Source organism: Streptomyces sp. NPDC101181 (assembly GCF_044767975.1).
Lineage (GTDB): Bacteria > Actinomycetota > Actinomycetes > Streptomycetales > Streptomycetaceae > Streptomyces.
In genome coordinates, this window is the sequence record NZ_JBIWOX010000011.1 from 1 (window position 1) to 112628 (window position 112628).

At 72.8% G+C, this 112628-nt stretch carries 107 protein-coding genes, 1 pseudogene and 2 riboswitches (1 of these 110 running past the window's edge); of the genes and pseudogenes, 32 read left to right on the forward strand and 76 right to left on the reverse strand.

Going from position 1 to position 112628, the window contains the following annotated elements:
* The 8 genes and pseudogenes from ACIRRU_RS17620 to hisI all read right to left on the reverse strand — a co-directional run.
* Positions 1 to 170, reverse strand: a pseudogene (locus ACIRRU_RS17620) (tryptophan synthase subunit beta); the annotation flags it as partial.
* Between the two features lie 144 nt (positions 171 to 314).
* Positions 315 to 527, reverse strand: a complete 213-nt coding sequence (gene trpM / locus ACIRRU_RS17625; RefSeq protein ID WP_403681261.1) for a tryptophan biosynthesis modulator TrpM — start codon at positions 525 to 527, stop codon at positions 315 to 317.
* 19 nt (positions 528 to 546) lie between these two features.
* On the reverse strand, positions 547 to 1356 hold the full coding sequence (gene trpC / locus ACIRRU_RS17630) for an indole-3-glycerol phosphate synthase TrpC (protein ID WP_403681264.1): 810 nt from the start codon (positions 1354 to 1356) through the stop codon (positions 547 to 549).
* A 115-nt stretch (positions 1357 to 1471) separates the two neighbouring features.
* Complete coding sequence (locus ACIRRU_RS17635; protein ID WP_403681267.1) at positions 1472 to 2140, reverse strand: DUF2752 domain-containing protein; 669 nt, start codon at positions 2138 to 2140, stop codon at positions 1472 to 1474.
* A 101-nt stretch (positions 2141 to 2241) separates the two neighbouring features.
* Entirely contained in the window at positions 2242 to 2493 is a 252-nt protein-coding gene (locus ACIRRU_RS17640; RefSeq protein WP_363204393.1) for an HGxxPAAW family protein, read from the reverse strand.
* Positions 2494 to 2602: 109 nt separating this feature from the next.
* The gene (locus ACIRRU_RS17645; RefSeq protein WP_403681271.1) at positions 2603 to 3265 is read right to left on the reverse strand and encodes a TIGR02234 family membrane protein; all 663 of its coding nucleotides are present in this window, start codon (positions 3263 to 3265) and stop codon (positions 2603 to 2605) included.
* 49 nt (positions 3266 to 3314) lie between these two features.
* The gene (locus ACIRRU_RS17650) at positions 3315 to 4808 is read right to left on the reverse strand and encodes an anthranilate synthase component I (protein WP_403681274.1); all 1494 of its coding nucleotides are present in this window, start codon (positions 4806 to 4808) and stop codon (positions 3315 to 3317) included.
* A 9-nt stretch (positions 4809 to 4817) separates the two neighbouring features.
* Positions 4818 to 5198, reverse strand: coding sequence for a phosphoribosyl-AMP cyclohydrolase (gene hisI, locus ACIRRU_RS17655; RefSeq protein WP_403681276.1), 381 nt, complete (start codon positions 5196 to 5198; stop codon positions 4818 to 4820).
* 84 nt (positions 5199 to 5282) lie between these two features.
* Here hisI and ACIRRU_RS17660 point away from each other — a divergent pair, with 84 nt between their 5' ends.
* Complete coding sequence (locus tag ACIRRU_RS17660) at positions 5283 to 5924, forward strand: TIGR03085 family metal-binding protein (protein WP_403681279.1); 642 nt, start codon at positions 5283 to 5285, stop codon at positions 5922 to 5924.
* 121 nt (positions 5925 to 6045) lie between these two features.
* Here ACIRRU_RS17660 and ACIRRU_RS17665 read toward each other — a convergent pair whose 3' ends face one another.
* The 10 genes from ACIRRU_RS17665 to hisD all read right to left on the reverse strand — a co-directional run bounded on the left by ACIRRU_RS17665 (position 6046) and on the right by hisD (position 13866).
* Positions 6046 to 7317, reverse strand: coding sequence for an MFS transporter (locus ACIRRU_RS17665; protein ID WP_403681281.1), 1272 nt, complete (start codon positions 7315 to 7317; stop codon positions 6046 to 6048).
* Positions 7318 to 7345: 28 nt separating this feature from the next.
* The gene (locus ACIRRU_RS17670) at positions 7346 to 7933 is read right to left on the reverse strand and encodes a winged helix-turn-helix domain-containing protein (RefSeq protein WP_403681283.1); all 588 of its coding nucleotides are present in this window, start codon (positions 7931 to 7933) and stop codon (positions 7346 to 7348) included.
* A gap of 184 nt (positions 7934 to 8117) precedes the next feature.
* Positions 8118 to 8873, reverse strand: a complete 756-nt coding sequence (gene hisF, locus ACIRRU_RS17675; RefSeq protein WP_403681286.1) for an imidazole glycerol phosphate synthase subunit HisF — start codon at positions 8871 to 8873, stop codon at positions 8118 to 8120.
* A complete protein-coding gene (locus ACIRRU_RS17680) occupies positions 8870 to 9286 on the reverse strand; it encodes a RidA family protein (protein WP_403681289.1) in 417 nt (138 codons plus the stop codon). Before ACIRRU_RS17680 ends, hisF begins: the two co-directional genes overlap by 4 nt.
* Entirely contained in the window at positions 9283 to 10008 is a 726-nt protein-coding gene (gene priA, locus ACIRRU_RS17685) for a bifunctional 1-(5-phosphoribosyl)-5-((5-phosphoribosylamino)methylideneamino)imidazole-4-carboxamide isomerase/phosphoribosylanthranilate isomerase PriA (protein WP_403681292.1), read from the reverse strand. Before priA ends, ACIRRU_RS17680 begins: the two co-directional genes overlap by 4 nt.
* A complete protein-coding gene (gene hisH, locus ACIRRU_RS17690; RefSeq protein WP_403681296.1) occupies positions 10008 to 10649 on the reverse strand; it encodes an imidazole glycerol phosphate synthase subunit HisH in 642 nt (213 codons plus the stop codon). Before hisH ends, priA begins: the two co-directional genes overlap by 1 nt.
* Positions 10650 to 10659: 10 nt before the next feature.
* Positions 10660 to 10827 (reverse strand): hypothetical protein, encoded by a 168-nt coding sequence (locus tag ACIRRU_RS17695; protein ID WP_363204404.1) that lies wholly within the window; start codon positions 10825 to 10827, stop codon positions 10660 to 10662.
* Positions 10824 to 11420: an imidazoleglycerol-phosphate dehydratase HisB gene (hisB, locus tag ACIRRU_RS17700; RefSeq protein ID WP_403681299.1), complete on the reverse strand. Its 597-nt coding sequence runs from the start codon at positions 11418 to 11420 to the stop codon at positions 10824 to 10826. Before hisB ends, ACIRRU_RS17695 begins: the two co-directional genes overlap by 4 nt.
* Positions 11417 to 12547 (reverse strand): histidinol-phosphate transaminase, encoded by a 1131-nt coding sequence (locus ACIRRU_RS17705; RefSeq protein ID WP_403681302.1) that lies wholly within the window; start codon positions 12545 to 12547, stop codon positions 11417 to 11419. The genes hisB and ACIRRU_RS17705 overlap by 4 nt, the downstream gene beginning before the upstream one ends.
* Positions 12544 to 13866, reverse strand: coding sequence for a histidinol dehydrogenase (gene hisD, locus ACIRRU_RS17710; protein WP_403681659.1), 1323 nt, complete (start codon positions 13864 to 13866; stop codon positions 12544 to 12546). Before hisD ends, ACIRRU_RS17705 begins: the two co-directional genes overlap by 4 nt.
* Before the next feature lie 184 nt (positions 13867 to 14050).
* Between hisD and ACIRRU_RS17715 the strand changes: the two genes are divergently transcribed.
* The 4 genes from ACIRRU_RS17715 to ybaK all read left to right on the forward strand — a co-directional run bounded on the left by ACIRRU_RS17715 (position 14051) and on the right by ybaK (position 18202).
* Positions 14051 to 15652 (forward strand): oxidoreductase, encoded by a 1602-nt coding sequence (locus tag ACIRRU_RS17715; protein WP_363204408.1) that lies wholly within the window; start codon positions 14051 to 14053, stop codon positions 15650 to 15652.
* 222 nt (positions 15653 to 15874) lie between these two features.
* Positions 15875 to 16915 carry a hypothetical protein gene (locus tag ACIRRU_RS17720; protein ID WP_403681303.1) on the forward strand — a complete coding sequence of 347 codons (1041 nt, stop codon included), beginning with the start codon at positions 15875 to 15877 and terminating at the stop codon, positions 16913 to 16915.
* 5 nt (positions 16916 to 16920) lie between these two features.
* Entirely contained in the window at positions 16921 to 17688 is a 768-nt protein-coding gene (locus tag ACIRRU_RS17725) for an LON peptidase substrate-binding domain-containing protein (protein ID WP_403681305.1), read from the forward strand.
* A 16-nt stretch (positions 17689 to 17704) separates the two neighbouring features.
* Entirely contained in the window at positions 17705 to 18202 is a 498-nt protein-coding gene (gene ybaK, locus ACIRRU_RS17730) for a Cys-tRNA(Pro) deacylase (protein ID WP_403681307.1), read from the forward strand.
* Positions 18203 to 18290: 88 nt separating this feature from the next.
* On the opposite strand, the gene ACIRRU_RS17735 is transcribed toward ybaK, so the two are convergent.
* The 4 genes from ACIRRU_RS17735 to ACIRRU_RS17750 form a co-directional block, all read right to left on the reverse strand.
* Positions 18291 to 19046 (reverse strand): ABC transporter permease, encoded by a 756-nt coding sequence (locus ACIRRU_RS17735; protein ID WP_363204412.1) that lies wholly within the window; start codon positions 19044 to 19046, stop codon positions 18291 to 18293.
* Positions 19047 to 19102: 56 nt separating this feature from the next.
* Positions 19103 to 19945, reverse strand: a complete 843-nt coding sequence (locus ACIRRU_RS17740; RefSeq protein ID WP_403681309.1) for an ABC transporter permease — start codon at positions 19943 to 19945, stop codon at positions 19103 to 19105.
* Between the two features lie 118 nt (positions 19946 to 20063).
* Positions 20064 to 21047, reverse strand: coding sequence for an ABC transporter ATP-binding protein (locus ACIRRU_RS17745; protein ID WP_363204498.1), 984 nt, complete (start codon positions 21045 to 21047; stop codon positions 20064 to 20066).
* Positions 21048 to 21210: 163 nt separating this feature from the next.
* Positions 21211 to 22467 (reverse strand): NYN domain-containing protein, encoded by a 1257-nt coding sequence (locus tag ACIRRU_RS17750; RefSeq protein WP_403681312.1) that lies wholly within the window; start codon positions 22465 to 22467, stop codon positions 21211 to 21213.
* 298 nt (positions 22468 to 22765) lie between these two features.
* Between ACIRRU_RS17750 and ACIRRU_RS17755 the strand changes: the two genes are divergently transcribed.
* Positions 22766 to 22945: a hypothetical protein gene (locus tag ACIRRU_RS17755; protein WP_363204415.1), complete on the forward strand. Its 180-nt coding sequence runs from the start codon at positions 22766 to 22768 to the stop codon at positions 22943 to 22945.
* A 153-nt stretch (positions 22946 to 23098) separates the two neighbouring features.
* On the opposite strand, the gene dnaE is transcribed toward ACIRRU_RS17755, so the two are convergent.
* On the reverse strand, positions 23099 to 26635 hold the full coding sequence (gene dnaE / locus ACIRRU_RS17760) for a DNA polymerase III subunit alpha (protein ID WP_403681314.1): 3537 nt from the start codon (positions 26633 to 26635) through the stop codon (positions 23099 to 23101).
* A gap of 203 nt (positions 26636 to 26838) precedes the next feature.
* Here dnaE and ACIRRU_RS17765 point away from each other — a divergent pair, with 203 nt between their 5' ends.
* From ACIRRU_RS17765 to ACIRRU_RS17775, 3 genes are all read left to right on the forward strand, one after another.
* Positions 26839 to 28164: a DUF2252 domain-containing protein gene (locus ACIRRU_RS17765; RefSeq protein ID WP_403681315.1), complete on the forward strand. Its 1326-nt coding sequence runs from the start codon at positions 26839 to 26841 to the stop codon at positions 28162 to 28164.
* Between the two features lie 147 nt (positions 28165 to 28311).
* Positions 28312 to 29040, forward strand: coding sequence for a hypothetical protein (locus ACIRRU_RS17770; RefSeq protein ID WP_403681318.1), 729 nt, complete (start codon positions 28312 to 28314; stop codon positions 29038 to 29040).
* 69 nt (positions 29041 to 29109) lie between these two features.
* Positions 29110 to 29925: a DsbA family protein gene (locus tag ACIRRU_RS17775; RefSeq protein ID WP_403681321.1), complete on the forward strand. Its 816-nt coding sequence runs from the start codon at positions 29110 to 29112 to the stop codon at positions 29923 to 29925.
* Between the two features lie 107 nt (positions 29926 to 30032).
* Here the strand turns inward: ACIRRU_RS17775 and ACIRRU_RS17780 are convergent, their stop codons facing one another.
* Positions 30033 to 30611 (reverse strand): dienelactone hydrolase family protein, encoded by a 579-nt coding sequence (locus ACIRRU_RS17780; RefSeq protein WP_403681324.1) that lies wholly within the window; start codon positions 30609 to 30611, stop codon positions 30033 to 30035.
* A gap of 62 nt (positions 30612 to 30673) precedes the next feature.
* Between ACIRRU_RS17780 and ACIRRU_RS17785 the strand changes: the two genes are divergently transcribed.
* The gene (locus ACIRRU_RS17785) at positions 30674 to 31834 is read left to right on the forward strand and encodes a mechanosensitive ion channel family protein (RefSeq protein ID WP_403681326.1); all 1161 of its coding nucleotides are present in this window, start codon (positions 30674 to 30676) and stop codon (positions 31832 to 31834) included.
* Positions 31835 to 31847: 13 nt separating this feature from the next.
* On the opposite strand, the gene ACIRRU_RS17790 is transcribed toward ACIRRU_RS17785, so the two are convergent.
* The 5 genes from ACIRRU_RS17790 to ACIRRU_RS17810 all read right to left on the reverse strand — a co-directional run bounded on the left by ACIRRU_RS17790 (position 31848) and on the right by ACIRRU_RS17810 (position 36438).
* Entirely contained in the window at positions 31848 to 33434 is a 1587-nt protein-coding gene (locus ACIRRU_RS17790; RefSeq protein ID WP_403681327.1) for a Na+/H+ antiporter, read from the reverse strand.
* 132 nt (positions 33435 to 33566) lie between these two features.
* Entirely contained in the window at positions 33567 to 34052 is a 486-nt protein-coding gene (locus tag ACIRRU_RS17795; protein ID WP_403681330.1) for a GNAT family N-acetyltransferase, read from the reverse strand.
* On the reverse strand, positions 34049 to 34990 hold the full coding sequence (locus tag ACIRRU_RS17800; RefSeq protein ID WP_403681333.1) for an RluA family pseudouridine synthase: 942 nt from the start codon (positions 34988 to 34990) through the stop codon (positions 34049 to 34051). The genes ACIRRU_RS17795 and ACIRRU_RS17800 overlap by 4 nt, the downstream gene beginning before the upstream one ends.
* Before the next feature lie 43 nt (positions 34991 to 35033).
* Positions 35034 to 35621 carry a signal peptidase II gene (lspA, locus tag ACIRRU_RS17805; RefSeq protein WP_403681336.1) on the reverse strand — a complete coding sequence of 196 codons (588 nt, stop codon included), beginning with the start codon at positions 35619 to 35621 and terminating at the stop codon, positions 35034 to 35036.
* Between the two features lie 58 nt (positions 35622 to 35679).
* Positions 35680 to 36438 carry a TraR/DksA family transcriptional regulator gene (locus tag ACIRRU_RS17810; RefSeq protein WP_403681338.1) on the reverse strand — a complete coding sequence of 253 codons (759 nt, stop codon included), beginning with the start codon at positions 36436 to 36438 and terminating at the stop codon, positions 35680 to 35682.
* Between the two features lie 559 nt (positions 36439 to 36997).
* Here ACIRRU_RS17810 and ileS point away from each other — a divergent pair.
* On the forward strand, positions 36998 to 40141 hold the full coding sequence (gene ileS, locus ACIRRU_RS17815) for an isoleucine--tRNA ligase (RefSeq protein WP_403681340.1): 3144 nt from the start codon (positions 36998 to 37000) through the stop codon (positions 40139 to 40141).
* A 161-nt stretch (positions 40142 to 40302) separates the two neighbouring features.
* Here the strand turns inward: ileS and ACIRRU_RS17820 are convergent, their stop codons facing one another.
* From ACIRRU_RS17820 to rsmH, 16 genes are all read right to left on the reverse strand, one after another.
* Positions 40303 to 41442 (reverse strand): DivIVA domain-containing protein, encoded by a 1140-nt coding sequence (locus ACIRRU_RS17820; protein WP_363204428.1) that lies wholly within the window; start codon positions 41440 to 41442, stop codon positions 40303 to 40305.
* A gap of 49 nt (positions 41443 to 41491) precedes the next feature.
* A complete protein-coding gene (locus ACIRRU_RS17825; RefSeq protein ID WP_006123846.1) occupies positions 41492 to 41776 on the reverse strand; it encodes a YggT family protein in 285 nt (94 codons plus the stop codon).
* Positions 41777 to 41866: 90 nt separating this feature from the next.
* Complete coding sequence (locus ACIRRU_RS17830) at positions 41867 to 42496, reverse strand: cell division protein SepF (protein WP_403681343.1); 630 nt, start codon at positions 42494 to 42496, stop codon at positions 41867 to 41869.
* Positions 42497 to 42621: 125 nt separating this feature from the next.
* Complete coding sequence (locus tag ACIRRU_RS17835) at positions 42622 to 43341, reverse strand: YggS family pyridoxal phosphate-dependent enzyme (RefSeq protein ID WP_403681344.1); 720 nt, start codon at positions 43339 to 43341, stop codon at positions 42622 to 42624.
* 6 nt (positions 43342 to 43347) lie between these two features.
* Positions 43348 to 44088 carry a peptidoglycan editing factor PgeF gene (gene pgeF, locus ACIRRU_RS17840; RefSeq protein WP_403681347.1) on the reverse strand — a complete coding sequence of 247 codons (741 nt, stop codon included), beginning with the start codon at positions 44086 to 44088 and terminating at the stop codon, positions 43348 to 43350.
* Positions 44085 to 45314, reverse strand: coding sequence for a cell division protein FtsZ (gene ftsZ, locus ACIRRU_RS17845; RefSeq protein ID WP_403681349.1), 1230 nt, complete (start codon positions 45312 to 45314; stop codon positions 44085 to 44087). Before ftsZ ends, pgeF begins: the two co-directional genes overlap by 4 nt.
* 275 nt (positions 45315 to 45589) lie before the next feature.
* Positions 45590 to 46384 carry a cell division protein FtsQ/DivIB gene (locus ACIRRU_RS17850; RefSeq protein ID WP_403681352.1) on the reverse strand — a complete coding sequence of 265 codons (795 nt, stop codon included), beginning with the start codon at positions 46382 to 46384 and terminating at the stop codon, positions 45590 to 45592.
* 63 nt (positions 46385 to 46447) lie between these two features.
* Complete coding sequence (gene murG / locus ACIRRU_RS17855) at positions 46448 to 47536, reverse strand: undecaprenyldiphospho-muramoylpentapeptide beta-N-acetylglucosaminyltransferase (protein WP_403681355.1); 1089 nt, start codon at positions 47534 to 47536, stop codon at positions 46448 to 46450.
* Between the two features lie 6 nt (positions 47537 to 47542).
* A complete protein-coding gene (ftsW, locus tag ACIRRU_RS17860) occupies positions 47543 to 48883 on the reverse strand; it encodes a putative lipid II flippase FtsW (protein WP_363204436.1) in 1341 nt (446 codons plus the stop codon).
* Between the two features lie 64 nt (positions 48884 to 48947).
* Entirely contained in the window at positions 48948 to 50390 is a 1443-nt protein-coding gene (gene murD, locus ACIRRU_RS17865; protein WP_403681358.1) for a UDP-N-acetylmuramoyl-L-alanine--D-glutamate ligase, read from the reverse strand.
* Positions 50372 to 51442 (reverse strand): phospho-N-acetylmuramoyl-pentapeptide-transferase, encoded by a 1071-nt coding sequence (gene mraY / locus ACIRRU_RS17870; RefSeq protein WP_363204438.1) that lies wholly within the window; start codon positions 51440 to 51442, stop codon positions 50372 to 50374. The genes murD and mraY overlap by 19 nt, the downstream gene beginning before the upstream one ends.
* Positions 51439 to 52860 carry a UDP-N-acetylmuramoyl-tripeptide--D-alanyl-D-alanine ligase gene (gene murF, locus ACIRRU_RS17875; protein ID WP_363204439.1) on the reverse strand — a complete coding sequence of 474 codons (1422 nt, stop codon included), beginning with the start codon at positions 52858 to 52860 and terminating at the stop codon, positions 51439 to 51441. Before murF ends, mraY begins: the two co-directional genes overlap by 4 nt.
* A 4-nt stretch (positions 52861 to 52864) precedes the next feature.
* The gene (locus ACIRRU_RS17880) at positions 52865 to 54580 is read right to left on the reverse strand and encodes a UDP-N-acetylmuramoyl-L-alanyl-D-glutamate--2,6-diaminopimelate ligase (protein WP_363204440.1); all 1716 of its coding nucleotides are present in this window, start codon (positions 54578 to 54580) and stop codon (positions 52865 to 52867) included.
* Positions 54581 to 54620: 40 nt separating this feature from the next.
* Positions 54621 to 56618, reverse strand: a complete 1998-nt coding sequence (locus tag ACIRRU_RS17885) for a peptidoglycan D,D-transpeptidase FtsI family protein (RefSeq protein ID WP_403681362.1) — start codon at positions 56616 to 56618, stop codon at positions 54621 to 54623.
* Between the two features lie 4 nt (positions 56619 to 56622).
* Positions 56623 to 57243 (reverse strand): septum formation initiator, encoded by a 621-nt coding sequence (locus ACIRRU_RS17890; RefSeq protein ID WP_403681365.1) that lies wholly within the window; start codon positions 57241 to 57243, stop codon positions 56623 to 56625.
* A gap of 58 nt (positions 57244 to 57301) precedes the next feature.
* Positions 57302 to 58267, reverse strand: coding sequence for a 16S rRNA (cytosine(1402)-N(4))-methyltransferase RsmH (gene rsmH / locus ACIRRU_RS17895; protein ID WP_363204443.1), 966 nt, complete (start codon positions 58265 to 58267; stop codon positions 57302 to 57304).
* Between the two features lie 429 nt (positions 58268 to 58696).
* Here rsmH and ACIRRU_RS17900 point away from each other — a divergent pair, with 429 nt between their 5' ends.
* The 4 genes from ACIRRU_RS17900 (at position 58697) to ACIRRU_RS17915 (ending at position 64329) form a co-directional block, all read left to right on the forward strand.
* A complete protein-coding gene (locus ACIRRU_RS17900; protein WP_403681368.1) occupies positions 58697 to 59260 on the forward strand; it encodes a beta-class carbonic anhydrase in 564 nt (187 codons plus the stop codon).
* Between the two features lie 235 nt (positions 59261 to 59495).
* On the forward strand, positions 59496 to 60548 hold the full coding sequence (locus ACIRRU_RS17905) for an AAA family ATPase (protein WP_403681369.1): 1053 nt from the start codon (positions 59496 to 59498) through the stop codon (positions 60546 to 60548).
* Complete coding sequence (locus tag ACIRRU_RS17910) at positions 60548 to 61915, forward strand: DUF58 domain-containing protein (RefSeq protein ID WP_403681372.1); 1368 nt, start codon at positions 60548 to 60550, stop codon at positions 61913 to 61915. The genes ACIRRU_RS17905 and ACIRRU_RS17910 overlap by 1 nt, the downstream gene beginning before the upstream one ends.
* Positions 61912 to 64329, forward strand: coding sequence for a DUF3488 and DUF4129 domain-containing transglutaminase family protein (locus tag ACIRRU_RS17915; RefSeq protein ID WP_403681374.1), 2418 nt, complete (start codon positions 61912 to 61914; stop codon positions 64327 to 64329). The genes ACIRRU_RS17910 and ACIRRU_RS17915 overlap by 4 nt, the downstream gene beginning before the upstream one ends.
* Positions 64330 to 64623: 294 nt before the next feature.
* Here ACIRRU_RS17915 and ACIRRU_RS17920 read toward each other — a convergent pair whose 3' ends face one another.
* The 3 genes from ACIRRU_RS17920 to ACIRRU_RS17930 all read right to left on the reverse strand — a co-directional run bounded on the left by ACIRRU_RS17920 (position 64624) and on the right by ACIRRU_RS17930 (position 66666).
* Positions 64624 to 65028 carry a DUF3040 domain-containing protein gene (locus ACIRRU_RS17920; protein ID WP_363204448.1) on the reverse strand — a complete coding sequence of 135 codons (405 nt, stop codon included), beginning with the start codon at positions 65026 to 65028 and terminating at the stop codon, positions 64624 to 64626.
* A 247-nt stretch (positions 65029 to 65275) separates the two neighbouring features.
* Positions 65276 to 66034, reverse strand: coding sequence for a methyltransferase (locus ACIRRU_RS17925; RefSeq protein ID WP_403681377.1), 759 nt, complete (start codon positions 66032 to 66034; stop codon positions 65276 to 65278).
* A 104-nt stretch (positions 66035 to 66138) separates the two neighbouring features.
* Positions 66139 to 66666 carry an SAV_6107 family HEPN domain-containing protein gene (locus tag ACIRRU_RS17930; protein ID WP_403681380.1) on the reverse strand — a complete coding sequence of 176 codons (528 nt, stop codon included), beginning with the start codon at positions 66664 to 66666 and terminating at the stop codon, positions 66139 to 66141.
* 167 nt (positions 66667 to 66833) lie between these two features.
* Between ACIRRU_RS17930 and ACIRRU_RS17935 the strand changes: the two genes are divergently transcribed.
* The 5 genes from ACIRRU_RS17935 (at position 66834) to ACIRRU_RS17955 (ending at position 72868) form a co-directional block, all read left to right on the forward strand.
* A complete protein-coding gene (locus ACIRRU_RS17935; protein ID WP_403681382.1) occupies positions 66834 to 67607 on the forward strand; it encodes an ATP-binding cassette domain-containing protein in 774 nt (257 codons plus the stop codon).
* Positions 67579 to 69666, forward strand: coding sequence for a YhgE/Pip family protein (locus ACIRRU_RS17940; RefSeq protein ID WP_403681384.1), 2088 nt, complete (start codon positions 67579 to 67581; stop codon positions 69664 to 69666). Before ACIRRU_RS17935 ends, ACIRRU_RS17940 begins: the two co-directional genes overlap by 29 nt.
* 29 nt (positions 69667 to 69695) lie before the next feature.
* Complete coding sequence (locus ACIRRU_RS17945) at positions 69696 to 70307, forward strand: TetR/AcrR family transcriptional regulator (protein ID WP_403681386.1); 612 nt, start codon at positions 69696 to 69698, stop codon at positions 70305 to 70307.
* Between the two features lie 406 nt (positions 70308 to 70713).
* Positions 70714 to 71331: a DUF4126 domain-containing protein gene (locus ACIRRU_RS17950; RefSeq protein ID WP_403681389.1), complete on the forward strand. Its 618-nt coding sequence runs from the start codon at positions 70714 to 70716 to the stop codon at positions 71329 to 71331.
* Positions 71332 to 71362: 31 nt separating this feature from the next.
* Positions 71363 to 72868 (forward strand): phytoene desaturase family protein, encoded by a 1506-nt coding sequence (locus ACIRRU_RS17955; RefSeq protein ID WP_403681392.1) that lies wholly within the window; start codon positions 71363 to 71365, stop codon positions 72866 to 72868.
* A gap of 165 nt (positions 72869 to 73033) precedes the next feature.
* On the opposite strand, the gene ACIRRU_RS17960 is transcribed toward ACIRRU_RS17955, so the two are convergent.
* From ACIRRU_RS17960 to ACIRRU_RS17985, 6 genes are all read right to left on the reverse strand, one after another.
* Entirely contained in the window at positions 73034 to 73966 is a 933-nt protein-coding gene (locus ACIRRU_RS17960) for a hypothetical protein (RefSeq protein WP_403681394.1), read from the reverse strand.
* Positions 73967 to 74014: 48 nt separating this feature from the next.
* Positions 74015 to 74932 (reverse strand): methylenetetrahydrofolate reductase [NAD(P)H], encoded by a 918-nt coding sequence (gene metF / locus ACIRRU_RS17965; protein WP_403681396.1) that lies wholly within the window; start codon positions 74930 to 74932, stop codon positions 74015 to 74017.
* 148 nt (positions 74933 to 75080) lie between these two features.
* Positions 75081 to 75731, reverse strand: coding sequence for a thiamine phosphate synthase (gene thiE, locus ACIRRU_RS17970; protein WP_403681399.1), 651 nt, complete (start codon positions 75729 to 75731; stop codon positions 75081 to 75083).
* 75 nt (positions 75732 to 75806) lie between these two features.
* Complete coding sequence (locus ACIRRU_RS17975) at positions 75807 to 76172, reverse strand: Rv2175c family DNA-binding protein (protein ID WP_363204459.1); 366 nt, start codon at positions 76170 to 76172, stop codon at positions 75807 to 75809.
* Between the two features lie 82 nt (positions 76173 to 76254).
* Entirely contained in the window at positions 76255 to 77490 is a 1236-nt protein-coding gene (locus tag ACIRRU_RS17980; protein WP_403681402.1) for an NAD(P)/FAD-dependent oxidoreductase, read from the reverse strand.
* 28 nt (positions 77491 to 77518) lie between these two features.
* Positions 77519 to 77860, reverse strand: coding sequence for a hypothetical protein (locus ACIRRU_RS17985; RefSeq protein ID WP_403681405.1), 342 nt, complete (start codon positions 77858 to 77860; stop codon positions 77519 to 77521).
* A 50-nt stretch (positions 77861 to 77910) separates the two neighbouring features.
* Positions 77911 to 78023, forward strand: a riboswitch (TPP riboswitch).
* On the opposite strand from ACIRRU_RS17985, the gene thiO reads away from it, so the two are divergent.
* The 5 genes from thiO (at position 78021) to ACIRRU_RS18010 (ending at position 83185) form a co-directional block, all read left to right on the forward strand.
* Complete coding sequence (gene thiO / locus ACIRRU_RS17990) at positions 78021 to 79223, forward strand: glycine oxidase ThiO (protein ID WP_403681408.1); 1203 nt, start codon at positions 78021 to 78023, stop codon at positions 79221 to 79223. Its footprint overlaps the riboswitch before it by 3 nt.
* Entirely contained in the window at positions 79220 to 79462 is a 243-nt protein-coding gene (gene thiS / locus ACIRRU_RS17995) for a sulfur carrier protein ThiS (protein ID WP_403681411.1), read from the forward strand. The genes thiO and thiS overlap by 4 nt, the downstream gene beginning before the upstream one ends.
* A gap of 2 nt (positions 79463 to 79464) precedes the next feature.
* Entirely contained in the window at positions 79465 to 80259 is a 795-nt protein-coding gene (locus tag ACIRRU_RS18000; protein ID WP_403681414.1) for a thiazole synthase, read from the forward strand.
* Between the two features lie 112 nt (positions 80260 to 80371).
* Positions 80372 to 82306 (forward strand): Stk1 family PASTA domain-containing Ser/Thr kinase, encoded by a 1935-nt coding sequence (pknB, locus tag ACIRRU_RS18005; protein WP_403681415.1) that lies wholly within the window; start codon positions 80372 to 80374, stop codon positions 82304 to 82306.
* A gap of 6 nt (positions 82307 to 82312) precedes the next feature.
* Positions 82313 to 83185 carry a deoxyribonuclease IV gene (locus ACIRRU_RS18010; RefSeq protein ID WP_403681417.1) on the forward strand — a complete coding sequence of 291 codons (873 nt, stop codon included), beginning with the start codon at positions 82313 to 82315 and terminating at the stop codon, positions 83183 to 83185.
* A 65-nt stretch (positions 83186 to 83250) separates the two neighbouring features.
* Here the strand turns inward: ACIRRU_RS18010 and ACIRRU_RS18015 are convergent, their stop codons facing one another.
* Positions 83251 to 83883 (reverse strand): sulfite oxidase-like oxidoreductase, encoded by a 633-nt coding sequence (locus tag ACIRRU_RS18015; RefSeq protein ID WP_363204466.1) that lies wholly within the window; start codon positions 83881 to 83883, stop codon positions 83251 to 83253.
* A gap of 158 nt (positions 83884 to 84041) precedes the next feature.
* Between ACIRRU_RS18015 and bfr the strand changes: the two genes are divergently transcribed.
* Complete coding sequence (gene bfr / locus ACIRRU_RS18020; RefSeq protein WP_363204467.1) at positions 84042 to 84521, forward strand: bacterioferritin; 480 nt, start codon at positions 84042 to 84044, stop codon at positions 84519 to 84521.
* Between the two features lie 5 nt (positions 84522 to 84526).
* Here the strand turns inward: bfr and ACIRRU_RS18025 are convergent, their stop codons facing one another.
* From ACIRRU_RS18025 to ACIRRU_RS18050, 6 genes are all read right to left on the reverse strand, one after another.
* Positions 84527 to 84823 (reverse strand): bacterioferritin-associated ferredoxin, encoded by a 297-nt coding sequence (locus tag ACIRRU_RS18025; RefSeq protein ID WP_403681420.1) that lies wholly within the window; start codon positions 84821 to 84823, stop codon positions 84527 to 84529.
* A 161-nt stretch (positions 84824 to 84984) separates the two neighbouring features.
* Positions 84985 to 86331 (reverse strand): class II 3-deoxy-7-phosphoheptulonate synthase, encoded by a 1347-nt coding sequence (locus tag ACIRRU_RS18030; RefSeq protein ID WP_363204501.1) that lies wholly within the window; start codon positions 86329 to 86331, stop codon positions 84985 to 84987.
* A gap of 180 nt (positions 86332 to 86511) precedes the next feature.
* Positions 86512 to 87507: a 2-hydroxyacid dehydrogenase gene (locus tag ACIRRU_RS18035; protein ID WP_403681422.1), complete on the reverse strand. Its 996-nt coding sequence runs from the start codon at positions 87505 to 87507 to the stop codon at positions 86512 to 86514.
* Between the two features lie 194 nt (positions 87508 to 87701).
* Positions 87702 to 88409 (reverse strand): response regulator, encoded by a 708-nt coding sequence (locus tag ACIRRU_RS18040; protein ID WP_403681424.1) that lies wholly within the window; start codon positions 88407 to 88409, stop codon positions 87702 to 87704.
* Positions 88406 to 89662, reverse strand: coding sequence for a MacS family sensor histidine kinase (gene macS, locus ACIRRU_RS18045; protein WP_403681426.1), 1257 nt, complete (start codon positions 89660 to 89662; stop codon positions 88406 to 88408). The genes ACIRRU_RS18040 and macS overlap by 4 nt, the downstream gene beginning before the upstream one ends.
* A gap of 49 nt (positions 89663 to 89711) precedes the next feature.
* Positions 89712 to 90449, reverse strand: a complete 738-nt coding sequence (locus ACIRRU_RS18050) for a lysophospholipid acyltransferase family protein (protein ID WP_363204502.1) — start codon at positions 90447 to 90449, stop codon at positions 89712 to 89714.
* Between the two features lie 181 nt (positions 90450 to 90630).
* Here ACIRRU_RS18050 and ACIRRU_RS18055 point away from each other — a divergent pair, with 181 nt between their 5' ends.
* A complete protein-coding gene (locus tag ACIRRU_RS18055) occupies positions 90631 to 91410 on the forward strand; it encodes an alpha/beta fold hydrolase (RefSeq protein ID WP_363204503.1) in 780 nt (259 codons plus the stop codon).
* Positions 91403 to 92095: a hypothetical protein gene (locus ACIRRU_RS18060; protein WP_403681428.1), complete on the forward strand. Its 693-nt coding sequence runs from the start codon at positions 91403 to 91405 to the stop codon at positions 92093 to 92095. Before ACIRRU_RS18055 ends, ACIRRU_RS18060 begins: the two co-directional genes overlap by 8 nt.
* On the opposite strand, the gene ACIRRU_RS18065 is transcribed toward ACIRRU_RS18060, so the two are convergent.
* The 6 genes from ACIRRU_RS18065 to ACIRRU_RS18090 form a co-directional block, all read right to left on the reverse strand.
* Positions 92096 to 92851: an endonuclease/exonuclease/phosphatase family protein gene (locus ACIRRU_RS18065; RefSeq protein WP_403681430.1), complete on the reverse strand. Its 756-nt coding sequence runs from the start codon at positions 92849 to 92851 to the stop codon at positions 92096 to 92098.
* 90 nt (positions 92852 to 92941) lie between these two features.
* A complete protein-coding gene (locus ACIRRU_RS18070; RefSeq protein WP_363204473.1) occupies positions 92942 to 93883 on the reverse strand; it encodes an ROK family glucokinase in 942 nt (313 codons plus the stop codon).
* A 246-nt stretch (positions 93884 to 94129) separates the two neighbouring features.
* Positions 94130 to 94600 (reverse strand): DUF5304 domain-containing protein, encoded by a 471-nt coding sequence (locus tag ACIRRU_RS18075; RefSeq protein WP_403681432.1) that lies wholly within the window; start codon positions 94598 to 94600, stop codon positions 94130 to 94132.
* An 83-nt stretch (positions 94601 to 94683) separates the two neighbouring features.
* The gene (locus ACIRRU_RS18080) at positions 94684 to 95874 is read right to left on the reverse strand and encodes an ArsA-related P-loop ATPase (protein WP_403681434.1); all 1191 of its coding nucleotides are present in this window, start codon (positions 95872 to 95874) and stop codon (positions 94684 to 94686) included.
* A gap of 5 nt (positions 95875 to 95879) precedes the next feature.
* Entirely contained in the window at positions 95880 to 96329 is a 450-nt protein-coding gene (locus ACIRRU_RS18085; protein WP_403681436.1) for an SRPBCC family protein, read from the reverse strand.
* Positions 96330 to 96416: 87 nt separating this feature from the next.
* Complete coding sequence (locus ACIRRU_RS18090) at positions 96417 to 97223, reverse strand: metallophosphoesterase (RefSeq protein WP_403681438.1); 807 nt, start codon at positions 97221 to 97223, stop codon at positions 96417 to 96419.
* Positions 97224 to 97502: 279 nt separating this feature from the next.
* Here ACIRRU_RS18090 and ACIRRU_RS18095 point away from each other — a divergent pair, with 279 nt between their 5' ends.
* Positions 97503 to 99299 carry an AMP-dependent synthetase/ligase gene (locus ACIRRU_RS18095; protein ID WP_403681440.1) on the forward strand — a complete coding sequence of 599 codons (1797 nt, stop codon included), beginning with the start codon at positions 97503 to 97505 and terminating at the stop codon, positions 99297 to 99299.
* Between the two features lie 73 nt (positions 99300 to 99372).
* Here the strand turns inward: ACIRRU_RS18095 and ACIRRU_RS18100 are convergent, their stop codons facing one another.
* On the reverse strand, positions 99373 to 100515 hold the full coding sequence (locus tag ACIRRU_RS18100) for a glycosyltransferase family 4 protein (RefSeq protein ID WP_403681442.1): 1143 nt from the start codon (positions 100513 to 100515) through the stop codon (positions 99373 to 99375).
* A 107-nt stretch (positions 100516 to 100622) separates the two neighbouring features.
* On the opposite strand from ACIRRU_RS18100, the gene ACIRRU_RS18105 reads away from it, so the two are divergent.
* Positions 100623 to 101876, forward strand: a complete 1254-nt coding sequence (locus tag ACIRRU_RS18105) for a glycosyltransferase 87 family protein (protein WP_403681445.1) — start codon at positions 100623 to 100625, stop codon at positions 101874 to 101876.
* Here the strand turns inward: ACIRRU_RS18105 and ACIRRU_RS18110 are convergent.
* The 5 genes from ACIRRU_RS18110 to ACIRRU_RS18130 all read right to left on the reverse strand — a co-directional run bounded on the left by ACIRRU_RS18110 (position 101852) and on the right by ACIRRU_RS18130 (position 107411).
* On the reverse strand, positions 101852 to 103111 hold the full coding sequence (locus ACIRRU_RS18110; RefSeq protein ID WP_403681448.1) for a hypothetical protein: 1260 nt from the start codon (positions 103109 to 103111) through the stop codon (positions 101852 to 101854). The genes ACIRRU_RS18105 and ACIRRU_RS18110 overlap by 25 nt on opposite strands.
* Before the next feature lie 56 nt (positions 103112 to 103167).
* Positions 103168 to 104196, reverse strand: a complete 1029-nt coding sequence (locus tag ACIRRU_RS18115; RefSeq protein WP_403681451.1) for an NlpC/P60 family protein — start codon at positions 104194 to 104196, stop codon at positions 103168 to 103170.
* Between the two features lie 255 nt (positions 104197 to 104451).
* Positions 104452 to 105477, reverse strand: coding sequence for an NlpC/P60 family protein (locus ACIRRU_RS18120; RefSeq protein WP_403681454.1), 1026 nt, complete (start codon positions 105475 to 105477; stop codon positions 104452 to 104454).
* Between the two features lie 290 nt (positions 105478 to 105767).
* On the reverse strand, positions 105768 to 107129 hold the full coding sequence (locus tag ACIRRU_RS18125; protein WP_403681457.1) for an NYN domain-containing protein: 1362 nt from the start codon (positions 107127 to 107129) through the stop codon (positions 105768 to 105770).
* A 39-nt stretch (positions 107130 to 107168) separates the two neighbouring features.
* The gene (locus ACIRRU_RS18130) at positions 107169 to 107411 is read right to left on the reverse strand and encodes a hypothetical protein (protein WP_363204485.1); all 243 of its coding nucleotides are present in this window, start codon (positions 107409 to 107411) and stop codon (positions 107169 to 107171) included.
* Positions 107412 to 107567: 156 nt separating this feature from the next.
* Here ACIRRU_RS18130 and ACIRRU_RS18135 point away from each other — a divergent pair, with 156 nt between their 5' ends.
* Together ACIRRU_RS18135 and ACIRRU_RS18140 are read left to right on the forward strand one after the other, a co-directional pair.
* Positions 107568 to 108320: a rhomboid family intramembrane serine protease gene (locus ACIRRU_RS18135; protein WP_363204486.1), complete on the forward strand. Its 753-nt coding sequence runs from the start codon at positions 107568 to 107570 to the stop codon at positions 108318 to 108320.
* The gene (locus ACIRRU_RS18140) at positions 108317 to 108598 is read left to right on the forward strand and encodes an Lrp/AsnC family transcriptional regulator (protein ID WP_073218007.1); all 282 of its coding nucleotides are present in this window, start codon (positions 108317 to 108319) and stop codon (positions 108596 to 108598) included. Before ACIRRU_RS18135 ends, ACIRRU_RS18140 begins: the two co-directional genes overlap by 4 nt.
* 65 nt (positions 108599 to 108663) lie before the next feature.
* Here ACIRRU_RS18140 and ACIRRU_RS18145 read toward each other — a convergent pair whose 3' ends face one another.
* The 3 genes from ACIRRU_RS18145 to ACIRRU_RS18155 all read right to left on the reverse strand — a co-directional run.
* Positions 108664 to 110043, reverse strand: a complete 1380-nt coding sequence (locus tag ACIRRU_RS18145) for an aminotransferase class V-fold PLP-dependent enzyme (protein ID WP_363204487.1) — start codon at positions 110041 to 110043, stop codon at positions 108664 to 108666.
* Positions 110044 to 110237: 194 nt separating this feature from the next.
* Positions 110238 to 110355, reverse strand: a riboswitch (SAM riboswitch).
* Positions 110356 to 110449: 94 nt separating this feature from the next.
* A complete protein-coding gene (gene trpD, locus ACIRRU_RS18150; RefSeq protein ID WP_403681460.1) occupies positions 110450 to 111514 on the reverse strand; it encodes an anthranilate phosphoribosyltransferase in 1065 nt (354 codons plus the stop codon).
* A 121-nt stretch (positions 111515 to 111635) separates the two neighbouring features.
* Positions 111636 to 112628, reverse strand: the 3' portion of a protein-coding gene (locus ACIRRU_RS18155) for a cytochrome bc complex cytochrome b subunit (protein WP_363204489.1). 654 nt of this gene lie beyond the right edge of the window; 993 of the gene's 1647 nt are visible here — the last part of the coding sequence; its start codon lies off the right edge, out of view; its stop codon occupies positions 111636 to 111638.

Below are 112628 nucleotides of genomic sequence, written 5' to 3' on the forward strand. Positions count from 1 at the left end.
AGCTCAGCCACGAACACCGGATCCGACTTCGCCTTCTCGTACTCCACAGCAACCTCATCCACCGCGGCGACCAACGCCTCCGGAATGAACTTGCCACCATACGCACCGAAATAGCCCTCAGTGCTGGGGATCAGACCCTCGGGGTCCGGAACGAAGAAATCAGACGTCATGCGACGTGCTCCTAGGCATGCAGGGCAACGGATGGATTCACCGTATGCGCGGAGCGGCGAGCGCCACCGGGACCGGCGTGCGGTCGGGGCGGTGCGGTCGTACGTACGGACAGGAAGGTGGTGCGGTACGTCGGCCGGGGCTCGCTACAGCGCGGACCCCGGGCGCCATCGCATCCCGTTGACCTGACCCGGCTCGTCACCGATGACGTACCGGACGCGCCGTCCATGGACGCGGCGCGCCGGGGCGCGGCAGCCACGCGGCCTGCACCCGCGCGCCAGCGGGGCGTGCGGATCCCGGGCCGGGGCTCCGGCGGGGCCGGGGCCCGGCCGGGTGCGGGGCGCGGGAGAAGGGGGCATGGCGGGCGGGTTTCCCCGGTCAGCCGCGGCCGTGGCGGAGCGCCGGGTGGGCGCCCGCGGCGACCAGGTCGGCGACGGCGGCGCGCGGGTCGCGGCCGGTGACCAGCGACTCGCCGACCAGGACGGCGTCGGCGCCCGCGTTGGCGTACGCGATCAGGTCGTGCGGACCCCGGACGCCGGACTCGGCGATCTTGACGACGTGGTCGGGGATCTCGGGGGCGACGCGCTCGAAGATGGAGCGGTCGACCTTGAGGTCCTTCAGGTTGCGCGCGTTGACACCGATGATCTTGGCTCCGGCGTCCACGGCACGCTCGGCCTCCTCCTCGTCGTGCGCCTCGACGAGCGGGGTGAGCCCGATCGACTCGGCACGCTCGATCAGGGAGACGAGGGCCTCCTGGTCGAGTGCGGCGACGATCAGCAGGGCGAGGTCGGCGCCGTAGGCGCGGGCCTCCCACAGCTGGTAGGAGGTGACGATGAAGTCCTTGCGCAGGACCGGGATGTCGACCTGGGCGCGGACGGCCTCCAGGTCCGCGAGCGAACCGCCGAAGCGCCGCTCCTCGGTGAGGACCGAGATGACGGACGCGCCGCCCGCCTCGTAGTCCGCGGCGAGCGCGGCCGGGTCGGCGATGGCGGCGAGGGCCCCCTTGGAGGGGGACGAGCGCTTGACCTCGCAGATGACGGTCACGCCCTCGCCGCGCAGTGCGGCGACTCCGTCCCTGGCCTGGGGAGCGCGGGCCGCGCGCTCCTTCAGCTCGTCGAGGCTGACGCGCGCCTGCCGCTCCGCGAGGTCGGCGCGAACGCCTTCGATGATCTCGTCGAGCACACTCACGCGAGCGGCCCCCTTCCGGAACGGTGATGAGGGAACAGGATCGGCCGTACCGATGGTATCCGCAGGAGGCCGCCGGGCCCGCATCAGGCCACGCCGCGTCCCACTACCTGGGAATTCACGGAGCGAGCGCCGAGCCGAACGGAAGGTTCCGGACCACCGTGAAGATCAGCAGAAACGCGCCCACACCCCACCACCAGACCGGTGCCAGGCCGGTCCGCAGGGGCTGTCCGCGCCAGGCCCGCACCAGCCACACCACCCACACGGCGGCGAAGAGGAAGTAGCCGACGACGGCGACCGCGTTGGCTCCGAGCGCCGCGCCGAGGTCGCCGTGGATGAAGGCGTGGGCGCTGCGGAGTCCGCCGCAGCCGGGGCAGAACGCCCCGGTGATCTTGAGCAGTGGGCAGACCGGGTAGTGCCCCGGCTCGTTGGGGTCGACCGAACCGACGTACGCGAAGGCCCCCGCGACCGCGGCCAGGATGCCCGCCGGCGTGGCGAGGCGGCGGAGGCGGGAGGGGTGCACCGGGGGCTCGGGCGGCCGGGCCGGTGCGAAGCCGGTGGCGTACGGGGCGGGGTGCGCGGGCGGGTCCCGGTGTTCGGCGAAGGCCGTACGGGAGGGCGGCGGAGCCGGATCCGGAGTGGGGCAGACGGTCAGCGGCATGTTCCCGGGGCCGACGCCGTGCGGCGCGGCTTCCGGGCGGTCCGGGCCGGTGGGCCCGGGGCCCGGCGCGGGGGCGGTGTCGGGGTCCGGCGGCTGGGCGGCGGAGGGGGTTGGCGAGGCGTCCACCCGGCGATTGTCCCCGCTGACGCGCGATGGCGCAGCCCTGGTGGGCTGCGCCATCGCGCGTGTCGCGATCGGCCCGCCGCCGGGGCGTGGCCGACGGCTGCTCAGTGGGAGAGCTGGGCCTCTCCGGCGCGGGCCCGCGCCTCGGCCATCTCGGCGGACTCCTTCGGCATGCCCAGACCGGCGGCCCGCATGGCCAGGCCCACGACTCCACCGGCGAAGATCACGACGATACCGGCCCAGAAGCCGAGCGGGTTGGCCGCGACCATGAAGACGCCTGCGACGCAGAAGCCGATGAAGGAGATGATGACACCGGTCCAGGCGGCCGGGGTGTGTCCGTGGCTGCTGCCCGCCATGAGTTGCTCCTTGGTGGTGTTGCGCTGGGTGTCGCGGTGACTGGGGCCGCCGCCCGGGGGCGGCTCGCCTCCATTGTCCCGTACGGGGTGGCAGGTCGTGAGCGTGGGGTCACGTCTCGCGCGTCGGGTCCTCGCCGCGGTCCAGGGCCTTCCACAGCTCCTCGGGCCGCTCCGGGTCCGGCGCGGTGCGGGCGGCTTTGCGGGGGCGGGGGGTGCCGTCGCGTTCGTACTTCGCGGACATGGTGGGCCACCGGCTGCCGTAGCGCAGGGCGAGGAGCCCGGCGAGCAGGATCAGCAGCCCGCCCGCGGCCGTGACGTAGGGCCAGGCGGTGTGGCTGAGGGCGTCGACGGTGGCCGCCGCGTCGCCGGTGGTGCGGGCGGCCTCCTCGTCGAGGGCCGTCCGGTCGCCCGCCCCGGCCCAGGCGCTGAGCCCGGCTCCGAGGCCGCTGAGGGCGAGGAGGGCGGCGACGGTCCACCGGCCGGCGCCGCGTACGGCGAAGACGGCGACGAGGGCCGCGAGGGCGACGATGGCCAGGGCGGCGGGGACGCCCGTGACGTCCCGGCCGTCGGCGGTAAGGGGCAGGGCGCCGCCACCGGTGGCCGCCCGCCCCTCGGCCCAGGTCTGTCCGGAGGCGAGGAGGACGACGGTCGCGCCCGCCGCGCCGAGGAGCAGAGCGGCCGCGAGGGAGCGGCGGCTCGCGGCGGAGTCGGGCGCGGCGGCGGCGGTCCGGGCACGGGGCTGGGGTACGGGTACAGCACTCACGCCCTCCACTATCCCCTACCGCCCCCGGCGCCCGTCGAGCCGGTCGGCCGTCAGCGGTTCAGCGCCCGTGCAGGCGGTTGGCGGTGTGGACGGCGCGGAGCACGGCGGCGGCCTTGTTGCGGCACTCGGTGTCCTCGGCGACCGGGTCGGAGTCGGCGACGACCCCCGCCCCGGCCTGGACGTAGGCGGTGCCGTCGCGGAGCAGGGCGGTGCGGATGGCGATGGCGGTGTCGGAGTCCCCCGCGAAGTCGAGATAGCCGACGCAGCCTCCGTACAGGCCCCGGCGGGTCGGTTCCAGCTCCTCGATGATCTGCATGGCGCGGGGCTTGGGCGCGCCGGAGAGGGTGCCCGCGGGGAAGCAGGCGGTGAGGACGTCGAAGGCGGTGCGGTCCTCGGTGACCCGGCCGGTGACGGTGGAGACGATGTGCATCACGTGGGAGTAGCGCTCGACGGACATGAAGTCGACGACCTCGACGCTGCCCGGTTCGCAGACCCGGCCCAGGTCGTTGCGGCCGAGGTCGACGAGCATAAGGTGCTCGGCGCGCTCCTTGGGGTCGGCGAGCAGTTCCTCGGCGAGCGCCTGGTCCTCCTGCGGGGTGGCGCCGCGGTGCCGGGTCCCGGCGATGGGGTGGACCATCGCCCGGCCGTCCTCGACCTTGACCAGGGCCTCGGGGCTGGAGCCGACGACGTCGAACCCGTCGAACCGGAAGAGGTACATGTACGGCGAGGGGTTGGTGGCCCGCAGGACCCGGTAGACGTCCAGGGCGCTCGCGGTGCACGGGGTCTCGAAGCGCTGGGAGGGGACGACCTGGAAGGCCTCGCCCGCGCGGATGCGCTCCTTGATGTCGTCGACGGCCCGCTGGTAGGCCTTACCGCCCCAGAGCGCGGTGTACGGCGGCAGCTCGGACGGGGGCAGGAGGGCGGGGGCGTTCTCGACGGGGCGGCGCAGGTCGCGCTCCATGGCGTCGAGGCGGGCCACGGCGTCCGCGTGGGACTCGTCCACGCCGGATTCCAGGTTGTTGTGGTTGATCGCGTTGGCGATCAGCAGGACGGTGCCGTTCTGGTGGTCGAGGACGGCGAGGTCCGAGGTGAGGAGCATGGTCAGCTCGGGCAGCTTCAGGTCGTCGCCGCCGTGTTCGCCGATCCTCTCCAGGCGGCGCACGACGTCGTAGCCGAGGTAGCCGACCATGCCGCCGGTGAACGGCGGCAGGCCCAGGTCGCTCATCAGGTCACGCGGGGTGTGCAGGGTCTCGACGGTGGCGCGCAGGGCGTCCAGCGGGTCCCCGTCGAGGGGGACGCCGACGGGCGGGGTGCCGACCCAGTGGGCCGCGCCGTCGCGGGAGGTGAGGGTGGCGGCGCTGCGTACCCCGATGAAGGAGTAGCGCGACCAGGTCCGGCCGTTCTCCGCGGACTCCAGCAGGAAGGTGCCGGGTCGCTCGGCGGCGAGCTTGCGGTACAGGCCGACCGGGGTGTCGCCGTCCGCGAGGAGGCGGCGGCTGACGGGGACGACGCGCCGGTCGACGGCCAGCTTGCGGAAGGTGTCGAGATCCATGGCCGGACCTTAGCTGTCGTGGAGGGTGAGGACGTCGGCGTCGAAGCAGGTGCGGTCGCCGGTGTGGCAGGCGGCGCCCGTCTGGTCGACCTTGACCAGGACGGTGTCGGCGTCGCAGTCCAGCGCCACCGACTTCACCCGCTGGATGTGGCCGGAGGTGTCGCCCTTGACCCAGTACTCCTGGCGGCTGCGCGACCAGTAGGTGCAGCGGCCCGTGGTGAGGGTGCGGTGCAGCGCCTCGTCGTCCATCCAGCCCAGCATCAGCACCTCACCGGTGTCGTACTGCTGGGCGATGGCCGGGAACAGGCCGTCGGCGCCGCGCCGGAGGCGGGCGGCGATGGCCGGGTCGAGGCTGCTGGCGGGCGGGGTGGGGCCGGGCGTGCTGGTCATGGGCCCATTGTGCCGTGGTCGCGAGCGCCTCCCGGGCGGACGTCCACTGGGCGGACCCGGGGTGACGGTCGTACGCTGGCGGTCATGTCGACCCATGCGAAGCGTGAACGTCTTCTGCTCGCCGATCTGTTGGAGGCGGCCGGTCCGCAGGCCCCGACCCTGTGCGACGGCTGGAAGTCCCGTGATCTGGCCGCCCATGTGGTGGTCCGGGAGCGCCGGGCGGACGCCGCGGGCGGGCTGTTCCTGGGGAACGTGAAGCCCCTGAAGGCCCGGCTGGAGCGGGTGCAGGCGGAGTTCACGGCGAAGCCGTACGAGGAACTGATCCAGCTGATCCGCACCGGGCCGCCCCGGTTCTCCCCGATGTCGCTGAAGCAGATCGACGAGGCGGCCAACACCGTGGAGTTCTTCGTCCACGCGGAGGACGTGCGCCGGGCCCAGCCGGACTGGTCGCGCCGTGAGCTGAACCCGGTCTTCGCCGATGTGCTCTGGTCCAACGTCGAGAAGACCGCCCGGCTGGTGGGCCGCCGCTCCCCGGTGGGGCTGGTGCTGCGCCGCCCGGACGGCCGGACGGCGGTGGCCCGCAAGGGCACCCCGGTGGTGACGGTGACCGGTGAGCCCGCCGAGCTGCTGCTGTTCGCGTACGGGCGGCAGGCCGCGGCGGACGTCCAGGTGGAGGGCGACAAGGAGGCGGTGGAGCGGGTGACCACGGCCGAGCTGGGGATGTAGGGGCCGGTGCGCGACCGGTGACCGGGGCGGCGTGCGCCCGGTCACCGGGTGGCGTACGGGGCGCGGAGCTCCGGCGTCCCGTGCGGCGCTCCGGCGTTCCTGCGGGTGGCGGCCGTTCCGGTCAGCGGGGCAGTTCGGCGCGGCGCAGGGCGGTGACGGCGAGGCCCAGCGCACCGCCCGTCGCGCACACGGCCGCGCTGACCGCGTAGACCGGTCCGGTGCCCCAGGCGGCGACGGCCGCCCCGGTGACGGGGTAGCTGAGCGGGACGACCGCGTACGTGAACAGCGTCGAGACCGAGGTGACCCGGCCCAGGTACGCCGGGTCGGCCGCGGTCTGGACGAGGGCCGCGCACAGGGACCCGGCCAGGCCCAGGGAGGCGCCGACGCACGCGGCCACCGCGGCGGCCGGGGCGACGGAGGGCACCTGGGCCAGGGCGGCGATGCCGGTCGCGCCGAGGAGGGCGGTCAGGCCCAGCACGAGACCGGCCCGTTCGATCCGGCCCCGGACGGCGAGGAGGAGCGCGGCGGCCGCCGCTCCGGCGGCGAACCCGGCGACGATCCAGCCCATGCCCGCCGCACCCCAGCCGCGCTCCTCGGAGAGCAGGATCAGCCCGAGGTTGAGCGGCCCGACGAAGCCGAGCTCGCTCAGCGCGATGACCAGCATCAGCGGGCCGAGCAGCGAGTGGCGGCGGATGTGGCGGAGCCCGTCCACGAGCTCCTGCCGGGCGGTCGGTCTCGCGACCGCCCGGGTGGTGTGCGCCCCCTCGGGGGCCGCCGGCTCCGGCAGCGGGCGCGTCCTCACGCGCAGCAGCAGCGGCAGCGAGAGGGCGAAGAGCAGCCCGGCGGCGGCGAAGGCGAGCGAGGGCCCGCCGGTGGCCACGGCGACCCCGCCCAGGGGCGCCCCGACGATCGAGGCACCGCGGGCGGCGAGTCCGCGCAGCCCCTGGATCCTGGCGAGCTGTCCCGGCGGGCTGATCCGGGGCGGGAGCGCTCCGACGGCGGGCAGGAACAGGGCGTCGACCGCGCCGAAGAGGAGGGCGACGACCACCAGGACGACCACCGAGGGTGCGGTGAGCACCAGGGTGGCGGCCAGACCGAGGACGAGGAGCGCGCGGGCGGCGTCGCTGCCGATGACGACGCGGCGGGGCCCGAGCCGGTCGGCGAGCACTCCCCCGCCGAGCATCAGCAGCGCCCGGGGTATCGAGCCCGCGGCGAGCACCAGACCGGCGCCGGAGGCGCTGCCGGTGCGGGCGGCGGCCCAGGCCAGCGCCATGAAGTAGATGCTGTCGCCGACCATGGACGCGGTGTACGCACCGAGCCAGCGCAGGACGTTCGGGTCGCGGTGCGCGGGGCGTTCGGGGGCTTCGGACGCTGTCGGCGCCGTGGCGGTCAAGGCCGTGTCCTTCCGGGGTGGCGGGGGCTCAGGTGCGGAACGGGAAGCCGTACAGGTGCAGGGCGACGTTCTCGCGGCCCTCGCTCTCGCCGGTCTCCTCCCGCTCCCGGCCCGCGGTCTCGTAGCGCCGGACGAGTTCGTGCATCTCGCGGCCCAGCTCGGCCAGCTCCTCGGGGGTGAGGCGGGCCAGGTACTCGGAGCGGAAGGCGGCGCCGCGCCACTCGGCCGACCAGCTCTGGTAGGCGTCGAGGAAGCTGCGGTACAGCTCGGTGTGCTGGTCGAAGGAGAGCCGGCCGACGGCCGCGTAGGTGGCGCTCTTCTCCGGGGCGTCGTTGAAGTCCTCGTCCCGGAAGCTGAACCCCTGGGAGGCCGGCTGCCACCAGCGCTCACGGCCGTCCGTGCTCCCGCCCGCGGCCGGTTCGATCATCCCGTGGTCGGCCAGCTGACGCAGGTGGTAGCTGACCAGGGAGACGGCCTCGTCGACCTGGGCGGCCAGCTGGGAGGCGGTGGCACGGCGGGCGATGAACAGGGCCCGGTAGAGCCTCATGCGCAGGGGGTGGCCGAAGACCTTGAGGGTGGCGAGGTCGGAGACGCGGCGGGTTTCTCTGCTGGGCATGACCGCCACCGTAGACGCACAGTTTTTCTTGCGCAATATTTTTTGCGCAAGAAAAGTTGTGCTTCTGTCGGGTGGCGTCGGAGTCGTCGTTCGTGTCCGGTCGGACGGTGGGGAACTCCTCCGGCCGCCGGACGGCACCGGGCGTGCGGCGGCCCGGTGTCCCGCGGGACACCGGGCCGTCCGGTCAGCGGACGGGGTGGCCCGCCTCGCGCAGGGCGCCCTTGACCTCGGAGATCCGCAGGTCCCCGAAGTGGAAGACGGACGCGGCGAGCACCGCGTCGGCACCGGCCTCGATCGCCGGGGCGAAGTCGGCGAGCCGGCCCGCACCGCCGGAGGCGATGACGGGGACGCCGACACGCTCGCGTACCGCCTCGATCATCTCGGTGTCGTAGCCGTCCTTGGTGCCGTCGGCGTCCATCGAGTTGAGCAGGATCTCCCCCGCGCCCAGCTCGGCGGCCCGCTGCGCCCATGCGACGGCGTCGATGCCGGTGCCCTTGCGGCCGCCGTGAGTGGTGACCTCGAAGGTGCCCTCCGGGGTGCGGCGGGCGTCGACGGAGAGCACCAGGACCTGACGGCCGAAGCGTTCGGCGATCTCGCGGATGAGGTCGGGCCGGGCGATGGCGGCGGTGTTGACGCCGACCTTGTCCGCCCCGGCGCGCAGCAGCTTGTCCACGTCCCCCGGGGTGCGGACGCCGCCGCCGACGGTGAGCGGGATGAAGACCTGCTCGGCGGTGCGGCGGACCACGTCGTACGTCGTCTCGCGGTCGCCGCTGGAGGCGGTGATGTCGAGGAAGGTCAGCTCGTCGGCGCCCTCCGCGTCGTAGAGCTTGGCCATCTCGACGGGGTCGCCCGCGTCGCGCAGGTTCTGGAAGTTGACGCCCTTGACGACCCGGCCGTTGTCGACGTCCAGGCAGGGGATGACCCGTACGGCGAGGGTCACCGCCCGCCTCCCCGGTAGGCCTCGACCTCGACCTCGACGACCAGGCTCGGGTCGACGAACCCGGACACGATGAGCATCGTGGCGGCGGGGCGCACCGCGTCGAACAGCTCCTTGTGGGCGCGGCCGACCTCGTCCACGTCCCGGGCGTGCGTGAGGTACATCCGGGTGCGGACGACGTCCTCGCGCCCCAGGCCGACCTGCTCCAGCGCCGCGAAGGCGACGTCGAAGGAGGTGACGGCCTGTTCGTACGGGGAGCCCGCGGCGATCTGGCCGTTCACCACGGAGGTGCAACCGGCCACCAGGACGAGGCCGTTGGGGAGTTCGACGGCGCGGGAGTAGCCGAACTTCTCCTCCCAGGGGGCGCCGGTGGAGATCCGGCGCACGCCGGGGGCGGGGGCGGCGGCGTCCGTCATGAGGCGACCGCCTTGAGGGCCTCTTCCAGGGTGAACGCCTTCGCGTACAGCGCCTTGCCGACGATCGCGCCCTCGACGCCTTCGGGGACGAGGAGGGAGATCGCCCGGAGGTCGTCCAGCGAGGAGACCCCGCCGGAGGCGACGACCGGGCGGTCGGTGACCGCGCAGACGTCGCGCAGCAGGCCCAGGTTGGGGCCCTCCAGGGTGCCGTCCTTGGCGATGTCGGTGACGACGTAACGCGCGCAGCCCTCGGCGTCGAGCCGGGCCAGCGTCTCGTAGAGGTCGCCGCCGTCGCGGGTCCAGCCGCGGCCGCGCAGGGTGGTGCCCCGGACGTCCAGGCCGACGGCGATCTTGTCGCCGTGCTCCGCGATGACCTTGGCGACCCACTCGGGGGTCTCCAGGGCGGCGGTGCCGAGGTTGACGCGGCGGCAGCCGGTGGCGAGGGCCGCCTCCAGGGAGGCGTCGTCGCGGATGCCGCCGGACAGCTCGACCTGGATGTCCATGGCCCCGGTGACCTCGGCGATCAGCTCCCGGTTGTCCCCGGTGCCGAAGGCGGCGTCCAGGTCGACCAGGTGCAGCCACTCGGCCCCGGCGGACTGCCAGGCCAGGGCCGCCTCCAGCGGGGAGCCGTAGGAGGTCTCGGAGCCGGACTCGCCGTGGACCAGGCGGACGGCCTGCCCGTCACGGACGTCGACGGCGGGGAGCAGTTCAAGCTTCGGCATTACAGCGTCTCGATCCAGTTGGTCAGCAGCTGGGCGCCGGCATCGCCGGACTTCTCGGGGTGGAACTGGGTGGCCCACAGCGCGCCGTTCTCCACGGCGGCCACGAACCGTTCACCGTGGGTGGCCCACGTGACCCTGGGCGCACGGATCTTGGCGTTGGTGACTTCGAGGGACCACTCGTGCGCCGCGTAGGAGTGCACGAAGTAGAAGCGGGCCTCGGGGTCCAGGCCCGCGAAGAGCCGGGAGTCCTCGGGGGCCTGGACGGTGTTCCAGCCCATGTGCGGCACGACGTCGGCCTTCAGCGGGCCGACGGTGCCGGGCCACTCGTCCAGGCCCTCGGTCTCCACGCCGTGCTCGATGCCGCGCTCGAACAGGATCTGCATCCCGACGCAGATGCCCATCACGGGGCGGCCGCCGGACAGCCTGCGGCCGACGATCCAGTCGCCGCGGGCCCGCTTCAGCCCCTCCATGCAGGCGGAGAACGCGCCGACGCCGGGGACGAGCAGCCCGTCGGCGGCCATCGCGCGGTCGAAGTCGCGGGTGATCTCGACGTCCGCGCCGACGCGGGCGAGGGCCCGCTCGGCGGAGCGTACGTTGCCGAAGCCGTAGTCGAAGACGACGACCTTCTTCGTGTCCGTCACAGCGCGCCCCTCAGTCCCACAGGCCCTGGATCCGCATGATGCCCGCCACCAGGCACATCACGGAGCCGATCGACAGCAGCACGATGACGCCCTTGGGCATCCCCTGCTTCGCGAAGGAGTAGACGCCGCCGGCCAGGAAGAGGCCGACGACGATCAGGATGGTGCTGAGACCGTTCACAGGGCGCCCTTCGTGGAGGGCAGGATGCCCTCGGCGCGCGGGTCGCGCTCGGAGGCGTAGCGCAGGGCGCGGGCGAGCGCCTTGAACTGGCACTCCACGATGTGGTGGGCGTTGCGCCCGTACGGGACGTGGATGTGCAGGGCGATCTGCGCCTGGGCGACGAAGGACTCGAAGATGTGCCGGGTCATCGTCGTGTCGTAGGTCCCGATCATCGGGGCCATGGTCTCCGGCTCGGTGTGGATCAGGTAGGGGCGGCCGGAGAGGTCGACGGTGACCTGGGCGAGCGACTCGTCCAGCGGGACGGTGCAGTTGCCGAAGCGGTAGATGCCGACCTTGTCGCCGAGGGCCTGCCGGAAGGCGGCGCCGAGCGCGAGCGCGGTGTCCTCGATGGTGTGGTGGGTGTCGATGTGCAGGTCGCCCTCGGTCTTGACGGTGAGGTCGAAGAGGCCGTGGCGGCCGAGCTGGTCGAGCATGTGGTCGTAGAAGCCGACCCCGGTGGCGACATCGACCTTGCCGGTGCCGTCGAGGTTGATCTCGACCAGCACGGACGTTTCCTTCGTGGTGCGTTCCACGCGGCCTACGCGGGGGCTCATGCGTCGTGCTCCTTCTTCATTTCGCGTACCGCATCGAGGAACGCGTCGTTCTCCGCCGGGGTTCCCGCGGTGACCCGCAGCCAGCCCTGTACGCCGTTGTCCCGGACCAGGACCCCTCGGTCGAGAATCCGCTGCCAGGCGGCGTGGCTGTCGTCGAAGCGGCCGAACTGGACGAAGTTGGCGTCCGATGCGGTGACCTCGTAGCCGGTGGCGCGCAGTTCGGCCACCAGCCGGTCGCGCTCGCTCTTGAGCTGCGCGACGTACCCCAGCAGCGTATCGGTGTGCTCCAGGGCGGCGAGCGCGGTGGCCTGGGTGACGGAGGAGAGGTGGTAGGGCAGCCGCACCAGCTGGACCGCGTCGACCACGGCCGGGGCGGCGGCGAGGTAGCCCAGGCGCAGTCCGGCCGCGCCGAACGCCTTGGACATGGTGCGCGAGACGATCAGATCGCGGCGGCCCTCGATGAGCGGGAGCAGCGAGGGCTGGTGGCTGAACTCGCCGTACGCCTCGTCGACGACGACGATCGAGGGCCCGGCGGCCTGGGCGGCGTCGTACAGGGCGAGGACGGTGTCGGCGTCGACGGCGGTGCCGGTGGGGTTGTTGGGCGAGGTGATGAAGACGACCTCGGGGCGGTGCTCGGCGATGGCGGCGCGGGCGGCCTCGACGTCGATGGTGAAGTCCTCGCCGCGCGGGCCGGAGATCCAGCCGGTGCCGGTACCGCGCGAGATCAGGGCGTGCATCGAGTACGAGGGTTCGAAGCCGATCGCGGTGCGGCCCGGCCCGCCGAAGGTCTGGAGCAGCTGCTGGAGGACCTCGTTGGAGCCGTTGGCGGCCCAGACGTTGGCCGCGGTGACCTCGTGTCCGGCGGTGCGGGTGAGGTAGCGGGCCAGCTCGGTGCGCAGCTCTACGGCGTCCCGGTCGGGGTAGCGGTTCAGCCCGCGGGCCGCCTCGCGGACCCGCTCGGCGATCCGGTCGACCAGGGCCTCGGGCAGCGGGTAGGGGTTCTCGTTGGTGTTGAGGCGTACGGGGACGTCGAGCTGGGGCGCTCCGTAGGGGGACTTGCCGCGCAGCTCGTCGCGGACGGGGAGGTCGTCCCGGGCGTCGCCGTGGGTGGTGCTGTCGTTCGTCACCGCTGGGGGACCTTCCATCCGAACCGGGCCTTCATCGCGGCGCCGTGGGCGGGGAGGTCCTCCGCCTCGGCGAGGGCCACCACGTGGTGGGTGACCTCGGCGAGCGCGTCGCGGGTGTAGTCGACGATGTGGATGCCGCGCAGGAAGGACTGCACGGACAGGCCCGAGGAGTGGCAGGCGCAGCCGCCGGTGGGCAGCACGTGGTTGGACCCGGCGCAGTAGTCGCCGAGCGAGACCGGGGCCCAGGGGCCGACGAAGACCGCTCCGGCGTTGCGGACCCGGTCGGCGACGGCGGCGGCGTCGGCGGTCTGGATCTCCAGGTGCTCGGCCGCGTAGGCATCGACGACCTTGAGGCCGTCCTCGACCGAGGAGACCAGCACGATCGCGGACTGGCGGCCGGCGAGGGCGGGCTCGACGCGGTCGGTGACGTGCTTGGTGGCGGCGACCTGCGGGATCAGCTCCGCCTCGGTGGCGGTGGCCAGCTCCTCGGAGTCGGTGACCAGGACGGCGGCGGCCATCGGGTCGTGTTCGGCCTGGCTGATCAGGTCGGCGGCGACGTGCACCGGGTCGGCGGTGGCGTCGGCGAGGATCGCGATCTCGGTGGGCCCGGCCTCGGCGTCGATGCCGATACGGCCCTTGAGGAGGCGCTTGGCGGCGGCGACGTAGATGTTGCCGGGGCCGGTGACCAGGTTGACCGGGGCGCAGTCCTCGGTGCCGTACGCGAACATCGCGACGGCCTGGGCGCCGCCCGCGGCGTACACCTCGTCCACGCCGAGCAGGGCGCAGGCGGCGAGGATGGTGGGGTGCGGGAGCCCGTCGAAGTCCTTCTGCGGCGGGGAGGCGACGGCGACGCCCGCGACGCCCGCCTCCTGGGCCGGGACGACGTTCATCACGACGGAGGAGGGGTAGACCGAGCGGCCGCCGGGGACGTAGAGCCCGACGCGCTCGACGGGGACCCACTTCTCGGTGACGGTGCCGCCGGGGACGACCTGGGTGGTGTGGGTGGTGCGGCGCTGCTCGCGGTGGACGAGGCGGGCGCGGCGGACCGACTCCTCCAGCGCGGCCCGGACGGCCGGGTCCAGCTCCTCAAGGGCCCGGGTCAGCGCGTCGGCGGGCACCCGGACGGACGCGATCCGGACGCCGTCGAGTTTCTCTCCCCATTCGATCACTGCCGCGGAGCCACGATGGCGCACGTCCTCGCAGATCGGCCGCACCGTCTCCAGGGCGGCTTCCACGTCGAACTCGGCACGGGGCAGCAGGTCGCGCAGGGCCGCGCCCTCGGGGAGGGCGTCGCCGCGCAGGTCGATTCGAGAGATCACCCGGCAATTCTCGCAGACCGCGACGGGCGCCCGGTCGCCCGTATCACTGGCTGATACCCGCCGTCCGCACCACTGGCTGATACGTGTCTCGGCCATGTCCGGCCGTCCCTGCTGACCAGGGGCTTCCACCGCGTCACACGAGGGCATAACGGCTCTACGGCATGTGTGCACGGAGGGAGCGGCCGTGACCGAGCCGCACGACGGAGACATCCCGGACGGCCTCAGCGCGGCGGAGCTGGGCATGTGGCAGTCCTTTCGCAACGGAACCACCTACGACTTACGCAGCTGGGACACGGCCCGCAACGATCCGTTCGCCCCGCACCCCTGGGGCCCCGAGCGCAGTGTCGGCGCGCGCACCGTGGCGCGACTGCTGCTGGACGGGCCGCCCGCCCGGCCCGGCCGGGTGGCGGCGCTGAAGCTCCGGGGGGTGCGGATCACCGGGAAGCTGGATCTGGCGGGCGGGCGGGTGTCGCCGTACGTGGAGCTGACCGGCTGCCGCTTCGAGCAGGAGGTGGTGCTGCCCGAGTCCCACTTCACGACGTTGCGGCTGGTGGGGTGCGCGCTGCCCCGGCTGGAGGCGGCGCGGCTGCACACGGAGGGCGATCTGCATCTGCCGCGCTGCCGGATCGCCCGGGGCATCCGGCTGACCGACGCCCGGATCGGCACGGATCTGCTGCTCAACCAGCTCAGCGTGGGCCCCGACCGGCACGGGCGGGCCTTCGCGGGGGACGGCCTGGCGGTCGCGCAGGACCTCCAGGCGGAGATGATCGAGACGGACGGCGAGCTGAGCCTGCGCGGGGCGACGGTGGGCGGTTCGCTGAGCCTGCGCGGCAGCAGGCTGCGCGCGGGGGCGGGCCGCCGCGCGCTGAACGCCCCGCAGCTGACGGTGGAGCGCACGCTGTACATGACCGAGGCGTGGGTGAGCGTCGACACCGGGGACCAGGGCGCCACTCCCCCGTACGGCGTGGTCTACGCCCCGACCCCGGCGCACGGCACCCGCTCGCAGATCTTCGAGTGCAGGGGCGGGGTGCGGCTGGACGACGGGCGGTTCGGGGACGCGGTGGACCTGCACAAGGCCCGGTTCACGATGACCCGGCAGCAGGAGCTGTCGCTGCGCCGGATCGTCACGCCGGAGCTGCGGTTCAACGCGGAGCGCCCGGAGGAGGGGCGGGTCGTGCTGAACGGGGCGAAGGTGGTGACCCTGATCGACCTGTCCACCAGCTGGCCGGGTCCGGGCGGTCTGGCGATGGGCGGTTTCGTCTACGAGAACCTGGTCCCCTACGGCCACTTCCCGCTCTCCCGGCGGCTGGAGTGGGTGGCGGCGGCGACCCCGGAGTACGTCCCGGAGCCGTACGAGCGCCTGGCGACGGTGCTGCGGGGCTGCGGGGAGGACGCGGACGCGCGGGTGGTGCTGCTGGCCAAGCAGCGCCGCCGCCGGGAGACGCTGCCGCCCGCCGCGAAGGCGTGGGGGTTCCTCCAGGACTGGACGGTGGCGTACGGCTACCGGCCGGGGCGGGCGGCGGTGTGGATGGCGGTGCTGTGGGCGGCGAGCACGGCGGCGTTCGCCCAGCACCACCCGCCGACGCTCAAGGGCGACGAGTCCCCGCTGTGGAATCCGGCGCTCTACTCCCTGGACCTGCTGATCCCGGTGGTCGACCTCGGCCAGGACGGCTACTGGCGGATGGAGGGCCCCTGGCAGTGGGTCGCGGCCGGTCTGGTGCTGGCAGGGTGGGTTCTGGCCACCACGGTGGCGGCCGGGGCGTCCCGGCTGCTGCGCAGGGGCTGACCGAACGGCCTGGTCGAACCGGTCCCGGGCGGCCGGGACCGGCGTTCCGACGCGCTCCGGCACGGTGGGCGGGATGGAGCCACGCGTGCGGCGGGACGGCTGATTCAAGCCAATGACGGGGATTTCCTTTGCCCTTTCTTGACCTGGCTCGATACAACCCCTCCACTCGGCACAGAAGTTTCACAGCGCCCCCCTGGCGCGGCCCTCACCAGCGCTTTTCTAATGGTCTGCACCATGGCTTTCCTTCGCGCTCTGCTCAGTACCGCGCGCATGGTCCGGCACAGTCCTCCGCTGTCGTCCGGCCTGTCCGCGGATGACGCGGTGCTGCTCGACGCCCCCGACGAGCGGCTCTCTCCCGCGCTGGTCGCCGCTGCCCTCGGCGACTTCGAACCGGCCGCGGGGCTGCTCGCCACCACCCGGGAGGACGCCGAGTGGGAGAACCGCGACCGCTACCTCACCCGGCTCGTCGCGTTCGCCCGCAGCCGGGACGGCTGGCTCGACGACTGGCTGGCCGCGGCCCCGCGCGACCCGGACGCGCTGCTGGTCAAGGCCGAACTGGCGGTGCGCCGGGCCTGGGACTCGCCCGCCCGCGCGGAACGGCTCCGCGAGGTCGCCCCGCTGATCACCGCGGCCGCCGACGCGGACCCGCGCGACCCGGTGCCCTGGCGGCTCGCCCTGGACCACGCGCGCGGCACCCATGCCACGCACACCGCTTTCGGGACGCTGTGGGAGCAGGCGGTGCGCCGCTCCCCGCACCACTACGGCTGCCATGTCGCGGCCCTGCGCTACCTCTCCGCCGCCTGGTACGGCTCGCACCGCGAGTGCTTCGACTTCGCCGAGCGGGCCGCCGAGGACGCGCTGCCCGACTCGCTGGTGCAGGCGCTGCCGGTGCGGGCGGCCTTCGCCCTGCTCCTGGACGGCCAGGCGGCGGGCCGCACCACCTCCGTCCTGGAGGAGCGGATCGACGCCGCGGCCGACCTCGCGATCAAGCTGTCGGCCGCCTACCGGCCCGGCGACCCGTGGCCCGCCGAGATCCGCAACCTCACCGCGTACGTCCTGCTGGCCCGGGGCCGCTGGGCCGAGGCACTGGACCAGTTCACGATGATCGGCCTGTACGCGACGTCGTTCCCGTGGTCCTCCGTCTCCGAGGACGCGCTGGGCCGGTTCCTCGACGCACGCGACGGAGCGCGCCTCCAGGTGGCCTCGCTGACCCCGTTGCGCGACCGGGCCGACCGGCGTCGTCCCCGCGGCCATTACGCTTGAGCGCTGTGACCACCGCACGCCTTCCCCTCTTCCCGCTGAACGCGGTGCTGTTTCCCGGCCTGGTGCTGCCGCTCAACGTCTTCGAGGAGCGCTATCGCGCCCTGATGCGGGAGCTGCTGAAGAGCGACGAGGACGAACCTCGCCGCTTCGTCGTGGTCGCGATCCGCGACGGCCGCGAGACGGCCCCGACGGGCACCGGCATGCCCGGGACCCTCGCGGTCGCGAAACCCGTCGAACGCGCCCCCGCGGAGGGCTTCGGCCCCGATCCGATCCAGACCTTCCACCGGGTCGGCTGCGTCGCCGACGCGGCGACGATCCGCGAACGCGCCGACGGCAGCTTCGAGGTCCTGGCCACCGGCACCACGCGGGTCAAGCTGCTCTCCGTCGAGGCCGACGGCCCCTACCTCACCGCCGAGGTGCAGGAGATCGATGAGGAGACGCCGGAGGAGGAGGCCGACGCCGACGAGGCGGGGGCGCTCGCCGAGGGCGTCCTGCGGGCGTTCCGCTCGTACCAGAAGCGGCTGGCCGGAGCCAGCGAACGCTCGCTGAGCACCGGGGCGGACCTCCCCGACGACCCGTCCGTCGTCTCGTACCTGGTGGCGGCGGCCACCGTCCTGGACCTCCCCACCAAACAGCGCCTCCTCCAGGCCCCGGACACCGCGACCCGGCTGCGCGAGGAGCTGTCGCTGCTGCGCAAGGAGACCGCGGTCATCCGGCACCTGCCCTCGCTGCCCGCGGCCGACCTGACCCTGGCCCCCACCCACCCCAACTGACGAGGACGCGGACCCGGTGGCGAAGAAGACCAGGAAGCAGCCGGGCGGCACCCCCGCCACGGTCGCCCTGACCGCGGCGGGCACGGCCTTCACGGTGCACGCCTACGACCACGACCCGGCCTCCCCTTCCTACGGCGAGGAGGCCGCCGAAGCCCTGGGCGTCTCCCCCGAACGGGTCTTCAAGACCCTGGTGGCGGACGTGGACGGCGAACTGACCGTCGCGGTGGTCCCGGTGGCGGGCTCCCTGGACCTCAAGGCCCTGGCCGCCGCGGCGGGCGGCAAGCGCGCCACGATGGCGGACCCGGCGGCCGCGGAACGCACGACGGGCTATGTACGGGGCGGCATCTCGCCGCTGGGCCAGCGCAGGCGTCTGCGCACGGTCCTGGACGCATCGGCGCGCTCGCACGCCACGATCTGCGTGTCGGCGGGGAGACGGGGCCTGGAGGTGGAGCTGTCGGCGGCGGACCTGGCGGAGCTGACGGGGGCGGTGTTCGCGGAGATCGCGCGCACCTGAGCGGGCCCCGCCACTCCGTGGCCCATGAGCGGGCCTGCCGTACGCCGTGCGGCGGACGCCGGGCCCGAAAGACGGCAAACGACAGGTCCTAGCCCGCCCCGCCGCCCCCCGCGGACGGTGAGGACGAAGGCTCACCCGGGGACGCCGGTCCCGAAGCCGACGGCGGGCCCGCCAGCGGCCCCTGCACCGGTCCTCCGTAGTACTGCGACCCCTCCCAGTCCGGCTCGACGTCCCGCGGCCCGAACGCCGCCGTGAGCAGGAGGTGGACCGCCATCGCCGCGAACGGCCACACCAGCGCCGCCACCCACACCGCGTGCAGTTCCAGCGGCGCGTCGAACGTCACGCCCCGGCCCGCCTCCCGGGCCCGGCCCACCACGTCGGAGGAGGGTCCCAGCCAGACGCCGACCCGCCACGCCAGCAGCGATCCGAGCAGCGCGCCCAGGGCCAGGCCCACGACCACGAGGACGCCCCCGCGGCGCAGCCGCCAGAACACGGCGGCGGCCGACAGCACGCCGAAGCCGATGGCCAGCAGGACGAACGTTCCGTCCGCCCCGATCGCCTCCTCGCCCTCGGTGTTCTTCAGGAAGACGGCCGTGTCGTCGGAGACCAGCGGGACCCGCGGCGCGAGCCACAGCCACAGCAGCCCGAGCACGACGCCCGTGAGGGCGACCAGGACCAGGACCACGGCGGCCTGCCGCAGCTCCGTCGCGGTGTCCGGGTCGTCCGGCGAGCCGGAGGAGGGCGCGAGGCGGGAGCCCGCGGGCGGGGTCTGCCACGGATCGTGGGGGTTCGGCTGGTGCGGCGGCGTCAACGGTGCGGTCACCGTGCCATCGTGCCAGGCCACCCTGTGAGCCGCCTCACCGGCTGCCGCGCCCGGGGTCCGCCCGCCCCGAGAGGGACCTACCGTACGGCCGCCCGCCGGTACGCCCACGTGGCCACCGCCAGCGACAGCACCCCCACCGCCGCGCAGACCGCGAGGAAGAAGGCGATCAGCCCCCAGTCCGGGCGGGCGTCGAAGGAGCGGGCCAGCGCCTCCACCCCGTACGTGGAGGGAAGCAGGTCGCGCGCCCAGCCCACCGGCTCCGGCAGCCGGTCCGCGGGCAGCACCCCGAGGAGCAGCGCGGCGGACATGCCCAGTTGCCCCAGCAGGGTGGCCAGCTCCTGGCGCGGGGCGAGCAGCCCGAGGGCCGCCCCCAGACCGGCCAGTGCCGCCCCCGAGAGCGGAATGACGGCGGCCAGGACCCACAGGTGGGTCAGCGGCAGCTGGAACAGCACGCTTCCGGTGATCGCGGTGAAGATCGTGCCGGGCACGGTGAACGAGGCGTACGCGGCGGCCGCCCCGAGCACCACGGCGGCGGGCGGCACCGGCAGGGTGGCGTAGTGGTCGAGCCCGCCGCCCGCCCGGAGCTGGCCGAAGTACTGGGCGAGGAGGTTGAGCGCGACGAACGCGACGACCAGGACGCTGGACCCGGCGACCACCGCACGGGCCTCCGACCCGCCGTCCACGACGCCCCGCATCAGGACCATGATCCCGACGGACTGGAAGGTCGCCACGAAGAGCAGCGGGATGCGGGCGACCCGGGCCCGGGACAGCTGGGCCCGGTAGACGGCGGCCAGCGAGGGCAGCAGCCGGGCACGCGGCGCGAGCGGCGCGGGGACGGTACGGGCGGGGGCCGCGCCGGAGGGGCCGGGAGCGTGCCGGACGCGCGAGGGCGCGGTCCTGGCCGGAATGATGCTCGTCACCTGTGGCCGCTCCCCTTACAGCTCGCCGGTCCCGGCAGCGCGCCCGCCGCGTCCCGTACCCCGATCGCGTACGGCGGCCGCGCGGTGTCCGGCGCCCGCGTCCCGCGTCCGTGCGTCCTCACGCCTTCACCAGCCCCTTGGTCGCATTGGCCGCGTCTCCCCCGAGGGCGAGATAGACATCTTCCAGGCTGGGGGTGGCCAGGGTGAAATCGTCGAGCGCCGCGAAGGCCGCGCCGCCCGTCACCGCGGCGACCGCCGCCCGTGCCTCGTCCGGGGAGAGCCGCAGCACCCAGCGCCGCCCGGACTCCTGGGCGGAGGGCCGCAGCGCCGCCACCTCGGGGACGTCCAGCGGAGCCCGCTCGCGCCACACCAGCTCGACGCGGACCTCCCCGGCCACCTGCTCCTTGAGCCCGGTGGGGGTGTCGCAGGCGATGACCCGGCCGTGCTCCAGGACGGCGACCCGGTCCAGGACGGTCTCGGCCTCGATGACGTTGTGGGTGACCAGCAGGACCGTGGCGCCGCGCTCGGCGCGGCGGCGGTCGACGGCGGCCCAGACGGCGCGGCGGGCGACGGGGTCCATGCCGGTGGTCGGCTCGTCCAGGACCAGCACCGGGCGGTCGCCGACGAGCGTGGCGGCGAAGCAGGCGAGCCGTCGCTGACCACCGGAGAGCTTCTTCAGGGGCCGGCCGGCCAGCGGGGTGAGGCCCAGCTCCTCCAGGACACCGTCGCGCTCGGCGCGGGCCTCGCGGGCCGCGAGCCCGCGCAGCCGTCCGGTGGTCTCGGCGGCCAGCGCGACGGTGAGCTCGTCGAGCGCGGTGGACTCCTGGCCCAGATAGCCGATCAGCCGGGAGGCCCGCTCGGGGTGGCGTACGAGGTCGTGCCCCAGCACCTCGACGCTGCCGGAGTCGGGCCGCATCAGCCCGGTGAGCTGACGGACCAGGGTGGACTTGCCCGCGCCGTTGGGGCCGAGCAGTCCGAAGATCTCGCCGCGCTCGACGTCCAGGCTGATCCCGTCGGTGGCGCGGACCTCGGGCGTGGCGGGGGCGCCGCGGCGGCCCCGGACGGCGGGATAGGTCTTGACCAGGTCCCGCACCGCGCACACGGTGCCGGTGTCCCGCTGCGCCTGTGCTGTGCCCGTACTCACGAGGTACGAGGGTACGGGGTCACACGCCCCGGTTTGCGCCCGGGGCCACCCCGCGTCGCGGGGCCCCGCCGCGCGCCTGCTCACGGCCCCCGCGACCGGGCCGGGGCCACCGCCGGGCGTCCTACTCCCCGGCGGGGACGTGTTCGGGGGCGGCGCGTACGTCGATCTCCCGCCAGAAGCCCGCCCGGATCGCGTAGCGGTCGTGCTCGTCGATCTGGTCGTCCTTGTGGGCGAGGAGGCCGAAGCGGGCCGCGTAGCGCAGGAGTTCGCCGTCGATGCGGTGCGGGACACGCGGGTACATGGTCGACAGCTTCTGGAGGTGCGCGGTCTCCGGGAGGCGTTCCATCCAGCGGCGGGCGAAGACCTGGCCGACCTCGAAGGGGTCGCCGCCGACGGTGGTAATGTCCTCCTCCCGGTCGGCCCAGCGCTGTTCGGCGCTGGTGAGCTGGGCGAGCGTCGGCAGGGACGCGGTCTCCGCCGGTTCGCCGACGGGCCCGCGCTCGGCCCAGCCCTTCTCGGAGGACCAGCGCAGGGTGGCGCCGGCGGGCTGGGCGGGCTGCTGCCGGTCCGGGTGGGTGGCCTGGGCCCGCAGCGCGGCCAGGTCCTTGGGGGTGGGGACGCCCTTGTGACCGGCAGCGGGCGGGGCGGCGGGGCGCCCGGTCTCCTCGGCGGGGCCGGCCGGGTCGGTGCGGGCGGCTGCCGCCTGGGCCTCGGAGGCGCGCTCGGCGGAGGCGGCGAGAGCGGCCTCGGGCAGCGGCGCGGAGAGGATCGCGGCGATCTCGGGGCGAGGGGCGGGCTGCGGGGCGCAGGCGCCCGCGATGTCCTTGGCGCGGACGGCCTTGGTGATCCAGGCCCGGTCCAGGACCCGGCGTTCGTCCGCCTCGGCGACCAGGTCCTCGGACTGGTTGTAGTCGCCGTCGGCGGCCTGGACGGCCCAGAGGTGGACGGCCACCCCGTGCTCCTTGGCGGACATCAGGCCCGGCAGCAGATCGCCGTCGCCGGTCACCAGGACCACGTCCGAGCAGGCCCGGTTCCTGGCCAGTTCGGTCAGCTCGGCGTGCATCGCGGCGTCGACGCCCTTCTGCGCCCACCGCCCGTCGCTCCGGGTCAGCGCGCCCAGCCGTACGGTCACGCGCGGCATGACGCGCAGTCGGCGGTGTTCGGGCTGGGGCACCCGGTCGGGAGCTCCGTCGAACCAGTAGATGCGCAGCAGGGGTTGCTGGGTGTCGGCCTCGGCGCGTTCCCGCAGCCCCTGGATGAGGGCCGTGTGGTCGACGGTGATGCGGGAGCGGGCGGGCTCTCCGGCCAGCAGACTCGCGGCTGCGCCCAGCAAGTAGCCGGCGTCCACCAGGACGACGCAACGGTCCACGCGTTCCACCCTCTTCCACTTCGAGAATTCGGGAACGGTTCAGCGGCACCCGTCCCTCGATGACCGGGTCCGCTTACCCAGGGTTTCCTTCGAGTCTGCCCGACCGCGCAAGGGTTAACGGCCGGAACTGGATCATCGGCGTGGCGGATCGGGGCAGACCTGGAAAAGGTCCGGGGCGGACGGCGGCGCAACGGAACCACCGCGGATATCGCTACGCACGGTAATGATCCAACATGCGGCTTTTGTGGGCCTATGTGAGTCTGACACCGATCCTGGCCCCCAGGATTCCCCACAGGAGGCATTCACCATGGCCAAGAACAAGAACCGCAAGCAGGACAGCCGGTCCGACCGCGCGTCCGCGTCGGAGCGTGGTGCGGAGCAGGCGAAGTCGACGGCGTACGAGTCGCAGGGCACGTCCTCGTCGCAGGCGCAGGGCAGCCCCGCCGACGTGGCGCGCAAGCACCAGCGGCGTTTCGGCCACAACTGACGTACGCCACCGAGGCGTCGGCCGTTCGCGGTCGCGAAACGGGAGGGGCGTCCCGCCGGTGCGGGACGCCCCTCCCGTTGTCGCACGGAGACCGCCGTCACGCGGAGGCCGTTGTCGCGCGGAGACCGCCGCTGCTCGCAGACCGCCGCGGGCTCAGCCCGCCAGGCAGGCCGGTCCGAGCAGCACCTTCAGGTCGCCGAAGAGGGCCGGGTCGGGCTTGACCCGGTGCCGGTCCAGACGGAGCACGGTGGTCTTGCTGGGGCCCTGGAGCCTGATGCGCACCTCGGTGTCGCCCCGGTGGTGGCTGAGCACCTCGCCGAGCCGGGAGACCATCGGCGGAGTGATCTTCACGGTGGGGATGGTGAGGACGACCGGAGCGTTGGTCCCGGCGTTGGAGATGTCGGGGACCTGCATCTCCATGGCGACCAGCCGGGGCACGTCCTCGCGCTTGTCCAGCCGTCCCTTGACGAAGACGACGGTGTCCTCGACGAGCTGGGTGGAGACCAGCTGGTAGGTGGCGGGGAAGAACATGCACTCGATGGAGCCCGCCAGGTCCTCCACGGTGGCGATGGCCCAGGCGTTGCCCTGCTTGGTCATCTTGCGCTGGAGGCCGGAGATGATGCCGCCGACGGTGACGATGGCGCCGTCGCCGTAATCCCCGCCGGTGAGCTGGGAGATGGAGGCGTCGGCCTTGTCGGACAGCACGTGCTCCAGGCCGAAGAGCGGGTGGTCGGAGACGTACAGGCCGAGCATCTCCCGCTCCTGGGCGAGCAGGTAGGCCTTCTCCCACTCGACGTCGGAGAACTCCACGTCCAGCCCGAAGCCGGGCTCGCCGCTCTCCTCCTCGCCGCCGCCGAAGAGGTCGAACTGCCCCTCGGCCTCCTTGCGCTTGACCTGCACCACGTTGTCGATCATCGGCTCGTGGTGGGCGACGAGACCCTTGCGGGTGTGGCCCATCTCGTCGAACGCGCCGGCCTTGATCAGCGATTCGACGGTGCGCTTGTTGCAGACGACCGCCTCGACCTTGTCCAGGAAGTCGGGGAAGCTGCTGTACTTCCCCTTCGCCTTGCGGGACCGGATGATCGAGTCGACGACGTTCTGGCCGACGTTGCGCACGGCGGTCAGGCCGAAGAGGATCACGTCGTCGCCCTGGGCCGCGAAGTTGGACAGCGACTCGTTGACGTTCGGCGGGAGCACCTTGATGCGCATGCGGCGGCACTCGTTGAGGTAGACCGCCGACTTGTCCTTGTCGTCCTTGACCGAGGTCAGCAGGGCGGCCATGTATTCGGCGGGGTAGTTCGCCTTGAGGTAGGCGGTCCAGTAGGTGACCAGGCCGTACGCCGAGGAGTGCGCCTTGTTGAACGCGTATCCGGCGAACGGCACCAGGACGTCCCACAGCGCCTTGATCGCCTCGTCGGAGAAGCCCTTGTCCTTGGCGCCCTTCTCGAAGAGGACGAAGTTCTTGGCCAGTTCCTCGGGCTTCTTCTTGCCCATCACGCGGCGCAGGATGTCGGCCTCGCCGAGCGAGTACCCGGCGACGATCTGGGCGGCCTTCTGGACCTGCTCCTGATAGACGATCAGACCGTAGGTGAGGCCGAGGACCTCCTTGAGGGGCTCCTCCAGCTCCGGGTGGATCGGGGTGATCTCCTGGCGGCCGTTCTTGCGCTCCGCGTAGTTCGTGTGCGAGTTCATGCCCATCGGGCCCGGCCGGTAGAGGGCCGAGACGGCGGAGATGTCCTCGAAGTTGTCGGGCTGCATCTGGCGCAGCAGGGAGCGCATCGGCCCGCCGTCGAACTGGAAGACGCCGAGCGTGTCACCGCGGCAGAGCAGTTCGTAGGTCTTGGGGTCGTCCAGCGGCAGGGAGAGCATCTCCAGGTCGATGCCCTTGTTGGACTTCACCATCTTGATGGCGTCGTCCATGATCGTCAGGTTGCGCAGGCCGAGGAAGTCCATCTTCAGCAGGCCGAGCGACTCGCACTGCGGGTAGTCCCACTGCGTGATGGTGACGCCGTCGGTGTGCCGGACCCAGACCGGGGCGTGGTCGACGATCGGTTCGCTGGACATGATGACGCCGGCGGCGTGGACGCCCATCTGCCGCACCAGGCCCTCGACGCCCTTGGCGGTGTCGATGACCTTCTTGACGTCCGGTTCGCTCTCGTACATCCCCCGGATCTCGCCCGCCTCGCTGTAGCGCGGGTGCTTGGGGTCGGTGATGCCGTTGAGGTCGATGCCCTTGCCGAGGACGTCGGCGGGCATCGCCTTGGTGAGACGGTCGCCCATGGCGTACGGGTAACCCAGCACGCGGGCGGAGTCCTTGATCGCGTTCTTCGCCTTGATCTTGCCGTACGTGCCGATCATGGCGACCTTGTCGGCGCCGTACTTCTCGGTGACGTACCGGATCACCTCGACGCGCCTGCGCTCGTCGAAGTCGATGTCGACGTCGGGCATGGAGACGCGCTCGGGGTTGAGGAACCGCTCGAAGATCAGCCCGTGTTCGATCGGGTCGAGGTCGGTGATGCCCATCGCGTACGCCACGATCGAACCGGCCGCCGAACCACGGCCGGGGCCCACCGCGATGCCGTTGTTCTTGGCCCACATGATGAAGTCGGCGACGACCAGGAAGTACCCCGGGAACCCCATCTGGATGATGATGTCCATCTCGTACTCGACCTGCTTCTGCCGGTCGTCGGGAACGCCGCCGGGGAAGCGGCGCTGCATCCCGGTACGGACCTCCTCCTGGAACCAGGTGACCTCCGTGAAACCGTCCGGGATCTCGAACCTCGGCATGAGGTTCTTCGCCTCGAACATGCCGGAGGTGTCGATCTGCTGGGCCACCAGCAGGGTGTTGGCGCACCCCTCCTGCCAGGCGTCGGAGGAGTCGACGGCGTACATCTCCTCCGTCGTCTTCAGGTAGTAGCCGGTGCCGTCGAAGCGGAAGCGGTCGGGGTCGGAGAGGTTCTTGCCGGTCTGGATGCAGAGCAGGGCGTCGTGGGCGGTGGCCTCGTGCGCGTAGGTGTAGTGGGAGTCGTTGGTGACCAGCGGCGGGATGCCGAGCTTCTTGCCGATCTCCAGCAGCCCGTCGCGGACCCGGCGTTCGATCTCGATGCCGTGGTCCATCAGCTCCAGGAAGTACCGGCCCTCGCCGAAGATGTCCTTGTAGTCCGAGGCGGCCTGGACCGCCTCGTCGAACTGGCCGAGCCGCAGCCGGGTCTGCACCTCGCCGGAGGGGCAGCCGGTGGAGGCGATGAGCCCCTCGGACCACTGGGAGATGGTCTCCTTGTCCATCCGGGGCCACTTCTGGAGCCAGCCCTCGGCGTACGCGTCGGAGGAGAGCCGGAAGAGGTTGTGCAGCCCGGTCTTGTTGGACGCCCAGATCGTCTTGTGGGTGTACCCACCGGAACCGGACACGTCGTCGCGCTTCTGGTGCGGCTGCCCCCACTGCACCTTGCGCTTGTGCTTGCGCGACTCGGGGGCGACATAGGCCTCGATGCCGATGATCGGCGTGACGTCCGCCTTCTTCGCCGAGTGGAAGAAGTCGTACGCCCCGTGGAGGTTGCCGTGGTCGGTCATCGCGATGTGCGTCATGCCCATCTGACTGGCCGCCTCGAACATGTCCTTGAGCCGCGCGGCACCGTCCAGCAGCGAGTACTGGGTGTGAACGTGCAGGTGCGTGAAGGGCGGCTTGGTCACGGCGTCGGGCCTCCGGGAAGTCGGGCGATGACGGACGGGGGGACAGCGTGGAAGTCTACGTCGTGACGGAGACGGACGACGGGCACTCCCGGCCTCCGCCGAGCGTTGGAGAGGTCGGAGCCCGTGTCCGTTTTGTCATGCACTCTGTCATGCGGGTCCCGGGTCCGGCCAGACACGCCAACACCTTCAGGAGGCAGTAAGAGATGTCGGAGACGCAGACCGGCGCGGCGCGGCGCGGGGAGCAGATTCTGGCCGTTTTCGACACCGCCTTCGGGGAGCTGCTGGCCGCCGATCCGGCGGCCTTCCGGGTCAAGTTCCGCAAGATGGCGGGCTCGGCCTTCGCCTTCTACCGGGGCACCGCCTGCCTGTTCTACGAGGACCTGGAGCGGGAGCGGCACGGCGGCCCGTTCCTCGACGAGCGCACCGGCCGGGTGTGGATCCACGGCGACCTCCACGCGGAGAACTTCGGCACCTACATGGACGCCAACGGCCGCCTCGTCTTCAACGTCAACGATTTCGACGAGGCGTACGTCGGCCCCTTCACCTGGGACCTGAAGCGCTTCGCCGCGTCGATGGCCCTGATCGGTTACGCCAAGGCCCTGGCCGACGAGCAGATCAGCGAGCTGGTCCGGATCTTCGCCACGTCCTACCGCGACCGGATCCGCGCGCTGGCGACGGGCGCGAAGAACGACGAGGTGCCACCGTTCACCCTGGACACGGCGGAGGGGCCGCTGCTGGGCGCGCTGCGGGTCGCCCGCGCGCAGACGCGCTTCGCGCTGCTGGACTCGATGACGGTGATCCAGGACTTCGAGCGCCGCTTCGCGGAGGGCGGCGGGGCCCTCGACCTGGACGCCGCGACGCGCTACAAGGTGCTGGCCGCCTTCGACGGCTATCTGGAGACGCTGCCGGAGTCGAGTCTGGCCCGCCCCGACTCCTACCGGGTCAAGGATGTGGTGGGGCGCCGGGGCATCGGTATCGGATCGGCCGGGCTCCCCTCGTACAACATCCTGCTGGAGGGCAACAGCGACGCCCTGGAGAACGACGTGGTGATCTACCTCAAGCAGGCGCAGACCCCGGCGGTCGCCCGGCACATCACGGACGCCGCCGTGCGGGACTACTTCCAGCACGAGGGGCACCGCACGGTGATCTCGCAGCGCGCGCTCCAGGCGCACGCGGACCCGTGGCTGGGCTGGACCGAGCTGGACGGCACCGGCCAGCTGGTCGCCGAGGTCTCGCCGTACGCGGTCGACCTGGACTGGTCCGACCTCGACGAGGTGGACGAGATCGCGGCGGTCGTCGCGGATCTGGGCCGGGCGACGGCCACCATGCACGCGGCGGCGGACGACGAGAGCGGTCACTCGCTGGTGCCGTTCTCCACGGAGCGGGCGATCGACGCGGCCATCGCGGCCGACGAGGAGAGCTTCGCGCCGCTCCTGGTCGACTTCGCCCACAGCTACGGCTCCCGGGCCCGCGCCGACCACCAGATCTTCGTGGACCTCTTCCGCAACGGCCGCATCCCGGGGCTGTAGCCCCGGCCGCGCCCCGGGGCCGCGGTCCCGGCCCTGTCCCGGGGCTGTGGTCCCGGTCCCTCCCCCACCGGCCTGCCCGTGGGGCGGGGCCGACTCTCACCCTCTTTTAAGACCCCCTTACCTCCGCACATGACACACTTTCCGGCGATGGACATCTCAGGGACGCACCTCAGGACGGCGCGCGCGGCGCTCTTCACCGCGCTCGTCGTCACCCTGTCCACCGCGTCCCATGTGCTGCTCTCCGGGGTCCCGCTGCCGCTGACGGCGGTCGCGCTACTGGCCGCCGCGGTCTTCGCGGTGGCGTACGCCCTGGCCGGCCGGGAGCGCGGCTTCCGGCCGATCGCCGGGCTGCTGGTCCCGCTGGAGCTGGCGGCCGACACGCTCTTCACCACCGGCCAGCACCTCTGTTACGGGGCCGCGGGCGGCCCGGTCGCCGGTCCGCTGCGCGCGGTGGGCTTCGACGTCCTGTGCGGCGGCGGTGAGGTCGGCGCGGGCGGGGCCCGGATCGCGGGCGTCGGCGCGGTGGGCACCCCCCTGGCCGGGGTGGCCGGTGCGGGCGACCGTGCGGCGGCGCTGCTGGCGCAGCCCGGACCCGCCGTCCCGTGGCTGCTGCTCGCCGCCCATGTGGCCGTCGGACTGCTCGCCGCGGCCTGGCTGCGGCGCGGCGAGGCGGCCCTGGCCGGGCTGTTGCGGGCGGCGGCGCTCCTGACGTTCCGGCCGCTGCTCGTGGCGGTCGCCGTGGTGCGCGCGAGCGTGCCCTCGCCGGGCCGCCGCCCGCGCCCCGCCGGGCGCCCGCACCCGCTCCCGGCAGCCCGCCTCCTCGTGCACTGTCTGGGTCGCCGGGGCCCGCCGCCCGCCCTGTACGCCGCTGCCTGAGGCACGGCGCACCCGCGCTGGGCGCACCGCCCCTTCCCCACACGTACCCCGCATTCACGGAGAACGATCATGAGCAAGCGCAACACCCAGGCCAACAAGGCAGCGGCCCGCGAGCGGCTGCGGGCCGAGCGTGAGGCCCAGGCCAAGAAGGACAAGACCCGCAAGCAGATCGTCGTCGGCGTCTCGGTCGTCGCGGCCATCGCCGTGGTCGGCGGCATCAGCTACGGCGTGACCCAGCTGAACAAGCCGTCCGGCTGGGAGGCGGCCGCCGACGCGAAGAGCGTCTCCGTGCCCAAGAACACCTCGGGCACCGACGGCACCACGGTCGTGATCGGCAAGTCGAGCGCCAAGAAGACCCTGGAGCTGTACGAGGACTCGCGCTGCCCGGTCTGCGCCACGTTCGAGCAGGGCGTCGGCGAGACCCTCGCGAAGGACGTCGAGGCGGGCAAGTACCAGGTCCGGTACGTCGGCGCGACCTTCATCGACAACACCGACAACGGCGAGGGCTCCAAGAACGCCCTGAGCGCCCTCGGCGCGGCGCTGAACGTGAGCCCCGAGGCGTTCCTGGACTACAAGGCCGCGCTCTACTCGGCGAAGTTCCACCCGCAGGAGAGCGAGGACAAGTTCGCCAAGGACAGCTACCTGATCGAGGTGGCGGACTCGGTCGACGCCCTGAAGGGCAACGCGGCGTTCAAGAAGGACGTCGAGGACGGCACGTACGACGCCTGGGCGATGAAGATGTCGAAGGCGTTCGACAAGAGCGGCGTCCAGGGCACGCCGACCCTGAAGATGGGCGACAAGAAGATCACGGCCGAGGGCAGCGAGAACGCCCCGATGACGGCGGCCGAGTTCACGGCGGCGGTCGACAAGGCGCTGAAGGCCTGACGCCCCGGCGCTCCCGGGCACGGGAGCAGCACGTCCCCTGCCCGGGAGCAGCACGCGGATCCCCGGGTCCGGAGACCCGCACGTGGTTCCCGGTCCCGGCGGCGCGGCTACAGGGTGGCCAGGAAGCCGAGCGCGACCTTCCAGGTCTGCTCGGCGGCCCCCTGGTCGTAGTCGGGCAGATCGGCGTCGGTGTACAGGTGCCCGGCCCCGGGGTAGCGGTAGATCTCCACGTCCGCGCCGGTCCGCTGCATCTGGAGATACCAGCTGTTCAGCCAGTCGTGGGACTCGAAGGCGTCCGGGTCCGCGACGTGCAGCTGGACGGGGAGTTCGTCCACCGTCGCGTTCTCGGCGATGTCCGAGGTGCCGTGGAGCAGCAGCAGTCCGCGGGCCTTCGCGTCACCGAGGGCGAGAGTCTGCGCGGTCGCCGCCCCGAGGGAGAAGCCCGCGTAGACGAGCCCCTGGTCGGAGTGGGGCGCGGCGGCCAGTACGGCGCGCTTGAGCAGCTCCTCCTTGCCGACCTCGTCCTGGAAGGCCATGCCCTCTTCCACCGTGTCGAAGGTGTGCCCGTCGAAGAGATCGGGCACGCGCACCTCGTGGCCGGCGTCCCTGAGCCGCGCGGCCGCCGCGTGCACGGCGGGCCGGAGCCCGTAGGTCGAGTGGAACAGCATGATGTTCATGAGGCCCATGGTGCCATCCGCGCCCCGGAGGCCGCCCCGCATCCGGGCCTGACAACTGGGAGGACGAGGCGATGGAGAACGTGCTGCGCCCGCTGATCGTGATCGGCGGTTCCGTGGTGATCACGCTGCTGGTCGGCTGGCTGGTGGACCGGCTGCTGCGGCGGGCGGACGACCGTCACCACGAGACCCCGCTGTGGGGTCTGCTGAGGCGCTGCCGTCTCCCGTTGCAGGTGGTGATCATCGCGGCGCTGCTGCGCGGCTCCTACCGTCAGACGAGGCTCGACTGGGTGTGGGAGCACCGGGTCGGGATCGGCCAGGTCCTCACGCTCGTCCTGATCGGCGCGTCCGCCTGGCTGGTGGTCCGGATCGCCGTGACGATCGTGGAGGCCACCTACGCCCGCTACGCGACGGCCACCCGCGACCCCGCCCGGGTGCGCCGGGTCCGTACCCAGGTGACGCTGATCCAGCGGGTGGTCATCGCGGTGGTGACGGTCGTCGCGATCGCGGCGATGCTGCTGACGTTCCCCGCGATGCGCGGGATCGGCACCTCGATGCTGGCCTCGGCCGGCCTGATCGGCATCGTCGCCGGTGTCGCCGCCCAGTCGACGCTCGGCAACCTCTTCGCCGGGCTCCAGATCGCCTTCGGCGACATGGTCCGGATCGGCGACACCGTGGTGGTGGACGGGGAGTGGGGCACGATCGAGGAGATCACCCTGACGTTCCTGGCGGTCCGGACCTGGGACGAGCGGCGGATCACCATGCCCGTCTCGTACTTCACCAGCAAGCCGTTCGAGAACTGGTCGCGCGGCGGGGTCCAGATGACCGGGACGGTCTTCTTCCACCTGGACCACTCGGCACCGGTGGCGGCGATGCGCGAGAAGCTGCGGGACATCCTCGGCGACATCGCCGCCTGGGACGGCCGGGACTGGTCCCTCGCCGTCACCGACACCACCCCGTCCACGATCCAGGTGCGGGCGGTGGTCACGGCGAAGGACGCCGACGACATCTGGACGGTGCGCTGCGCGGTCCGCGAGCAGCTGGTGGGCTGGCTGCGCGACCACCACCCCTACGCGCTGCCGCGGATCGTCACCGCGCCCTCCGCGCTCCCGCCGGGCGAGCAGTGGTCGGAGCTGACCGGCGCCGCGGACCCGCGGAACGGCCGCGGCCGCAACGGCAGCTCCCCGGCCGCCGACCCGGGCGACTCCAGGGCCCCGCGCACCGGCCGCGGCTGACGTCCCCGCGGTCTCAGCGCAGCGAGCGGAAGTCCAGGTAGCGCAGCACCCGGTCCACGACCTCCGGGTCGGACCCGGGTTCGCTGCGCGCGGAGAGCACCGCGTGGCGGGCGGCCGACATCATCTCGCGCTGGACGCGGCTGACGGCCTTGAACCGGTCGACGCGCTTGGCGTACGCCTCGCGCCGCTCCTCGTCGATCATGTCCGGGCTGATCCTCGCGCCGATGTCGTACGCGGCGCGATGGAGGCGCTCGACGACCTCCTCGGGGAAGTCCTCGACCTCCTGGATCTCCTTGAGCCGGTACTTCGCGGCCTTGGCGGCCCGGATGGCGAGGTCCCGCTCCAGGGCCTGTTCGGCGTCGGTGTCGGCACGGACCCTCAGTTTCCGCACCAGCCAGGGCAGGGTGAGCCCCTGGAAGACCAGGGTGGCCATGATCACGGCGAACGCGATGAAGATGATCTCGTCGCGGCCGGGGAACGGCTGCCCGTCGTCCGTCTTCAGCGGGATCGCCAGCGCCAGGGCGACCGAGGCGACCCCGCGCATCCCGGCCCACCACATCACGACGGTCTCCCGCCAGCTGGTGGGGATCTCCTCGCTCACGTCCCGCAGGGTGTGCAGCCGCTTGGCCAGCCAGGTCGCGGGCAGCAGCCACAGCAGCCGTACGCCGACGACGACGGCGACGATCGCGAGCCCCCAGCCGGTCATCTCCAGCGCCCGCCCGTCCGCCGTGCCGAACACGCTGTGCAGTTCCAGGCCGATGAGCCCGAAGGCCACGCCGGTGACGAGGGTGTCGACGATGTCCCAGAAGGTACGTCCGGTGAGCCGTCCCAGCACGTCGTCGGCGTCGGCGGTGTGCTCGGCCAGGAACAGGGCGACCGTCAGGACGGCCAGGACGCCGGAGCCCTCCAGCTCCTCGGCGAGGACGTAGGCGACGAAGGGGACCAGCAGGGTCAGCCCGACCTGGAGGGTGGCGTCGCCGAGCAGGTTCATCAGCTTGATGGTGAGCCAGCCGAGCGCGAGGCCCACGGCGACCGCGACGACGGCGGAGAGGACGAGCAGCCCGAAGGCCTGGGGCAGGGAGAAGGTGCCGCTGACGGCGGCGGCGATCGCCACGTGGTAGAGCACGATGGCGGTGACGTCGTTGAAGAGCCCCTCGCCCTCCAGGATGGAGACGAGCCGCCGCGGCAGCCCCACGGAGCCCGCCACGGCGGTCGCCGCGACCGGGTCGGGCGGGGCGACGAGCGCGCCGAGGGCGACGGCCGCGGCGATGGGCAGCCCCGGCACGATCGAGTTGGCGACGGCGGCGACGGCGGCCGTGGTGACGAAGACCAGGGCCACCGCGAGCAGGAAGATGGGCCGCTTGTTGGCGGCGAACTGCCGCCAGGAGGTGCGCTGCACGGTGGCGTAGAGCAGGGGCGGGAGCAGTGCGGGGAGGATGATCTCCGGCGGGACGGCGACGTTCGGCACGAACGGGGTGAAGGCCATCGCGATGCCCGCCAGGGTCATCAGCACCGGTGCCGGGAGCCCGAGCCGCTCCCCCAGGGGCACCGTGACCACGGCTCCGAGCAGCAGCAGGAGCAGCAGTGCCATTTGTTCCACGGTGAGCCTTCCGGAGCGTGCGGGTCCGGGCCGCCGCCCACGGCCGCCGAACAGAGGGGTTTCCGGCGTCCACCCTGCCACGCACCGGGGACGATTCGGTCGATACCCCCCGCTTCAGGACTCCTGCGGCGCTCAGGCGGGACGGAGGTCCCGGCGCATCGCCCGGTGCGGGATGCCCGCGTCGGGGAACTCGGGGCCGTACGCCAGGTATCCGAGCCGTTCGTAGAAGCCGAGGGCCTGGGTCTGGGCGTGCAGGTCGACGGCGGCCAGGCCGAGCGCCAGCGCCTCGTCCTCGATGGCCCGCACGAGCGCCGCGCCCACGCCGAGGCCGCGCGCCTCCCGGGTCACGGCGAGGCGGCCCAGCGAGCCGACGGTACGGTCCCCGCCGGTCTTCCCGGCGGCGTCCGCGCCGTGCAGCAGCCGCCCCGTTCCAAGCGCAGTGCCGTCCGCGGCGACGGCGATGACGTGCACCGCGGTCGCGTCGTAGGCGTCGTACTCGATCTCCTCCGGCACGTTCTGCTCACCGACGAAGACGTTCTTGCGCACCTGGAAGCAGGCGGCGAGGTCGCTCTCGGCCAGGGCCCTGCGGGTGGTGTACGACCCCGGGGCGGCGGTCACCGGCTCTCCGCGGCGATGGTGTCGAGGGCCTTTCGGAGGTCGGCCGGGTAGTCGCTGGCGAACTCCACCCAGGAGCCGTCGGCCGGGTGCTCGAAGCCCAGGCGTACGGCGTGCAGCCACTGCCGGGTCAGCCCGAGCCGCCCGGCCAGGGTCGGGTCGGCGCCGTAGGTGAGGTCGCCGACGCAGGGGTGGCGGTGGGCGGACATGTGGACCCGGATCTGGTGGGTGCGGCCGGTCTCCAGCTTGATGTCCAGGAGGCTGGCGGCGCGGTGGGCCTCGATGAGGTCGTAGTGGGTCACCGACGGCTTGCCCTCAGCGGTGACCGCCCACTTGTAGTCGTGCTGGGGGTGACGTCCGATGGGGGCGTCGATGGTGCCGCTCATCGGGTCCGGGTGGCCCTGGACGAGCGCGTGGTACTTCTTCTCGACGACCCGGTCGCGGAACTGCGCCTTGAGCAGGGTGTAGGCGCGCTCGGACTTGGCGACGACCATGAGGCCGGAGGTGCCGACGTCGAGGCGGTGCACGATGCCCTGCCGCTCGGCGGCGCCGGAGGTCGAGATCCGGTACCCGGCGGCGGCGAGACCGCCGATGACGGTGGTGCCGCTCCAGCCGGGGCTGGGGTGGGCGGCGACGCCGACCGGCTTCACGATGACCACGATGTCCTCGTCGTCGTGGACGATCTCCATGCCCTCGACGGGCTCGGCGACGATCTGGACGGGGGCGGGCGCCCCCGGCATCTCCACCTCCAGCCAGGCCCCGCCGTGCACCCGCTCGGACTTCCCGGCCACCGAACCGTCCACCTGGACCTTCCCGGCGGCCGCCAGCTCGGCGGCCTTGGTGCGGGAGAAGCCGAACATACGGGCGATGGCGGCGTCGACACGCTCGCCTTCCAGGCCGTCCGGTACGGGCAGGGTGCGGATCTCGGGGTGCGTACTCACCAGTCGAGTATGCCTTGCGCGGCACGCTCCCCGTACAGCCCGGTCAGTCCTTGTGGACGGTCCCGTCGGGGTCCAGGCCCTTGAAGGAGAGGATCACGATGAGGATGCCGCCGCACACGATCGCGGAGTCGGCGAGGTTGAAGACGGCGAAGTGCTTGGGGGCGATGAAGTCGACCACCGCGCCCTCGAACACCCCGGGCGCCCGGAAGAGCCGGTCGGTGAGGTTGCCGAGCGCACCGCCGAGGAGCAGTCCGAGCGCGATGGCCCACGGCAGGCTGTAGAGCTTGCGGGCGAGCCGGACGATCACCACGATCACCCCGGCGGCGATGATCGTGAAGATCACCGTGAACGCCTCGCCGAACCCGAAGGCGGCCCCCGGGTTGCGCAGCGCCCGGAACTGGAGCCAGTCGCCGACGATGTCGATCGGCGGCTGGTGCTCCAGCTTGGCGACCACGATCAGCTTGCTCACCAGGTCCAGCAGGTAGGCGACGACGGCGACGCCGATGAGCACGAGAATCCTGCGCTTGCCCGTCCCCCTGCCGGCGGCGTCGGCCGCGGTGGAACCGCTCTCGTCCGGCTGCTGGGCCTCGGGGTTGTCCGGCGTACCGATGATGCGCTCCGCCTCTGCCACGTGAGTCCCTCAACCTAGATGCCTGACTGAGGATGAGGGTACGACACACCTGTGCGGATCAGCCGCGCCGCTCCTGCTTCTGCTTGTCCTCGACGCACAGCGTGGCCCGGGGGAAGGCCTGCATCCGGGCCTTGCCGATCGGTTTGCCGCAGATCTCGCAGAGCCCGTACGTCCCCGCCTCCAGCCGGGCCAGCGCCCGCTCGGTCTGCTCCAGCATCTCCTGGGCGTTCGCGGCCAGCGCCAGCTCGTGCTCACGGGTGATGTTCTTGGTGCCGGTGTCGGCCTCGTCGTCGCCCGCGCCGTCGCCGGAGTCCCGCATCAGCCCGGCGAGCGCCGCGCCCGAGGTCTCCAGCTCGGTGCGCAGCCGCAGGATCTCGCTGGTCAGCAGCGTGCGCGCCTCGTCGACCTCCTCGGACGTCCAGGGGTCCTCGCCGGGTCGTACGGCCAGCTCGCCGGGGGCGGCCGCGCGGGCGGGCGGCACCGGGGCCGTGGCCTGCGCGCCTGCTGCGGGGCGACTAGCGCTCTTCTTGGCTACCACCGTGTGGGCTCCCGTCTCCTCGGCGGCCTCGGCCGCCCCCGTGGCCGCCGTGGCGGCCTTCCCCGTGGCCTTCTTGGCCGCGGTCTTCCTGCCGGTGCTCTTCCCCGCGACGCCCGGCCCGTCGGCGGTCTCCTTCGCGGCCGCCTTCTTGCCGGTCTTCCCGGCGGGCGCCTTCTTGGCGGCGGTCTTCCTCACCGTCTTCGGCGCGGACCCGGCCGGTGGCTCCTGGGGGCCGTCGTGCTCGGCCGCGGTCTCTTCCGCCGTCTTCTTCGCCACCATGGCCGCGGCCCCTTCACATATAGTGATCTTGCTCGCGATTCGTGCTGGGACGATAAATCGACCCCAGCCCCGCGGCAACGGGGCACGCCGCCGTTCCACCCTCCCGGCACCCGCTGGTGACGCGCCTGCATCGGTTGTTCCCAGCTCCCCGCCGGGTAATCCGGCCTCCGCGGCCCGCGGAGAAGTCCCCGCCCCCCGTCCGTCCACTCGGGTCACTCCCGCACCCTCCCGATATCGGGTCGGCCGTCGGCCGTACGGGCCCGTACACTGGGGCCAGCGAGAGGCGTGGATGGGACGAGTAGCGTCGTACGCGGCCAGCAGCGACCCGGGGACGGTGGGAGCCCGGGGGCGAGCGCGTCGTGAAGATCACCCCGGAGCCGCCGGAAGAACGCCGTGGACCGCGGGCCCAGCCCCGGCACCAGGCCACTAGACCCGGCATCGCGACCCCAATGAGGGGGCCACGGGCGCACGCCCGGGGCCAAGGAGGGTGGTACCGCGGGAGCCGGGAGCTCTCGTCCCTCCGACGGAAGTGGAAGACGTCCGCCGGAGGAAGCCGCACATGACATCGCCGCAGTACCGCCAGGTGCCCGCCCAGGTCGACCTGCCCGCCCTGGAGCACGCCGTGCTCGACTTCTGGCGGGAGAGCAAGGTCTTCGCCCGGAGCCTGGAGCAGTCCGAGGGCCGCCCCGAGTGGGTCTTCTACGAGGGCCCGCCCACCGCCAACGGCATGCCGGGCGCCCATCACATCGAGGCCCGCGTCTTCAAGGACGTCTTCCCGCGCTTCCGCACCATGCAGGGCTACCACGTCGGCCGCAAGGCGGGCTGGGACTGCCACGGCCTGCCGGTCGAGCTGGCGGTCGAGAAGGAGCTGGGCTTCAACGGCAAGAAGGACATCGAGGCCTTCGGCATCGCCGAGTTCAACGCCAAGTGCCGGGAGTCCGTGACCCGGCACACCGACGCCTTCGCCGAGCTGACGACCCGCATGGGCTACTGGGTCGACCTGGACGACGCCTACCGCACGATGGACCCGGAGTACGTCGACTCCGTGTGGTGGTCCCTGAAGGAGATCTTCGCCAAGGACCTGCTGGTCCAGGACCACCGCGTCGCCCCCTGGTGCCCCCGCTGCGGCACCGGGCTGTCCGACCACGAGCTGGCCCAGGGATACGAGACGGTCGTCGACCCCTCGGTCTTCGTCCGCTTCCCCCTCACCTCCGGTCCGCTGGCCGGCGAGGCGGCGCTCCTGGTCTGGACGACCACCCCCTGGACGCTGGTCTCCAACACGGCGGTCGCCGCCCACCCCGGGGTCCGCTACGTCGTCGCGACGGACGGCGAGGAGAAGCTCGTCGTCGCCGAACCCCTCGTGGAGAAGGCCCTCGGCGAGGGCTGGGAGGTGACCGGCCAGTCGTTCACCGGCGCCGAGATGGAGCGCTGGACCTACGAGCGCCCCTTCACGCTCGTCGACTTCCCGGCCGAGGCCCACTACGTGGTCAACGCCGAGTACGTCACCACCGAGGACGGTACGGGTCTGGTCCACCAGTCCCCCGCGTTCGGCGCCGACGACCTGCTGGTCTGCCGCTCCTACGGGCTCCCCGTGGTCAACCCGGTCCGTCCGGACGGCACGTTCGAGGAGGACGTCCCGCTGGTCGGCGGGGTCTTCTTCAAGAAGGCCGACGAGGCGCTCACCGCCGATCTGGACGCCCGCGGCAAGCTCTTCCGGCACGTCCCCTACGAGCACAGCTACCCGCACTGCTGGCGCTGCCACACCGCGCTGCTCTACTACGCGCAGCCCTCCTGGTACATCAGGACGACGGCCGTCAAGGACCGTCTGCTCCAGGAGAACGAGAAGACCAACTGGTTCCCGGACTCGGTCAAGAACGGCCGCTTCGGCGACTGGCTGAACAACAACGTCGACTGGGCGCTCTCCCGCAACCGCTACTGGGGCACGCCACTGCCGATCTGGCGCTGCGAGGACGACCACCTCACCTGCGTGGGCTCCCGCGCCGAACTGACGGAGCTCACGGGCACCGACCAGTCGGGGCTGGACCCCCACCGCCCGTTCATCGACGAGATCACCTTCACCTGCACCCACGAGAGCTGCCAGCTGGAGGCCTACCGCGTCCCGGAGGTCATCGACGCCTGGTACGACTCGGGTTCGATGCCGTTCGCGCAGTGGGGCTACCCGTACAAGAACAAGGAGATCTTCGAGAGCCGCTACCCGGCGCAGTTCATCTCGGAGGCCATCGACCAGACCCGCGGCTGGTTCTACACGCTGATGGCGGTCGGCACCCTGGTCTTCGACAAGTCGTCCTACGAGAACGTGGTCTGCCTCGGCCACATCCTCGCCGAGGACGGCCGCAAGATGTCCAAGCACCTGGGCAACATCCTCCAGCCGATCCCGCTGATGGACCAGCACGGGGCTGACGCCGTGCGGTGGTTCATGGCCGCGGGCGGCTCTCCGTGGGCGGCGCGGCGCGTGGGGCACGGCACGATCCAGGAGGTCGTCCGCAAGACCCTCCTGACGTACTGGAACACGGTCGCCTTCCAGGCCCTGTACGCGCGTACGTCGGGCTGGGCCCCCTCCGAGGCCGACCCGGCCCCGGCGGACCGCACGGTCCTGGACCGCTGGCTGCTGAGCGAACTGGGCGCGCTGGTCGACCGGATGACCGTCGCGATGGAGGGCTACGACACCCAGCGCGCCGGCAAGCTGCTCTCGGCGTTCGTGGACGACCTGTCCAACTGGTACGTACGCCGGTCGCGCCGCCGCTTCTGGCAGGGCGACAAGGCGGCGCTGCGCACGCTGCACGAGGTCGTCGAGACCGTCACCCGGCTGATGGCCCCGCTGGTCCCGTTCATCACGGAGCGGGTCTGGCAGGACCTGATCGTCCCGGTCACGCCGCGGGCCCCGGAGTCGGTCCACCTGTCCTCGTGGCCCACGCCGGACGCCACGGCGACCGACCCGGCGCTCTCCTCCCACATGGCGCTGGTGCGCCGCCTGGTCGAGCTGGGCCGCGCCACGCGGGCCGAGTCGGGTGTGAAGACGCGCCAGCCGCTGTCCCGCGCCCTGGTCGCGGCGAGCGGCTTCGATGACCTCTCTCCCGAACTGCGCGCCCAGATCACCGAGGAGCTGAACGTCTCGTCCCTGGCCTCCCTCTCCGAGGTGGGCGGTTCGCTGGTCGACACGACGGCCAAGGCCAACTTCCGGGCCCTGGGCAAGCGGTTCGGCAAGGGCGTGCAGGCGGTGGCCAAGGCGGTGGCGGAGGCGGACGCCGCCGCGCTCTCCCTCGCCCTGCGCGAGGGCACGGCGTCGGTGGAGGTGGACGGCGAGCAGATCGCTCTCGCCCCCGACGAGGTCATCATCACCGAGACCCCGCGCGAAGGCTGGTCGGTCGCCTCGGACGCGGGCGCCACGGTCGCCCTGGACCTGGAGATCACCCCCGAACTGCGCCGCGCGGGCCTGGCCCGTGACGCGATCCGCCTGATCCAGGAGGCCCGCAAGAACAGCGGCCTGGACGTCGCGGACCGTATCGCCGTCCGCTGGACCTCCACGTCCCCCGCGACGGTCGAGGCCCTCACGGAGCACACCCCGCTGATCTCCGATGAGGTGCTCGCCGAGGACTACGCACAGGGCGAGGCGGACGCCACCTACGGCGCCCCGTTCGAGGACGAGGGCCTGGCGCTCACGTTCCGCCTGCGCAAGCGGTAGCGGCGAGCGGAACGACGTCCAAGGGCCCGCCGGAGAGCATCCCGGCGGGCCCTTCGGCGCACCCGCCCGGCCACACCCACGCCAAAGGGCGGGGCCCCGGGAAAACCCGGGGCCCCGCCCTTCGACTGCCGACGGCTACGCGCTCAGCGAGCGCGAACCGATCAGTTGTCGTCCTCGTCGATCAGGAACCCCCGCATCGGCGACGGCGCCTGCTGCATCGGCTGCGGCGCCTGCGGCCGCACCGGAGCCATCGGCTGCGTCATCGCGGGCGACATCTGCTGCTGGCCGCCGTAGGACGGTCCGTTGCCCATGGACTGGCCGCCGCCCATCTGCTGACCGCCGTGGCCACCGTGGTTGGAGCTCCCCATGGAGTGACCCATCGCACCCGCGCCGGCCGGGGCCAGCGAGGGGGACGGCGGCAGCGAGGCCGTCGCCGGGGTCCGCGGCGGGGCGAGGGAGTCGTCCGCCTGGGTCTCCAGCTGACGCAGCTGGCTCTCCAGGTACGACTTCAGCCGGGTGCGGTACTCGCGCTCGAAGCCCCGCAGGTCCTCGACCTTGCGCTCCAGCGTCGCGCGGGCCGACTCCAGCGAGCCCATCGCCACGCGGTGCTTCTCCTGCGCGTCCCGCTCCAGGGCGTCGGCCTTGGCCCGCGCGTCGCGCTCCAGGCCCTCGGCGCGGCTGCGCGCCTCGCCGACGATCTTGTTGGCCTCGGAACGAGCCTCCGCGATCGCCTGGTCGGCGGTCTGCTGCGCGAGCGAGAGAACACGGGCGGCGCTGTCGCCACCGGGTCCCTGTCCCTGCTGCTGCATCTGCTGCATCTGCTGCTGCTGCATCTGCTGCTGGGGGTTGTGACCCATCGGACCGCCCATGGGGCCTCCCATGGGACCGCCCTGCATGGGGCCGGGGCCGTGCGGACCCTGCGGGCCGCCGTGACCGCCCTGGGGGCCGTGGCCGCTGGGACCGGCGGGCAGCTGCGGCGCGCCACCGGGCAGCTGGGGCGGGCCCATCTGCGGAGGCTGCTGCTGTTGCGGCGGTCCGGATATGGCGGCGGGAACAGGCGCGCCGGGCCGGTCCTGCTGCTCCGGTGGCTTGCGCATACCCTGCTGCTGTTGCTGGTTCTGCGCGGCGGCGCGCGTCGCGGCGGCCAGCTTGGCGCGCAGGTCCTCGTTCTCGCGGAGCAGACGGGTCAGCTCCGATTCGACCTCGTCGAGAAAGGCATCGACCTCGTCCTCGTCATAGCCTTCTCGGAGGCGGACGGTCGTGAACTGCTTGTTCCGCACGTCCTCGGGGGTCAACGGCATCTCTTCTTCACCTCTACGTAGTCGTCGGCAGTCGGCAAGACCGTATCGCTCACAACCTGACCACAACGCTGATCAGGATGTAGACGATGATCATCAGAACGAAGAAGGACAGGTCGAGTGCCACGCCCCCGAGACGCAGCGGCGGGATGAACCGCCGCAGAAGCTTGAGCGGTGGATCGGTGACAGTGTAGGTGGCCTCCAGTACGACCACCATCGCCTTGCCGGGCTGCCATGAACGTGCGAACTGGAAGACGTAGTCCATGACCAGCCGGAAGATCAGCACGATGAGGAAACACATCAGCGCGATATAGACCACATCCAGTGCGACGCCCATGTCCCGCGCTTCCCTCTCCCCTGGCTCTCATAGCTCCGGCCGCTCGGCCGGTTCCGGCCTCGCGGCCGGGTCGTTCCCGGTGTCGTGTTCTCAGCTCTGGTTGAAGAATCCGCCCTCTGCGATGCGGGCCTTGTCCTCCGCCGTGACATCGACGTTAGCAGGCGACAACAGGAACACCTTCTGCGTCACGCGTTCAATGCTGCCATGGAGCCCGAAGACGAGTCCTGCGGCAAAGTCGACAAGTCGCTTCGCGTCCGTATCGTCCATCTCCGTGAGATTCATGATCACCGGAGTGCCTTCGCGGAAGTGTTCCCCGATGGTACGGGCCTCGTTGTAGGTCCTGGGGTGCAGTGTGGTGATGCGGTAGGGCTCCCGCTCGGACACGACCTTGGGCATGATCACCGGTGCGTTCTTCTCCAGGCTCGGACGTTCAGGTGTGATGGATGCCACGGGTGCGATCCGGGCGGGTCGCCCGCTCTCCGCGGGGAGCTGAACCGGCTCGCGCTGAGCGGGAGGTGTCACCACTCGTGCCGGTTCGTCCCTTTCGCGCTCCCGTTCGCGGTCCCGCTCCACCTGGTGGGGGGGCTGATGCCGGCGCCGGTCGCGCTCGGACTCCGGCTCAGGTTCGAATTCGTCATCGGGGTCGAACCCCGGACCGTCGTACCCATCGTCCTCCACGAGGCCGAGGTAGACCGCCATCTTGCGCATCGCGCCGGCCATGCTCCGAGTCCTCCGCTCTGTGGTGGATCGGCATTCGTCACCAAGTGCCCGCGATCCACGGTGGCCTACCCGCTTTATGTGGGAATGACCATATTTTCTGCTGTGGTCCGACCTGCTTCGCGACGTTACCCGAGCCGGGGTCGGTCTCCGAGCACCGCCGTACCGACGCGTACATGTGTCGCTCCGGCCGCCACCGCGTCCTCCAAGTCCCCGCTCATACCTGCGGAGACCATGCTCGCAGCCGGATGGCCGACGCGCAGGCGGGATGAGATTTCCACCAGGCGGTCGAAAGCGGCACGTTGCCGTCCCGCGAACGGTCCCGCCAGCGGCGCCACGGTCATCAGACCGTCGAGCCGCAGACCGTCGGCCGCGTCCACCGCGGCCGCCAACTCCGCGACCCCGTCCGGCGCGACGCCGCCCCGCTCGCCGCGCTCACCGCTCTCCGCGTCCAGCGCGATCTGGATCAGGCAGCCCAGCTCACGCTCCGCGCGGACCGCGGCGGACGAGAGGGCGGTGACCAGCCTGGCGCGGTCCACCGACTGCACGACGTCGGCGTAACTCGTCACCGAGCGAACCTTGTTCGTCTGCAACTGTCCGACGAAGTGCCAGGTCAGAGGAAGATCCGCACAAGCGGAGGCTTTGGGGGCCGCGTCCTGGTCCCGGTTCTCCGCGACGTGGCGCACTCCCAGGTCGTACAGGGCGCGTACATCGCTCGCGGGATAGGTCTTGGTGACCACGATCAGGGTCACCTCGTCGCGCGCGCGACCGGCCGCCGCGCAAGCGGAGGAGATCCTTTCCTCCACCCGCGCCAGATTCGCGGCGAGTTGAGCCTTACGGTCCGTCATGCCCTATCAGTCCAACCAGACATATCCGGCGAGCCGCCCGGTGGTGCGGTCCCGGCGGTAGGAGAAGTGGTCGTCCGATTCCCGGGTGCAGACCGGCGAACGGTGCAGGTCCCGCACGCCGAGAGCGGTGAGCTGGGCGTGGACTCCGCCGGTGACGTCCACCGCCGGGGTCTCCCAGCTGGTCTCGGACCAGGTGCCGGGGACCGCGTCCGCGACCTCGGCCCGCATGTCCGCCGGCACCTCGTAGCAGCGCCCGCAGACGGCGGGCCCGGTGTGCGCGGTGATCCGGTCGGGTCGTGCGCCCAGCGCGGTCATCGCCCCGACCACCGCGGGCACCACTCCGGCGACCAGTCCCGGCCGCCCGGCGTGCGCCGCTCCGACGACCCCGGCCTCCGGGTCGGCCAGCAGGACGGGGGTGCAGTCGGCGGTGAGGACCGCGAGCGCCAGCCGGGAACGCGTGGTCACCACCGCGTCCACCGACGGAATCTCCGCGTCCGCGCCCCAGGGCCCGTCCACCACCGCGACGTCGCGGCCGTGGACCTGGTTCATCCAGACGACCCGCGCCGGGTCGAGGCCCAGGTCGCGGGCGGCCCGCCCGCGGTTCGCGCCGACGGCGGCGGGGTCGTCGCCGACCGCGCCGCCGAGGTTGAGCTCCCCGTACGGAGCGGCGCTCACTCCGCCCCACCGGTCGGTGAAGGCGAAGTGAGCGCTGCCCGTGACGGGTTCCGTCCGATGCCGGGTTATCACTTCAAGAAGTCCGGTACGTCCAGCTCTTCGGCCTGGGTGTCCTGGTAGGGACGGGCCGGCGGGACGTGCGGCGGAGAGACCGGGGGAAGCGTGGTGCTCTCGCTCGAAGCCGACACGGGGGCGGGCTCGGCCGGGGCCGGGCTCTCCTCGCGCGGGGGCACGGAACCGAGTCCGCCCGTCGGGCGCGCGGGCTCGGGGGTGGCGGTCCTGGCCGGAGCGGCGGACTCCTCCCGCTTGGCGGTGTTCGCGCCGAGCACGTTGTCCCGGCGGGCCGGCGGCTGTCCGCCGTCGAAGCCCGCCGCGATCACCGTGACCCGTACCTCGTCGCCCAGGGCGTCGTCGATGACGGCGCCGAAGATGATGTTGGCCTCGGGGTGGGCCGCCTCGCTCACCAGCTGAGCGGCCTCGTTGATCTCGAAGAGACCGAGGTCGCTGCCGCCGGAGATGGAGAGCAGCACGCCGCGGGCGCCGTCGATGGACGCCTCCAGGAGCGGCGAGGAGATCGCCATCTCCGCGGCCGCGACCGCGCGGTCGTCGCCGCGCGCCGAGCCGATGCCCATGAGCGCCGATCCGGCCTCGGACATCACGGACTTGACGTCGGCGAAGTCGAGGTTGATCAGCCCCGGGGTGGTGATGAGGTCGGTGATGCCCTGGACACCCGAGAGCAGGACCTGGTCCGCCGACTTGAAGGCGTCCAGGACGCTGACCTGACGGTCCGAGATGGACAGCAGGCGGTCGTTGGGGATGACGATGAGGGTGTCGACCTCTTCGCGGAGTTCGGCGATGCCGTCCTCCGCCTGGTTCGCGCGTCGCCGGCCCTCGAAGGTGAACGGGCGGGTGACCACGCCGATCGTCAGGGCGCCCAGAGAGCGCGCGATGTTGGCGACGACGGGGGCGCCGCCGGTGCCGGTGCCGCCGCCCTCTCCTGCGGTGACGAAGACCATGTCGGCCCCCTTGAGGACCTCCTCGATCTCCTCACGGTGGTCCTCTGCCGCCTTGCGACCGACGGCCGGGTTCGCCCCGGCGCCGAGGCCACGGGTGAGTTCGCGGCCGACGTCGAGCTTGACGTCGGCGTCGCTCATCAACAGGGCTTGTGCGTCCGTGTTGATCGCGATGAACTCGACGCCCTTGAGACCGACCTCGATCATTCGGTTGATGGCATTGACACCACCGCCGCCGACACCGATGACCTTGATGACTGCGAGGTAGTTCTGCGGTGCTGCCACGTCGAAGGCCTCTCGCCTCGATTTACGTGTCGTCGCTCTGCGGTGGCCCGCGGCGACGACTGATGTCGATGGGGACGGTCCGAACGCCGACCCAAACCCTAACGCTGAAGTTTAGGGTTACCAGTGTGTCTGCTTCCTGGACTCTTCCGAACAGGACACTAAGTCGACAAGTGGCGCACGTTCAACGAACACGCCGAACCTCCCGTTTTTCTTTTCACCCTATGTGATCACCCGTAGCGCTGACCAACCAGGGTGCTGGCCAGGGCAAATACCCGTCAACTACCCGACTCCGCCGGGGCGCTGGGAGCGCTTACGTCGAACTGTCCCGCTTTGGGGGCGGCCTTCATCAGCGCGGTCAGGACCCGGGCCTTCGCGGGCCCGTCCTCCCCGCTGCCCCAGAGCACCTCACGGTCACCGGTGAGCACCAGGGAGATCGCGTCGTACGAGCTGACCCGTACGACCCTCGTGTCCTTGGCGACGCCCGCCGGAAGGTCTCCGGCGACCCGGACCGCCTGCCGCAGCAGGCCCTGTTCGCCGAAGCGGCGCAGGCTCGCGGAGGGGTCGGGGGTCAGCTCCAGCAGGGGCACGCCCTTCGGGGCCCGGTCCACGGTGGCGAAACGGACGCCCTCGGCGTCCACTTCCACGAACCGTCCGCCCTTCTCCACCAGCAGGACCGGCTTCCGCTCGGTCACCTTAAGACTGATGCCGTGCGGCCAGGAGCGAGCGACATCCACCGTGTCGATACGAGGCAACTTCTGGCGCAACCGGCGCTCCATCGCGCCGGTGTCCACGGAGACCAGCGGGGCGCCGACCGGGGTGGCGGCGGCCTCCTCCACCTCGGCGCGGGTGAGCACGTCGACGCCGCTGGTGCGGACCTGTTCGACGCGGAGCCAGGAGGAGCCGTAGAGCACCCAGACGGTGAACGCGGTGAGCAGGGCCGCCGCGACGGCGATCAGGACCAGCAGGGCGCGGCGGCCGAGCCGGGGCCGCTCGGGGCCGGTGCGCGGCGCGCGGGCCGGCGCGTCCGTCCGCCCGGGGGCGCCGCGCTGGGCGGTCGTCGGTCCGGCCACGCTCGCTCCTTCACCGGGCCCGGGGCGCGCGCCCCGGGCCCGTACCACATCGGCGCCGCACGCCTAGTGGCGCGAGGCGATCGCTTCGTACACCATGCCGACGAGCAGGTCGTCGGCGTCGCGCCGGCCGAACTCGGCGGCGGCGCGGGACATTTCGTACAGCCGGTGGGGGTCCGCCAGCACCGGCAGGACGTGGGACTGCACCCATTCCGGGGTGAGCGCCGCGTCGTCGACCAGCAGACCGCCGCCCGCGTTGACCACCGGCTGGGCGTTGAGCCGCTGTTCGCCGTTGCCGATGGGCAGCGGGACGTAGGCGGCGGGGAGCCCGACGGCGGAGAGTTCGGCGACGGTCATCGCGCCCGCGCGGCAGAGCATCATGTCGGCCGCGGCGTACGCGAGGTCCATCCGGTCCACGTACGGTACCGGGACGTAGGGCGGCATCCCGGGCATGTTGTCGATTCGCGGCAATTCGTTCTTCGGGCCGACCACATGGAGGATCTGGATTCCCGAGCGCTGGAGCAGCGGCGCGACCCGCTGGACGACCTCGTTGAGGTGCCGGGCGCCCTGCGAGCCGCCGGAGACCAGCAGGGTGGGCAGGTTGGGGTCGAGGCCGAAGGAGGCGCGGGCCTCCGGGCGCACCCGGGCGCGGTCCAGGGTGGCGATGGTGCGGCGCAGCGGGATACCGATGTAACGGGCGCCGCGGAGCTTGCTCTCGGGGGTGGAGACGGCGACCCCGTGGGCGTACCGCGAGCCGATCTTGTTGGCCAGGCCCGGACGGGCGTTGGCCTCGTGGACGACGATCGGGACGCCGACGCGCTTGGCGGCCAGGTAGCCGGGCAGGGCGACGTAGCCGCCGAAGCCGATCACGCAGTCCGCCTTGGTGCGCTCCAAGACCTGCTCGGCCGCCTTGATGGTGCCGCGCAGCCGCCCCGGGACGGTGATCAGTTCGGCCGTGGGCTTGCGGGGCAGCGGTACGGCGGGGATGAGGGCCAGTTCGTATCCCCGCTCGGGTACGAGCCTGGTCTCCAGTCCGCGTTCCGTGCCCAGCGCCGTGATTCCCACGGTCGGGTCCTGCCTGCGCAGGGCGTCTGCGAGGGCAAGCGCGGGCTCGATGTGTCCGGCGGTCCCCCCGCCGGCGAGTACGACATGCACCGAAATTCACCGCTCTCCGGACGGACGCCTGGTGACGCGCCGTCTCATCGTCTTCCATCTCACCCCGGGCCTCCGCAGAGCCAGGGCCGCCTTCGCGGAGGGGTCCTCCCGCGCGAAGGCGATCATCAGCCCGACCGCGAACATCGTCGGCAGCAGGGCCGACCCCCCGTAGGAGAACAGCGGGAGCGGGACACCGGCGATCGGCAACAGGCCGAGCACCGCACCGATGTTGATCACGGCCTGGGCCGTGATCCAGGTGGTCACGCCTCCCGCGGCATACCTCACGAAGGGGTCCTCCGTGCGTCCGGCCACGCGGATACCCGCATAGCCTAGAGCCGCGAACAGGGCGAGCACGGACAGCGTCCCCGCCAGCCCCAGCTCCTCACCGGTGATCGCGAAGATGAAGTCGGTGTGAGGTTCAGGGAGTTGACCCCATTTTTCCACACTCGCACCCAGCCCGGAACCAAACCATCCGCCGGACGCCAGAGCGTAGATCCCGTGGGCCGCCTGCCAGCAACCGCCCTCCGGATCGGGTTCGCCGACGATGCCCATGCAGGAGAGCCGGGACATCCGGTTGGGGCTGGTCCAGATCAGCAGGAACGCCATGACGGCGGCGAAGCCGAGGACCCCGGCGAACAGCCGGGTGGGGGCTCCGGCCAGCCACAGCAGCCCGAACAGGATCGCCGTGAGGATGATCGCGGTGCCCATGTCGCCGCCGAGCATGATCAGTCCGAGCAGTATGAAGGCGACCGGCACGAGCGGCACGAGCATGTGCTTCCACTGCGTCAGCAGCCGCTTGTCCTGTTTGCGGGCCAGCAGGTCCGCTCCCCACAGGATCAGGGCCAGCTTGCCGAACTCGCTGGGCTGGAGCTGGAACGGGCCGCCCAGATAGATCCAGTTCTGGTTGCCGTTGACCGACATCCCTATCCCCGGCACCTGGACCAGGACCATCAAAAAGACGGTGATCATCAGCATCGGATAGGCCAGACCCCGGTGGAGCTTGACCGGCATCCGGGCGGCGACCAGCATCAGGGCGCCGCCGATGACGGCCGCGAGGAACTGCTTGCCGAAGAAGTACGTCGAGGGCTTGCTGATGTCCAGCGCCTTGATCATCGAGGCGGAGTAGACCATCACCAGGCCCAGCACGGTGATCAGCAGGCTGGAGCCGAGGATCACGTAGTAGGCGGTCAGGGGCCGGTCCCAGGCCCGTCGTGCCCGCTCGAAGGTCCGGCGCGGCCCGCCGCCGCGCCGGTCACGGCGGCCGGAGGCGGGCGGTGCGGTGAAGGGACGGGGGACCTGCGCCCGTGCGCGCTCTCGCCGTACGGCGAATCTCTCGTCGGCCGGCATTGTCGCTGTCCCCTCCACTGCTCGTGCCCGGGGCGCGCGGCCCCGGGCGCGGAGGCCCGGTCGGTCAGGCGCTCTCGTCGGCGCGCGCGCGGACGGCGTCCGCGAACGCCTCGCCGCGCTTGTTGTAGTTGACGAACATGTCCATCGAGGCACAGGCCGGGGCCAGCAGTACCGTATCGCCCGGCCGGGCGAGCGCGGCTGCCCGCGCGACCGCCTCGGACATCGCTCCAGTGTCGGTGCGGTCGAGCTCGACCACCGGGACCTCGGGGGCGTGTCGCGTCAGGGCTTCCCGGATCAGGGCCCGGTCGGCGCCCATCAGCACGGCTCCGCGCAGCCGCTTGGCCGCGCCGGTGACCAGGGCGTCGAAGGTCGCGCCCTTGGCCAGGCCCCCGGCGATCCAGACGACGGAGTCGTAGGCGGCCAGCGAGGCTTCGGCGGCATGGGTGTTGGTGGCCTTGGAGTCATCGACGTAGGCCACCTCCCCGATGTCCGCGACGTGTTCGATGCGGTGGGCGTCCGGGCGGAAGGCCCGCAGCCCGTCGCGTACGGCGGCCGCCCCGACGCCGAAGGCGCGGGCCAGGGCGGCGGCGGCCAGCGCGTTGGCGATGTTGTGCGGTGCCGGCGGGTGGACGTCGGTGACCTCCGCCAGCTCCTGCGCCTGCTGGTGGCGGTCGGGGACGAACGCCCGGTCGACGAGGATGCCGTCGACGACGCCGAGCTGCGAGGGGCCGGGGGCCCCGAGAGTGAAGCCGATGGCCCGGCAGCCCTCCTCGACGTCGGCCGCGCGGACCAGGTCCTCGGTGGCCGGGTCGGCGACGTTGTAGACGCACGCGACGGTGTTGCCCTCGTAGACCCGGCCCTTGTCGGCGGCGTACGCCGTCATCGAGCCGTGCCAGTCCAGGTGGTCGGGGGCCAGGTTCAGGACGGCGCCGGAGTGGGCGCGCGGGGAGGAGGCCCAGTGCAGCTGGTAGCTGGAGAGCTCGACGGCGAGCACGTCGTACTCCTGCTCGCCGAGCACGGCGTCCAGCAGCGATACGCCGATGTTGCCGACGGCCGCGGTGCGCAGGCCCGCGGCCTCCAGGATGGAGGCGAGCATCCGTACGGTGGTGGTCTTGCCGTTGGTTCCGGTGACGGCCAGCCAGGGCGCGGGCTCGCGCCCGTCGGTGCCCCGCAGCCGCCAGGCGAGTTCGACGTCGCCCCAGATGTCGACGCCCGCCTCGGCGGCGGCCAGGAACAGCGGCTTGTCCGGCTGCCAGCCCGGGGCGGTGACGACGAGTTCCGTGGACGGCGGCAGGGTGGCGCCGTCGCCGAGGCGCACGGTGACGCCGAGCGCCTCCAGTTCGGCCGCCTGCGCGCGGGCGCGCTCGTCGTCGCCGTCGTTGACGACGGTGACGACCGCGCCGCGCTCGTGCAGGGCGCGGGCCGCGGGGATACCGCTGACGCCGAGCCCGGCGACGGTGACGTGCTTGCCCTGCCAGTCCACGCTGCTCACTTCTTGGCTGCCCATCCCGCGTAGAAGAGGCCGAGTCCGACGATCACGCACATGCCCTGGATGATCCAGAAGCGGACCACGACGAGGACTTCGGACCACCCCTTGAGTTCGAAGTGGTGCTGGAGCGGCGCCATGCGGAAGACCCGCTTCCCGGTCATCTTGAACGAACCGACCTGGATGACCACGGACATGGTGATCATCACGAAGAGGCCGCCGAGGATGGCGAGCAGGAACTCGGTGCGGGAGAGGATGGCGAGCCCCGCGAGGGCGCCGCCGAGGGCCAGCGAGCCGGTGTCGCCCATGAAGATCTTGGCGGGCGAGGTGTTCCACCACAGGAAGCCGAAGCAGGCGCCCATCAGCGCGGCGGCGACGACGGCGAGGTCGAGTGGGTCGCGTACCTCGAAACAGGCGCTGGGGTTGGTCAGCTTGTCCGCGTTGGCGCAGGACTCCTGGAACTGCCAGAGGCCGATGAAGGTGTAGGCGCCGAAGACCATCACCGAGGCGCCGGTGGCCAGTCCGTCGAGGCCGTCGGTGAGGTTCACGCCGTTGGACATGGCGAGGATCATGAACAGTGCCCAGACGCAGAACAGCACCGGTCCGATCGACCAGCCGAAGTCCTCCACGAAGGAGAGCCGGGTGGAGGCGGGGGTGTTGCCCCGGGAGTCCGCGAACTGGAGCGAGAGGACGGCGAAGGCGACGCCGACGATCAGCTGTCCGGCCATCTTCGCCTTGGCCCGCAGTCCGAGCGACCGCTGCTTGACGATCTTGATGTAGTCGTCGAGGAAGCCGACGAGGCCCATCCCGGCCATCAGGAACAGGACGAGGATGCCGGAGAAGCGCATCTGCTCGCCCGTGATGATCTTCGCGAGGACGTACGCGATGAGCGTCGCCAGGATGAAGGCGATGCCGCCCATCGTGGGCGTGCCCTTCTTGCTGCCGTGGGTACGCGGGCCGTCGTCCCGGATGAACTGCCCGTAGCCCTTGCGGGCCAGCAGCTTGATCAGCAGCGGGGTACCGACCAGGGTCAGGAAGAGCCCGATGGCCCCCGCGAAGAGGATCTGGTTCATCGGCCGGAGACCTCGCCCTCGGTCGAGCTCTCCAGCAGTGCCTGGGCGACCTTCTCCAGGCCGACCGACCGGGACGCCTTCACCAGCACGACGTCTCCCGGGCGCAGTTCACTGCGCAGCAGGTCGACGGCCGCCTGTGCGTCGGACACGTGCACCGACTCCTCACCCCACGAACCCTCGTTATATGCGCCCAGTTGCAGCCAGGAGGCCTCTCTGCCCCCGACCGCGACGAGCTTGCTGACGTTGAGCCGGACGGCGAGCCGCCCGACCGCGTCGTGCTCGGCGAGCGACGCGTCACCGAGCTCGGCCATCTGACCGAGCACCGCCCAGGTGCGCCCCCCGTCGGCCGCTCGGGCCTGGCCCATGGCGGCCAGCGCACGCAGTGCGGCTCTCATGGATTCGGGGTTCGCGTTGTAGGCGTCGTTGACCACCGTCACACCGTCCCCGCGCTCGGTGACCTCCATGCGCCAGCGGGAGAGGGTGCCCGCCTCCGAGAGCGCCTCGGCGATCTCGGTCACGGACATGCCCAACTCATGGGCGACGGCGGCCGCGGCGAGCGCGTTCGACACGTGGTGCTCACCGTACAGGCGCAAGGTCACGTCGCTGTACCCGGTGGGTGTGTGAAGCACGAACGCGGGCCTGCCGTCCGCGGTCATCCGGACCTTCTCGCCCCGTACGTCCGCTTCCGGGGCCTCCCCGAAGAGCAGCACGCGGGCCTTGGTACGGGAGGCCATGGCCCGTACCAGCGGGTCGTCCGCGTTGAGCACGGCGCAGCCGTCCTCGGGCAGCACCTCGACCAGCTCGCCCTTGGCCTGGGCGATGGCCTCCCGGCTGCCGAACTCGCCGAGGTGGGCGGAGCCGACATTGAGGACCAGGCCGATGCGGGGCGGGGTCAGCTCGGCGAGGTAGCGGATGTGGCCGATGCCGCGGGCGCCCATCTCCAGGACCAGGTGTTCGGTCTCGGAGGTGGCGGTCAGGGCGGTGAGAGGCAGTCCGATCTCGTTGTTGAGGGAGCCGGGCGTCCAGACCGTGGGGGCCTTGCGCTCCAGGAGCTGGGCGATCAGGTCCTTGGTGGACGTCTTGCCCGCGGAGCCGGTGAGGCCGACGACGCTGGTGCCGAGGCGCTCCACGACGGTACGGGCGAGCGCGCCGAGGGCGGCGACGACGTCGTCCACCACGATCGCCGGGACGCCGACGGGGCGTGCGGCCAGGACGGCTGCCGCCCCCGCCTCGACGGCGCGCCGCGCGTAGTCGTGGCCGTCGACCCGCTCGCCCGCGAACGCGGCGAACAGGCTGCCGGGCGCGACCTCGCGGGAGTCGATGACGACGGGGCCGGTCACGGTGACTGCCGGGTCCGGTATGTCGTGGGGCCGCCCGCCGACGATGTCCGCGATCTCGGCGAGGGAAAGGGTGATCACTTGGTCATCCCTGACTGTTGTTCTCGTGGTGCGGGACACGGTCCGCGGCTTCGGTGCGCCGGGACCGCTCGATGGCGGCGTACAGGACCTCGCGGTCGTCGAAGGCCCGGATCACTCCGTGGACGTCCTGGCCCTGTTCGTGGCCCTTGCCCGCCACCAGGACGGTGTCGCCCGGTTCGGCGCGGGCCACGGCGGCCGCGATGGCGGCGGCGCGGTCGGCGTCGACGAGGACGTCGCCGCGCTCGTGGACGGGGACCTCGGCGGCGCCCGAGAGCATCGCGGCGAGGATCGCGAGGGGGTCCTCGGAGCGGGGGTTGTCGGAGGTCAGTACGGCGGTGTCGGCGAGGCGGGCGGCGGCGGCGCCCATCGGGCCGCGTTTGGTGGTGTCGCGGTCGCCGCCGCAGCCGAGGACGATGTGCACCCGGCCCTCGGTGACCTTGCGCAGGGAGCGCAGGACGGACTCGACGGCATCGGTCTTGTGGGCGTAGTCGACGACGGCGAGGTAGGGCTGTCCGGCGTCCACCCGCTCCAGCCGGCCGGGGACCCCGGGGACGGCGGCGACACCGTCGGCGGCGATCTGCGGGTCGACGCCCGCGACGGCCAGCGTGACGATCGCGGCGAGGGAGTTGGCGACGTTGAACGGGCCGGGCAGCGGGGCGCGGGCGGTGATCCGCTCGCCCTTGGGGCCGACCGCGGTGAAGGTGCTGTCCTGCGGTCCGACCTCGACGTCCTCGGCGTGCCAGTCGGCGTCCGGGTGGCCCTCGGCGGAGAAGGTGGTGACGGGGACGCCGGACTCGGTGATGAGCCTGCGGCCGTACTCGTCGTCGAAGTTGACCACGCCGCGGTGGCTGCGTTCGGGGGTGAAGAGCTGGGCCTTGGCCTGGAAGTAGTCCTCCATGCCGGAGTGGAACTCCATGTGCTCCGGGCTGAGGTTGTTGAAGACGGCGACGTCGAAGACGCAGCCGTCGACCCGGCCGAGCACCAGGGCGTGGCTGGAGACCTCCATCGCGACGGCCTCGACGCCGCGTTCGCGCATGACGGCGAACAGGGCCTGGAGGTCGGTGGCCTCGGGGGTGGTGCGCTCGGACTTGATGCGCTCGTCGCCGATGCGCATCTCGACGGTGCCGATCAGCCCGGTGGCGCGTCCGGCGGCGCGCAGTCCGCCCTCCACCAGGTACGCGGTGGTGGTCTTGCCGGAGGTTCCGGTGATGCCGATCTGGAGGAGGCCGATGCCGGGCCGCCCGTAGATGTCGGCGGCCAGCTCGCCCATGACGGCGCGCGGGTCCTCGGTGACCAGGACCGGAAGTCCGGTGGCGGCGGCGCGTTCGGCGCCCGCGGGGTCGGTGAGGACGGCGGCGGCGCCGAGGCCCGCGGCCTGGGCGGCGAAGTCGGCGCCGTGGAACCGGGCGCCGGGCAGGGCGGCGTACACGTCCCCGGGTCGCACGGCCCGGGAGTCGTGGGTGATGCCGGTGGCCTCACCGGAGGCCGGTGCCTCGATGCCGTGCCGGCCGGCCAGCTCGCCGAGGGGGGTGGGCCGGAGCCGGTCGGGGCGAGGCGCTCCCGGGTAGGTCACAGGCGCGTCCTTCTGGGTGGTTTGGGACTGATCAGCGTGGGGCACGGCGGTGAGCGTACCGGGCCGGTGCGGCGTCTCGCGAAGCGAGGGACCCGCGTTGCGGTGGTTGTCGTTCCGGTTCCCGGGATCGGGGGTGATGGTTGTCACTGAGGGTTCCCTTGGAGGGGATGCTCGCGCATCCCCGTGTTCACTCGCCGGGTTTGAAGGACACCGGCAGCCGGGGCGGCTTGCTGCCGGACGGTGGGGTCTGGAGCGACTTGAGCGCGAACTCCATGACCTGCTTGTAGATCGGGCCGCAGATCTGACCGCCGAAGTAGCTGCCCCTGGTGGGGTTCTGGATCGCGCAGTACACGGTGATCTGCGGGTTGTCGGCGGGGGCGAAGCCCGCGAAGGAGGCGGTGTAGCCCTGGTAGACGCCGCGGACCGGGTCGACCCGGTTGGCGGTGCCGGTCTTGCCCGCGACCCGGTAGCCGGGGATCGCGGCCTTGGTGCCGGTGCCCTCGGTGTCGTCGACGACGGACTCCAGCATCCTCGCCAGGGTCTTGGCGGTCTTCTCGCTGACCACCCGGTTCTCCTCGGGGGTCTCGACCGGGGTGAAGCGGCCGTCGGAGCCCTTGGTTCCGCGGACCAGGGTGGGGGCGACCCGTACTCCGCCGTTGGCGACGGTGGAGTAGACCGACGCGGCCTGGACGGCGTTCATGGAGAGCCCCTGGCCGAAGGGGATCGTGAACTGCTGCGAGGTCGACCAGTCCTTGGGGTGGGCCAGCAGACCCGGCGACTCCCCCGGGTAGCCGAGCCCGGTCTTCTTGCCGAGGCCGAACTTGCGGAGGTAGTCGTAGAGCACCTGGTTGGACTCGGCCTGGTTCTTGCCGAGCTGACCGGTCGCCAGGATGGTGCCGATGTTGCTGGACTTGGCGAGGACGCCGTTGAGCGTGAGGTACCAGGTGGGGTGGTCGACGTCGTCCTTGAAGAGCCGGTCGCCCCGGTGCAGCCGGTTGGGGACGGTGACATGGGTGCCGGGGGTGGCGGCCCCCTCCTCCAGCACGGCGGCGATCGACATGACCTTGCTGGTGGAGCCGGGCTCGTAGACGTCCTGGAGGGCGGCGTTGCCCAGGGACGCGGAGGTGGCCTCGGAGAGGTCGTTGGGGTCGTAGCCGGGGGCGTTCGCCATGGCCAGCAGCTCGCCGGTCCGGGTGTTCTGCACGATGACGTAACCGCGGTCCGCCTTGGACTTCTCCACCTGGTCGCTGATGGCCTTCTGCGCGGCCCACTGGATGTCGCGGTCGATGGTCAGCTCGATGTCGGAGCCGGGTACGGCCGGGATCTCGCGGGTGCCCGCGGTCGGCACGCGGCGGCCGCCCGCCTGCGCGTAGCGGATCTTGCCGTCCTCGCCCGCGAGTTCCTTGTCGAGCTGCGACTCCAGACCTCCGCCGCCCTTGCCGTCGGCGCTGACGAATCCCAGTATCCCGGCGGCGAGGTCCCCGTTGGGGTAGACCCGCCTGGTGGTCGGCTCCTGGAGGACCCCGGCCAGGACGTTGGCTCCCGGTCCGCCCTTCGCCCGGTCCTCGTCGGCCTTCTCGGCGAACGCGGCCTTGAGGTCCTTGATCTGCTTCCAGACCTGGGGGGTCTGCCGGTAGGCCAGCACGGTGTAGCGGCTCTTGGGGGTGGAGAGCTTCTTGGCCAGCTCGTCCGCGTCCTTGTCCAGGATCGGGGCGAGCAGGGCGGCCGCCTGCTGGGGGGCGTCGGGGGCCTTGCTGTCCTCGGGCGTGAACAGCTTGGGGTCGGCGGTGATGTTGTGCGCGTCGACGCTGGTGGCGAGCGCGATGCCCCTGCGGTCGGTGATCTCGCCGCGCTCGGCGGCGACCGTGTACTCCAGGTAGCGGTTCTTCTCGGCCTTGGCCGCGTACGCGCTGGCGTCGACGGCCTGGACCTGGAGCAGCCGGGCCACGAAGGCCAGCATCACCAGCGTCAGCCCGAGGCTGACCAGCCGGAGCCGGGGGCGCGGGCTGCCCAGCCGCAGGGTCCGGGGCGCGCGGCCGCGTGCGGCGGGGCGCCGTTGGGTGGGCCGGGGGCGGCGGGCCGGGGGGCGTGCGCCGGAGCGGGGGGACCGGCCGGAGCCGTTCGCTCCGTTACGGGGGCGGGCCGGGCCGGGTACACGGCGGCGCGGCGGTTCCTTGGGCGGCACTGCGTCACCTGCCGGGGCTGGTCGGGGGCGGGCCGCTCTCGGCCCGGGGGGCGGTCGCGGAGTCCGGCGCGGTCGCGGGCGCGGACGTTGTGGGCGGGGGCTCGGAGGCCGACGCGGAGCCGGAGGGTCCGGCCACCGCTCCGGAGGCGGCGTCGGCGGACGGGGCGTCGGACCCGGAGGCGTCCGGGGCCGGAGTCTCGTCGGCCGACGCGCTGGGGCTCGGCGTGGGGGTGGGGCTCGGGCTGGGCGGCGGGGCGGTGGCCTCGGTGGGAACACCGCGGACCGTGCCGTCCGGGTTGAGGAAGGCGGGGTTGCCGCCGGGGACCATGCCCAGCTGCCGGGCGCGGCGCTCCAGGGCGTCGGGCTGGGAGCGGCCGTCGACGTCGCGCTGGAGGGCCTGCTGCTCGTCGGTGAGTTCGGTGGTCTCCCGCTTCAGCTCGCTGAGCCGGAACGATCCTTCGTTGAGCGCGGAGTTCAGCAGGAGCAGGGCGATGAGCCCGCCGCCCAGCAGCAGGACGACCAGCAGGACGAAGGGCGTGCGGGCCGCGGTGCTGGGCCCGGTGGACGGCATCAGCCGGGCGAGCCGCCCGAGCCGCCCTTTCAGCGGTGCGGCCGGTTCGCTCACCGCGCCGCTCCCCTGGGACCGGCCACCGGGCCGCTATCCGTCGCGCGGCGGGCGGCGCTCACCGCTCCTCCTCGCGGATGCGCTGGGCGCCCCGCAGCCGGGCGGGGGCGGCGCGCCGGTTCTCGGCGACCTCCTCCTCGGTGGGCAGCTCCGCGCCCCGGGTGAGCAGCTTCAGCCGGGGCTGGTAGCGCTCGGGGACGACGGGGAGTCCGGGCGGGGCGGTGTTGGCGGCGCCCGCCGCGAAGACCTGCTTGACCAGCCGGTCCTCCAGCGAGTGGTAGGACAGCACGGCGATGCGGCCGCCGACGGCGAGGCTGTCCACGGCCGCCGGGACGGCCCGTTCCAGGACGCCCAGTTCGCCGTTGACCTCGATGCGCAGGGCCTGGAAGGTCCGCTTGGCGGGGTTGCCCCCGGTGCGCTTGGCGGCCTGCGGCAGCGCGTCGCGGATCAGCTCGACGAGCCGGGCGCTGTTGCTGAAGGGCTCCTTGTCGCGCTCGCGCACGACGGCTGAGACGATCCGCTTGGCCTGCTTCTCCTCGCCGTACGCCCGGAGGATGCGGACCAGTTCGCCCGCCGGGTAGGTGTTGAGCACCTCGGCGGCGCCGATGCCGGTGGACTGGTCCATGCGCATGTCGAGCGGGGCGTCCTGGGCGTACGCGAATCCGCGGTCGGCCTCGTCGAGTTGCATGGAGGAGACGCCGAGGTCGAACAGCACGCCCTGGACCCGGGGGGTGCCGAGGCGTGCGAGGACGTCGGGCAGTTCGTCGTAGACCGCGTGGACGAGGGTGGCCCGCTCTCCGTACGGGGCGAGCCGTTCGCCGGAGAGGCGCAGCGCTTCCTTGTCGCGGTCCAGGGCGACCAGCCGGGCGGTGGGGAAGGCCTCCAGCAGTGCTTCGCTGTGTCCGCCGAGTCCGAGGGTGCAGTCGACGACCACGGGCTCCGGGTGGGCCGGGTCCTGGAGAGCCGGGGCCAACAGGTCCAGACACCTCTGGAGCATCACCGGGACGTGTCGGGTCTGGCTCAATGCGCCCTCTCAGGCTCTGTCCCGCGCGGCCGGCACGTACGTCCTGGTCCCCGCCCGCTCCGAAGGGGAGGTCCGCCGGCGCCGGGGAAGGGGCGCCGGCCGGCCGGGAGCGGGAGAGGGCCGGGCCGTACGTACGCCGCACCTCTGGGGGGAAAACGGACTGCGCGGGAGGTGCGGTGGGGTGCGACGGGGCGGGTGGGTACGGAAGGGGGATGGTGACTTCGCGTTACTTTAGTCCACCCTGCCACTCGATCGATTCGCGATCAACGAACCAGGCAGCGCGTCGTCCCACCCGTCCGGATGCGGCGATCTCACCCGAACGGGCGCGCCCCGTGGGGCTTGTGGGTTAGCTCACAACAATCCTCGTTGTCGTTCTTTGTCCGCTCTCACAGCCCGTTCGCACCAGGGCGGAAGGCTAACGTCATAGCCATGTCGACTCCCGCTCACTCCCCCGCCCCGTCCGTGCCGCCGACCACCGCGGCGGTCAACGAGGGGGGTCAGGTCACCGACCGGCTCGTCTCGCTGAACGCCGAGTACGCGAAGGACTTCCGCGACCCGGGCATGGACGCGCGCCCCGTGCTCCAGGTCGCCGTGGTCGCCTGCATGGACGCCCGTCTGGACCTGCACGCCGCGCTCGGCCTCGAACTCGGCGACTGCCACACCATCCGCAACGCGGGCGGCGTGGTGACGGAGGACGTCATCCGCTCGCTGACCATCAGCCAGCGGGCGCTCGGCACCCGCAGCGTGGTGCTCATCCACCACACCAACTGCGGCCTGGAGTCCCTCACCGAGGACTTCCGCCAGGACCTGGAGCGCGAGGTGGGCCAGCGGCCGGCCTGGGCCGTGGAGGCCTACACGGACGCCGACCAGGACGTACGCCAGTCCATGCAGCGGGTCCGCACCTCGCCGTTCCTGCTGCACAACGACGACGTGCGCGGGTTCGTCTTCGACGTGACCACCGGCCTGCTGCGCGAGATCCGCTCCGAGTCCTGAACGATTCCGCCGCGTCTGCCCGGCCCTCCGCTCCACCTCACGCACGCGGCGCGGCGCCGGAATCGTGACAGACACTGACTTTTCACACCCAGTTATCCACAGGCGAGTGACACGAAGCGGTAACGGCAACAAGAATGCGGGTGTGACCTCCTCCGGGCCTTCCGGAGGGTGTCCGGATTTCACGGTGGCCGGGCGGGAAGCGCCGGTCCCTGCGCAAAGGGCCGAGGAGGGCCGGGTGACGACCTATGACGACCGAGCGAGCCTCACAGATCTGACCACCACAGCGGAGCGGGTGCGCAGGTCGGTGGAGGGTGTGATCGAGGGCAAGCCCGAGGTCGTACGGCTTTCGCTGACCGTGCTGCTCGCCGAGGGACATCTCCTCATCGAGGATGTCCCCGGCGTCGGCAAGACCATGCTGGCCAAGGCGCTGGCCCGGTCCATCGACTGTTCGGTGCGACGGATCCAGTTCACCCCCGACCTGCTGCCCTCGGACATCACCGGCGTCTCGATCTTCGATCAGCAGCGGCGGGACTTCGAGTTCAAGCCGGGCGCGATCTTCGCCCAGATCGTGATCGGCGACGAGATCAACCGCGCCTCGCCGAAGACGCAGTCGGCGCTGCTGGAGTCGATGGAGGAGCGCCAGGTCACCATCGACGGCCACACCTACGAGCTGCCGGACCCGTTCATGGTGGTGGCCACCCAGAACCCGGTCGAGATGGAGGGCACCTACCCGCTGCCCGAGGCCCAGCGCGACCGCTTCATGGCCCGGGTGTCCATCGGCTACCCCAGCCCGGACGCCGAGCTCCAGATGCTGGACGTGCACGGCGGGCCCTCGCCGCTGGACGACCTCCAGCCGGTGGCCCACGCCCACGACATCGTGAAGCTCATCGACGCCGTCCGGACGGTGCACGTGGCCGACACGGTCAGGCGGTACGCGGTGGAGCTGGTCGGAGCCACCCGCAGCCACCCCGACCTCAGGCTCGGGGCCTCCCCGCGGGCCACCCTGCACCTGCTGCGCGCCGCCAAGGCGTCCGCCGCGCTCAGCGGACGCGACTACGCCCTGCCGGACGACGTCCAGGCCCTGGCCGCCCCGGTGCTCGCGCACCGGCTGCTGCCCACCGCCCAGGCCCAGCTGAACCGCCGCACGGCGGAGCAGGTGGTCCTGGACATCATCCAGCGCACTCCGGTCCCGGCCACGGCGGGCGGCGCCCCGCCGCAGACGCCGGGTCCGCACGAGCCGGGCCGCCCGCTGTACAACCAGCAGCAGCCCGGGGCACGGCGGCTGTGATGGCGGCCGGGGAGCCCGGCGCCGTGGAGGACGGCGACAGGAAGGGCGGCCTGCGGGCCGCTCTGGGCGGGCTGACCACCCGGGGGCGGGCGTTCCTGGCCGCCGGGGTGGCCGCCGCCGTCTGCGCGTACGTCCTGGGCCAGAGCGACCTGCTGCGCGTCGGGCTGCTGCTGGCCGTGCTCCCCCTGGTCTGTGTGACGGTGCTCTACCGCACCCGCTACCGCGTCACGGCCACCCGGCGGCTCTCGCCGTCCCGGGTGCCCGCCGGGTCGGAGGCGCGGGTGCACCTGCGGATGGACAACGTGTCCCGGCTGCCCACCGGCCTGCTGATGCTCCAGGACCGCGTGCCGTACGTGCTGGGGCCGCGCCCCCGCTTCGTGCTGGACCGGGTGGAGGCGGGCGGGCGGCGCGAGGTGTCCTACCGGGTCCGCTCCGACCTGCGCGGCCGCTATCCGCTCGGCCCGTTGCAGCTTCGGCTCAGCGACCCGTTCGGGATGTGCGAGCTGACCCGCTCCTTCAGCGCGTACGACACCCTCGTCGTCATCCCGCGTACGGTGCCGCTGCCCGCCCTGCGACTCGCGGGCGAGGCCTCCGGGTACGGAGACGGACGGCAGCGCTCGCTGGCGCTGGCCGGTGAGGACGACATCATTCCGCGCGGTTACCGCCACGGTGACGACCTGCGCCGGGTCCACTGGCGCTCCACCGCGCGCCACGGCGAGCTGATGGTGCGCCGCGAGGAGCAGCCGCAGCGGGCCAGGTGCACGGTCCTGCTGGACACCCGGCAGGTCGCCTATCAGGGGGCCGGGCCGGACTCGGCGTTCGAGTGGGCGGTCTCCGGGGCGGCGTCCGCCTTGGTGCACATGCTGGAGCGCGGCTTCGCCGTACGGCTGCTCACCGACGACGGGAACGTGGTGCCCGGCGAAGGAGCGGGCGGCTTCGCGGGCTCGACCCAGGAGTCCGCGGACTCGGCGGGCCTGATGCTCGACACCCTCGCGGTCGTCGGCCACTCCGGGGGCGGGGGCTTGGCGCGCGCCCATGACGTGCTGCGCGGGGGCAACGAGGGGCTGCTCATCGCCTTCTTCGGCGATCTCGACGAGGAACAGGCCGCGGTCGCGGCCCGGATGCGGCAGCGGGCCGGGGCGGCGGTCGCCTTCGTCCTGGACAGTTCCGCCTGGGCGGGCGACGAACCAGGGGCGGCCGGGGCCGGGAAGCGGCTGCGGCAGCTGCGCGAGGCGGGCTGGCTCGCGGTGGCGGTGGAGCCGGGTGCCGAGCTGACGGCGCTGTGGCAGCTGGTGGGACGGATGCGCACGGATACGCAGTCCGCCGGGAGCGGCGGTCCGACAGGTTTCGCGGGGGGATGGTCATGAGCGGGCGGACCCGGCTGACGCTGTGCGCCTGGGCGGCGACGCTGCTGGCGGCGGGGGCCCTGGTCCCGCTGGTGGAGGGCGTGGGCTGGCTGGTGCAGGCGGCGCTGCTCCTCGGGGCGCAGAGCGGGGTGGGCGCCCTCGCGCGCCGGGTTCCGCTGGCGCGGTCGCTGACCCTCGCCTGCCAGGTCCTGGTCACCCTGGTGCTGCTGACCCTGGTGTTCGCCCGGGACCACGCCCTGGCCGGGGTGGTGCCGGGGCCGGGGGCCGTGATGCGGCTCGGCGAGCTGCTGGTGGCGGGCGGTGAGGACATCGGCACGTACGCCATCCCGGCCCCGCTGACGGACGGCATCCGGCTGATGATGCTCGGCGGAGTGGTGCTCATCGGGCTTCTGGTGGACGCCCTGGCGGTCACCTTCCGCAGCGCCGCGCCGGCCGGACTGCCGCTGCTCGCCCTCTACTCGGTCGCGGCCGGGCTCTCCGACGGCGGGGCGAGCTGGCCGTGGTTCCTCCTCGCCGCCTCCGGCTATCTGCTGCTCCTGCTCGCGGAGGGGAAGGACCGGCTCTCCCAGTGGGGGCGGGTCTTCGGCGGCGCCTCACGCTCCTCGGGCGGCCTGGCGGACGGACTGACCGGGGCGGGCGGCGGGACCTCACCGGTCCGCACCGGACGGCGGATCGGCGTGCTGACGCTCGGTATCGCCTTGGCCGTCCCGCTGGCCCTGCCCACCCTGGACAGCGGGCTGCTGAGCGGCGACGGCCCCGTGCGCGGCAAAGGCAGCGGGGGCGGCACGATCTCCGCGGTGAACCCCCTGGTGTCGTTGCAGAACAACCTCAACCAGCCGGAGAACCGGGAGGTGATGACCTACCGCAGCAACATCCAGGACCCGCAGAGCATGTATCTGCGGATCCTGTCCCTGGACGAGTTCAACGGCAGTGAGTGGCGCTCCTCCACGCGTCGGTTGACGGACGTTCCCGACCGCCTCCCGCAGCCGAACGGGCTCAGCGGGGATGTCGCCGTCAGCGAGATCCGGACGAACATCTCCGCCTCGCGTTCGTACCAGCAGACCTATCTGCCGCTCCCCTACCCGGCGAGCGAGGTCCGCGTCGGGGGCCGCTGGCGGTACGAACCGGAGGGCCGCACCCTCGTCGGCGACGACGGGCAGACCACCCGCGGTGCGCGCTACGAGGTCGGCAGCCTGGTCGTCGAGCCGACGGCGGAGCAGCTGGCCGCCGCCGGGCCGCCGTCGGAGCAGCTGGCCGCGGAGTACACCAAGGTGCCCGACTCGCTGCCGAGTGTGGTGGCCGAGACAGCGAAGAAGATCACCGAGGGCTCGGGCAACGCCTACGAGCAGGCCGTGAAGCTCCAGGACTGGTTCACCTCGGACGGCGGCTTCACCTACGACACGACCGTCACCTCGGGCACGGGCTCCCAGGCCATCGCCCGGTTCCTCCGCGACAAGGAGGGCTTCTGCGTCCACTTCTCGTTCTCGATGGCCGCGATGGCCCGGACGCTGGGCATTCCGGCCCGGGTCGCGGTGGGCTTCACCCCGGGCACGGTCAAGGCGGACGGGGCGACCTCGGTGGGGCTGCGCGACGCGCACGCCTGGCCCGAGCTGTATTTCGAGGGGGTGGGGTGGACCCGGTTCGAGCCCACCCCGAGCCGGGGCACCGCTCCGGAGTACACCCAGCCGCAGGTCCCCACGGACGACACGAGCGACCCGGCCCAGCCCTCGGCCGACACCTCCGAGGCGCCGACCGAGGCCCCGACCACCGACAGCAGCTGCCCGCCGCAGCTGCGCCAGGAAGGCGGGTGCGGCCCCTCGGAGTCGGCGGGCGCGGCACCGCCGACCGACCGGGGCACCCCGGCGGGCACGGTGCTGCTGGTGGTCCTCGGCGTGGCCCTGGCGCTGTCGTTGCCCCTGGCGCCGTTGCTCTGGCGTACGCGGACGAGGAACCGCCGGCTGGGCTCCGCGGGCCGGACGCCCGCGGACGCCGCCGACCGGACGCTGGCGGCCTGGCGGGAGGTCACCGACACGGCCTGGGATCACGGCATCGCGCCCGACGAGTCGCTGACGCCCCGCAAGGCAGCGGCGCGGATCGTGCGGCTGGGCCGCCTCGACACCTCCGCCGCCGAAGCGGTGCACCGGCTCGCGGGCGCGGTGGAGCAGGTGCTGTACGCCCCGCAGCCGCGTCCCGCGTCCGGCCTGACCGAGGACGCCCTGGCGGTACGGGCGGGCCTGGGCGCGTCGGCGGGCCGCGGGGCCCGGCTGCGCGCGATGTTCCTGCCCCGCTCCTCCGTCCGGGTGGTGTGGGCGGTCGCGGACCGTCGCACGGCGCTCGTGGAGCGCTGGGTGAACCGTCCGGGGCACGGCCGCTGGACGGCCCGGCTGCGCCGCCTCTCGCGCCAGCACGGCTGATTGCGAGGGCTGACAGCGAGGCGCGCCCGCCGTCGGCCACGGCGGGCGCGGAAGGCCGCCGCAGCGCGGACGTGCCCAAGCTCCGCGTCCGAGGCCGGGTCCGGGACCGGTGCCGGACCGGGGCCGGGGCCGCGTCCGCCGACGGCCGGGCGGGACCGGCCCGGCCTACCGGGCGGGCCCCAGGGCGCACACGGCTGAGGGGCGCCCGCAGAAACGCGGGCGCCCCTCAGCCATCAGTGTCGTGCGGCGGGCCGTCAGCTCGGCCCCGCCCGGAGAGCGGGGCCCGAGGCCGTACTACTGGCCCTGTTCGTCGCGGCGGCGCTGCCACCGCTGCTCGATGCGGTTCATCACGGACCGGTGTTGTCTAGGTCGGCGGCGCGCGCCGCTCTCCCCGCCACCCGCGGCGGCCTGCTGCTGTTCACCGGGTTTGGGCGCCTTACGCCATCCGGTGACCGCGAGCACGGCACAGCCGAGCATGACGAGGAACCCCACCACGCTGATCCAGATCTGCTGGGCGACCATTCCGGCCATGAGGAGCGCGATACCCACCAGGAAGCCAGCGACCGCCTGGTAGACCCTTTTACGGGTGTACGTACGCAGCCCGCTTCCCTCAAGCGCTGTCGCGAACTTGGGATCTTCGGCGTACAGCGCTCGCTCCATCTGCTCGAGCATGCGCTGCTCGTGCTCCGAGAGCGGCACGGGATCCTCCTCGTCGTCGGCCGCGGGGGCGACCGGTATGCGGCCCTTCCAGGATAGGCAGGGATTCGCCCCCGTGAAACCCGCCCTCTAGCCTTCAGCCAGTCCGGACCGCCACGTCGGCTCGGCTGCTGAGGCGTAGATTCCCCTACAGCCGATCCGTCATGCCGGATGGTGTCCCCCGATCATACGGGGCGTACGACCCTTACGGGGGCCCTGAGCCGGACTCCGTCCCGGCTTGCGTTGCTGATCAGCGCCGCTTCTCGCCCAGAACGTGCAGCTGGGTGGCGACGGAGTGGAACGCGGGCTGCTCGGCGACGGCCGCTTCGAGCTTCAGAAGGGCCTCGACAGCACCGGGCTCGGTGTCCACCAGGACGCCGGGCACCAGGTCGGCGAAGACCCGCACGCCGTGCACCGCGCCGATCTCGAGACCGGCGCCGGAGACCAGGCCGGAGAGCTGTTCGGCGGTGAACCGGCGGGGCACCGGGTCACCCTCGCCCCAGCGTCCCGCCGGGTCGGTGAGCGCGTGGCGGGCCTCGGTGAAGTGACCGGCGAGCGCGCGGGCGAGGACGGCTCCGCCCACCCCTGCGGCGAGCAGGCTGAGCGCGCCGGAGGCCCGCAGCGCGTCGACCGCGTTGCGTACGCCCTCGGCGGGGTCGTCGGCGTACTCCAGGACGCCGTGGCAGAGCACCGCGTCGAAGCCGTCGCGGTCCACGACGTCGAACAGGCCGAGGATGTCGCCCTGGACCCCGTGGACCCGGTCGGCGACCCCGGCCTCCGCCGCGCGCCGCTCCAGGGCGAAGAGCGCGTTGGGGCTGGGGTCGACGACGGTCACCCGGTGGCCGAGCCGGGCGACGGGCACCGCGAAGTTGCCGGTGCCGCCGCCGGTGTCCAGGACGTCCAGGGCATCCCTGCCGACCGCCTCGGCCTGTCGGTCCAGAGCGTCCTTGAGGACCTCCCAGACCACGGCGGTACGCAGGGAGGCGCGGGGGCGCGGCTGTTCCGACACGGCAGATGACTCCTCGGCACGGTGCCGCCGGGGACGGCGGGGCGTGAACAGTGCGGGTGGTGGGGCGGGCGTCACCACCCTATTGCCTCGCGCCGACGGACAGCTCACCCGCCGCCGGGGGACTCCTGCCGGGGTTGCGGGAGGACCGGCTGGAGCATCAGCAGCCGCTCCACCAGGCGCAGGAACAGGGCTGCGTCGCGCAGCAGTTCGTCGGCGTCCTGGTCGCTGGCCGCCCCGGGCATGCCCGCCTCCGCGCGGGCCCGGCGCTCGGCGCCCGCGGCGAACAGAGCGCTCCACTCGGTCAGCTCGGGGGCTGTCTCCGGCAGGACTTCCCAGGCGCTGCGGATGGGCTCGCGGCGGCGCTTGGGGGGCTCGGGGCGGCCACGGGCGGCCAGCACGGCCGCAGCGGTGCGCAGGGCGGCGAGGTGGGCGGTGGCGTAGCGCTCGTTGGGCTCGGGGAGCGCGGCGGCCTCGTCCAGGCCGGAGCGGGCCTTGGCGAGCAGATCGAGGGCGGCGGGCGGCGCGGAGGCGCGGCGCAGCACGGGGTGGACATCACTGGAGGCGCCGGTCAGTGAGGGGGCAGGGCTGACTGCGCGGCGCCGCGGGGCGGCTGCTGCGGACGAGCTGGCCATGACGAACCTCCTGTCGTCGTGTGACGGCTCCATGGCCGTCTGTGTCCATGGTGGCGGCCACCACTGACAATCGGCCGTGTACCCACTTTGAGCTGCCACTTTGCTTTCGAGTGCGCGTTCGGGCTACCTTTTTGAACTGACCGGTCAGTTCAACTAGGGGAGGGTCTGTGGAGAGCCCGCACGGCGCGGCGGTACGCGCCGAGGACTTCGGACTCAAGGGGCCGCGCGGCTGGGCCTTCCGGCACGTGGGGTTCAGCGCCGAGCCAGGGGCGCTGGTGGCGATCGAAGGGCCCTCGGGGACGGGCCGCACCTGTCTCCTCCTCGCCCTGACCGGCCGGATGCGCACCACCGAGGGACACGCGGAGACCGGCGGGCTCCGGCTGCCGCGGCAGGCCGCCGCGGTCCGGAGGATCGCCGCCCTGGGCCCGGTCCCGATGGTCAGCGAACTCGACCCCGCCTTCACCGTCGCCGAGCACCTGGGCGAACGCGCCCTCCTCCAGGGCCGCTACGGCACCTCACCGCGCGCCCTGCTGCGCCCGCGCGCCGAGCGCCGGGCCACCGCCGAGGCCCGGGTCGAGGCGGCCCTCGAAGCCGCGGGGCTCGACCCCGCCACCCTGCCGAAGGCGGGGCGGACCTCCGTCAGGGACCTCGAACGCCTGGAGGCGCTGCGGCTGTCCGTGGCTCTGGCGCTCATCGGCAGGCCCCGCCTGCTGGCCGTCGACGACACCGACCTCAAGCTCTCGGACGCCGAACGCGCCCAGGCCTGGGGGCTGCTGCGCTCCGTGGCCGAGGCCGGGACGACCGTGCTCGCCGTGTGCAGCGAGGCTCCGCAGAACACCCAGGTCGTGCGCACCGCGCCCGCCACCGGGGACACCGCCGCCCAGGAACCCACCACCGAAGAGGAGACGGCCGATGCGTTCGCCGAAGCTGGCCGCGCTTGAGCTGAAGCGGTTCGGCCGGGGCAGGCTGCCCGCCGCCGCGCTCGTCGCCCTGCTGCTCCTGCCGCTGCTCTACGGCGCCCTGTACCTGTGCTCCTTCTGGGACCCCTACGGGAGGCTCGACAAGCTGCCCGTCGCCTTGGTCAACAACGACAAGGGCGCCACCGACGACGGCGAGCGGGTCGCCGCCGGCGACGAGATCAGCGAGAAGCTGCTCGACTCCAAGGTCTTCGCCTGGCACGAGGTCGGCTCCGCCGAGGCCCGCGAGGGCGTGGAGGAGGGCAGGTACTACCTGTCTCTGACGATGCCGTCCGACTTCAGCGAGAAGATCGCCTCCAGCGGCGGGGACTCCCCCGAGACCGGCGCGCTCCAGGTCCGTACGAACGACGCCAACAACTACATCGTCGGGCAGATCTCCAAAACGGTCTTCGGGGAGGTGCGCAAAGCCGCCTCCACGAACGCCTCCCGGTCCTTCCTGGACCGCATCTTCATCAACTTCTCCGGTCTGCACGACAAGACCGCCGAGGCGGCGCGGGGCGCCGACGACCTCAAGGGCGGCATATCGAAGGCCAAGAAGGGGTCCGAGGACCTCGCGAACGGCCTCAAGGACTCCAAGGCGGGCAGCAAGAAGCTGTCCGACGGGATCGTCAAGCTGAACCAGGGCTCCCGCGACCTCGCCACGGGCTCCCGGCAGGTCGCCGGAGGGACCCAGGTCCTGGCCGACAAGGTGAACGGGATCGCCGGGGACCTGCGGCCGTTCCTCAAGGACAACGGGAAGTCCCTCCAGGACACCGCCCGGCTGGTCGCCGACACCTCGGCGGCCGTACGGCACAACCTGGACGCCCTGGTGAGGACCGCGCCCACCGCGGCCACCGGCGCCCGGAAGGCCGCCGACGAGCTGGCGGAGATCCACCGGACGCGGTGCGAGGAGGCCGCGGAGCCCGACGCCACGGCCTGCCCGCCGCTGGAGCGCGCCAAGGTCACCTCCGAGGACGTCGCGAAGATCGCCGCCGATGTGAACACCCTGGTCGCCGACCAGAACGGCGACCTGAAAAAGCTGAGCGGCCAGCTGGTCACCTTCCAGAAGCAGGCCGAGGCGCTCGCCCAGCGCGCCCCGACGCTGGACGACGACCTGGCGGCGGCCGTGGCCAAGGTCAACGAGCTCAACACCGGTGCCCAGAAGGTCGCCAAGGGCGCCCAGGCGCTGCACACCGGCCTCGGCACCGCGCAGACCGGCTCCAGCGACCTGGACACCGGCGTCGGCAAGCTGAAGACCGGCGCGGAGAGCCTGGACGGCGGGCTGTTCCGGCTCGGCGACGGTTCCTCGGAGCTGGCCCAGGGCCTCAACGACGGCGTGGCGAAGATCCCGGACTACGACAAGAAGGACCGCGACGCGCGGACCGGCGTCATGGCCGACCCGGTGCAGCTGGCCTCCAAGTCCCTGCACGCGGCCCCCAATTACGGCACCGGCTTCGCCCCCTACTTCATCCCGCTGTCCCTGTGGGTCGGCGCGATGGTGGCGTACATGCTGATCCAGCCGCTCAACCGGCGCGCGCTCGCCGCCGGGGCCTCCTCGTGGCGGATCGCCCTGTCCGGCTGGCTGCCGGTGGCCGCCCTCGGCACCCTCCAGGTGGGCGCCCTGATGGCCGTCCTGCACTGGGGCCTCGGCCTCCAGATGGCGCACGCAGCCGGAACCATCGGCTTCCTGGCCCTGGTGACGTGCTGCTTCGCCGCGATCGTGCAGTGGCTCAACGCCTGCTTCGGGGCGGCCGGGCGGATCCTGGTACTGGTGGTGCTGATGCTCCAGCTGACCTCGGCCGGAGGCACCTACCCCGTCCAGACCAGTCCCGGCTTCTTCGGCGCGGTCCACCCGTACCTCCCGATGACATACGTCGTCGAGGGGCTGCGCAGGCTGATCACCGGCGGTCCGCTCACCCCGGTGTGGCTGGGCTGCGCGGTGCTGGCGGCCTTCACGGTCGGCGCGCTCGCCCTGACCGCGTTCACCGCGCGCCGCAAGCAGGTGTGGAGTCTGAGCCGGCTGCACCCGGAGCTGAGCCTGTGAGCGCGCCGGCACCTGGGAGAATCGACGCCATGGAAAGCAGTGGCACGACGCGCCGCCAGGCCACCCGGCAGAAGCTCTATGAGGCGGCGGTGACCCTCATCGCCGAGAAGGGCTTCTCGACGACCACCGTGGACGAGATCGCCGAACGGGCCGGGGTCGCCAAGGGCACGGTCTACTACAACTTCAAGAGCAAGACCGAACTCTTCGAAGAGCTGCTGCGGCACGGGGTGGGGCTGCTCACCGCCTCGCTGCGGACCGCCGCCGAGGAGTCCGCGGAACGCGGCGGCACCCGGGTCGAGGCGCTGGACGCGATGATCCGGGCCGGGCTCGACTTCATCGACCGCTACCCGGCCTTCACCCAGCTGTACGTCGCCGAGCTGTGGCGCACCAACCGCGCCTGGCAGTCCACCCTGCTGGTGGTGCGTCAGGAGGCCGTCGCCGTCGTGGAGGACGTGCTGCGGGAGGCGGTGCGCAGCGGTGAGCTGAGCGAGGAGATCGACATCCCGCTGACGGCCGCCGCCCTGGTCGGCATGGTGCTGGTGGCGGCGCTGGACTGGCAGGCGTTCCAGCCGGAGCGCTCGATCGACGAGGTCCACTCGGCGCTGTCCCTGCTGCTGCACGGGCGGGTCAGCGGGCACTGAGACCGCGCGCCCGGCGGCGGATCCGGAAGCCCCGGGGCGGGGGCCGGGGTCGGGGTCGGGGGCCGGGGAAAGCCGAAGACGCCGGTCCGATGGAGTTCGCGTCCCCCGTGAACTCCATCGGACCGGCGTCTTCCGTGCTGCGGAGACCCGTTCCCCGTGACCCCGTATGTCCCCCGTGGTCCCCGGGTCTCCGTCGCGCACCCCCGTTGCGGCGGGGGCCGCACCGTTCCGCCGCCCCGTGCCGGCGGTCCTGGCGCGGCGCCCCTCCCGTGGTCACCACTCTGCCGTCCGCGCAGGTGGGCGCCCATCCGCACGGCTACTCATCTGTGCTCGTAGGTACGGATACTCAGAGCCGGGCTCCCCGGCCCGCGCCCCGCCGCGGCGCGGGGTCGTTACGATCACCTGCGTGTCCGTACTCCCCATGGTGTTCACGAGCGGCTGGGCGAGCGGGATCAACGCCTACGCGGTGGTCCTGCTGCTCGGTGTCTTCGGCGCGACCGGAGTCTCCGACGAGGTGCCCGCCGCGTTGCAGCGCACCGACGTCCTGATCGTGGCCGGTGTGCTGTTCCTCTGCGAGGCGGTCGCGGACAAGGTCCCCTACGTGGACTCGGTCTGGGACACCGCGCACACCGTGATCCGGCCGGTGGCCGGCGCGGTGGTGGCCGCGCTGATGGCCGGGGAGAGCGGTTCGCTGCCGGAGCTGGCGGCCGGGGCCGTCGGCGGGTCCACCGCGCTGATGAGTCATCTGGTGAAGGCGGGCACGCGGATGGCTGTCAACACCTCCCCCGAGCCCTTCAGCAACATCGGGATGAGCCTCGCCGAGGACCTCGGGGTCGCGGGGGTCATCACCTTCGCCGTGTTCAACCCGGTCGCGGCCGCGGTGGTCGCGGCGGTGCTCTTGGCCGTGGGGATCGTCGTCGTGCTCTTCCTGGCCTCGCGCATCCGCCGCTTCCTGCGCCGCCGGGCGCAGCGCCGCGAGGAGAAACGCCTGGCCGGGACCGGTGGACCCTGGCCTCCGGGCTGAGCTGTCGGTGCCGGTCGCTAAAGTCACCGGCATGGCACGAATTGCGGTGATCGGCGCCGGGACGGGCGCCATGACGGCGGCCGCCCGGCTCGCCGTCGCGGGCGACAGGGTGACGGTCTACGAGCGCTCCGCGAGCTACGGCGGCTCGCTCGGCCGCCACGCCCACGCGGGCTTCGTCTTCGACACCGGCCCCGGGCTGCTGCACCTGCCCGCCGTGCAGCGCGACCTCTTCGTCAAGACCGGCAAGGAGCCGCTGGAGCAGTGCGTCCGGCTGACCCAGGTCGACCCGGCAAGCCGCCATCTCTTCGCCGACGGCACGGCGGTGTCCCTGCCCAACGCCTCGCGCTCCGGGGTCGCCGAGGCACTGGACGGGGCGCTCGGGGCGGGCGCCGGCGAGCGGTGGAGCGACTTCATGGACCGGGCGCGGGACGCCTGGGACCGGTCGCGGCGGCCGCTGCTGGAGGAGCCGCTGCGCGCGGACCACCAGGCGCTCGGGCGCGACCCGTATCCGGCGGTGCGGCGACGCCGTCTGCTGCGCGGGGTCCGGCAGGCGGGCACCGTCGCGGAGGTCGGCGCCCAGGAGCTGGCGGACCCGCGGCTGGCGGCCCTGCTCGACGGATACGCCCTCTCCTACGGTCTCGACCCGCGCGTCGCCCCCGCGAGCGCCGCGCTCCTGCCCTACATGGAGCAGACCTTCGGCAGCTGGTACGTGCTGGGCGGGATGCGGGAGCTGGCCCGCGCGGTGTACGAGCGGTGCCTGGCCCGGCGGGTGGAGTTCGTCTTCGGGGCCGAGGTGGTGCGGGTCGTGGAGAAGGACGGCCGCGCGGCGGGCGTGGAGCTGGCGGGCGGCGAGGTCGCGGCGGCCGACCGGGTGGTGCTGGGGGTCCGGCCGCGCCCGGGGCTGGTTCCGGGGCAGCCGCTGTGGGCGGCGGACGACGTGGCGCTCCGGGCGGGGCCGGTGCCGGGCCGGTTCTCGGTGCTGCTGTCCTTGCGCGGGGGCCGGGAGGCGGACGCGGCACACCGGACGGTGGTGCACAGCGCGGACGGGGCGGCGGAGCAGGAGGCGGTCTTCGGGGGCCGGGTCGCCGGACACCCCACGGTGACGGTGCTGCGGCCCGACGACCCGGCGACCCGGCCGGACGCGGAGCACGAGGCGGTGACGCTCACCGCGACGGTGGCCCCACAAGGTCCGGTCGACTGGAGGGACGCGGGGATCCGGCAGCGGTTCGCCGATGTTTTGGTCGAGCGGGCGGCGGCGGCCGTCCCCCGGCTGCGGGAGCGGATCGTGCACACGGAGATCCGGACGCCCGCGGAGACCGAGGCGGAGACGGGGGCCGAGGGCGGCGCGGTGCCGCCGCCCGCGCTGGCGGGGGCGGGGGGCGCGTATCTGCACCCGGGCAACCGCACCCGGCTGCCGGGCCTGTATCTCGCGGGCGGCTGGGCGCACCCGGGGGGCGGGCTCGCGCACGCCGGGATGTCGGGGACGCTGGTGGCCGGACTCGTCGTGGAGGGCGACGACTTCCGCGGCTCGCGCTGAACGGCTCGCGGACGGCGGCTGGCGCTGAACGGCTCGTGGTTGAGCGGGTCGTGGTGAGCTGACGGCCGTTGTCCGTCGCGTGCCGGGGGGGGCGGGCGGGGCGGCCGTGCCGACAGGGCGAGGCGTTGCCGGTGGAGCGGGTCCCGGCAGCGGTGCCCGGCCGGGTCAGTAGCGGTAGTGCTCGTTCTGGCCGGTGTCGTAACCGTTGTTGCCGTTGTTGCTGTTGTTGCTGTTGTTTCCGTACGGCGCGGGCTGGGCGGGCTGCTCCGGAGGCATCGGGGGGTAGCGCTCCGCGTCGCGCTGCTGCGGGACCCAGACGCCCCCGGGCGGGGTGTCGGTGCCGTACGCGTCCGCGTCGTAGCCCTGGGCGTAGGGGTCGGCGTAGTTCTGCTGGCCGCCCTGGCCCATCTGCCCGCCCTGGCCGTCGTAGCCGGTGCCGTAGCCGTGGTAACCGCCGTACGAGGGGCCGGGGTTGGTGGTGCCGATGTACGGGTCGGAGTAGGCGGCGTAGCTCTGCTGGTCCGTGCCGTAGTCGTACGTTCCGGCGTACGGGTCCGGGGCGGGCTGCTGGTCGTAGCCCATGGACGGGTCGTACGCGGCGTAGTGGGGCTGGGCCGGGGAGTCCGCCTCCCGGCCGGTGGCGCCGTCGTAGCCGGTGGACCCGTACACGCCGTACTGGCCGGTGTCGTCGGGCATCGGCTGCGGCTCGTAGACGGATTCCGCCGCGGGGGCCGCCGAGGGCCGGTCGTAGCCGGGGTCGGCGACCTCCAGGCCCGAGACCTCCAGCGTGGGCGGCGTCACGGCCGCCCGGTCACCGCGCTTGCGGCGGCGGCTCTCCCCCGGACTGCCGCCTATCGCCCAGCCGGTGGAGAACCCGCGGCGGAAGGACAGCGTCACGAAGGTCTGGCCGGTGGCGAAGGCGATCGCCCCGACCACGATGACCGGAACCGAGGCCAGCAGCACCCCGACGACCACGCCGAGGAATCCCGCGAAGGCGAGGAGGCGCCAGCGCAGCCGCGCCTTGTACTGAAGCAGCACCTCGCCCAGCAGCCACAGCGCCACCAGCCCGAACGCGATGTAGAGGACCGTCCAGCCCACGCCCGCCCCCTCCCTCGGCCGCAGCCGCTCGGGGGCGGGTACGGCCGGTCACGACTGCTTGTGCAGTCCGAGTTTCTCGTAGATTTCGAGCGTAGCCGTCGAGTTGTTGAGCGTGATGAAGTGCAGTCCGGGGACACCCTCGGCCAGCAACTCCGCGCAGAACTCCGTTGCGAACTCGATGCCAATGGAGCGTACAGCGGCCGGATCGTCCTTGGCCGCGTGGATGCGCTCTTTGAGCGACTCGGGCACGGTCGCGTTGCTGAGCTGGGAGAACTTCTCCAATTGCTTCACGCTGGTGAGCGGCATCACCTCGGGGATCACCGGAGTCTCACAACCCGCGGCGACCACCCGGTCACGCATCCGGAGATAGTCCTGCGGGCGGAAGAACATCTGGGTGATCGCGTAATCCGCTCCGGCGCGGCACTTGTCGACGAAATGACCGATGTCGGTCTCCCAGTCGGTGGACCGGGGGTGCATTTCGGGGAACGCGGCGACACCGACGCAGAAGTCGCCCGCCTCCTTGATGAGCCGCACGAGGTCGGCGGCGTACTTCACGCCCTGCGGGTGCTCGACCCACTCGCCCATCGGGTCGCCCGGCGGGTCGCCGCGGACCGCGAGGATGTTCCTGATGCCCGCGTCGGCGTACTGGCCGACCATGTTGCGCAGTTCGGCGACCGAGTGGTTGACCGCGGTGAGGTGGGCGACCGGGGTGAGCGTGGAGTCGGCGGCGATCTCCTGGGTGGCCTTGACCGTCCCGGAGCGGGTGGAGCCGCCCGCACCGTAGGTCACCGAGACGAAGCTCGGGCGCACGGCCTCGACCCGGCGCAGCGCGTTCCAGAGGTTCCGCTCGCCCTTCTCGGTCTTGGGCGCCCAGAACTCGAAGGAGTACGAGGTCTTGCCGGACGCGAGCAGGTCACGCACCGTGCGCGCGTGGTCCGTCCTGGTGGAGGGGGTGCCGAGGGCCATAGGGCGAGGTTAACCAGGGGGTGGTCGCTCGCCCAACCGGGGCGAAGGAGTTTGTCTTGTTTTGCCGGACTGTTGTCCACTCCTCGGACGACCGGCGGGAGAATCAGCGGTCCGGGGTGCACGATCTTCTCCGCCGGGGTGCGGAACGTCAGTGCGCGCGGGCCCGGACGCGTCGTGCCAGCGCGGCGGTGGCGGCGGCCGGGTCGTCCGCCCCGGTGATCGCCCGGACGACGACGATCCGGCGGGCTCCGGCGTCCAGCACCTCGTCGAGGTTGTCCGCGTCGATCCCGCCGATGGCGAACCACGGGCGGGGCTGGTCCAGCGACGCGGCGTAGCGCACCAGGCCGAGGCCGGGGGCGTGGCGGCCGGGCTTAGTGGGGGTGGGCCAGCAGGGGCCGGTGCAGAAGTAGTCCACGCCGTCCTGGTCGACGGCGGCGTCGACCTCGGATTCGGCGTGTGTGGAGCGGCCGATCAGCGGGCCGGCGCCGATGACGGCCCGAGCGGCGGGCACCGGCAGGTCGCCCTGCCCGAGGTGCAGCACGTCCGCGCCGACGGCGTGGGCCACGTCCGCGCGGTCGTTGACGGCGAGCAGCTTGCCGTGTCTGCGGCAGGCGTCGGCGAACACCGCGAGGTGGTCCAGCTCCTCGGCGGCCTCCATGCCCTTGTCCCTCAGCTGGACGATGTCGACGCCGGCGGCGAGCACGGCGTCGAGGAAGGCCGGGAGATCCCCCTGGCGCTTGCGGGCGTCCGTGCACAGGTAGAGCCGGGCGTCGGACAGCTGCTCGCGCGGCGTGGACATGGTGAGACTCCCCCGTGGTCGTGGCGGGGTGCGGGCCGCGTCCGGCGGCCCGCTCCCCCCTGTCGGTCGTGCCGGTCAGACGGCGAGCGCCTGGGCCCGGCGCTTCACCTCCGTACCGCGATTCTCGCTCAGGGCCTGCGCGGGGGTGCCGGGCAGGGTCGGGTCGGGGGTGAAGAGCCACTCCAGCATCTCTTCGTCGGTGAAGCCGTCGTCCCTCAGGAGGGTCAGGGTGCCGGACAGGCCCTTGACCACCTTGGTGCCGTCGATGAAGGCGGCGGGCACCTGGAGCGTCCGGTTCTCACCGCGGCGTACGGCGATGAGCTGGCCCTCCTTGACCAGCTGCCGCACACGCGTCACCTCGACATCGAGCATCTCCGCGATGTCGGGAAGGTGGAGCCAGGCGGGGACGAGAGCATCGGTCTTTGCGTCAATCTCGGTCACAGGGACAAGCGTGCCACCTGGGACTGACAGCCGGTACCCGGGCCCGGCCGTACGGGGCGGGGCCCGGCCCGGTACGGGGTGGTCACAGGGCGGCGGACTTGAGCGGCACGGCGGGGTCGGCGGCCCGCTCCGGGTCGAGCGCGGCTCCCGACTGGATGAGCCTGCGGCCCTGGGCGAGGTCGCGCGGGCGGCCCACGGCGAGCACCGCGACCAGCGCGCCCTCGCGCAGCCAGCACACCGACCAGGCGGCGTCGTCCCCGTCGCCGCGCCACAGCAGGGTGTCGGCGTCCGTGTGGTGGCCCGCGTACTGCACGAAGCGGCCGAACTGCTCGGACCAGAAGTACGGGACGGGGTCGTGGACGGGCATCGGTTCGCCGGTCCCGGCGGCGAGGATCGCGGCGGCCACGGTGCGCGGGCCCTGGAGGGCGTTGTCCCAGTGGTGGACCAGCAGGCGGGTCCCGTAGCGGGCGGAGGGGAAGGAGGCGCAGTCGCCGACCGCGTAGACATCGGGCAGCGAGGTGCGCAGCGCGCTGTCGGCGAGGACCGAGCCGTCCGGGCCGAGCGCGACCCCGGACCCGGCGAGCCACCCGGTGGCGGGGCGGGCGCCGATGCCGACGACCACGGCCCCGGCGGGCAGGGTCCGGCCGTCGGCGAGGACCACGGCCCCCTCCTCGACACGGTTCACCCGGACGCCGGTGAGGAGTTCGGCGCCGCTCTGGGCGTACCAGTGGGCCATGGGCGCGGCCACCTCGGCGGGCAGGGCGCCCGCGAGCGGGCGGGCGGCGGCCTCGACGACGGTGACCGCGCACCCCGCGGCGCGGGCGGCGGTGGCGAACTCCGCGCCGATCCAGCCCGCCCCGACGACGACCACGTCGTCCTGCCGGTCCAGGACGGGCCGCAGCCGGGCGGCGTCGTCGAGGGTGCGCAGCAGATGGACACCGGGCACGCCGTCGGCGCCGGGCAGGGTGACGGGCTCCGCGCCGGTCGCGAGGACCAGGACGTCGTAGGGGACGGGGCCCCGCGCGGTGTCCAGGACGCGGTCGGCGGCGCGCAGGGCGGTGACCTCCAGGCCGAGGCGCAGGGTGATGTCCAGGGCCGCGAAGTCGATGTCGAAGGCGGAGTCCCCGGCCTCGCCGAGCAGCACCGCCTTGGACAGCGGCGGGCGGTCGTAGGGCTGGTGGGGCTCGGCGCCGATCAGGGTGACGGGTCCGGTGAAGCCCGCCTCCCGCAGGGCCACGGCGCTCTGGACGCCCGCCATGCCCGCTCCGACGATCACCACGTCGCGGGCCGGGCTCTTCTCCGTCTGCTGCTCGCTCACCCGTCCACCTTAATCACCTGACATACCGTCAGGAATGGGTCTCCTCCACCACGCTCGTCCCGCTGCCCTCCTGGGACTCCCACGCCCAGCGCTCCTCCAGCCGCACCCGGCCGTCCGGCAGACCGACGACGGTGGAGACGCAGTGCCCGGACGAGGTCGTCCCGTCCCGCGTGAGCTGGACGTAACGGAAGTCGAGCACGTCGCCCTCGCGGGTGCCGACGAGGTGGCCGCGTTCCACGTCGCCGCCCGCGTACTCGGCCCAGATCCGGCCCTCCCGCTCGTGGTACGAGAAGCGGGTGCGGGTGCCGACCTGGCCCGGGGTCTGGTCGGCGACGGGGGAGAGGACGAGTCCGTCGAGCGAACGGGCCATGACGGCTGCTCCCCTACTGGGCTGTGGGCGGGTGGGTCTAGGCTGCACGGTAGAACACTCGCGGGAGCCCGGACGCACCGGGCTGAGAGGGAGGCTGGACGGCCTCCGACCGTACGAACCTGCTCCGGGTCATGCCGGCGAAGGGAGGGGCTGGAGACGTATGCCTGCCATCAGCGGCGCCTCACGCGCCCCGGGGAGAGCCCCGGGGTCCGACGTCCTCGTCATCGGGGGCGGCGTCATCGGCCTGGTCACCGCCTGGCGGGCCGCCCAGCGCGGGGCGGCCGTCACCGTGGCCGACCCCGAGCCGGGCGGCGGGGCCGCCCAGGTCGCGGCGGGCATGCTCGCCGCCGTCACCGAGCTGCACTACGGCGAGGAGACGCTGCTCGGCCTCAACCTCGCCTCCGCCGCCCGCTTCCCGGCGTTCGTGGCCGAGCTGGAGGAGGCGAGCGGCCGGGACACCGGGTTCCGGGCCTGCGGCACCCTCGCCGTCGCGCTGGACGCCGACGACCGGGCGCATCTGCGCGAGCTGCACGCCCTCCAGGAGCGCGCGGGCCTGGAGTCGGTCTGGCTGAACGGCCGGGAGTGCCGCCGTCTGGAGCCGATGCTCGCCCCCGGCGTCCGAGGCGGACTGCGGGTCGACGGCGACCACCAGGTGGACCCCCGCCGTCTGTCCGCGGCCCTGCTGACCGCGTGCGAACGGGCCGGGGTGGTCTTCCGCCGGGCGACCGCCGAGCGGCTCACGGTGTCCGGCGGCCGGGCCGCCGGGGCCGCGCTCGGCGACGACACAGACTGCGCGGCCGATCAGGTGGTGCTCGCAGCGGGCAGCCTCAGCGGCCGCCTCGCGGGGCTCCCGCCGGACGTCGTGCCGCCGGTCCGCCCGGTCAAGGGCCAGGTGCTCCGGCTCACCGTGCCCCCGGCGTACGCCCCCTTCCTCAGCCGCACCGTGCGCGCCGTGGTCCGCGGTGGTCACCTCTACCTCGTCCCCCGCGAGAACGGCGAGCTGGTCGTCGGCGCCACCAGCGAGGAGATGGGCTGGGACACCACGGTGACCGCGGGCGGGGTGTACGAACTGCTGCGCGACGCCCACGAGCTGGTCCCCGGGATCACCGAGCTGCCGCTCACCGAGACCCGGGCCGGTCTGCGCCCCGCCTCCCCCGACAACGCGCCGCTCCTCGGCCCCACCGCCCTGCCCGGTCTCCTGCTCGCCACCGGCCACCACCGCAACGGCGTCCTGCTGACCCCTCTCACCGGCGACGCCCTGGCCGAGGCCCTGGCCACCGGCGAGCTGCCCGAGGTGGCCCGCCCCTTCACCCCCGGCCGCTTCGAGCCCACCGCCCCCGCACCCCAGGAGCAGCCCGTATGACCCCGCAGTCCACCGGACCGGAATCCACCGCCGCCACCGTTTCCGTATCGGTGAACGGCGAGGCGCGCGCCGTCCCCGCCGGGACCGCCCTGGACACCCTCGTCGCCACCCTGACCCCGGCCCGCTCCGGGGTCGCCGCCGCCGTCAACGAGAGCGTGATCCCGCGCGGCGAGTGGGCAACGACCCCGCTCGGCGAGGGCGACCGTGTCGAAGTGCTCACCGCCGTGCAGGGAGGCTGACCATGTCCGACGACGTCTTCACGCTGGGACCGGCCACCTTCGGCTCCCGGCTCATCATGGGCACCGGCGGGGCGCCCAGCCTGGAGGTGCTGGAGCGTTCGCTGATCGCCTCGGGGACCGAGCTGACCACGGTCGCGATGCGGCGGCTCGACCCGACCGTGCAGGGGTCGGTCCTCTCGGTGCTGGAGCGGCTCTCCATCCGGGTCCTGCCGAACACGGCGGGCTGCTTCACCGCGGGCGAGGCGGTCCTGACCGCCCGGCTGGCCCGGGAGGCGCTGGGCACCGACTGGGTGAAGCTGGAGGTGGTGGCCGACGAGCGGACCCTGCTGCCCGACCCCGTCGAACTGCTGGACGCGGCGGAGATCCTGGTCGACGACGGGTTCACCGTGCTGCCCTACACCAACGACGACCCTGTGCTGGCACGGAAGCTGGAGGACGTGGGGTGCGCGGCGGTCATGCCGCTGGGCTCCCCCATCGGCTCCGGGCTCGGCATCCGCAACCCGCACAACTTCGCGCTGATCATCGAGCGGGCCGGGGTGCCGGTGATCCTCGACGCCGGGGCCGGGACGGCCTCGGACGCGGCGCAGGCGATGGAGCTGGGCTGCGCGGCGGTGATGCTGGCCTCGGCGGTGACCCGGGCGCAGGAGCCGGAGCTGATGGCAGGTGCGATGCGTCACGCGGTGGAGGGCGGCCGGCTCGCGTACCGGGCGGGGCGGATTCCGCGCCGCCACTTCGCCGAGCCCTCCTCACCGCGGGCCGGGCGGGCGGTCCTGGATCCGGAGCGCCCGGCGTTCTGAGGCCTCCCCCGCCCCCAGCTGGGACGTGTACCTGTCACGGATCGGCTCCAGAACGGCACCGGGAGTGCCCCGGCCCGCCCGCGCTGCCGGGGGCGGCTCGTAGAATCTCCAGGTGGACACGACCCTCCAAGACCCTCTCGTCGGGCAGCTGCTCGACGGCCGGTATCGCATAGAGGCGCGCATCGCCGTCGGCGGGATGGCCACGGTCTACCGGGCCGTGGACACCCGTCTGGACCGGGTGCTCGCCGTCAAGGTGATGCACCCGGCGCTCGCCGTCGACGTCTCGTTCGTCGAGCGCTTCATCCGCGAGGCCAAGTCGGTGGCCCGCCTGGCCCACCCCAACGTCGTCGCGGTCTTCGACCAGGGCGCCCAGGGCGCGTACGTCTATCTCGCGATGGAGTACGTCGCGGGCTGCACCCTGCGCGATGTGCTGCGCGAGCGCGGGGCGCTCAAGCCCCGGGCGGCCCTGGACATCCTGGAGCCGGTCCTCGCGGCGCTCGGCGCCGCGCACCGGGCGGGTTTCGTGCACCGCGACATGAAGCCGGAGAACGTCCTGATAGGGGACGACGGGCGGGTCAAGGTCGCCGACTTCGGCCTGGTCAGGGCGGTCGGCACGGCCACGGAAACCACCGGTTCGCTGCTGGGCACGGTGTCGTATCTGGCACCCGAGCAGATCGAGCACGGCTCGGCCGACACCCGCAGCGACGTGTACGCCTGCGGGGTCCTGCTGTACGAGATGCTGACCGGCGCCAAGCCGCACACCGGTGAGAACGCCGCCCAGGTGATCTACCAGCACCTCAACTCCGACGTCCCGGCCCCCTCGGCGGCCGTGCCGGGGCTCCCGGTGGCGCTGGACTCCCTGGTGGCGAGCGCGACCGCCCGCACCCCCGAGGTGCGCCCGCACGACGCGGTGCTGCTGCTGGCCGAAGCCCGGGAGGCCCGTGCCGCGCTGACCGAGGCCGAGCTGGACGCCCTGCCGCCGCGGGCGCTGTCGGAGGCGCACGACGGCGCGGACGACCGTACGAGCGTGATCGCGCGGGCCCTCCCGGCGGAGGGGCCCGGCGAGGACGGCGGAGTGCACCGCACCAGCCGCCTCCAGATGCCGCCCGCGGAGCCCGCGCGGCGGCGCGGGCCGCGCCGCCGCGGGCCGTTCGCCGGTCCGCACCGCAGACTGATCACCGTGCTCACCGCGGTGCTGCTCACCCTGGGCGTCGGGGCGGGCGTCTGGTACATCAGCTCCGGGCAGTTCACCCAGGTCCCCTCGCTGCTCGGGCAGACCCAGCAGGCCGCCGAGCAGCGGATCACGGACGCCGGGCTCGGGCTGAAGGGCGTGGAGCGGGTCTTCAGCGACACGGTCGAACGGGGCGAGGTCGTCAGCAGCGACCCCGCCCCGGGCGACCGCATCCGGGGCAACGGCTCGGTCCAGCTGGTCGTCTCGCGCGGCCCGGAGATCGTGCGGGTCCCCGATGTGGCGGGCGGCTCCCTCGCCGACGCCCGGCGCTCGCTGAAGGAGGTGGGCCTGGCCCCGGGCATGGTGACCCGGGAGTTCAGCGAGGACGTCGCGCGGGGCGAGGTGATCCGCACGGACCCGCGCGCGGGCACCGACCGGCGCCCCGACACGGCGGTGGCGCTCGTCGTCAGCAAGGGCAGCCCCGTCGACGTCCCGGACGTCACCGGGCTCTCCGCCCGGGAGGCCACCGCCGAGCTGGCGGCCGAGGGGCTGAAGGCCGAGGTGCTGCCCGGCCGGGTCCACTCCCCCGAGGACGCGGGGAACGTCGCCGAGCAGTCCCCCGGCAAGGGCGCCGAGGCCGCCGAGGGCGACACGGTCGAGCTGACCGTCTCCCAGGGCCCCCGGATGCTGGACGTCCCCGACGTCACCGGACGGGACGTCGGCGCGGCGCGGTCCGCCCTGGAGGAGGCGGGGTTCGCGGTCAAGGTCGAGCGGCCGTTCCTCTCCTTCAGCGACACCATCGCCCGCCAGTCCGTGCAGGGCGGCGAACAGGCCCCCGAGGGCTCCACCATCACGATCAGGACCAAGGGGCTGTAGAGCGGTATGCGCAATCCGGTGGGCGGACACGTCCCGGTGGCGGGCGGCCTGGCGAAGACCGGCCTGGAGTACGCCCGGGAGCTGGCGGCGGAGACCGTGCAGGTCTTCGTGGCCAACCCGCGCGGCTGGGCGACACCGGCCGGGAACCCGGTCCAGGACGAGCTGTTCCGGGCCGCGTGCGCGGCGGGCTCCGTCCCGGCGTACGTGCACGCCCCGTATCTGATCAACTTCGGCTCGCACACCGAGGCCACCGTCGACCGGTCCGTGGAGTCGCTGCGCCACTCGCTGCGCCGGGCCCGGGAGATCGGTGCGCGGGGGGTGGTGGTGCACACCGGCTCGGCGACCGGCGGGCGGCCGCGCGCCGAGGCACTGGCCCAGGTGCGGGAGCGGATGCGGCCGCTGCTGGACGAGCTGACCCGGGACGGCGACCCGGACCTGCTGCTGGAGTCGACCGCGGGCCAGGGCTCCTCGCTCTGCTCGCGGACCTGGGACTTCGGGCCCTACTTCGAGGCTCTGGACTCCCACCCGAAGCTGGGGATCTGCCTGGACACCTGTCACATCTTCGCCGCCGGCCACGACCTGACCGGCCCGGCCGGGATGCGGCAGACGCTGGACCTGCTGGTGGGGACGGTCGGCGAGGGGCGGCTGAAGCTGATCCACGCCAACGACTCCAAGGACGTGGTGGGCGCCCACAAGGACCGGCACGAGAACATCGGCGCCGGGCACATCGGGGCGGAGCCCTTCCGGGAGCTGTTCGCGCACCCGGCGACCCAGGGCGTGCCCCTGGTCATCGAGACGCCCGGCGGCAAGGAGGGGCACGCGGCGGATGTGGCCCGCCTGAAGGAGCTGCGGGAGAGCTTCCGGGACGACAGATCCTAGGACCGGTCGTCGAACCACCGTCGTCGCCCGGAGCGCCCCCCCTAGAGCTTCCGGGACGACGCCCCCTAGAGCTCCGGGCCGTCGCCGGGTCCCTCCTGGTAGGAGTAGCGCTGCTCGCGCCAGGGGTCGCCGATGTTGTGGTATCCCCGCTCCTCCCAGAATCCGCGCCGGTCCGCCGTCATGTACTCGATGCCCCGGACCCACTTCGGGCCCTTCCAGGCGTAGAGGTGCGGGACGACCAGGCGCATCGGGAAGCCGTGCTCGGCGGTCAGCAGCTCGCCGTCCTTGTGGGTGGCGAAGAGGGTGCGCTCGGAGGCGAAGTCCGCCAGCCGGAGGTTCGAGGAGAAGCCGTACTCGGCCCACACCATCACATGGGTGACGCCGGGTGCGGGCGGTGCCAGGTCGAGGACCGTACGGGCGAGGACGCCGCCCCATTCGGCGCCGAGCATGCTGAACTTCGTCACGCAGTGCAGGTCGGCGACGACCGAGGAGAACGGCAGAGCGGTGAAGTCCTGGTGGTTCCAGCAGTGCTTGTCGCCGTCGGCGGTGGCCCCGAAGACCCGGAACTCCCACCGGTCGGGCTTGAACCTGGGGACGGGCCCGTAGTGGGTGACCGGCCATCCGCGCTGCAGTCGCTGTCCTGGTGGAAGCTCCGACTGTTCCGCCGCGCGACTCTCCCGGTTCTCCGGCTGACCCATGTCTCCATGGTGACAGACAGGCCGTGGTGGTCATGACCAGGACGGACCCCCACCAGGGCAACTCGTACTAAGCATGCACTTACTGGACGGCCGCTGGGCGCGGTGCGAGGATCTGGCCAACTTGCCAGATCGATCACCGGTTGGAAGGAGCCTCTGCCATGCAGGGCGACCCCGAGGTCCTTGAATTTCTCAATGAGCAGCTGACCGCCGAACTGACTGCGATCAACCAGTACTTCCTGCACGCGAAGATGCAGGAGAACTTCGGCTGGACGAAGCTCGCCAAGTACACCCGGGCCGAGTCCTTCGACGAGATGAAGCACGCCGAGATCCTCACCGACCGCATCCTGTTCCTGGACGGACTGCCCAACTACCAGCGGCTGTTCCACGTCCGGGTGGGCCAGACGGTCACCGAGATGTTCCAGGCGGACCGCCAGGTCGAGGTGGAGGCGATCGACCGGCTCCGGCGCGGTATCGAGGTGATGCGCGCCAAGGGCGACATCACGTCCGCCAACATCTTCGAGTCGATCCTCGAGGACGAGGAGCACCACATCGACTATCTCGACACCCAGCTGGAGCTGGTGGAGAAGCTCGGTGAGCCCCTCTACATCGCCCAGCTGATCGAGCAGCCGGAGAGCTGAACCGCTCAGGCGGCGTCGGTGAGGCGCACGTCCCCGATCACGGCGACGGCCGCGCCGACCGGGGCCGCGACGGGTGCGGTGCCCGGGTGCGCGACGGCGACGACGGGCTCCTGCCGCTGTTCGCGCAGGTCGCGGCGCGGGCAGTCGCCGCGACCCAGCAGGGCCTGGATGCGGCGCACACAGCCGCCGCAGTCCGTCCCGGCCTTGCAGGCGGAGGCGATCTGGCGGGGGGTGCAGGCGCCGGCGTCCGCATGCTTCTTGACCTGGGCCTCGGTGATGCCGAAGCAGGAGCAGACGTACATGCGGGTCACCTCCCTACGGGTCGGTCTCTGGCGCCGCCCCGCTCTCAGTCGGTGAGGCTAACCTAACCTTACCCGTCCGGCGAGACGGGGAAAAGCCCGGATACGGACTGTGGGGCACGGATCACATGGATCCGTGCCCCACAGGTGCGTCCGGCGGACGGCTACTGGTCGCGGTACATCTCGGCGACCAGGAAGGCCAGGTCCAGGGACTGGCTGCGGTTGAGCCGGGGGTCGCAGGCCGTCTCGTAGCGCTGGTGGAGGTCGTCCACGAAGATCTCGTGGCCGCCGCCCACGCATTCGGTGACGTCGTCGCCGGTCAGCTCCACGTGAATGCCGCCCGGGTGGGTGCCGAGGCCCTTGTGGACCTCGAAGAAGCCCTTGACCTCGTCCAGGACGTCGTCGAAGCGGCGCGTCTTGTGGCCGGACGCCGCCTCGAAGGTGTTGCCGTGCATCGGGTCGGTCACCCAGGCGACGGTCGCTCCGGAGGCGGTGACCTTCTCGACCAGCGCGGGGAGCTTGTCGCGGACCTTGTCGGCGCCCATGCGGACGATGAAGGTCAGCCGGCCCGGCTCGCGCTCGGGGTCCAGGCGCTCGACGTAGCCGAGGGCCTCGTCGACGGTGGTCGTCGGGCCGAGCTTGATCCCGATCGGGTTGCGGATCCTCGAGGCGAACTCGATGTGCGCGCCGTCCATCTGGCGGGTGCGCTCACCGATCCAGACCATGTGGCCGGAGGTGTCGTACAGCTCGCCGGTGCGCGAGTCCGTACGGGTCAGGGCCGACTCGTAGTCCAGCAGCAGCCCCTCGTGCGAGGCGTAGAACTCGACCGCCTTGAACTCGGCCGGGTCGGTGCCGCAGGCCTTCATGAAGTTCAGCGCGTTGTCGATCTCGCGGGCCAGGGCCTCGTAGCGCTGGCCGGAGGGCGAGGACTTCACGAAGTCCTGGTTCCAGGCGTGGACCTGGCGCAGGTCGGCGTAACCGCCGGTGGTGAAGGCGCGGACCAGGTTCAGCGTGGAGGCGGACGCGTGGTACATCTGCTTCAGCCGCTGCGGGTCCGGGATGCGGGCCTCCTCGGTGAAGGCGAAGCCGTTCACCGAGTCGCCGCGGTAGGTCGGCAGGGTCACGCCGTCGCGGGTCTCGGTCCCCTTGGAGCGGGGCTTGGAGTACTGCCCGGCGATGCGGCCGACCTTCACCACCGGCACGGAGGCCGCGTAGGTCAGGACGGCGCTCATCTGGAGCAGCGTCTTCAGCTTGGCCCGGATGTGCTCGGCGGACACGGCGTCGAAGGCCTCGGCGCAGTCGCCGCCCTGCAACAGGAACGCCTCGCCCTGGGCGACGGCTCCCAGGCGGGCGCGCAGCTGGTCGCATTCGCCCGCGAAGACGAGCGGCGGATACGACGCGAGGTCCGCGAGCACATCGCGCAGGGCCTCGGAGTCGGGGTACTCGGGCTGCTGCGCCGCGGGAAGGTCTCGCCAGGTGTTGCCACCGGCGGCGGAGGTATTGGCGTTCACGGTCACGGAGACAACATTAAGGGGTCCCGGGGGCCGTCCATTCGAACGCTCAAAAGATGAGACGTGAACCTCACCCGCTGCGGCGGTGATCCGGCGTCCGCCGGGGCCGGTCGACGCGGCGGTTCCGTATCCCGGTCCAGTGGCTGACCGGCGAGGCCGCCGGTGGCGGGCCGAGCGGGGTCAGGTCCTGGGGACGAGGACGTTCTCGCTGGGGCGGCGGGCCAGGTAGTCGGTGACGTTCCGGACCGTCGCGTCGATGATCTGGCCCACCGCGTCCTCGGTGTAGTACGCCTGGTGGGAGGTGACGATGACGTTGGGGAAGGTCACCAGCCGGGCCAGGGTGTCGTCGTCGATGCCCTCCAGGGACTTGTCCAGGAAGAACAGCCCGGCCTCCGCCTCGTACACGTCGAGACCGACGCCGAGGAAGCGGCCCGCGCGCAGTTCGGTGACCAGGGCGGCGGTGTCGATGAGGCCGCCGCGGCTGGAGTTCACGAGGATCGCGTCGTCCTTCATCGTCCGCAGGGCGGCCTCGTCGATGATGTGCTGGGTGCTGGGCAGCAGGGGGACGTGCAGGCTGATCAGGTCGGCTTCCGCGAAGAGCCGTTCCTTGCGGACGTACTCCATGCCCAGCTCGACGCAGGCCGGGTTCTCCACGACGTCCCAGCCGAGCGGCTTCATGCCGAAGCCGTGGGCGATCCGGGTGAACGCCTCGCCGATCCTGCCCGTGCCGACCACCCCGACGGTCCGGCCGTGCATGTCCCGGCCCAGGAGCCCGTCGAGGCGGAAGTCGAAGTCCCGGGTGCGGCTCGCGGCGCGGATGACGCGGCGGTTGACGGCCATCGCCAGGGTCCAGGCGAACTCGGCGACGGAGTACGGGGAGTAGGAGGAGACCCGGGCGACGCGCAGGGCCAGGCGTTCGGCGACGTCCAGGTCGATGTTGTTGAAGCCGGTGGAGCGCTGGGCGATCATCTGCGTGCCGCCCGCGGCGAGGGTCTGGAGGACCTTGCCGCCGAGGTCGGCGTTGACGCTGGTGGAGATGATCTCGTAGCCCGCCGCGATCGGGGCGGTGTCACGGTTCAGGAAGACGTCCAGACAGCGGACCTCGTGCAGCCCCTGGAAGGCCTTCTCGATCAGGGGCTTCTCGTCGGACTGGACACCGAAGGCGAGGATTTCCACGGGTTCTCCCGATCTGGGGCCGGACGCGGGGCGGGGCCGTCCACGCGGGACAAGGCCGTACATGCCGGAATATACGGCCCCGCCCCGTGGCCCGCGCGGGCCGAAAGCCCCGGCCGGCGGGTCCGGGCGGTCCTCTTCCGCCCGGAGCGCGGGGGTCCCGGGGCGCCGGGGTGCCGGGGGCGCCGAGGTGCCGGTCAGACGTCGTCGAGACCGCGCTCGATGGCGTACCGCACCAGCTCCACCCGGTTGTGGAGCTGGAGCTTGCCGAGGGTGTTCTGCACGTGGTTCTGCACGGTGCGGTGCGAGATCACCAGACGTTCGGCGATCTGCTTGTACGAGAGCCCCTTGGCGACCAGGCGCAGCACCTCGGTCTCCCGGTCGGTGAGCTGCGGGGCCTTGGGCTCGTTCGACGCGGCGGGGGCCGGGTCGGAGGCGAGCCTGCGGTACTCGCCGAGGACCAGGCCCGCGAGGCCGGGGGTGAAGACCGGGTTGCCCTCGGCGGTGGAGCGGACGGCGTCGACCAGCTCCTGGGTGGAGGCGGACTTCAGCAGATAGCCGGTGGCGCCGGACTTCACCGCCTCCAGGACGTCGGCGTGCTCGCCGCTCGCGGACAGGACCAGGACGCGCAGGCCCGGGAGGGAGCCGACCAGCTCCTTGCAGACCTGGACACCGGGCATGCCGGGGAGGTTGAGGTCGAGGACCAGGACGTCCGGCCGGGCGGCCCCGGCCCGGCGGACCGCCCCCGGACCGTCCCCGGCGGTCGCGACGACCTCGAAACCGGCCTCGGCGAGATCGCGGGCGACCGCGTCGCGCCACATCGGGTGGTCGTCCACGACCATGATCCGGATGGGCCGGTCCGGGCCCTCCCGCCCCTCGTCCTCGGGTGTGTTCTGTGTACTCATCGGGCCGATCCTGCCTTCCCCCGGGAAACCCTCGGTGCTTTGGGAACCTTCAACTCGACCTCGGTGCCCTGTCCGGGGACCGAGATCAGCTCTGCCGTGCCGCCCAGCTCGCGCAACCGCCCGCGGATGGACAGCGCGACGCCGAGCCGCCCCTCCCCCTCCGCCTGGGCGAGCCGCCCCTCCGGGATGCCGGGCCCGTCGTCGCGGACGGTGACGATCACCTCGTCCGGCTCGTCCTCGACCAGGATCCACGCCTGCGCCCCCTCCCCCGCGTGCACCCGGACGTTGTCCAGGGCGGCGCCCACGGCGGCGGCCAGCTCACGGGCGGCCTCGGCGGGCAGCAGCACCGGGGCGCCCGGTTCCGCGAAGCTGGTGCGGGAACCCGCGTGGGGCGCGAGGAGCGCCCGCAGGTCGCAGGGGGTGCCGTCGTCCCCGGCGGGGTCCGTCTCGTCGACGTCGACGGTGCGGACGACGGCCCCGTCGGCGGCGTCCTCGGAGACCCGGGTGGTCGGGACCAGGCCGCTGGAGACCAGGGTGCGCAGGGCGACCTCCTGCTCCCCGGCGAGCCGCCCCAGCTCGGCCGCCTCGCCGCCGATCGCGGTGCCCCGGCGCTGGACCATGGCGAGGACCTGGAGGACGCTGTCGTGGATGTCGCGGGCCAGGCGCTCGCGTTCGCGGGTGGCCGCCTCGATCTCCAGGGCGCGGGCCAGGGTGCGTTCACTGGCGCGGGCCACCTCGACGACGTACCCGATGGCGATGGAGGCGACCCAGACCAGCAGGACGTTGTGGAAGGTGTCCCGGCTGGGCTCGCCGCGCTGGACGATGTTGGCGACGGCGACGAACGTGGAGGCGAAGGCCGCCCACCGCCAGCCGCCCTTGACGGCGAAGGCGAGGACCGCGCCCGCCGTCCAGATCGAGGGGAGCGTGGGGCCGTCGAACGTCTGGGAGTGGACGTCGGCGACCGGGGTGAGCAGGATGCCGGTCAGCGCGACGGCGAGGTCGGCGCCGAGGAAACGCTTGGTGCAGGCGGCCGCCGAGCGGACCTTGGGCAGGGTGGCGAGCGTCCAGACGCAGAGGAACGCCAGATAGGCCACGGCCACCCAGGGCCGCTCGAACCGGTCCCGGCCGAGGTGGTCCTTGCCGAAGACCGCGAGCAGCACGGCGTAGATCATCGTCAGGACGCGGTAGCCGGTCAGGGCACGCCACAGCGGCAGCTCGACCGACATCCGTACGACCCGCTCACGCCTGGCCATGACCCACCCCCCGGACCGTGTACGACGCGGTGACGCGCCGGACCGTTCCCTATCCGTTCTCCTCGCGCGCGGCGGCCTGCTTCCGCTCGCGCCTGGCCTCCTCCGCCCTGGCCTTCGCCTCCTCGGCGAGCTGGCGCTTGGCGGCGGTGGCGTAGACGTCCACGTACTCCTGGCCGGAGAGCTTCATGATCTCGTACATGACCTCGTCGGTCACCGAGCGCAGGATGAAGCGGTCACCGTCCATGCCCTGGTAGCGGCTGAAGTCCAGCGGCCGGCCGATCCTGATGCCGGGCCGCATCAGCTTGGGCATCACCTGGCCGGGTGGCTGGATCTTCTCGGTGTCGATCATCGCGACCGGGATGACGGGGGCGCCGGTGGCCAGCGCCACCCGGGCCAGACCGCCGGGCTTGCCGCGGTAGAGGCGGCCGTCGGGCGAGCGGGTGCCTTCGGGGTAGATCCCGAAGAGGCCGCCGCTCTCGACGACCTGGATGCCCGCCCTGATCGCCGCCTCACCGGCGCCGCGGGCTCCGGAGCGATCGACGGGGAGCTGCCCGACGCCCTTGAAGAAGGCGGCGGTGAGCTTGCCCTTCACCCCGGGCGAGGTGAAGTACTCGGCCTTGGCGATGAAGGTGACCTTGCGGTCCAGCACGGCCGGGAGGAAGAACGAGTCGGAGAACGACAGGTGGTTGCTCGCGAGGATCGCCGGCCCCCGCTCGGGGATGTTCTCCAGACCCTCCACCCACGGCCGGAAGGCGACCTTCAGGGATCCGCCGATGGAGAACTTCATTGCGCCGTAGATCAACTGTTCTGCCTCCTGTGTGCTGTGGCTCAGACCTTATCCCGGGGGCGTGCGCGGGCCCGTGACGGCCCTGGTCGGTGTCGGTCCGGTCGCGTACGGTGAAGTCATCCGCAAGCACTCCCCCACGGTGCGCGCCCGCCCCCGCCCGTCCCACGAACAGGAGACCCTGGTGCCGGTCCTCCCTGGAGCCGAGCCGTTCCGCCACGAGGGCGGAGAGACCGGCGTCCTGCTCTGTCATGGCTTCACCGGGTCACCGCAGTCGCTGCGCCCCTGGGCCGACTACCTCGCCGAGCGCGGGCTGACCGTCTCGCTGCCCCTGCTGCCCGGCCACGGGACCCGCTGGGAGGACATGGCGGTCACCGGCTGGCAGGACTGGTACGCGGAGGTCGACCGGGAGCTGTGGGCGCTGCGGGAGAAGTGCGAGCGGGTCTTCGTCTTCGGGCTCTCCATGGGCGGTGCGCTGTCCCTGCGGCTCGCGGCCAGGCACGGGGACGCGGTCAGCGGCCTGGTGCTGGTCAACCCGGCCAACAAGGTGCACGGTCTCTCCGCGTACGCGCTGCCGGTCGCCCGCCATCTGGTGCGGACGACGAAGGGCGTCGCCGACGACATCGCGCTGCCGGGCGCGCACGAGGTGGGCTACGACAGGGTGCCGCTGCACGCCGCCCACTCGGTGCGCCGGTTCTTCCGGCTGGTCGACGGCGAGCTGCCCCAGGTGACCCAGCCGGTGGTCCTGCTGCACAGCCCGCGGGACCATGTCGTGCCGCCAGCGGACAGCGCCCGCATCCTCAGCCGGATCTCCTCCACGGACGTCCGGGAGATCCTGCTGGAACAGAGCTACCACGTCGCGACGTTGGACCATGACGCGGAGCGGATCTTCGATGAGAGCTACCGGTTCATCGGCCGTCTCGCACCGAGCGTCGGGAAGAAGGGGAGCACGTCCGGTGGCTGAGCACGACGCGGAACGCCCAGGCGGCGACGAGGAGCGCGAACCGCGCCCCACCGAGCCCGCGGCCGTCCCCGAGGGGACGAAACCGCCGGCGGCGGAGGGAGCGGAGCAGGAGCGGGCGATCGACGAGGACGCGGCCTGGGCGGCGATCGTCGCGGGGTACGGGGAGGAGCCGCCGGACCCGCCGGGCGCCAAGCCGTTCAAGTCGGTGGACGATCTGGCGCTGCTGGAGGACGACCAGCGCAACGAGGTGGGTCCGCGGGACGGGGCGGCCGGGGATCTGGACAAGGGGGCCGCGAAGAAGCCCCCGAAGCCGCCGGAGAAGAAGCCGCTCGGCAGCTCCGTGGTCTTCGCGCCCGGGGTGGCCGGCCCCCGCGACTACGAGCTGCCCGAGTCCAAGGACGACGGTATCGACCAGCCGGACGACGGGGACGAGGGCCACTTCGTGCCCCCGGAGCCGCCGCCGCTGCCGGAGGCCGACGTCACGGCGAAGTTCGCCTGGCTGGCGGTGATCGGCGGTCCGGTGCTGATGCTGATCGCGGTGCTGCTGCGGTGGGAGATGACGTGGTGGCTCACCACGCTCTGCGTCGGCGGCTTCCTCGGCGGCTTCGCCACCCTGGTGGCCCGGATGCCGCACGACGACGATGACGACACCTACGGCGACCCGGGGCGCGGCGCGGTGGTGTAGTCACCTCCCGGCGGGCACCCTGAGGGCGGCCAGGACCGGCAGGTGGTCGGTGGCGGCCCGCAGGTCGCTCTCGCTCACCCCGGGCAGCCCGGCGGGGACGCCGCAGCCGAGGACCTCGATGCCCGGGGTCGCGAACACCGCGTCGATGCGCTTGCGCGGTCCGTCCGGCGGGAAGGTCAGCTCGCCGCCCCAGGGGGCCACGGCCCGGCAGTCCTGGAGCCGCCCGGCGAGCCGGGTGAACGCCTTCCCGTCCGGTACGTCGTTGAGGTCGCCGCCCGCCACGGCGTGCTCCACCCCCATCGAGGCCAGCTGTTCCAGGAGCAGGTCCGCCTGGGCGAGGCGTTCGTCGCGCTGGAGGCTCAGGTGACAGCTGAGCACCCCGAGGCGGGTCCCGGCGATCCTCACCACGGCGGTGGCGAAGCCTCTGCGGTGCAGGCCGGGGGTGAGCGGCAGCAGGACGTCCTCGGTGTGTTCGACGGCCACCCGCAGCGAGCACAGCAGCAGCGGTCCGGCGGCGGTGGCCCCGCCGCCGAGGACCACCAGGTCGCTGCTCCGGGCGAGGCGGGCGGCGGCCTTGCGCCAGCGGAAGAAGCGCGGGGCTTCCTGGACGAGGACCAGGTCGGGGGCGCAGGCGCGGATGACCCGCGCCAGGGCCGCGGTGTCGTCGTGCAGCGAGCGGACGTTGTAGCTCAGCACTCTGATGACGGCTGAACCGTCCGGCCCGGTACGGGAGTCGGGCAGTGGCGTCAGGACCATGCGGGTCACGATACGACGGACGCCCGCCGCCTCCCCGGAAGGGCGGCGGCGGGCGTCCGTCGCGTCGTGCGGCCTCGCGGCGCGGGTGGCTCAGCCCTGGCGGGCCAGGTCGGCGGCCCCCACCAGCCCTGCCTTGCCGCCGAGTTGGGCGGCGAGCACCTGGGCGTGCGGACGCCACTCGCCGCCGATCAGCCAGCGCCGGAACGACTTGCGGATGGGGTCGAGGACCAGCTCGCCCTCGTCCGACACACCGCCGCCGACGATGAAGGCGGACGGGTCGAACAGCGAGGCCAGGTCCGCCAGCCCGGCCCCGGCCCAGCGGGCCAGCTCCCGGAAGGAGTCGACGGCCACCGGGTCGCCCTGGCGGGCGGCCGCGCTGATGTGCTTGCCCTCGATGCCGTCGACCGAGCCGTCGCCGAGGCCCAGCAGTATGGCGGCGTTCTCCGGGGTGGCGTTGGCGCGCTGCCGTGCGTAGCGCACGAGGGCGCGGCCGGAGGCGTACTGCTCCCAGCAGCCCTGGCTGCCGCAGCCGCAGAGCAGACCGTCCGGGACGACCCGGATGTGGCCGAACTCGGCGGCCACGCCGAAGCGTCCGCGGCGCAGCTTGTTGCCGATGATGATGCCGCCGCCCAGCCCGGTGCCGAGCGTGATGCAGATGACGTCGTCGTGGCCCTGGCCCGCGCCGAAGCGGTACTCGCCCCAGGCCGCGGCGTTGGCGTCGTTCTCGACGACCACGGGCAGGCCGACGCGCTGTTCGACCTTGTCCTTGAGCGGCTCGTGGCGCCAGTTGATGTTCGGTGCGAACAGGACGGTGGCGCGCTTGTCGTCGACGTAGCCCGCGGCGCCGATGCCGACCGCTTCGACGTCGTGCCCCTCGCTCGCTCCGGCGACCGCCGCGCAGATCGCGTCGACGATGCCTTCGGCGGTCGGCGGGGTCGCCACCTTGAACGTCGAGAGGATGCGGCCCTCTTCGTCGACGACTCCCGCCGCGATCTTCGTGCCGCCGATGTCGACGCCGATGGTGAGTCCCATGAATCCCTCAGTTCCGGTCGAGCCCGCTAGGGCCTGTCGTCAGACTGCCGTCGTCGCCCGGAGGGCGGCCGCGCGGCGTCTGGTGCGTGCGATCGCAAGGCGCCGGAATGGTCTGGTAGCGGAGCTACCAGGGCATTGCGGCAACGCGACGAGCGTGCGTGTCAGGCGTCGCGCGGCAGGCGGCAGTCTGGCGACAGGCCCTGGGGGCAACCGTACCCGAGGCGGCGGGCGGGGCCCCCGGAGCCGTCAGTCCAGGTCGATGCGTTCGGTGCCGGAAGGTCCGTCGTCGCGCGGGTCGGAGGGGTCCTCGGCGGCCTTCCTGCTGGGGCCCGCGGTGCCGGAGGCGCCCTCGGTGGTGCGGGTCCAGCGGCTCTCCTGGCCCTCGACGGCGGAGCGGTAGGCGGCCAGCAGCTCGCTGCCCGCGGCGGCGAGGTGGTCGAAGACCTGCGGGTTGCGCTCGATGACCGGCTCCACGGCGGAGCGCGCCTGCCGGATGGCCTGCTGGACCGCGCCCTGGGCGGCGCCGCCCAGCAGCGGGGTCTGGAGCGAGGAGACCTTGTCGGCGACGGCGTCGACCAGCTTGCGCAGCTCGTCGGCGGCGGAGCCGGGCGGCGGGCCGTACTGGGCGCGGCGGCGGGCCCGCTCCTCGGCGAGGTCCTCGGCGCAGGCGTCGGCCCACGCGTCGCCGTCGGCGGGACGGTCGGTGGCTTCACTCATGGCGGGCTCCTGCGGCGCGGGGCGGCCGGTGGTCGGCCTGCGGTTCACGTACCTCCGACGTTACCCGAACGGCCGCACCGCGTTCAGGGAGTACGGGGCCACAGGGCCGGGTCGGGGGTGAACCGGACCCGCAGCGTCCCCCCGGTCAGGGCGGCCCCGGCGACGGTGCAGCGGCGCAGCGCGGAGCCGAGCCGTACGGCGCGGTGGAACGGGCCGACGGTCAGGAGGAGTTCGTCGCCCCGGCGGACCAGGCGCAGGTCCTCCTTGGCGGCGCCGGGCAGCGGCAGGCACCAGGCGAGGACCGCGGACCCGTCCTCGGCGGCGGGCTCCTCCTCGGTCCACCAGGGGTCGGCGGCCGGGCCCGGGGTGCGGGCGTCCGGGGCGGGGAGGGCCAGCGCGGCCAGGTCGTCCGGTCCTCGCGGCTCGCGGCCCTGGTGGGCGGCCTCGTGCACCGGGGTGGCCGGGGCCCACTCCTGGCGCCAGTGGGCCAGGCACTTGTCCTGCTGGGCGGCGAGCGCGGCGAAGAAGGGGTCGCCGGAGTGCCGGGGCAGGACGCGGGAGGCGACCAGCAGATCGGCGCGCAGCCCGTACAGGGCGAGCCCGGCGCGGGCGGTGCGCAGGGTGTCCTCGGCGGCGGGGCCCGGTTCGGCGGCCAGGCGGAGCGTGGTGGCGTCGTCCTCGACGAGGGCCTGGACGGCGGCCAGCTCGGCGTCCTTGCGGGCGGCGGCCTCGTACAGCCACTCGGCGGGCATCGGGACCCCGGCGAGCTGGGCGAGTACGGGGCGCAGGGCGCGGGCGGCCTGGCGTTCGGCGGGCAGCAGGCGGCGCAGATAGCGGCGGAGCCGGCCGGGGAGGGCGAGCAGGGCGAGGGCGTCGGGCAGCGGAGGGAGGTCGACGACGAGGGTGTCGTAGCGGCCGGACCAGTCGCCCGCGGTGGCCCGGTGCAGGCTGTGGAGCAGGGCGAACTGCGGGGAGCCGGGCAGTTCGGTCATGTCCTCGCTCTCCAGCCGTCCCGCGCCGAGCAGGTCCAGGACGCCGGAGGCGCCCTGGAGGAGGCCGGTGAGTTCGGCGCGGAAGTGGGCGCCGGAGTCGATCCGGGCGTGGTCGAGGCCGTCGGTGACCTCGGCGGGCTCCGTCTCCCCGGGGAAGCCGGGCGGGGTCTGGGCGGAGATCAGGAGGGTGCGTCCGCCGGCCGCCGCGGCGGCCAGTGCGGTGGCCGCGGCGATCGTGGTGCGGCCGCCGCCGCCGGAGCCGGTGACCAGGACCGTGCGCACGGCTCTCAGCCCTGCGGGCCGGACTCGACGCGCTTCTTGAGGCCGGCGAGGGCGCGGTCGATGATGACCTTCTCGGCCTTGCGCTTGATCATGCCGAGGAGCGGGATCTTGACGTCGACGGCGAGCCGGTAGGTGACCTCGGTCCGCTCGCCACTGCCGAGCGGGGCGAGGGCGTACGTACCGTCCAGGGAGCGCAGCATCTGGGACTTGACGAGGGTCCAGCTCACCTCGTGCTCGCTGGTCCAGGTGTAGGCGAGGACGTGGTCGTCCTTGATCGCCCCGGCGTCCAGCACGAGACGGACCCGCTCGGCGCGGCCCTGGCCGTCGGTGGAGAGGACCTCGGCCTCCTTCACCTCGCCGGTCCACTCCGGGTAGCGGGAGAAGTCGGCGATCACGCTCATGACGTCGGCCGGCGCCGCCTCGATCGTGATGTTCGAGCTGGTGTGTTCAGCCATCGCCGTGGCCCTCCAGTGCGGTGTAACCGGTCGCGTGCGGCAGAGGCCTGCCGCTGTGCAGGCTATCGCGTGCCGGGGGCCCTCCGGTCACCAGCTCAGCGCCCAGGGAGTCCCGGTCGAGGCGAAGTGGCCGACGTTGACGCACTCGGTGTCACCGATCCGCATCCGGCGGACCAACGGCTGGTGAACATGGCCGAACAGCGCGTACCGGGGGCGGGTGGAGCGGATCGCCTCCAGCAGGGCGGTGCTGCCGCGTTCGAAGCGGCGGGCGACGGTGTCGTAGGTCAGCTCGGGGACCTCGGGCGGGATGTGCGAGCAGAGCACGTCGACATCGCCGAGCGCCTCGACCTTGGCGGCGTACTCCTCGTCGCTGATCTCGTACGGGGTGTTCATCGGGGTCTTCAGGCCGCCGCCGACGAAACCGAAGACGCGGCCGCCGATCTCGGTCCGCTCGCCGTCCAGCACGGTGGTGCCGGGGCGGGCGTACTCCGGCCACAGGCCGGGGACGTCGACGTTGCCGTAGGTGGCGTACGTCGGAGTGGGGAAGGCGGCGAAGAGTTCGGCGTACTGACGGCGTACGGCGCCGAGGATCTCGGCGTCGCGGTCGCGGCCCGTCCACAGCTCGCGGCCGAGAGCGCGGGCCTCCTCGAAGCGGCGGGCGGTGCGCAGCGCGACGATGCGGTCGGCGTTCTCCTCGCCGAACAGGTCGGGGAAGATGCCGCGCGAGTGGTCGGCGTAGTCGAGGAAGAGCACCAGGTCACCGAGGCAGATCAGGGCGTCCGCGCCGTCCCCGGCGCGGGCCAGGGCCTCGGTGTTGCCGTGCACGTCGCTGACCACGTGGATCCGGGTCCGCCCGCCGGTCCGGTTCCGGCTGTCCGGTTCGCTGCCTCGCATGGGATCACCCTAGAGCGCCCGTCCGGCAGCGGGTAGACCGTTCCGGACCTGCGGTTACTTCCGAGTCGTGGCGGCGGTGGACTACTGTGCGCGCAAGGACCGTTTATCTGTGTGATGCGTAAGACATCTGGCCGGAACCCCCTATCCGGAAGCGAGTACCGGTGGGTAACGTCCGGGCAGTCCAGTCGTGCTCACCCCACTGAGCACCCGCCATTCTCGGACCGCAGCCGGTGCGTCACACAGAGCCGTGGCACCGGAGCCCGATGAGGAGCAGCAGTCTTGCGCGAGTTCAGCCTTCCGGCCCTGTACGAGGTCCCGACGGACGGCAATCTGACGGATCTCATCCGCCGCAACGCCGCTCAGCATCCGGATGTCGCGGTGATGAGCCGCAAGGTGGCCGGTGCCTGGGCCGACGTCAGCGCCACCCGGTTCCTGGCCGAGGTGCGGGCCGCCGCCAAAGGGCTGATCGCCTCGGGCGTGCAGCCCGGCGAGCGCGTCGCGCTGATGTCGCGCACCCGTTACGAGTGGGTGCTGCTGGACTTCGCGATCTGGAGCGCGGGCGCGGTGACCGTGCCGGTGTACGAGACCAGCTCCGCCGAGCAGGTGCAGTGGATTCTCGGTGACTCCGGGGCGGTGGCGGTGCTCGTGGAGAGCGACGCGCACGCGGCGGCCGTCGCCTCCGTGCGGGACGCGCTGCCGGAGCTGGAGCGGGTCTGGCAGATCGACGCGGGCGCGGTGGAGGCGCTGGGCGAGGCGGGGGCCGGGGTCTCGGACGAGACCATGGACCTGCGGATGGTCAGCGCCAAGGCGGACGACCCGGCGACCATCGTCTACACCTCGGGCACCACGGGCCGCCCCAAGGGCTGTGTGCTGACCCACCGCAGCTTCTTCGCGGAGTGCGGCAACGTGGTGGAGCGGCTGAAGCCGCTGTTCCGTACGGGCGAGTGCTCGGTGCTGCTGTTCCTGCCCGCCGCGCACGTCTTCGGCCGGCTGGTCGAGGTGGCCTCGGTGATGGCCCCGATCAAGCTGGGCTGCGTCCCGGACATCAAGAACCTCACCGACGAGCTGGCCTCGTTCCGGCCGACGCTGGTCCTCGGGGTACCCCGGGTCTTCGAGAAGGTCTACAACGCCGCCCGCGCCAAGGCGCAGGCCGACGGCAAGGGCAGGATCTTCGACCGGGCCGCCGACACGGCGATCGCCTACAGCCGGGCGCTCGGCACCCCGGGCGGCCCCTCGCTGGGCCTGCGGCTCAGGCACAGGCTGTTCGACAAGCTGGTCTTCGGGAAGCTGCGCGCGGTGCTCGGCGGCCGCGGCGAGCACGCGATCTCCGGCGGCGCCCCGCTGGGCGAGCGGCTCGGCCACTTCTACCGGGGCATCGGCTTCACCGTCCTGGAGGGGTACGGCCTGACCGAGTCCTGCGCGGCCACCGCCTTCAACCCGTGGGACCGGCAGAAGATCGGCACGGTCGGCCAGCCACTGCCCGGCTCGGTGGTGCGGATCGCGGACGACGGCGAGGTGCTGCTGCACGGCGAGCACCTGTTCACCGGGTACTGGAACAACGAGTCGGCCTCCGCCGAGGCCCTCGCCGACGGCTGGTTCCACACCGGGGACATCGGCACCCTGGACGAGGACGGCTACCTCGCGATCACCGGGCGCAAGAAGGAGATCATCGTCACGGCGGGCGGCAAGAACGTCGCGCCCGCGGTGATCGAGGACCGTATCCGCGCGCACGCGCTGGTCGCCGAGTGCATGGTCGTCGGCGACGGCCGCCCGTTCGTCGGCGCGCTGGTCACCCTGGACGAGGAGTTCCTCGGACGCTGGGCCGAGGAGCACGGCAAACCGGTCGGCTCGACGGCGCTCTCGCTGCGGGAGGACCCGGAGCTGCTGGCCGAGGTCCAGCGGGCGGTGGACGACGGGAACGCGGCGGTCTCCAAGGCGGAGTCCGTACGCAAGTTCCGTATCCTGCCCGCCCAGTTCACCGAGGAGGCGGGCCACATCACCCCGTCGCTGAAGCTGAAGCGGAACGTGGTCGCCAAGGACTTCGCGGACGAGGTGGAGTCGATCTACCGCGCCTGAGCGGCGTACACGGGACGAGGAGGGCCCGCACCCGTCGGCGGTGCGGGCCCTCGTCCTGTGCGCGAGCGGGTGCTCAGAGCAGGGTCTTCAGCTTCTCGGCCAGCAGGTCCCAGCGCCACTTCTCCTCGACCCAGGCCCGGCCCCGCTCCCCCATCCGCCGCCGCAGCTCCGCGTCCCCGAGCAGCGTGACGATCCGGTCCGCCGACTCCTCGGCGCTGCCGCCGCGGACCACCCACCCGGTCCCGCCGTCCAGCACCGCGTCCGGGGCGCCGCCCGAGTCACCGGCCACCACGGGCAGTCCGGTCGCGGACGCCTCCAGGTAGACGATGCCCAGGCCCTCCACGTCGAGCCCGCCGCGCCGGGTCCGGCACGGCATCGCGAAGACGTCCCCGGCCCCGTAGTGCGCGGGCAGCTCCGCCCAGGGCACCGGGCCGGTGAACCGCACCGAGTCCTCGACCCCGGTCTCCGCCGCGAGGCGCCCGAGGTCCTTGGCGTACGGTCCGCCGCCGACGATCAGGAGCACCGCGTCCGGGACGCGCGCGAGGATCGCGGGCATGGCCAGGATCAGCGTGTCCTGGCCCTTGCGGGGCACCAGGCGCGAGACACAGACGACCACCGGGCGGTCGGACAGTCCCAGCCGGGAGCGGACGCGGTCGCCGCCGGAGCCGGGGTGGAAGGTCTTCTCGTCGACGCCGGGCGGCAGTTGGACCATCCGGCCGGCGGCGTCGGGGGTGAGGGCGGCCGCGATCCGGGAGCGGGTGTACTCACCGAGATAGGTGACCGTGTCCGTGCCCTCGCCGATCCGGCGCAGCAGTTGCCGGGAGGCGGGCAGCTGGGCCCACCCGGCCTCGTGCCCGTGGGTGGTGGCCACCAGGCGGCGGGCGCCCGCGCGGCGCAGCGCCGGGGCCATCAGCCCGAGCGGGGCCGCCGCGCCGAACCAGACGGAGGAGCACCCGTGTTCCCGCAGCAGGGCGGTGGCCCGGCGGGTGACGCGGGGGGTCGGCAGCAGCATCGTCGTGTGGTCCCGGACCACGGTGAAGGGCTGCTCGGCGTCGAAGGCGGCGGTGGCCGCCACCCCCTCGGCGCTCCGCTTCCAGGTGGAGGCGTAGACGACGACCCGGTCGGGGTCCAGGCGCAGCGCCATGTTGTGCAGGAACGCCTGGATGCCGCCGGGGCGGGGCGGGAAGTCGTTGGTCACGATCAGCGTCTTGTCCATCGCGGCTGACAGTACCCAACGGCCGCGCTTCACCGGCGACGCCCTCCGTCGGCGGCATCATGGGCGGCCGGACACCGCGGGTGGCGGCGGGCGAGGACGGGGCGGCGATGACGGGACGAGGAACCGGAGCCCTGGGCCGCGAACCCTGGCCGTACGCGGTGTGGGCGCTGAGCCGGGCGTGGCTGCTGCTGTGCGTGTCCGGGGTGGTCACGGTGCCGGGCCCGGACGTCACGGTGGACGTGTCGGTGATCTACCGGGGCTGGTACGAGGTGCTGCGGGCGGGCACGTATCCGCTGGACGACGTCACCTGGCAGTACCCGCCCGGCGCCGCCCTGGCGATGCTCGCCCCGGCCCTGCTGCCGTTCTGGGAGTATGCGACGGCGTTCTTCGTGCTGGTGCTGCTCTGCGACGCGCTGGTGCTCGGTCTGCTGCTGTACGCCGGGCGGCGGCCGGGGGCGCGGACGGCGGGGGCGTGGGTGTGGATCGCGGGGGTGCCCCTGCTGGGGCCCACCGTCTACGCCCGTTACGACCTGATGGTGACGGCGGTGGCGGTGGCGGCGCTGCTGGCGGGGGTCCGCAGGCCGCGGGCGCTGGGGGCGCTGACCGCGCTCGGGGCGCTGCTGAAGGGGTGGCCGGCGCTGTTGCTGGTCGGGGTGCGCAAGGGGCGGCCGACCTGGGCTGCCTGGTCGTCGGCGGCGCTGACGGCGGCCGGTCTGGCGGTGTCGTTCGCGCTGTGGATGCCGGGGGCGTTCGCGTTCCTGACCTTCCAGCGCGACCGGGGCACCGAGATCGAGTCGCTGGGGGCGCTGGTGCTGCATGTGGCGCGGCACTTCGGCTGGGAGGGGCGGGTGGAGCTGCGCTACGGCTCGCTGGAGTTCACCGGGCCGGGGGTGGGGGCGGTGTCGGGGGTGGCGCTGGGGCTGGGCGTACTGGCGCTGGGCTGGCTGGTGCTGTGGCGGCTGCGGGCGCGGACTTTCTCGGTGCGCACCCCGGCCGAGGCCGCGTTCACGGCGGTCCTGCTGTTCACCGTCACCAGCCGGGTGATCAGCCCGCAGTACGTGGTGTGGCTGGTCGGCCTGGCGGCGGTGTGCCTGGTCTTCCGGGGGACGGTGATGGGGCTGCCCGCGGCGTTGGTGCTGGTGGCGGCGGGGGTGACCCTGCTGGAGTTCCCGGTCGGCTTCGGCCATGTGGTGGCGAGCGACCTGTGGGGCCTGACCCTGCTCTTCGTCCGCAACGGGCTGCTGGTGGCGGCCGCGCTTCTCGCCGGGGTCCGGCTGTGGCGGTCGACGGTGCCGGACGGGCGGGGCGAGGAGGCGGCGGGCCCGGTCCGGGGCGGTCAGCCGAGCCGGGTCGCGAGGTAGGCGCGCCAGTCGGCGGTGAGCTGCTCCAGGGTGGTGCCGAGCACCGCGTCCGCCGCCTTCTCCACCGCCCCCTTCCGCCCCTGGTGCGCCCCCACGGCCTCGTAGAAGGCGATCAGCTTCTCCCGGCCCCAGCGCTCGGCGATCAGCTCGCAGGCCAGCCAGCCGCCCTCGTAGGCCCGCGCGAGCTCGGCGGGGTCGCCGTCGAAGCCGAAGTCCGGGTCGGCGGGGAGCTCTTGGGGCGCCTCTCCGGCGCGGACGGCGCTGGTCAGCTCGGGGGCGAGGGTCTCGGCCGCGCGGTCCTCGCCCCGGTAGGCGGCCCAGTCGGCGAAGCCCTCGGAGAGCCAGACGGGGGTGGCGGTCGAGGTGCTGGTCCGGGTGGCGACATGGGTCGTCTCGTGGGTGAGGACGGTCCGCTGCCCGAAGCTCTCCAGTCCGGCGTACGCCTCCGGGTTGACGATCACCCGGTCGGCGATGGCGGGGCGCTCGCCGGTGCCACCGACCTCACCGGTGGTGACGGCGGCTATGCCCCGGTAGCTGGCCTCCGGCGAGCCCAGCAGCCTGGCCATGCCGCGCACGGTGTCCGGGACGAGCACCACCACCCGGCGCGTCCAGGGCCGGGGCCAGGCGTCCGAGACGGCGGGGACCGCGAGGTCCACGGTGTCGGCGATCCGGCGCAGCTCCTCCTCGCCCCGTCCGACGCCCAGGACGATGCTGTGGTCGCCTTCCACGACCGTCACGTCCCCCTGCTGCCACAGCTGCCCGGCGGAGCCCTTGGCGGGCCGGTCGGCGGTGATGTACCAGCGCTCGCCCTCGCGCATCAGCTCCAGGGTCCGGCGGGTGGCGACCGGGGCGGAGTCGTAGCCCTCGATCCGGTAGCGCAGCTCGACCTCCGCGGTGGCCCAGCCGCCGTCCTGCTCGCCGATGTCCTTCACCTCGTACGTCCAGGACTTCAGGGGGACGTCGGCGAGGTTGGCCAGTTCGCTGCGCTGGTCGGCCCGCAGCTTCTCGGCGGCCGGGGCGAGGGAGGCGAGGTAGCCCGCCGGGTCGCGGGCCAGGACGGCGTCGGCCCGGCCGTCCAGCACGGCGGTGATCTCCCGGGCGGTGAGCGAGGCGCTGTTGTCCCGGGGGGCGGTGGTGCAGGCGGACGCGGTCAGCAGGGCGGCGAGCACGGTCCCGGCCGCTCGCCGCCGTCCGCGGGGGCTGCCCCGCCGCGCATCAGGTCTGCGTACGGCCACCCTGCCGATCGTACGGTCACCGGCGGGCGGCGGCCCGGTCCGGTGGCCGGGAAGCGTCAGATCCGGGTGACCGAGGAGACCGGCATCATGCCGACCGGGTCGTAGCGGACCGGGGCGCCCGGGTAGGGGGCGTGGATGACCTGGCCGTTGCCGACGTACATGCCGATGTGGCTGGCGTCCGCCCGGTAGGCGACCAGGTCGCCCGGCTGCGCCTGGGAGAGCGGCACCATGCGCCCCGCGTACCGCTGGGCCTGCGAGGTGCGGGGCAGGCTCACCCCGGCCTGGGCGTAGGCCCACTGCATGAGTCCGGAGCAGTCGAATCCGGAGGGCCCGTTGGCCCCCCACACGTAGGGTCTGCCGAGCGCCTGGCCGACGGCGGCGACGGCGGACCTGGCCCGGGACGAGCCGGGGGCGGTGCCGGAGAGGTCGGGTGCGCCGTCGCGGCCGGAGCGGGAGGCGCGGTCGAACGCGGCGCGCTCCGCGGGCGGCAGGGAGTTCAGCAGCTGCCGGGCCTGGCGCAGCTTGGCCTCGACGGTGCGCTTGTGGCGGGTCACGGCGGCCCGGTCGCGCTCCAGGCCGGCCAGGGCGCGGGTGGCCTCGGCGCGGGTCTGGGCGACCTTGCGCTGGGCCTGCCGGAGCCGGTCCAGGGTGAGGGCCTGGCGGGCCCCGGCCCGGTCCAGGGCGGCGGCCCGGTCCAGATAGCTGTCCGGGTCGGAGGAGAGCAGCAGCGCGAGGGCCGGGTCGACGGTCCCGGTGCGGTACTGGGCGCCCGCCATCGCGCCCAGTTCGTCGCGCATCAGGTTGACCCGCTGCTGGCCCCGGGCCGTGGCGTCCTGGGCCCGGTCGGCCTCGCGGCGCAGCCGGTCCACCCGCTCCCCGGCCGCGTTGAACCGCTCGGTGGCGCGCTCGGCCTCCTCGTGGAGCCGGTCGACGGCGGCCTTGGCGCTCTCCCGGGTCTCCTGGGGGTCGGCGCTCGCCGGGGCGCCGGTCAGCGTCGCGGCCGCGGTGGCGGCGGCCGCCGAGACGACTGTGACGCGAACGCCCCGGCCCCGGCCGGACTGTGTGGAACGTCGATGGGACACCACAGGTAGCCGCACTCCCCTCCGCTGACGCGGTCGTGCGCAGCCCCTGCCGCCCAGGGCGGGCGGACCGACGTCCGGGAGCTGCGAGCAGCCAGACAGTAATCGGACGACTACGCACCGGCCAAAGACCGCGCCGGTGGCGGAGCGGGGCGCCGCAGGGCGCCGAACGCCACCGCCCCGCCGGTGACCTCGGGTCTCCGGCGGGGCGGGGTGGTGGTGCGGGGTACGGCGATTCCCTCGTTCGGGTGTGCCGTGGCGTCAGACGCGGACGCCGAACTGGAAGGTGCCCATGTAGTCCATCGACTCGTAGCGGACGACGGTGCCGGGCTTCGGGGCGTGCAGGATCTGGTTGTTGCCCGCGTAGAAGCCGACGTGCGACAGGCCGTTGAAGAAGACCAGGTCGCCGGGCTTGAGCTGGCTGCGGCCGAGGCGCGTGCCGTCGTGCTGCTGGGTGTAGGTGGTCCGGGTGATGGAGACACCGGCCTGGGCGAAAGCCCACTGGGTCAGCCCGGAGCAGTCGTAGGAGTTGGGGCCGGAGCCGCCGGAGACGTACGGCTTGCCGATCTGGGTGGCGGCGGCGGCCAGGGCGGCGGCGCCGCGGCCCGTCGCGGGGGCCTCGTTGCCCAGCTCTACCCGCTCGGTGGAGGCGCGGCTGGCACGGTTCTCCTCCTCCTGGATCTTGGCCCGCTCGGCGGCGGTCAGGGAGTTCAGGAGGCGCTGCGCGTCGGCGAGCTTGGCCTGGTACTTCTTCTTGTTCTCGCCGAGCGCCTCGCGGACGTCGGCGAGGTCGCCGAGCTTGTCCTGGGCCTCCTTGCGCTGCTGGGCGAGGGTGCGCTGCTTGGCCTGGATCTTCTGGAGCGACTCCGTCTGCTTGACCGTCAGCTGGTCGAGCGCGGAGGCCTGGTCGAGGAAGCTGTCCGGGTCCGAGGCGAGGAAGAGGGCGACCGACGGGTCGATGCCGCCGGAGCGGTACTGCGCGGTGGCGATGGAACCCAGCTCGCTGCGCAGGGCGTTGAGCTCGCCCTGGCCGCGGGCGACCTTGTCCTGGAGCGCGTCGACCTGCTTCTTCAGCTCGTCCTGCTGCTCCTTGGCCCCGTTGTACTTCTCGGTGGCCGCCTCGGCCTCGTGGTAGAGCTTGTCGACCTTCGCCTTGACCTCGTCCTTGCTCGGCTTGGGGTCGGCGTGGGCGGCCTGGGAGGTCAGGGCCACGGCAGCGGCGGCGGTCGCGGTGAGCACGGTCACGCGGGCGCGGCTCGGCTGCTTGGGACGACGGTGGGACGCCACGAAGGCGAGCTCCTTCTTCCTCAGCCGCCTACCGGGCAAGGGGGGAAGCCATCCCCGGCTCCGTACAACTCACGGATGCGGCGGTTCCTTCGCCGTCACCCCGGGTGGGTGATCAACCGCGCGAAGGTTCGAGGCCTGACCTTAGTGACCCTCTTGTGATCAGTTCAAATCCTCACAGGATTTTTCTCGTCACACCAGGAACTTCTTTACTCTCACTCCACCGCGTGTAGCGGCGACTTGACGGTACGTCCCCAAGAAACCGACATGCCACACATGTCGAACAACTTTCCTCAGGCACGCGAAAGCCGCTTCAGGAGCATGACGGACGCGACCGGCCGGGCCCCGGCCTTGGCCACCCCGTCCGCCACCTCGCGGTCCGTGGAGACCACCACGACGGGCCGTCCGGGCGGTTCGGCGCGGGCCAGTTGGCGGATCAGCTCGTCCGCCGTGACCCCCGCCTTGCTGAACAGCACCCGCACCCCGCGCGGCGGCGCGAGCAGCACCGGCGCGGCCAGTTCGGCGCCGTCGAAGACGCAGGTCACCTCGGCGCCGGACTGCGCGGCCAGCATGGAGAGGCCGCCCAGCAGCCGCAACCGCTGCTTCTCCAGCGGCATCTGGGGATAGCCGGTCTTGGTGACGTTGTAGCCGTCCACGATGAGGTGGGCCTGCGGCAGCGCCAGCAGCTGGTCCAGCAGGGCCGGGTCCGTCTCCGAAAGGGCCCGCGCGGCGATGTCCTTGGGCGACATCCGGCCCGGGGCCACCGCGTCCACGGTCTCCGCGGGGCGTGTCGTCGCCGGGGGCAGGGCCAGCTCCCGCCGCAGCCCCGCCGCCGCGTCCAGCACGGTGTCCAGCAGCAGCCGCAGCCGCATGTCCTCCACCGAGCGGCCCTCGCGGGCGGCCCGGCGGCTCGCCTCCAGGGCGGACTCCGCCTCCCCCATCCGCCCCTTGAGCCGCCGCGACTCGCTCTCGGCGGCGGAGAGCTGGGCGGCCGCGTCGGCCCGCTGGGCCTCCGCCTCGGCGGCCTGGCGGCGCAGGGCGGCCTCCCCGCGCTTGACCTCGCTCTGGGCGCTGCGCAGCTTGCGGTGGAGCGCGTCGGTCTCCTTGCGGGCCGCCTCCAGCTCGGTGCGCAGCCGTTCGGTCTCGGTCCGGGTGTGGGCCCGCGCCCGCTCCAGCTCCTCGCGCAGCTGCTCCAGCTCGCGCCGGGTCTCCTGGTCCACCCGTTCGGCGTCGGCGCGCTGGACCTCCTCGCCCGCCGCGTCGACGAGCTTGGCCCAGCCCGCGGGGCGCAGCACGTACGCGGCGGCGGCCACGTCGAGGGGGTCGGCGGCGGCGGGCGGCGCGCCCGCCTCCAGCGCACCGGCCAGCTCCGGCTGCGTCAGGCCCAGCCGCTCACCGATCCGCTGCCGGAAGAGGGCGTCGCTCTCCAGCGCGGCGGCCATCGCGTTCCCGGCGAACTTGGCCCGCCGAGTCGGGGTGAACCGGGCGTACTGCCGCAGCTGGGCGGGGAGTTCGGCGACGGTCAGCCCGCCGAAGGCGTCGGAGACCAAGGCGACGACCCGCCGCCTCACGCCTTCGGGCAGCGGACGGTCGAGCGCCTCGGCACCGCTGTCGGCCGCGTCGGCCGACTCGGCGCCGCTGGTCGGCTGGTCCACCGTCCGTCACCTCATTGACATGTCGATGGGCGCGCTCCCTCAGGAAGCGGCGCCCGGCCTGGCCACCAGTTCGATCTGGTCCGCGGCGTTGCACCAACGACAGCGGACGGACTCGATGGTCTCACTGACCACCTCCCGCTCCTCGACACTCGACTCACCGGCCAGGTCGAGGTGGACGTACTCCACGACCTTGGAGGAACGGGTCACGTCGAAGCGCGTGAGGTTGCCGCACAGCGTGCAGCGCCAGCGGGTCGAATCCGTCGGCAGGGGGACCGTCGTCATCGTTGCGTCCTCTTTCGTCGTCTGTTCCTACGTCAGGGAACTCGCGGTGCGCCGTCGAACTGCGGAAGTCCTGGCGCAACCCTACGGCCTCGCGTACGGGCACCGGCACGGCGAGGCGCTCCGTCCGCTTCTCCACCGGTACGTCATGCTCTGTGCATGACCGATGGGCGGCGGACCGACTGGCGGACGGCGGCGGGGAGGGTGCGGAGCGCGGTGACGTCGGGCGGCGCCCCGGTCACGTACGGGCTGATCGCCCTGTGCGTGGTGATCTTCCTGATCAGCCCGCTCTCCGGGTTCAGCGCCTCCTACCGCACCGAGGACGCGCTGCTCGCCGCGCAGGCCGGGTACTTCGAGCGGTGGGGGGTGATCCCCGCGGAGCTGTGGGAGGGCTCGGCGCACGCGCTGACGACGCCGTTCACCGCGCTGTTCGTGCACGGCAGCTGGCTGCACCTGCTGGGGAACCTGCTGTTCCTGTACGTGTTCGGCGCGATGGCCGAGGAGCGCATGGGCCGGATCCCGTTCGCCCTGTTCTACGTCGGCTGCGGCTACGCGGCGCTGGTCTGTTACGCGGCGGTGCACGCGGACTCCGAACAGACGCTGGTCGGCGCGTCCGGAGCGATCTCCGCCGTGCTCGGAGCGTTCCTCCGCCTCTTCCCCCGGGCCCGGGTCACCAGCCTGTTCCCGTTCCTGTTCTTCCTGCCGCTGCGCTTCCCGGCCTGGATCGTGCTGGTCTTCTGGTTCGCCCTCCAGTGGGCGGCGGCCCAGGGCGCGGAGGCCGGGCCGGGGGTGGCCTACCTGGCGCACGTGGCGGGGTTCGCGGCGGGGTTCCTCTACGCGTGGGTGCGGTACGGGCGGAGGACTAGAGTGAGGACTCCAGCCACGGCCACCGAGGGAGACAGCCAGCCGTGATCACCGCGATCGTGCTCATCAAGACCAGCGTGGACCGGATTCCGGAGATCGCCGAGGCCATCGCGGCGCTGGACAGCGTCAGCGAGGTCTTCTCCGTCACCGGTACCTACGACCTGATCGCCATGGTCCGGGTCGCCCGTCACGACGACCTCGCCGACATCATCCCCGGCCGGATCAGCAAGATCCCGGGCGTCGAGGGCACCGACACCCACGTGGCGTTCCGGACCTACTCCCAGCACGACCTGGAAGCCGCGTTCGCCATCGGCCTCGACGCGTAGCTCCGGCGCACCCCGGCCGGGGAGGGGCCTCGCGCCCGTCCCCGGCCGGCCGGTGTGCGCGGCCCTCAGACCTGCGGGGCCTCGCCGCGGTCCGGGACGCAGCGGCCGTCCTCGGTGCGGTAGCGCCACCGGGCGCCCTCGCGGACCAGCTCGGCGACCGCGCCCAGGAACCGGTCGATGTGCTCGTCCGGCGTACCCGCCCCGAAGCTCACCCGGATCGCGTTCAGCGACCGCTCGCCCGGCCCGGCCTCCGGGGCGCCGCACTCCCCCGCCTCCTGCGGGTCGCTGCCGAGCAGGGTGCGCACCAGCGGGTGGGCGCAGAAGAGGCCGTCGCGCACGCCGATGCCGTACTCTGCGGAGAGGGCGGCGGCGAAGTGCGAGCTGTTCCAGCCGCTCACCACGAAGGAGATGACGCCGACCCGGGGCGCGTCGTCGCCGAACAGGGACAGCACCCGGACCTCGGGGACCTCGGCCAGCCCCTGGCGGACCCGGGACACCAGCCGCTGCTCCCGGGCGACCAGCTGGTCGAAGCCCGTCTCGGTCAGCGCCTTGCAGGCGGAGGCGATGGCGTAGACGCCGATGACGTTGGGCGAACCGGCCTCGTGGCGGGCGGCCGTGGTGTGCCAGTCGACATCGACGCCCCCGTCGGCGCGCCGGGCGACCTTGCGGGAGGCGCCGCCGCCCGCGAGATACGGCTCGGCGGCCTGGAGCCAGTCGGCGCGCCCGGCCAGCACCCCGGAGCCGAACGGCGCGTAGAGCTTGTGGCCGGAGAACGCCACCCAGTCGACGTCCAGGGCGGCGAGGTCGACGGGGTGGTGGGGCGCGAGCTGGGCGGCGTCCAGGACGATCCGGGCTCCGTGCGCGTGGGCGGCGGCGGCCAGTTCCCGCACCGGCCACAGCTCGCCGGTCACGTTGGAGGCGCCTGTGACGCAGACCAGGGCGGGGCCCCGGGGGTCGCGAGCGGCCAGCGCGCGCTCCAGGGACTCGACGGCCGCGCCCGGGGTGCGGGGCGCGTCGAGGTAGGTGACACGGGTGTCGCGCCAGGGCAGCAGCGAGGCGTGGTGCTCGGTCTCGTAGACGAACACCTGGCAGTCCGCAGGGAGGGCGGCGGCCAGCAGGTTGAGGGAGTCGGTGGTGGAGCGGGTGAAGACGACCTGGTCGTCGGCGCGGCAGCCGAGGAACTCCGCGACCGTGCGGCGGCTGTTCTCGAAGAGGTCGGTGGAGAGCTGCGAGAGGTAGCCCGCCCCGCGGTGGACGCTGCCGTAGTACGGGGCGTACGCGGCGACGTCGTCCCAGACCCGCTGGAGGGCGGGGGCGCTGGCGGCGTAGTCGAGCGCGGCGTAGGTGACCTCCCCGCCGGTGACGAGCGGAACGGTGACGTCCTGGCCCAGGACGGGCAGCGGGGCACAGACCGACGAGTCGAGGGCAGCGGTGGGGACAGACATGGTGAACTCCCGTAACAGGCAGGCGAAATCCCCGCGCCGGCGGACGCGCGGCGGCGCGAAGGGGGAAGGAAGAAGAGGGTGCGCGGAATAAGGGCGGTCGGCAGTCTGACGACAGGCCCTAGCGCATTCGCTTGCTCACAGAAGACTCCCTAGGGACCAGGACCCCGGGGGCTGGCATCCGCTGGATGCCGAGGGGCCCGCGCTTGCCGCAGACCTCGCTGCCTGCGGCCTGGTCTTCACCCGGGGCACCCCGCCACGGACGGAGGGTTGCCGGACAGCGGGCCGGGGCCGTAGTCGCTGTCACTCATGACCTGCGCAGCATCTTGCCATACGTGTGCGCACACGCAAGGCGCGGTCCGGCATCCGGACCGCGCCCCGCGTCGCACCGCGCCCGCGGCGGCCTCCCTCAGGCGTTGCTGGCGGCCACCCACCGCTCCAGCGCCCGCTTGGCCGCCCCGGAGTCGATGGACGCGGCCGCCACCGTGATCTTCGCGGCGAGCTGTTCGCTCAGCGTCCCGGGGCCCGGGTCCAGCGCCACCAGCGCCGCCGCCGCGTTGAGCAGCACCGCCTCCCGCACCGCGCCGCTCTCGCCGTCCAGCAGGCGGCGGGCCACATCCGCGTTGTACGAGGCGTCGGCGCCTCGGAGCGCCTCGACCGGGACGATCGGCAGCCCGACGTCGCGCGGGTCGAACGGCTCCTCGCGGACCGCGCCGTCCCGGACCACCCAGACCCGGGAGGTGGCGGTGGTGGTCAGCTCGTCGAGTCCGTCGTCGCCGCGGAAGACCAGGGCGGAGTTGCCCCGGTCCGACAGCACGCCCGCCACGATGGGCGCCATCCGGGCGTCGGCCACCCCGACGGCCTGGGCGCGCACCTGGGCCGGGTTGGTGAGGGGGCCCAGGATGTTGAACGTGGTCTGCGCGCCGAGTTCCCTGCGGGCCTTGGCGGCGTGGCGCAGGGCCGGGTGGAACTTCACCGCGAAGCAGAAGGTGATGCCCGCCTGTTCGGCGACCTCGACGACCCGCCGCGGCGTCAGCTCCAGGTTGACGCCGAGCTTCTCCAGCACGTCGGAGGAGCCGCTGGCGGAGGAGGCGGCCCGGTTGCCGTGCTTGACGACCTTGGCGCCGGTGCCCGCGATGACGATCGCGGACATGGTGGAGATGTTGACCGTCTTGGCGAGGTCGCCGCCGGTACCGACGATGTCGACGGTGCGGCCGGGCACCTCGATGGTGTTGGCGTGCGCGTACATGGCGCGCACCAGGCCGGTGACCTCCTCCACGGTCTCGCCCTTGGCCCGCAGGGCCACGGCGAACCCGGCGATCTGCGCGTCGGTCGCCTCCCCGCTCATGATGCGGTCCATGGCCCAGGCGGTCTCCTCGGAGCTGAGGTCCTCGCCGCGCAGCAGGGGGTTCAGCAGGCCGGGCCAGGAGCGGTCCGCCACGCTGTCGCCGCCGCTCGGGGTCACAACGTTCATGGTCCGCTCCAGGGTCCACAGCCGGTCAGAAGGATGGCTCCACCCTATCCAGCACCCGGACCGCGAAGAGCCCCGTCCATCGAATGGACGGGGCTCTCGCGGTGGCGGTCAGCTCAGGTGATCAGTGGTGGCCGTGGCCCTCCGTGATCTCCTTGTACTCCTGAGCGGTGGGCTTGGCGATCTGGCTGCTCTCGCCGTAGTAGCCCTTGCTGAGCCTGGCGCGCACCCGCTGGACCGGGGAGATCTTGCGCTTGACACCGTTCTCGTCGACCTCGGGGCCCAGTTCGACCGGCTGGTACTGCTCGTGGGCGGTGAGCGTGTGCAGCTTCCCGGGGGCGAGCGGCTCGTGCACCTCCACGAACTCACCGTGCGGCAGGCGCTTGATGATGCCGGTCTCGCGCCCGTGCAGCACCTTGTCCCGGTCGCGGCGCTGGAGGCCGAGGCAGATCCGCCGGGTGACGATGAACGCGATGACCGGTCCGACGAAGAAGAAGATCCGGACGAACCAGGAGATGGCGTTGATCGACAGGTGGAAGTGCGTGGCCCACAGGTCGTTGCCACCGCCGATGAGGCCGATGAAGTACGCCGTGATCCAGGCGACGCCCAGAGCCGTACGGGTCGGGGCGTTGCGCGGGCGGTCCAGGATGTGGTGCTCGCGCTTGTCCCCGGTGATCCAGGACTCCAGGAACGGGTACACCGCGGGGAGCGAGAGCACCAGCCCGAACAGGACCAGCGGGATGAACACGCCCAGGTTGAGCGTGTGGCCCCAGTAGCTGATCTCCCAGCCCGGCATCACACGGACCAGACCCTCGGCGAAGCCCATGTACCAGTCGGGCTGGGCGCCGGTGGACACCTGGTCCGGGCGGTAGGGGCCGAGCGCCCAGATCGGGTTGATCGTGGCGATGGCGGAGATGATCGCGATGATGCCGAAGACCAGGAAGAAGAAGCCCCCGGCCTTAGCCATGTACACCGGCAGCAGCGGCATGCCGACGACGTTCTTGTTGGTCTTGCCGGGACCCGCGAACTGCGTGTGCTTGTGGTAGAAGACCAGGATCAGGTGGGCCACCAGCAGGCCGAGCATGATGCCCGGCAGCAGCAGGATGTGGATCGAGTA

Excerpts from the sequence above, each read along its gene's own strand:
- ACIRRU_RS17670 (WP_403681283.1), bottom strand. The coding sequence starts at position 7,933 with ATGCCCAGCAGAGAAACCCGCCGCGTCTCCGACCTCGCCACCCTCAAG.
- ACIRRU_RS18010 (WP_403681417.1), top strand. The coding sequence starts at position 82,313 with ATGCGCAATCCGGTGGGCGGACACGTCCCGGTGGCGGGCGGCCTGGCG.
- ACIRRU_RS17660 (WP_403681279.1), top strand. The coding sequence starts at position 5,283 with ATGTCGACCCATGCGAAGCGTGAACGTCTTCTGCTCGCCGATCTGTTG.
- ACIRRU_RS18085 (WP_403681436.1), bottom strand. The coding sequence starts at position 96,329 with ATGGCTGAACACACCAGCTCGAACATCACGATCGAGGCGGCGCCGGCC.
- ACIRRU_RS17825 (WP_006123846.1), bottom strand. The coding sequence starts at position 41,776 with ATGGGCGTCGCACTGGATGTGGTCTATATCGCGCTGATGTGTTTCCTC.
- ACIRRU_RS18075 (WP_403681432.1), bottom strand. The coding sequence starts at position 94,600 with ATGAGTGAAGCCACCGACCGTCCCGCCGACGGCGACGCGTGGGCCGAC.
- thiO (WP_403681408.1), top strand. The coding sequence starts at position 78,021 with ATGCCTGCCATCAGCGGCGCCTCACGCGCCCCGGGGAGAGCCCCGGGG.
- ACIRRU_RS17940 (WP_403681384.1), top strand. The coding sequence starts at position 67,579 with ATGCGTTCGCCGAAGCTGGCCGCGCTTGAGCTGAAGCGGTTCGGCCGG.
- ACIRRU_RS18145 (WP_363204487.1), bottom strand. The coding sequence starts at position 110,043 with ATGTCTGTCCCCACCGCTGCCCTCGACTCGTCGGTCTGTGCCCCGCTG.
- ACIRRU_RS18135 (WP_363204486.1), top strand. The coding sequence starts at position 107,568 with ATGACCGATGGGCGGCGGACCGACTGGCGGACGGCGGCGGGGAGGGTG.
- ftsW (WP_363204436.1), bottom strand. The coding sequence starts at position 48,883 with ATGCCGGCCGACGAGAGATTCGCCGTACGGCGAGAGCGCGCACGGGCG.
- ACIRRU_RS17830 (WP_403681343.1), bottom strand. The coding sequence starts at position 42,496 with ATGGCCGGCGCGATGCGCAAGATGGCGGTCTACCTCGGCCTCGTGGAG.
- ACIRRU_RS18015 (WP_363204466.1), bottom strand. The coding sequence starts at position 83,883 with ATGGGTCAGCCGGAGAACCGGGAGAGTCGCGCGGCGGAACAGTCGGAG.
- ACIRRU_RS18000 (WP_403681414.1), top strand. The coding sequence starts at position 79,465 with ATGTCCGACGACGTCTTCACGCTGGGACCGGCCACCTTCGGCTCCCGG.
- ACIRRU_RS18070 (WP_363204473.1), bottom strand. The coding sequence starts at position 93,883 with ATGGGACTCACCATCGGCGTCGACATCGGCGGCACGAAGATCGCGGCG.
- ACIRRU_RS17770 (WP_403681318.1), top strand. The coding sequence starts at position 28,312 with ATGGACATCTCAGGGACGCACCTCAGGACGGCGCGCGCGGCGCTCTTC.
- ACIRRU_RS17640 (WP_363204393.1), bottom strand. The coding sequence starts at position 2,493 with ATGGCGGGCAGCAGCCACGGACACACCCCGGCCGCCTGGACCGGTGTC.
- priA (WP_403681292.1), bottom strand. The coding sequence starts at position 10,008 with ATGCCGAAGCTTGAACTGCTCCCCGCCGTCGACGTCCGTGACGGGCAG.
- ACIRRU_RS17985 (WP_403681405.1), bottom strand. The coding sequence starts at position 77,860 with ATGGCCCGTTCGCTCGACGGACTCGTCCTCTCCCCCGTCGCCGACCAG.
- hisI (WP_403681276.1), bottom strand. The coding sequence starts at position 5,198 with ATGACCAGCACGCCCGGCCCCACCCCGCCCGCCAGCAGCCTCGACCCG.
- ACIRRU_RS18065 (WP_403681430.1), bottom strand. The coding sequence starts at position 92,851 with ATGGTCCTGACGCCACTGCCCGACTCCCGTACCGGGCCGGACGGTTCA.
- ACIRRU_RS17900 (WP_403681368.1), top strand. The coding sequence starts at position 58,697 with ATGTCGACTCCCGCTCACTCCCCCGCCCCGTCCGTGCCGCCGACCACC.
- ACIRRU_RS18090 (WP_403681438.1), bottom strand. The coding sequence starts at position 97,223 with ATGCGAGGCAGCGAACCGGACAGCCGGAACCGGACCGGCGGGCGGACC.
- macS (WP_403681426.1), bottom strand. The coding sequence starts at position 89,662 with ATGGCCAGGCGTGAGCGGGTCGTACGGATGTCGGTCGAGCTGCCGCTG.
- ACIRRU_RS17785 (WP_403681326.1), top strand. The coding sequence starts at position 30,674 with ATGGAGAACGTGCTGCGCCCGCTGATCGTGATCGGCGGTTCCGTGGTG.
- ACIRRU_RS17680 (WP_403681289.1), bottom strand. The coding sequence starts at position 9,286 with ATGACGGACGCCGCCGCCCCCGCCCCCGGCGTGCGCCGGATCTCCACC.
- ACIRRU_RS18105 (WP_403681445.1), top strand. The coding sequence starts at position 100,623 with ATGACGGGACGAGGAACCGGAGCCCTGGGCCGCGAACCCTGGCCGTAC.
- bfr (WP_363204467.1), top strand. The coding sequence starts at position 84,042 with ATGCAGGGCGACCCCGAGGTCCTTGAATTTCTCAATGAGCAGCTGACC.
- ACIRRU_RS17930 (WP_403681380.1), bottom strand. The coding sequence starts at position 66,666 with ATGGCCAGCTCGTCCGCAGCAGCCGCCCCGCGGCGCCGCGCAGTCAGC.
- ACIRRU_RS18040 (WP_403681424.1), bottom strand. The coding sequence starts at position 88,409 with ATGAGTACACAGAACACACCCGAGGACGAGGGGCGGGAGGGCCCGGAC.
- murD (WP_403681358.1), bottom strand. The coding sequence starts at position 50,390 with ATGGGCAGCCAAGAAGTGAGCAGCGTGGACTGGCAGGGCAAGCACGTC.
- ACIRRU_RS17765 (WP_403681315.1), top strand. The coding sequence starts at position 26,839 with ATGTCGGAGACGCAGACCGGCGCGGCGCGGCGCGGGGAGCAGATTCTG.
- ACIRRU_RS17780 (WP_403681324.1), bottom strand. The coding sequence starts at position 30,611 with ATGGGCCTCATGAACATCATGCTGTTCCACTCGACCTACGGGCTCCGG.
- ACIRRU_RS18025 (WP_403681420.1), bottom strand. The coding sequence starts at position 84,823 with ATGTACGTCTGCTCCTGCTTCGGCATCACCGAGGCCCAGGTCAAGAAG.
- ACIRRU_RS17650 (WP_403681274.1), bottom strand. The coding sequence starts at position 4,808 with ATGGATCTCGACACCTTCCGCAAGCTGGCCGTCGACCGGCGCGTCGTC.
- ACIRRU_RS17810 (WP_403681338.1), bottom strand. The coding sequence starts at position 36,438 with ATGGTGGCGAAGAAGACGGCGGAAGAGACCGCGGCCGAGCACGACGGC.
- mraY (WP_363204438.1), bottom strand. The coding sequence starts at position 51,442 with ATGAACCAGATCCTCTTCGCGGGGGCCATCGGGCTCTTCCTGACCCTG.
- ACIRRU_RS17720 (WP_403681303.1), top strand. The coding sequence starts at position 15,875 with ATGGTCTGCACCATGGCTTTCCTTCGCGCTCTGCTCAGTACCGCGCGC.
- ACIRRU_RS17755 (WP_363204415.1), top strand. The coding sequence starts at position 22,766 with ATGGCCAAGAACAAGAACCGCAAGCAGGACAGCCGGTCCGACCGCGCG.
- ileS (WP_403681340.1), top strand. The coding sequence starts at position 36,998 with ATGACATCGCCGCAGTACCGCCAGGTGCCCGCCCAGGTCGACCTGCCC.
- trpD (WP_403681460.1), bottom strand. The coding sequence starts at position 111,514 with ATGAACGTTGTGACCCCGAGCGGCGGCGACAGCGTGGCGGACCGCTCC.
- ACIRRU_RS17945 (WP_403681386.1), top strand. The coding sequence starts at position 69,696 with ATGGAAAGCAGTGGCACGACGCGCCGCCAGGCCACCCGGCAGAAGCTC.
- ACIRRU_RS17910 (WP_403681372.1), top strand. The coding sequence starts at position 60,548 with ATGGCGGCCGGGGAGCCCGGCGCCGTGGAGGACGGCGACAGGAAGGGC.
- ACIRRU_RS17835 (WP_403681344.1), bottom strand. The coding sequence starts at position 43,341 with ATGACGGACCGTAAGGCTCAACTCGCCGCGAATCTGGCGCGGGTGGAG.
- ACIRRU_RS18100 (WP_403681442.1), bottom strand. The coding sequence starts at position 100,515 with ATGGACAAGACGCTGATCGTGACCAACGACTTCCCGCCCCGCCCCGGC.
- hisB (WP_403681299.1), bottom strand. The coding sequence starts at position 11,420 with ATGAGCCCCCGCGTAGGCCGCGTGGAACGCACCACGAAGGAAACGTCC.
- ACIRRU_RS17820 (WP_363204428.1), bottom strand. The coding sequence starts at position 41,442 with ATGCCGTTGACCCCCGAGGACGTGCGGAACAAGCAGTTCACGACCGTC.
- ACIRRU_RS17955 (WP_403681392.1), top strand. The coding sequence starts at position 71,363 with ATGGCACGAATTGCGGTGATCGGCGCCGGGACGGGCGCCATGACGGCG.
- ACIRRU_RS18130 (WP_363204485.1), bottom strand. The coding sequence starts at position 107,411 with ATGACGACGGTCCCCCTGCCGACGGATTCGACCCGCTGGCGCTGCACG.
- metF (WP_403681396.1), bottom strand. The coding sequence starts at position 74,932 with ATGGCCCTCGGCACCCCCTCCACCAGGACGGACCACGCGCGCACGGTG.
- ACIRRU_RS18050 (WP_363204502.1), bottom strand. The coding sequence starts at position 90,449 with ATGAAGTTCTCCATCGGCGGATCCCTGAAGGTCGCCTTCCGGCCGTGG.
- thiE (WP_403681399.1), bottom strand. The coding sequence starts at position 75,731 with ATGTCCACGCCGCGCGAGCAGCTGTCCGACGCCCGGCTCTACCTGTGC.
- trpM (WP_403681261.1), bottom strand. The coding sequence starts at position 527 with ATGCCCCCTTCTCCCGCGCCCCGCACCCGGCCGGGCCCCGGCCCCGCC.
- thiS (WP_403681411.1), top strand. The coding sequence starts at position 79,220 with ATGACCCCGCAGTCCACCGGACCGGAATCCACCGCCGCCACCGTTTCC.
- ACIRRU_RS17775 (WP_403681321.1), top strand. The coding sequence starts at position 29,110 with ATGAGCAAGCGCAACACCCAGGCCAACAAGGCAGCGGCCCGCGAGCGG.
- ACIRRU_RS17915 (WP_403681374.1), top strand. The coding sequence starts at position 61,912 with ATGAGCGGGCGGACCCGGCTGACGCTGTGCGCCTGGGCGGCGACGCTG.